The following is a 115,023-nucleotide window of genomic DNA, read 5'->3' on the forward strand; positions in this document are numbered from 1 at the left end:
TATACGTTGTTATGTGAATTACCGGAGCTTGGTAGCCTGAACAGTAGGGAGATCGCAGCCTTAGTCGGATTAGCCCCATTCAACAAAGAAAGTGGTCGAATGAAAGGCAAACGAAGTATCCGGGGAGGAAGACCCCGGATCCGAACAATCATGTTTATGGCGATGATGTCATCAATCCAATGTAACCCGGTATTCAAACAAAAATATGAGCATCTAAAAGCTGCTGGGAAGTTACCAAAAGTTGCGTTGATAGCCTGTATGAGAAAGCTGATTGTGATCTTAAATACGATGGTAAAAAACCAGCAGCAATGGCAGTTAAATTAGTCGAAAACAGTTGACGAAGAACCACAGTCACTTGTTATATGATTTTATTTAGTTTGAGACCAAAGTCGCCGCTTTTTAAAGATGCCTTAAATAGTGGAATGTTTCGATCAGCGACGATTTTACGGATGATGTCAATATCTGAATTACTTGCTCTGTTACCAAATATTATTGATTTTATACGACCAGGTATTCTTTCAACAGTACCTCCATTAATTATAAAGCTTCGCCATTCATATTCATAAGACCATTGTTCTGATTTTGTATACAGAACCCTCAGCTGAGCTTCAGACATAAGGCTCTTTGAATTAAAGATATTGGGTGTTAATGAAGGATATGCTTTCGTATAGTTTACTTTTTTGGTTTTTGTATCATCTCCGAGCACACATGATTCAGTACGTTCAAATTCAATACACAAACCCTTATGATCATCAGCATAGTGAGACCACATTAAAATGTCTTTACAATTTTCAGAAAGAGACAAAATACCATATGATTTCAGTTTTTCCTCAAATTCATTTATATCTTGAGTGTGGTCGTTTAATGAATAAGCCGTTATTCCGTCTCTTATACCATTAGGGAAGTGTTTTTTAGTCTGTGCTGTTGTGGCAGGAGTTGTGCTGGTCTGTCTTTTAAATGAGCATTTAGCATCAAAAGGATCATTAAATGATTCTGGAAGCGCATAAAAAATTCTTTCATTAGCAATGATATCCAGAGTAAATAAATTGATAGGTTTATATTTGTATAGGCTTTTTATTTCTGGATTTTTCATCTTGTGATGCCTAAGTATGGGATCATATAACAATTTATTATAAAGAATTATTCCATAATTCATGCGAATCCAGCGCTGTTATACGGAATTCTTCCATGTTTCATTTTTAGACCGGCAAAGCTACCGCAGGACCGCATAAGTGCGATCTGGGTTTGTTCCTGTCAGATAAGACAGATATGTTCTATCCTAGTCTCGTTCGGGGTTGGTTTCAATCAGAGCGCTTGATCAAGGTCAGTTTTTGGTAGGTTATAGTAACAGGCAGAAGGTGGAGGAATGCATGATGAAAACTGAACCCCTGAATACGGCTACTGCCACGCTGATGGCGCGTTTACTGGATAAGCAGCGGATCCGGGTGCACAAGCGGTGGGCGATTATCCAACTGAATGTCTGGCTGCAACACGGCTGGGTTACCGCACAGGGCGACGGGATTTATCAGCTTACAGCCGAAGGGGAGCAGTATTTCCGGCAGCATCTGCTGGCACACGGTGATGTTTCGCTGGAGTCACTGCTGCATCAGCTGGATATCCAGTTACCGGAGAAGTGCAATAGCCGTATTCTCTCTTTCCTGCTGAATCAGGAACGTAAAATCTCTGAAGCACAGATGCGTGAGCACGAGATAACGTTGCTCCGGGATAGTTATCTACTGTTACGCTGCAATTTGCCCTGCAGTATTTTTATGCAGTCCGGCGAGCTGATTGATGTCAGCACCCTATTCAGCGTATGGGGGGAGGTGGTCATACCGGAACGCGTTATTCCCGATATCAAAAAGGTGCTCTGGAAGACAGTGCCGCCGCAGTATGTGATCACGGTTGATAACCGGGATGCGTTTGTCAGTATGCCGTTACCGGCGAATACACTGCTGATTCATGCGCCTGCCAGTGATACCCGGATGGCGGAACAGCTACTGTGCGCGCTGACAACGGATATTCCCTGGAGCCATCTGGGCGATCTTTCTCCGGAAGGGATTAAAAAAACCGCCGGATTCGCCGAACGGCTCCAGCGTCCGCTTTCACTTTATCTCCCTGAAAACTGGCCTGATTATTTGAAGCTGCTAGGGACACCGTTGCCGCCTGATGAGCAGTGGCCACTCAATCTGATTCCCCGTCCGTTGCAGATTAAGCTGAGGTATTTGCTCGAAAACCGGCGAAAAATACCGCAGCAGGCCATGGTATACGCAAAAAAATGGGTTCATGAATTATAGTTTTTTAATTTGCTATAGTGGCTTTATCCGCGCAGTGCTATAAATAGCAGTACTCAGAGACTCCGGTCTCATCCCCCCAACTAGCCAAACAGAAAACAGGACGAATCATGTTTGAGAAGGTGACACAGGCTCCGGCCGACCCGATTCTGGGTTTAACTGAAGAATTCCGCAATGACCCACGTACCAACAAAATCAATCTGGGTGTCGGCATTTACAAAGATGAAGCGGGTGCTACGCCAATCCTGAACTGTGTGAAAAAGGCAGAAAAAATTCTGCTGGAAACCGAAACCACCAAAAACTACCTGAGCATTGAAGGTAATGCCGAGTATGGTCAGCTGGTGCAGGAACTGCTGTTTGGCGCAGATCATGAAATCGTCACCAGTAAACGGGCTAAAACAGCTCAGGCACCAGGTGGTACCGGCGCGCTGCGTATTGGTGCCGAATTCCTGTTTCGTCAGGGTATCTCGAAAAAGGTCTGGATCTCTAATCCGACCTGGGTAAACCATTTCCAGGTATTTGGTGTTGCCGGCATGGAAACCGCCGAATATCGTTACTACGATCCGGCGAACAAGAATCTGGATTTCGATGGCATGCTGGAATCACTGTCTGCTGCCGCACCAGGCGATGTGGTATTGCTGCATGGCTGCTGCCATAACCCGACCGGTGTTGATCCATCGCTGGAACAATGGGAAGTGCTGGCAAAATTCTGTGCTGAACGTCAATTACTGCCATTCTTCGATTTCGCGTATCAGGGCTTTGGCCGTGGCGTAGATGAAGACGCTGCTGGTCTGCGCACATTTGCCAAATACAACAAAGAGTTGCTGGTAGCCAGTTCCTTCTCTAAAAACTTTGGTCTGTACAATGAGCGTGTTGGTGCGATCACCGTGGTCACTCCGGACAGCGAAATTGCTCTGCGTTCTTTCAGCCAGGTTAAAACCACAATCCGTGCAAACTACTCCAACCCGCCATCACACGGCGCGTCAGTGGTCGCGACTGTACTGAAAGATCCTGCGCTGCGTGCCGAATGGATCGAAGAAGTGAAAACCATGCGCGACCGTATCTGGGAAATGCGCGAGCTGTTTGTGCAGAAACTGAAAGACAAAGGCATCGAGCAGGATTTCAGCTTCATTACAGAGCAAAACGGCATGTTCTCCTTCTCTGGTCTGAATAAAGATCAGGTGGCTCGTCTGAAGAATGAATTCGCGATCTATATCGTCGGTTCTGGCCGTATCAGCGTAGCAGGTATGACCAAGAACAATATCGACGCGCTGATCGATGGGATTGCTGCAGTAATCTGATTGTCGCTGCTTCCGGAAGAATGATAAAAGCCCTCTGAAAATTCAGGGGGTTTTTTTATGGGGAAGCCGAAAAAACAACGAAAAAAACAAAAGGGAGCCGAAGCTCCCTTTTCTGTTTGAATCACTGAGGCTGATTATTTGGCGACAGTGGCATCAATACCTTCAACAAACCAGTTGATCTGAGCCAGTTCTGCGTCGGTCAGAGAGTGACCAGCCGGAACGACTTCTTTACCGGTGTTGTCTTTGATTGGACCAGTAAATGGCTTGAACTCACCGGTTTTGATCTTGGTGTAGGTAGTGTTGATCGCATCTTTGACGTTCTGTGGCAGATTGTCATTGATAGAACCCAGTTTCACTACGTCTTCAGCAAAACCACCCCAGTAGTCCTGTGGCTTCCAACTGCCGTCTTTAACTGCCTGAACAGTTTTCAGGTAATGCGGTTCCCAGTTATCAACGATAGAGAAGATATGCGCTTTCGGACCGTAGTGAGATACGTCAGAAGCCTGACCAACTGCACGGATACCGCGTTTTTCAGCTACCATCATTGGCGCCGGGCTGTCAGTGTGCTGCATCAGAACGTCAACGCCCTGATCGATCAGCGTATTGGCGGCATCGGTTTCTTTACCCGGATCGTACCAGGAGTTCACCCAAACGATTTTGATTTTTACATTCGGATTAACGGATTTCGCGCCCAGGAATACAGCGTCGATATCACGATATACTTCCGGAATAGGGAAGGAAGCGATGTAACCGATGGTGTTAGATTTGCTCAGCAGACCTGCGGCAACACCGGCAACATAACGGCCTTCATAGGCGCGCTGAATGTAGGTGCCTACGTTTTTGGTGCGTTTATAACCGGTCGCGTGCTCAAAAACCACATTAGGGAATTTTTTCGCAACTTTCAGAGTCGGGTTCATGAAGCCGAAAGAAGTGGTAAAGATAATCTTGTTGCCACTTTTCGCCAGCTGAGTAATAACGCGCTCTGCATCGGCACCTTCAGCCACGTTTTCCACGAAAGTGGTTTTAACCTGACCTGGCAGTGCTTTTTCCAGTTCTTTACGTGCGCGGTCGTGCTCATAGCTCCAGCCATGATCGCCAACAGGGCCAACGTAAACAAAACCAACTTTCATAGGTTCTTCTGCGGCGGCTGCAAGAGAGCAACCTGCAGTTAACGCGGCGACAGCCAGTAAGCGGAAAATCCTTGTCTTCATGTGTTTTTCTCCGATCATTTTAAGAAACACAAGCTAAAGCTTGCGGCTCATCAATCACACAGCAAAAGTAATAGATGAAAAATTATACTCTGGAATCAAAGGTCTGGCCCAGTGACATCGGGGCAGACAGTTTTTCTTTCATCCGGTTCGAACCGATAAAAATCATCACAATCAGTGTTGCCAGATACGGCAACATCGCCAGCAGGTTAGGGGAGATCTTCATGCCCAGACCCTGCAGGACCAGATGCATGATGCTGGCAATACCGAACAGGTAAGCGCCCAGCACCAGATTCTTGGTTTTCCATGAGGCGAATACAACCAGTGCCAGTGCGATCCAGCCGCGGCCACCGGTCATGTTTTCCATCCACATCGGTGTATAGGCCAGTGACATGTATGAACCGGCCAGACCCGCCATCGCGCCGCCAAACAGAATGGCCAGGTAACGGACTTTCAGTACCGGCAAGCCAATCGCGTTCGCATTATGCGGATTTTCGCCAACGGCACGCAGAGTCAGGCCGCCACGGGTTTTAACACAGAACCAGCCGACAACGATAACCAGCAGCCAGCTCAGATAAATCAGCGGATCATGTTTAAACAGCAGGGCACCGATAAACGGAATATCAGACAACCCCGGGATCACAACAGCCTGAAAGCCTTTAACGGTTTGACCGACATATGCCGAACCCACAAAAGCACTCAGACCGGTACCAAAAATCGTCAGCGCCAGACCGGTTGCCACCTGGTTGGCCCGCAGGTGCATACTGATCACGCCAAACAGCAGTGACATCAGGGTGCCGGCCAGCATGGCCATCATGACGCCAAACATCAGGGAGCCGGAACTGGAAGCAGCGATAAAGCCACATACCGCGCCCATCAGCATCATGCCTTCCTGACCGAGGTTCAGTACGCCTGATTTTTCACAAATCATTTCACCCAAGGCAACCAGCAGCAACGGCGTTCCGGTTTTAATGGCTGCCGTCAGAATTTGCAGAAGCAGTTCATTATCCATTCTGAGTTTCCTTAGATTTCACTTTAACCAGGCGATAACGCAGCAGGAAATCGCTTGCCAGTAACAGGAACAGTAATGAGCCCTGGAACAAACCGGTAATGGCGGTTGGTACGCCCAGTTCGATCTGTGCCATATCGCCGCCCATGTAGATCAATCCCAGGAACAGACCTGAAACGCACATGCCCAGCGGATGTAGACGACCCAGCCACGCCACGATAATTGCGGCATAGCCGTAGCCTGGTGATACCGCCGGAATCAACTGACCAATCGGACCGGATACTTCACTGGCACCGGCCAGACCGGCCAATGCGCCGGAGAACAACATGATGCCCCAGCGTAAACGGCGGATTGAGAATCCGGCATAATGCGCGGAGGACTCATCGTGACCCAATACCCGGATCTGGAAACCCAGCCAGCTGAAACGCAGTAATACCCAGGAGAGGATCGCTGCCAGCAAGGCGAAGAGAACACCCAGATGGACGCGGGTATTTTCAATCAGAATAGGCAGTAACTGTGTATCGGCAAACAAGGCGGATTCCGGGAAGCCCATGCCTTCCGGATCCTTGAGCGGGCCATGTACCGCCCATTGCAGCGTATACAGCGCGATGTAGTTCAGCATGATGGTGGTCAGGATGATATTGCTGTTGAACCATTGCCGCAGGGCAATCGCAATACCTGACCAGGCCATGCCAGCCAGAATACCGGCAATCATGGCCAGCCAGACACTCATCGAGCTGTCGGCAAATTGCAGACTGACCGCACTACCGACGACCGCACCCAGTAACAGCTGGCCTTCAGCGCCGATGTTCCACAAGTTTGCCTGGTAGCAAAGCGCCAGACCGATGGCACAAAGCAGCATCGGTGCGGTTTTTACTAATAACTCGCCGATGTTGTAACCATCGGAAAGCGGGCTGATGAAGAACACATGCATGGCATGGAACGGATCTTTGCCCAGAAAACTAAATAATCCCATTCCCAGCAGGATAGTCAGACACACCGCAATTAACGGTGAGACCAGCTGCAGATACCATGGAATAAAGGTACGAGGTTGAAATTGCCACATGGTGGTTTATTCCTGCTCCAGAAATTGTCCGGCCATCCACTGACCGATCTGATTCGTGCTGGTTTCCTGTGTTTTGACGACAGGCGAGAGGTGACCATCAAATAAAGCCGCAATACGGTCACTGATCAGGAACAGTTCATCCAGATCTTCGGAGATCACAACGATAGCTGCGCCCCGATCGCGCAATTCCATCAGTTCACGATAGATCGCATTGGCTGCACCGATATCAACCCCCCAGGTCGGGTGAGCGCAGACAAACACATTCGGTTCCAGCGCCAGTTCACGACCAATGATGAATTTCTGCAGGTTGCCGCCAGACAGCGATTGCGCCGGTGCATGCTCGTTATGGCATTTCACCTGATGCTGCTCAATCACATCGCGGGTCCGGGCGGACACTTTGTTCCATTTCACCCAGCCCCAGCGTTTTAACCCCAGCGTTGCGTTGGTCAGCAGCAGGTTTTCACGCAGACTCATTTTCGGCGCGGCACCGTGTCCCAGACGTTCTGCCGGAACATAAGCCATACCGAGCTGACGACGACGGCCCACCTTCAGACGACCCACCGGTTTTCCGTTCATAATGATCTGATCACTATGCGGACTCTGCCATTCACCACTCAGTGCACTCAGCAATTCTTCCTGCCCGTTACCGGCCACACCGGCAATACCGAGGATCTCGCCGCCACGCAGAGAGAAGTTCAGTTTTTTCAACGCGCAGGCGAAAGGATTAGGTGCCGGCAGAGACAGGTCTTTTACCGCAAGATTGATGGTCTTGCTGGAGCGACGCTCATACGTTTCCGCGATGGCACTGTCACCCACCATCATGCGGGCAATGCTTTCCGGTGTTTCATTAGCCGGTATGCAGGAACCGGTAACCCGTCCGCCACGCAGGATGGTTGCGTTATGACAGAGTGCGGTCACTTCCTTCAGTTTATGGCTGATAAACAGGATTGTGCAGCCGTCAGCCGCCAGTTGGCGTAAAACCACAAACAGACTGTCCACTTCCTGCGGTGTCAGCACGGAGGTAGGTTCATCAAGAATAAGCAGTTTTACTTGCTGGATCAGACAGCGAAGAATTTCGACTCGTTGGCGTTCGCCCATGGACAAGCTAAACACATAACGATCTGGATCTATATTCAGTCCGTAATTTCCCGACAGCTCACGGATGCGTCCTGCCAGATCACCGATTTGTTCCCGCATTGAAGGGGTTAAGCATAAATCGATGTTTTCCGTGACGGTTAATGTTTCAAACAGCGAGAAGTGCTGAAACACCATACCGATGCCCAGTTCACGGGCATGAGAAGGAGAGCGGATTTGCAGCTCCTGCCCATCCCATATGATGGAACCACTGTCCGGGGTCACCAAACCATAAATGATTTTGACCAAGGTTGACTTTCCTGCACCATTTTCGCCCAATAGTGCATGGATTTCACCACGTTCGAGCTTCAAATTGATCTTGTTATTCGCAAGACAGCCAGGATATTGCTTAGTAATATCCCACAATTCAAGCTGGTAATGATGTGTTGTCATCCTCTTTACGACACTCCGTTTGCGGGTGTAAAAAATTGATGTGCGAGTTAAGCAAAAAATCGTCCAATTTGCCATTTTTTCTGCATGTAAATTCACTGATCAGCGAAAAAATCACCATGCAGGGGCACAATCACCCGAATAATGTACCGTATGCAATATCGGAGCCGGGTATCCGGGCTGAATTCAGACTGAAAGCGGTACTTAAGTATTTTAGTCAATCAGGCTGAATGTTCATCTTTTCATCGTGATATCTTTAAATGCAGAATTAATGCTGAACAATTAAATGAATACTTTCGAAATCAGAAATAACTGGCTGACCAACCTTCTTTTCGGCCATCCGCCATCGATTCTGACTTTACATAGCAAAGGGTTGCAGATCTCGGATGGCAAGAAAAAGGTGATATTGCCGTTTAGCCGGATGAGTTCACTGCCGCAAATCCGGCGCCGGTTATTCTGGTCGCATTTGTCTGTGTCTACGGCCAAAAAGTCCTATCTGTATAAAGGCTTTTCTGTTTCTCAGCTGCGTCAGTTTTCGCTGGCGCTGAATGACGCGTTAAAGAGTCACGTTCAGCCACTATTACAGGCTGAATACAAAGAAGCCAAACAGCTTAAAACCGAAATCAGAAATTTTCTTGATGCGTCTGCGTATCGGCGACATTCTCAGGGCCGGGCATTAATCACGCGCTGTCGTCAGCTGGTCGCGAAGACATCTGTCCCGCTGCGGGAGCATTTTGCAACTTCTGCGCATTTATCCGCTATAAAGTCCCTGGCGGATTTTGTGGCGACGGCAGAGGAAAAAAGGAAACGGGCGAACGCCAAATTCCTCCGGCAGGAATTGCAACGCTGCCAGTCGTTCTTTGATCAGCTTGAGCGGAACCCGCTGACTGCGGCGCAGCGCCGGGCCTGCGTTATCAGTGAAGATAATAATCTGGTACTGGCAGGTGCTGGTACCGGGAAAACCAGTACGATGACCGGAAGGGCCGGATATCTGCTAATGAGCGGACAAACACAGCCGGCGCAGATCCTGATGCTGGCGTATGCCAGAAAAGCGGCAGAAGAGATGCAGGAGCGGCAGGATAAATGTTTGCGGCCACTGCTACAGCAATCAACCCCGGTCATTAAAACCTTTCATGCGCTCGGGCTGGAAATTATCGGGAAGGTTGAAGGCAAATGGCCGGTGATTACGCCGTTTGCGGAAAACAATACGGCCTATCTGCAATTCATCGAGGATGTCATTCGTCATCTGATGTCCGATCCTGCATATAAGAAGAAGCTGAATCAGTTTTGCGCTGCGTCCGGTTATCAGAAACCAGTGGCGGACGTTGCCAGGTTAATGGCTGATTTTCTGATGTTATTCAAACAGTCCCGTCAGACATTCAAAGCGTTAACCTCGGCTGTGAAAAAACAGGCGGATACCGCACGATTCTCCTTGTTCCTGTCGATTTTTGAGCCGGTTCTGAATGCTTATGAACAGCATCTGGCAGAGAAAAATGAAATCGATTTTACGGACATGATTGTCAAGGCCACCGGTTATGTTGAATCCGGCCGCTATTTCTCGCCTTATCAGCATATTCTGGTAGATGAGTTTCAGGATATCAGTCAGGAGCGGGCGCTTTTAATCAAGGCACTGCTGGCTCAAAGGGAAGCTGCCGTACTCTTCGCGGTCGGTGATGACTGGCAGTCCATTTACCGGTTTACGGGAAGCGATATCCGCCTTACCCGGGAATTTGACGCGTTATTTGGTGCGACGACTACGACGGCACTGGACACCACGTTCCGGTTTAACAACAAGATCGGTGAAGTTGCCTCGGCGTTTGTCTTGAAAAACCCGGAACAGATGACAAAAACGATCAATGCGGTTTCTGTGGTGCCGGATCCGGCAATTCATCTTATCCGTACTTCCGCCACGGAATCTGGTTTGCATCAGGCACTGAACCGGATTCAACAGGAGGCTTCGGAACAACAAACAGAGAGGAAAACGACGGTAGCGGTACTGGCCCGGTTTAATTTTCTGTTTGGTCATGATAATCCGGTAATGCAGAGACAACAGATGGGGGAAAAATATCCGCAGCTGGAAATCGAGTTGATGTCTGTGCATGCCTCTAAAGGAAAAGAGGCGGATTACGTCATTATCCTGGGGATGAATAAGGGGAAATACGGTTTTCCTTCGCAGAAGGCGACTGACCCGATACTTGAATTTTTGTTACCCGGCAAAGAAACCTTTCCTGACGCCGAAGAACGCCGGCTGTTTTATGTGGCATTAACCCGTGCCCGGCACCGGGTTTATCTGATATCGGATCCGAGGGATGAATCCCCGTTTATTACGGAGCTTATTGAACAAAAATATCCGATATGTACATAACAAAATCCGGTGATGTGATCTGTTTCACGGTAGAATGTTTCATTCCGGCATTCCTGATCCAGCAATAATTTCTTATGGAAAATACACAGTCTCTTGCTCAGACGAAAAACAGCGATACCCGTTTTCGTGTTCTTGGTGCTATCAGTGCGTCTCATTTTCTGAATGACATGCTGCAGTCACTGATTTTTGCTATCTATCCATTGCTGAAAGGCAATTTCGCGCTGAATTTTACCCAGATTGGCCTGCTGACACTGACATACCAGCTGACCGCCTCTGTGTTACAGCCAATGGTTGGTTTGTATACCGACAAGCATCCGAAACCTTATTCGCTGGTGGTGGGAATGGGGTCAACCTGTTCCGGATTGTTATTATTGAGTCAGGCAAATACCTTTCCGCTTTTATTGCTGGCTGCGGCAATGGTGGGACTAGGCTCCTCGGTTTTTCATCCGGAATCGTCACGTGTTGCCCGCATGGCGTCCGGTGGCCGGCACGGGCTGGCACAATCCATTTTTCAGGTCGGCGGGAATGCGGGAACTGCAACCGGACCGCTATTGGCGGCGGCCATTATTTTCCCGCTGGGACAAGGGAGTCTGGCCTGGTTTTCGCTGGCAGCGCTACTGGCGATGTTCATTTTATGGCACGTGGGTAACTGGTATCGTCAGCAGCACCGCAGCAATAAAATGACGCCGGTACACCGGGAGACCGGCTTGTCACGTAACAGCATTATTCTGGCGCTGGGTGTGCTGCTTCTGCTCATTACCTCCAAGTACCTCTATATGGCGAGTCTGACAAACTACTACACCTTTTATCTGATGCATCGGTTCGGGCTGGATGCGCAGAATGCACAGTATCATCTGTTCATTTTCCTGTTTGCCGTTGCTGCCGGGACGGTATTGGGCGGACCGATTGGTGACAGAGTTGGCCGTAAGCGGGTGATCTGGTTTTCTATTCTGGGTGTGGCGCCATTTACGCTGGCGTTACCGTATGCCGATCTGTTCTGGACGTCGGTACTATCCTTCATCATCGGGTTTATTCTGGCATCTGCGTTTTCAGCAATACTGGTTTATGCGCAGGAACTGGTGCCGGGGCGGGTAGGGACAATCTCCGGACTGTTCTTTGGTTTCGCCTTTGGGATTGCTGGTATTGGTGCCGCGCTGATTGGTCAGCTGGCCGATCATTACGGCATTGAGTATGTCTATCAGCTCTGTGGCTGGTTGCCTTTGATGGGAGTTATTACCGCGTTGCTGCCAACATTAAAGAAACGCTAACGGATTGAAAGCCTGGTCAGAACAACCAGGCTTTTTCATTTCTAGTGCGTCGAATCTTTATCCCGTAAGAGTTTGTCCAGATAGCCCATGGCAAACGCAGACATAACAAACGTGATGTGAATCAGCAGATACCATTTGATCTTGTCATCCGCGATGTTCTCGGTGTTCATGAACACTTTCAGCAGATGGATCGATGAGATGGCGACGATCGAGGCGGCGACCTTGTTTTTCAGCGAACCGGCATCAAGCTTTCCCAACCAGCTCAGTTTGTCATCATGATCATCAAGGTCCAGACGGGAAACGAAGTTCTCATATCCGGAATACATGACCATGACAATCAGGCCACCCACCAGTGAAATGTCAATCAGCGACAGAATGATGAGGATCAGCTCTACTTCTTTCATGGAAAAAATCACCGTGAAAAGATGAAAAATTTCCTGAAAGAACTTAATACCCAATGCAAGCAAAGCAAGGCTCAGGCCCAGATAAATGGGAGCCATGATCCAACGGGCAGAATACATCAAGCGTTCAATAAAGCGTTCCATGATAACTTGTAATCAAAATGTTAATGATGATATTAGTTTCGTCGATGAAAGTAGGTGCGGTCAACCCTCATCCTGCAATCACCCATCAATTCATGGACTGTCACTGATAGATATGTTGTTCAGGTTGTTGATCTGAGCACCCGGCACGGATTCCCGACAGCAATGGAATAGGGCGGAATATCCTTGGTTACCACGCTACCCGCACCAATCACGCAACCTTCGCCGATGGTAACGCCCGGACAGACGATAACACCGGCGCCCAGCCATGCTTTTGAACCGATGGTGATGGGTTTTGCGTATTCAACCCCGCTGATACGTGTTGCCGAATCCAGCGGGTGGGTAGCGGTGACTATCTGAACGGATGGACCAAACATCACATCGTCACCAATAGTGACAGGTGCTACATCCAGGATTGTGCAGCCAAAATTGGCATAGAATCGTTCGCCAAGGTGAATATTAAAGCCGTAATCGCAATGAAACGGGGGAGTAATGTAGAACTGTTCGCCATAAGAACCGATCAGTTTCTGGAATAGTTCTTTGCGGGTTTCTTTATCAGACGGACGCAGATTGTTGATTTCGAATTGCAGGTCAGCAGAAGCGTGTCTGGCGGCTGAAAGCTCCGGATCCCCGGCATCGTAAAATTCGCCCGCCGTCATTAATTCACGTTGTGTTTTTGCCATTGCGTTACTCCTGATCTTATAGGCATTGGAAACATCGATGTGATACAGACTATCAAGGAAACCGGTTACATTTGTTGTTACAATCACGCTCTGTGACTTTACTCACAATCAGCAATTTGCCGGAGCAATCCCGATCTATACTTAATATGCACCTGTTTCCGATCAAAGGAGCAATATCATGGGCAAGATTTGGCAAAGCAATAAAGAACCGAAAAAGAAACCAGCCATGACTCATAAGGAAAAGAAAGCCATTAAACGCGAGAAAAAACATCCTCAATAACGTTTTTTGTTTCTGTAGCTGGTTCGTTTGATTTATTAACCCGGCGCTGGTGGATATCAGCGCCGGGTTTCTTTTTGCCTGCAAAAACCGATACGAGGGAATGGCAAACTACATAATATTCGCCGTCGCAAATATTATGTTCAATATTGTATCCCTGTTCAATCTAGGGTGGTTGATTCAATCCAGGAGGGGAAGGTCAGAGTCTGTAGCTTGTTGCTCATTTCTCTTGTGTGCTCAGCGACACAGAACCAGCAGAACGCCAATCGCCATGATTGATTGGTTTCTCGATATTTTTTATGATGTATCTCAAGTAAATATTAGTAAATGCTAATAGCAAACTGAACCGAAAGGTCAGGACGCAAAGCTTCCGGTCTAAAATCAACGTGAGTGGATCATGATAGCGGAGTTGCCATTTATCTCAGCAAAAAACCAGCTTTGTGCCTGGTTATTTAGTCGTGTTCCAATGGCAATATTTGTGTCGCCTGTCCTTGTACTACTATCTCTGGATCGGACTTGTTTTGAACCAATAATTCTCAAACGGATTATACTTTAGACATTGGTCTTGATTTCATTGAATATCTTCATATCGGTATCTGTTTGTCTGGAATTATAGACAGGGAGTGCATTATGTCTTTTGAAATTTTTCCATGGAACGACAATCTGGAAACTGGTATTGAGGCTATTGATGAACAGCATAAAAAACTGGTTCAGCTCCTTAACCGATTAGCTGCGCATCTGGCTGACTGTTCTCATTTGGTGACATTGAATGCCATTTTTGATGAACTGGCGGATTATGCCGACTACCACTTTAATGCCGAAGAACAACTCTGGAAAAATTATTTGGGAGAAACAAATAGTTGTCTGATCGCACACGAACAGGAGCATGCTGATTTTTTCCGTGAAGTTCAGCAATTGAAAAACAATCAGGATGAAAACTCTGATGATACCATCCGGAGTGTTGTTTCTTTTTTAGCCAAGTGGCTGGCATATCATATTCTGGATTCTGATAAAAAGATGGCTGCCATTTGTCTTGGGCTTCAATCGGGCATGTCTGCTGAAAATGCTAAATTGAATGCAGAACAGCAGATGTCTGGCGCAGCCAAAGTTCTGGTCGAAACTGTATTGCATATGTATGACAGTCTGTTTAACCGCACGTTAGACATGATGAGGGAATCTGCCTTACGCCGGCAGGCAGAAGAAGCACTTAAAGCCAGTGAAGAATTATATTCTGGTCAATCAGCCTTCATTTCAAATTTGTTAAGCAATAGCAATATCAGTGAACGTGAACTTGCTGATCTGGTTTATCATAACAGTAGCCAGGGGATGTTTGTAACGGACTCCGATAATCAGATTATTAGCATTAATCCTGCATTTACGCAGATCACGGGTTATGCTGAAGCGGATGTTATTGGAAAACTGCCGACCGTTCTGCTGCCTGATATGCATAGTCATTATTCATTTCTTATTTCGCTGCATGATAAGCTTAATTCCTTAGGTCATTGGGAAGGTGAATACTGGAATAAACGCAAAAATGGCGAAGTTTATCCGGAAATGATGAACTTGATGCTGATAAAAAATGACGGAAATACAGAAAAATACATGGTTGGCATGTTTTCTGATGTTTCAAAAATAAAAAATACAGAAAAGCAGCTATGGATAAATGAGAATTACGACTCTCTCACCAAGTTGCCAAACCGGCATATGTTTAACCGGAGTCTTAAAAGAGAAATAGAAAAGGCAACTTTTTCTGGTGTGCCATTATCTCTATTGTTAATTGACCTTGATTTATTTAAGCATGTCAATGATAGCTATGGTCACGCGGTGGGAGACAGCCTGCTGAAGATGGCCGCGCAGCGAATTTCAAACATAGTGAGCAACTATGGTGAAGTGGCGCGAATTGGCGGTGATGAATTTACGGTTATTCTTCCAGCAATAGGCGATGGCCGTTGGCTGGATGATATTGTTGAGCTGATTATTACTGATTTATCGAGACCATTTGTACTGGGTGAAGGCAGGAAAACATATATTTCTGCTTCAGTCGGGATCACGGTTTATCCTAAAGATGCAACTGAAGCAGATGTCTTGTTGAAAAATGCTGATCAAGCGATGTATTGCGCAAAAAGACAGGGACGGAACCGGTATTGTTATTTTACGTATTCAATGCAGGAAACGGCAAAAATGCGGCAACGCCTCATTGTCGACTTGCATCAGGCATTGAAAGAAAATCAGTTTGTTCTTTATTATCAGCCTATTGTTGATCTTGGTAAAAACACGATAAGTAAGGCGGAATCGCTCATTCGCTGGCACCATCCTGATCACGGCATGATCAGTCCGGCAGACTTTATTCCTGTGGCAGAAGAAACAGGGTTGATTGTTCCATTAGGTGATTGGGTTTTTAATGAGGCAATTGGTCAGGGAAACCGCTGGAATTTATTATTTGGTCCTGATTTTCAGATCAGTATTAATAAATCTCCTGCTCAATTCACACAGAAATCAGAACATCATGATTGGCTGGACGATCTAGATGTTAATGGTAGTAATTTTGTTATTGAAATCACCGAAGGTATGCTGATAGAAAATACCAGTACGGTAGAAAAACGGATACAGAAATATAAAAACAAAAAAATCGAAGTGGCGATTGATGATTTTGGTACTGGCTATTCATCGCTATCATATCTGAATAAGTTTGATATTGATTACATTAAAATTGATCGGTCTTTTATCAATAATTTATCTCAGGGAAAACAATATCAGACCTTATGTGAAGCGATGATTCTGATGGCGCATAAACTGAATATCAAAGTGATTGCGGAAGGCGTTGAAACTGAAGAGCAGAAAAACATGTTGATCGCCATGGGATGTGATTACGGGCAAGGATACCTGTTTTCACCACCGGTTCCGGCGGACGTTTTTGAACAATTTATGGTTCAATGGCAAAAATGAAATGATGGGTTAAACAGGTAAAAATCTGTTTAACCCATCATGTGTGCGTGTATTGATTCTTCCGGTATTAACCGAATTTCAGGAATAATCGGGAATAGGGCTGTTTCAGTTTACTTATCGCGGCCTGAATGGCTTGTTTGTCTTTCGTGGACAATGCGGCTTGCAGCGCATCGACAGCCATATTCTGGTTCTCAATGAGTTTGGCGAATTCGGCCTGATTGCGATATTGCTCTGGCGCTTCCGCCCGGAGTTTTTCGCTGAGATATGTCAGCACACCGGCTTTAGCAATCAGTTGTTCGATACCGTCTGGTTTTGTCAATATCGCCTTGTTTTCCTCCAGAAGTTGTTCCATCACCGCATGATACGCATTCATATGATCGCTGTAAGTGATGACCTGATTACGGTGGCGCAAATCAGCCAGCGTGTTCCGGATTTTTTCCAGCGTCTCGTGTGATTGAACGAGCTGTTTCTGCGTCACCTGACTTTCTGCCTGATCATAAATCTGCATTACCTGCTTTAAGGTTGCTGCAAAATTTTCATCACGATCATAGGGGGCAGGAGCCTGAGCTGAAAATTGATCTGTGATTTTCGTCCATGCGAGTTTTGCCTGCTGAACGCTCTTAAGCGCTTCGTCCGGTGTTCCGTTATTGGTTTTAAACAGTGCTACCCGATACGGTACATAAGCTTGTTGCATGGCATCGGTAAAAGCGTCTGCCGCAGAGGCAGTTGCAGATAAAAATAGTGTCAAAACACCAGCTATAATTACTCTTTGCATAAAGTACTCTCAGTACAGTCAATAATGACATATCAACTATAGCAGTGATTAATGAATATATATTATATAATTCTAATATAGTGTAGTGCATTTGCTGATCGCCCGAGTGCACAAAGACAGTAGCCGGAGGAAGTAATATGACTGCCGACATTATTACTGACGTTGCAATTATTGGTGCCGGGACCGCAGGGCTTTATGCATTACGCGAGGTTCGCCGGGCCCGTAAATCCTTTGTTCTGATCGATACTGGTCCGCTCGGTACAACCTGTGCGAGGGTAGGTTGTATGCCATCCAAAGTGGCACTGCATGCCGGAAAGCTCTGGGCGTCACGTAATGAACTGAAGGCAATCGGGGTAGCGGGAACCGATTCTTTAACCATCGATCTTGCCGCGACCTGGGATGCGTTGCGGCAGCAACGGGATAAATTCACTAAAGGGGCTGCCGCGAAAGCGCTGGCGGTGGGCGAACACCTCATCAGGGGAAAGGCCCGCTTTCTGGAACCTGCCGTTATTGAAGTAACGAATGGCGGAGATAAACAAACCATCCGCGCCACTTCCGTGGTGATCGCTACGGGTTCACGACCGGTTATTCCGGCCTGGCTGGATTCGGTAAAAGACAGACTGGTAACCACTGATGAATTCTTTGAACTGACCTCTTTACCGAAGCGGGTAGGTATTCTTGGTCTGGGCGCTATTGGTCTGGAGATGGGGATGGCGTTATCCCGGCTGGGTGTCACCGTGTTCGGAGCGGATCTGGCACCGGTGGTTGCGGGTATTTCAGATCCTGATGTGGCTCAGCGTGTAATTGAGCAATTTGGTTCTGAGATGACGATGTGGCTGAACAACCCCGTGAGTGTGGAACGGACAGAGCAAGGTGTTCTGTTGCGTAGTGGTGATAATCAGGCAGAAGTGGATCTGCTGCTCTGTGCATTAGGCCGTCGTCCCAACATCGACACGCTGGGTTTGGCTGAAGCGGGATTTCCGATCGGTGATCGGGGCATGCCGGTATTTGATCATGCGACCTTGCAGATCGGCAATTTACCGGTATTTATTACCGGGGACGCCAATGGTTTTCGTCCGCTGATGCATGAAGCTTCCGAGGAAGGTGCGGTTGCCGGCTATAACGCTGTCCGGGAATCCGTAACCCGGTTTCGCCGCAAAATTTCAGTGGGTATCGCATTCACTGATCCGGATATTTGCTCCGTAGGTGCTCGTTTTGATGAGTTGGATCTGAACAATACAGTTATTGCCGGTGCTTCCGGCGAAAGTAATGGTCGAGCCCGCATTCTGGGGGCGGAGGGTAGTCTGTTGCGTGTCTATGCCGATGCCCGGAACGGACAGTTATTGGGCGCTTCAATTTTTGCTGCCGATGGCGAACATCTGGCGCACCTGCTTGCCTGGGCAATACAGCGAAGGGAAACGGCTGAAAGTTTACTGGAACTGCCTTTTTATCATCCGACCATGGAAGAAATGTTACAGAGCGTTTTACAGGATATTACGCGAAAGCTGGTCATAAAAGAGGGTGTTCCTGCTGGATTATTGGTCGATTACAATTGATTTCAGCGAATTATCCTGGTTGATTTTTTGAGTCCGTTGACAGATTGCAAAGTGCAACTAGATTGTATTATATGTGTAGTTGTATTTTTTTCGATCAGAAATGGAGGCGCTTTGCAAATGAGAGACTCACATCTAACCGAAATCAATAATGCTCATCTTTTCATGGAATATCTGAGGTGTTCAGGTTTTAAGCTACCAGGTTCGCGATGCAATAACTGGGAACTGGTCATGCATGAAGAGGTCATTGCCCGGATCAAAAAAGACAGTAACGGCCAGAAAAAATTTTTTATCTGCGCCGCATTGATTGGGCGCAAATAACAGGCTCAAGAGTATCCGCTACCACTCAATCGTCACCCATCCTTATCTTCACGCCGGATGCATAAATCACGATTCCTGAGATCTTCATCAAAAAAAATGAAACCGGTTGCTGAAACCGGTTTCTGGTTGTTGTATAGTCTCTCTCAGACACACCATCACGGAACATATAAGAGGGCTTTACTATGAAGAAAATTTTTCTCTGCTGCGCTGCAGGCATGTCTACCAGTATGGTTGTAAACAAAATGAAGCAAGCAGCTGCTCAGAAAGGCGTGGAAGTCGAGATCATTGCGGTAGCCATGGAAGAGTTTGATACTACCTTGCCTAAATATGACTGCTGTCTGTTAGGGCCTCAAATCAAATACAAATTTGAAGAATTCAAGAAAAAAGCCGATGCCGCAGGTAAACCAATCGCGGTGATCAACAGCATGGATTACGGCATGATGCGTGGTGATAAAATCCTCGCAGATGCGCTGGCCATGATGGGCTAATACGCTGTTAGCTAACGAATTTAATAGTAAAAATTATCAGCAAATGTCATTTAGGAAGTAGAGATTATGACGAGTCAGTTGCCGAAGGATTTCTTGTGGGGTGGGGCAGTTGCGGCGCATCAGGTTGAAGGCGGCTGGAACGAAGGCGGAAAAGGCGCCAGCATCTGTGACGTATTATCAGGTGGCTCACACGGGGTTGACCGTGTTATTACCGGCGAAGTAAAAGACGGTGTTTATTACCCGAACCATGAAGCGAGCGATTTCTTCCATCACTTCAAGGGCGATATCGCACTGTTTGCTGAAATGGGTTTTAAATGTTTCCGCACCTCGATTGCCTGGACCCGCATTTTCCCGAACGGTGATGAACTGGAACCGAACGAAGCAGGTCTGAAGTTTTACGATGACATGTTTGACGAATTACTGAAACATGGCATTGAACCTGTTATCACCCTGTCTCACTTTGAAATGCCAAACCACCTGGTCAAAGAATACGGTGGCTGGGCAAACCGTAAGGTCATTGATTTCTTCGTGCGTTATTCCGAAGTTGTCATGAAACGTTACACCAAAAAAGTGAAATACTGGATGACGTTTAACGAAATCAATAACCAGAAGAACCATGAATATCCGTTATTCGGCTATTGCTGCTCTGGTGTTGTTTTTAATGATTATGAACGTCCTGAAGAGATGATGTATCAGGTTGTTCACCACGAGCTGGTTGCCAGCGCCAAAGTGGTGAAACTGGGCCACGAAATCAACCCAGATTTCAAAATCGGCTGCATGATTTCGTTTGTTCCGTTGTATCCATTCTCATGCCATCCGGATGACATGATGTACGCGCAGGAATCCATGCATGATCGCTTCCTGTTCGGTGACGTGCATATGCGTGGTGAATACCCGTCTTATGCGCTGAAAGAGTGGGAACGTAAAGGCTACAACATCAAGATGGAACCAGAAGATAAACAGATCCTGAAAGAAGGTACCTGTGATTACGTTGGTTTCAGCTACTACATGTCGAATGCTGTGAAAGCAGACGCGGTGGCTGCAGGAAACGGGATTTCTGGTTTCGCGGGCAGCGTGAAAAACCCACACGTAAAAGCGTCTGACTGGGGCTGGCAGATTGACCCGGTAGGTCTGCGTTACTCACTGAACGTGCTTTACGAGCGTTATCAGAAACCACTGTTTATCGTTGAAAACGGTTTTGGTGCGATTGATAAAGTGGAAGCGAACGGCGAAATCAATGACGACTACCGCATTGATTACCTGAAAGCACATGTTGAAGAGATGAAGAAAGCGGTCACTATCGATGGTGTTGATCTGATGGGTTACACCCCATGGGGCTGCCTTGACTGCGTCTCGTTCACAACCGGTGAATATCGCAAACGTTATGGTTTCATCCATGTTGATAAACATGATGATGGCACCGGTACTCAGGCGCGTAGCCGCAAGAAGAGCTTCTTCTGGTATCAGAACGTGATCAAGTCAAACGGCGAAGAATTATAAAATTTTGTTATCCCGTGCTCATGTTCATCCCCTTTCTCTGGAAGGGGATGTTTTTTATGGCAATTTCTGGAGTCAAATCATGGATGCATCTGTCACAGAACTGATCGGGCTGGTTGCTGGGTGTTTAACCACCGGATCGTTTATCCCGCAAGTTTTTAAAATTCTGAAAACCCGCGATGTATCGGGTATTTCACTGGTGATGTATGTTGCTTTTACTATCGGTGTCTTGCTGTGGTGTATTTACGGTTTCAGCCATGGTCAGATCTCGATTATCGCCTCCAACGGTATCACGCTGGCACTGGCGTCTGTGATCCTAGGGATGAAGCTTCGTTACCGTTAGGGCAGGTAACAGGCGTGTTGCACTGAATATCGGAAATTAAAAAAGGGGCATTGTTTTTCAATGCCCCTTTTTACTATCTTTTAAAAACCACCCCGGCAAGGGGTGGTAAACGCAGAATTACTTATGTTCTACCTGTGGAACACCGGTACCAGCAGAAGTGCTCAGCAGACCAGTTTCAACATAGTTGTGCAGTTTAGCGCGGGTATCAGTGATATCCAGGTTACGCATGGTCAGCTGACCGATACGATCGTCCGGAGAGAATGTTGACTCGCCTTTTTCCATGGTCAGACGTTCTGGCTGGTAAGTCAGGTTGTCAGATACGGTATTCAGGATGGAGTAGTCGTTACCACGACGCAGTTCCAGAGTCACTTCACCGGTGATCGCGCTGGCAACCCAACGCTGAGAAGCGTCACGCAGCATCAGTGCCTGAGAGTCGAACCAGCGGCCCTGATACAGGAAACGGCCCAGCTGACGGCCATGCGCGTGATACAGCTCGATGGTGTCTTCGTTGTGGATACCGGTCACCAGACGCTCGTAGCAGATGTGCAGCAGCGCCATACCTGGTGCTTCATAGATACCACGGCTTTTCGCTTCGATGATACGGTTTTCGATCTGATCGCTCATGCCCAGGCCGTGACGACCACCGATGCGGTTAGCTTCCAGCATCATTTCGACGTCATCCGCGAAAGTGATACCGTTGATCGCTACAGGATGACCACGTTCAAAACGAACGGTCACGGTTTCAGCCGGGATCTTCACGTTTTCATCCCAGAATTTCACGCCCATGATCGGGTTAACGATCTTGACGCTGGAGTTCAGGAATTCCAGATCTTTCGCTTCGTGAGTCGCGCCCAGAATGTTGGAATCGGTAGAGTAGGCTTTCTCTACAGACATTTTGTAGTCGAAACCAGATTTGATCATGAATTCTGACATTTCATGACGGCCACCCAGCTCATTGATGAAGTCAGTATCTAACCATGGTTTGTAGATCTGCAGAGATTCGTTAGTCAGCAGGCCGTAACGATAGAAACGTTCGATATCGTTACCTTTGTAAGTTGAACCGTCACCCCAGATGTTGACGCCATCGTCTTTCATCGCGGCAACCAGCATGGTACCGGTGACTGCACGGCCCAGCGGAGTGGTGTTGAAATAGGCTACGCCAGCGGTCGTGTTGTGGAATGCGCCGCACTGAATGGCAGCAATACCTTCAGCAACCAGCTGTTTACGGCAGTCGATCAGACGAGCTTCTTCTGCACCATATTCTTTGGCGCGGCGAGGGATCGCATCATAGTCCTCTTCATCCGGCTGACCCAGGTTTGCGGTATAAGCATAAGGTACCGCGCCTTTCTGGCGCATCCACAGCAGTGCAGCACTGGTATCCAGACCACCAGAGAAAGCGATACCAACACGTTCGCCAACCGGAAGATGCTTGAGAATAGTTGTCATATTTTTATATCCTGCCCGAAAGAACTATGGAACAACGCACTACCACGCCGGGTCTGTGCATTGCTCCCCGTAATCTGTTGCTGTCATTTTAATCATGCATATTTATGCATAATAAGTGAGTGGGAATTTAAACATCTTTTCCCGCTTTCGGGAAGAGATAAGCACCGATTTATTCGAAAATTTTATAATAGTTCATTTACCGGAACTGGAGCAGCGAGATAAAGAAATGGATGATTCCCTTGATCAACGGCGCCAGAGGCAGGATTTGAATATCCGTGTTGGCCTGGATCAGGATAATCAGCAGTAAACCTAAAGTGCCATATCGGTAGATAGTGTTTAGCAGCTGAGGATTGGTTTTCTGCAAAAACGTGGTGTAAAGATGTGAGCCATCAAGCGGCGGGATCGGGATCAGGTTAAAGACAAACAAGCCGACGTTGATGAGACTCCACACAATCAGCAGGTTGATGACCGCAAATCCGGAAGGCGCTTCAAAGTAAGGGAAAATGAATAAAATCCGGGCAATCACCAGAAACAGGATTGCTAGCAAGAGATTGGAAAAGGGGCCCGCCAGTGAAATCAGGATCTCATCCCGGTGTCTTTTTTTCAGGTTATCCGGATTAAAACTCACCGGTTTTGCCCAGCCGAAGCCGGCAATGATAATTAGCAGAAAACCCAGCGGGTCGATGTGTTTCAGCGGATTTAATGTCAGACGGCCATCATTCCGTGCGGTCATATCGCCCAGCTTGTACGCCGTGTATGCATGAGCCAGTTCGTGAACAGTCAGTCCGATGATGACCGCAGGCATCGCCTTGAGTAGCCAGAAGAGATCAAAATTCATAAATAATTCCCGATTCAATCAGTTATCCCATTTTACATGGGTACTTTATCATTTAGATATACGAATCTGGGCAGACAAATGATGATCTCTGGCCGGGAAAAGAATTTCTGGCCTATCGGGCAATCCATTCGCCACGGGTAACGATTTTATCATCAACCATGACATTTGCTGTAAACAGGTCATGCTGATGTATCACGCCAACACCTTTGGGTGATCCGGTCATGACGATATCGCCATCATTCAGCGTTATAAACGAGCGTATTTCTTGCAATATCTGTTCGGGTTTATGGATCATGAGGTCTATCTGACCGTATTGTGTCCGTTTGCCATTAATATCCAATGAAAATGACAGGTTTTTATCGTGATCTGATATTTCGGTAAAGTTGCTGAATACGGCGGAACCATCAAAAGATTTTGCTCGTTCCCAGGGCAGGCCTTTTTTTTTCAGTGTCGTCTGAAGTTGCCGTTTAGTGAGATCCAGGCCAAAACCAATCGCGGAAAATCTGTTTTTTTCATAAAGAAAACAGAGTTCGCCTTCATAACTGAGTGGTTCCTGATGATATGAAAGGAGTTCATTGCTGATGGCGGAATTATGTTTCATGAATATCAGGATTTCATCCGGAATTTCATTTTCCAGTTCCATGATATGTTCAACATAATTTCTGCCGACACAGACAATTTTAGAGGGGATTATTTTTCTGTCATTGATAGTGATGCTTTTCATTGCCATCGCTCTTTTTATAAGAAAGTGCTATTGGTTATATCGCTAAAAGCAATTCCGTAGAATATAAATTTAATGACCTTTATTTGCTTTACTGTTCGACTAACGGACACCGCCTGTAATCATATGTGAACAATGGCGATACGGATAAAGCTTGTTTAGCCCCATTTCATTGATTTCTCTGGAGATCCGTTCAATATCATGCCTATTTTCATTAAAAAACAGACCCACTACGGTGCCGCTGTGTGCGACATTCAATCCATAAAGATCATGGGTTTCGATCAATTTAAGCAATTTATCAAATGCGGGTTTGGGTAATATATTCTGGCTGGCTTCGGCGCTGAGCGTTGCGGCTTGTCCTAATTTATAAATATCATTATTTCGGGCTGCTTCCTGAAAATAAATCCAGGATTGTTCCAGTTTACCGGCATTTGCCAGTAATGCGTGCCGGCGATCAAGCCGGTGATAGTCGGCGGTAATCAGTTGTTGTTCACTTTCCAGGATCAGAATATTTAATTCTGGCGACCAGTTGTGGCCAATTTGAGTCTGACCGGTATTATGATCAAATAATGTGAGATCGCTGAAAATCGTACTGTCGGTGGGCTCTATCTGCAAGCAGATATCCGCGATTTCCTGTTCTGTCAGACGCTGATTCAGATGGCGGGCGGTTGCCACGGCGGTTGCCGCAATATCGGCGGTACTGCTGGCCATGCCTTTGGCCACCGGAATGGTGGAATCAAAACGGATCCGCAGCATCTGGTGCAGTTCTTCCGGTAGATCAAAATGCCGGAGAACCCGTTTCAGCATGTCGCGCATTCGCGGGCGTTCACGGGCATCCGGGGCACCGTCACATACTTCAACGGTGCTGAACCAGTTGATGGGGCAGGAAATCAGTTTCTCGCTGCCCAGCACCCAGCCCTGGATCAGTTCACCGCAGGAGGCCGGACAACGCGCTTCAGCCATGTCCGAATACCTGTTTCAGAGCGGCAACCAGCTGTTGGTTATTTTCGTGGCTTTTAATGGCAACCCGGTAATGTTGATCGCTGAGGCCGGGATAATTGGCGCAGTGACGGATCAGCAGATGATGTCTGAGCAGTTCATCCTGCAGGTTTAATTCAGTTTGTTGATTTCTGATGAAAATGTAATTGGCGGCAGGACGCCAGACTTTCAATTCGCTGAACTGACTTAATGCCTGATAAAGATATTCCTGTTCGGCCTGTAGCCAGTGGTGCGTTTGCTGAATATATCCCCGATCATCCAAAACCGTTTCACCGGCAAGGGCGGCGAAGGCGTTGATCGTCCATGGCTCACGCTGATCGCGCATGGTGTCGATAGCCTGCATATCTGAGCTGAGCAGATAGCCCAAACGTAAGCCCGGAATAGCGAAAAACTTGGTGAGTGAACGCAGGATGAACAGATTCGGATAGTCGTTCAGGCTGGCCGTCAGCCCGGTCTGGCCGGGCAGAAAATCAATAAACGATTCATCGACAATCAGAGTGATCTGCAATTCACGACACCGGTCAAGGATCTGCAGCAGCAGTGCCTGCGGTGGTTGTTGCCCGGTCGGGTTGTTGGGCGTGCATAAAAACAGACAATCGAGATCCGGCGTCAGTGCATCCAGCAACGCGGCGGTTGGCTGATAATCATCAGCCTCATGCAGCGTGTAATTCACGATGTCACAGGATTCCCGCTCCAGCGCCCGCCGGTATTCGGCAAACCCCGGAACGGGCAGCATGGCTTTTTTGGGGCGCAGATAATGCGTGAGCGCGAAAATCAGCTCGGTGGCACCATTACCGGCCAGAACGGCGCGGGGGCTGCATCCGATATGGCGGGCGAGCGCAGCATGCAGCCGCTGATAATCGATGTCCGGGTAGTGTTCCGCCAGCGTCAGATTATCCACGATGGCCTGTTTCAGCGATGCCGGCATGCCGAGCGGATTGATGTTGGCGCTGAAATCCAGAATCGAATCCGGCGCCAGCCCGTACCGCTCTGCCATTTGCAGCACATTCCCGCCATGCTGACCGCTTTTTGCCATGCTTATCTTCCTGAGTAATTAAAACGCTTCCGCCAGTGTGGAGAGATCAATCATTTCATCCAGTTGCATGACGGTCGGCGTAAATTGTAACAGCTTCTGCAGTTGGACCACATTGCCAATCACAATCAGCGCCGGTGATTTGATCCCTTCGCGGAGCACATCCTGCGGCAAGGTGGCGAGCGTACCCTGTGCAATTTTCTGAACCTGATGGCTGGCGCACATTACGGCAGCGGCTGGCGTAGAAGCGGCTTTGCCATGTTCAATCAGTTGCTGGCAGATGGTTTCAATCTGACTCATCCCCATCAGAATGACCAATGTGCCCTGCAACTTGGCCAGCGTCGGCCAGTCCTGCGGATCTTTACCCTGCTGCAAATGCCCGGTAATGACGTGGAAGGAAGAGGCATGGTCCCGGTGCGTGACTGGAATACCGGCGTAGGCCAGGCCGCCAATTGCCGAGGTGATACCGGGGATCACTTCAAACGGAATACCGGATTGCGCCAGGGTTTCGACCTCTTCACCACCGCGGCCAAACACATAAGGATCGCCGCCTTTCAGCCGTACGACATTGCGTCCCATCAGGGCTTGGGCAACCAGGATCTGATTGATTTCGTCCTGCGGGATCGGGTGGTTGTTCGGGGTTTTTCCGACATTGATCATCTCGCAGCCGGCCGGTACTTCCGCCAGCAGTTCTTTACAGACCAGACGATCATAAACCAGCACATCGGCATGTCGAATACAGTGCAGACCTTTTACCGTGATTAAGGAGGGGTCACCGGGACCCGCGCCAACCAGCCATACTTTTCCGTTCATAGTTCACACTCTCATGACATCACGGGCAATCATCAGTTCTTCATTGGTGTTAATCACCGCGATGCTGACAGGTGCCGCAGATTGTTGAATAAAGGTTTCATTTGAATTATTTTTACCGGCATCCAGTGAAATGCCAAGATAATCCAGCGCATGGCAAATTGCTGCCCGTGCGGTGCGCGAGTTTTCACCGATGCCGCCGGTAAAGATCAGGGCGTCCAGTCCGCCCATATGGGCTATATAGCTGCCGATAAAATCCCGGATACGGTTGGCGAACATCCTCAGCGCCAGTTGTGCTTGTGGGTTGCCATTTTTCGCGGCCTGTTCCACATCGCGGTAATCATTGGAGACACCGGAAACTCCCAGCAGGCCGGACTCATTATTGATCAGAAGGTTCATTTCATCGGGCGTTTTCGCTTCGCGCTGCGCGATAAAAGGCATGATGGATGGGTCAATATCACCGCAACGGGTTCCCATCATAACACCGGCCAGTGGCGTGAATCCCATGGAGGTATTCACCGAACGGCCATGCTGAATGGCGCAGATACTGGAACCATTGCCCAGATGGCAGCTGATTATCCGCAGCTCACTTAAAGGTGTATCCATTTTTTCAGCACAGACCTGGCTGACATATTTATGGCTGGTGCCATGAAAACCGTAACGGCGGATGCCGAGCTCCGTGTAATAACGATAGGGCAGCGGGTAGAGATAGGTATCCGGCGCCATGGTTTGATGGAAGGAGGTATCAAATACCGCGACGGCTTTCGCATGGGGTAAGGCTTTCAGGAAAGCACGAATCCCGATCGCATTAACCGGATTATGCAGCGGCGCGAGGATGCTCAGCTGTTCGATTTCGTACAGTGCGGCATCGTCGATCAGGGCAGAATCGCGGAAAGCTTCACCACCGTGAGCAACACGATGACCGACTCCGCTGATTTCATCCAGCGAGCGGATGATCTGGTGATCCAGTAATACCTTTAGTAAATGATCAACCGCCTGTTGGTGATCACTGACCGGCAAGGTTTCCTTTTGTTTCTGTCCGGCAAACTCAATAGTGAAGATAGCATCCTGTTTTCCGATCCGCTCGATCAGACCTTTGGTAATGACCTGTTCATCCGGCATGGAAAAGAGCTGAAATTTCAGGGAAGAGCTGCCGGCATTGATCGCCATTATTTTCTGCGACATAGGGTGTTTCTCCGGTTACGGCTTAGTTGAGATATTCCAGAAGTGGTGAGAGACCCTCTCCGGTAACGGAAGAGGTAATAAACAGAGACTGCGCTCCTGCCTGCATCAGTTGCTGACGGGCAAAATCGAGGTCATGGCCGTCAGTCGTGGTGTCGGCTTTGGTGATGATGCCGATCACGGGTTTGTTGAACGCGGTGGCAAACATCGGTGCAAAAAAGCATTGCGGACTGTCAGCACTCTGCACCAGCGCCACCACATCGGCATCGCAGGACGTGGTAATCAATGCGCTGTAAAGACAGCGGTTTTCCAGATATTCGCCCGGTGTATCGATAGCGTAGTCGCAATAATCGAGCGCCTGGGTTTTATGGTAAGCCATAGGGTCGCCCTGCAGGCGCTGGACTAACGAGGTTTTGCCGCACTGGCTTTGTCCGATCAGCATGATTCGTTTCATGATGGTTACGTCCGGGTCAGTTCGCAGGCGCTGAATTTCATCATGTCGCCCAGCGTATGGATGACCTGACGTAGCGCATATTCGATGGCTGAAACATCGCCGGTGATGATGACGGCGCCGGTGAAACGATCAATAAAACCGATGGTGACTGCGCCGGATTTGGTGGCGATATCGCTGGCGATGATGGCGCCTTCACTCGGGGTAATCGTCAGAATGCCGATGGCACTGGCTGCTTCATTCAGGCCAAGTTTTTTGTAGAGTTCTTTATTCGGGTTGGCGATCAGATGCGCCAGTGTGATCTGCTTACCCGGTACGTATTCCTGTATGACACGTTCTTTGGCTTGAAATTGTTCCAGCATAAAATCACCTTGATTAGACTAATTGTTGCCAGAGGGCATCGTGAGGTTTGGCAATGACCGCACTGTGTACCAGCAATCCTTTTTCACCGGCACTCTGACTGGCAGCTTTGACGGCGGTCGCGGCATCAGCGATATCACCATTCACCACCAGATAGCATTTGCCACCGATACCGAAGGCCATATGAATGCGCACCAGCGTGACATTGGCCGCTTTTACGGCACTGTCGGCGGCGGCAATACAGGCGGCGACGCTGTAGGTTTCGACCACGCCCAGTGCCTGACGTTTTTCGACCGGGGTGACACCGCTGATGGCGGGTAACACAGACGCATGCACATTCGGCAGCACAAAACTGTCGACTTTCATATGTCCGCCTTCGCGTTCACCGTTTTGCACCGCTTGCTGTACCGCCGTTATTTCACCGCCAACCATGACGATGTATTTGCCGGGGCAGATGGTTTTGGCACTGAGCAGATCCACGTTCGCGCTTTTCAGCATCACGTCGGTGACCTGAATGCCTTTGGCGATACTGTTCAATTCAACCAATCCGATTGCGTGATACATGGTTATCCTCTTCTTATAGTGATGCAGCCTGGTGAGACCTGCGTGATCTGACCGGAAATGCTGGCGTGGATGCCGACACTCAGCGCATCGGCTTTGGGCTGCGCAATACACTGGCCAGCCATGACCTGATCGCCAACCTGTACGCAGGCTTCTGCCGGAGCGCCGATATGTTGTTGCAGCGGAATAGTGACGCTTTCCGGTTGCCATGACAGAACTGTGAACGGTGCTTCGTGGTAATACGGCTCGAGACCCAGACGTGAAACCAGTCGTTTGATCGGCACCATACGGTATTCCGCCATTGCATCCTGTGGACGTAATTCCCCCTGATAGCGGGCGCCCTGAGCACGCAGCTGTTTCTTCAGTAACTGGTTAATGCGCATCGGCGAAATTTCGACCGGACAGGCATAGCTTTCACAGACGCTGCATTCGGAGCAGGTGAGTGCCGATAACAAAATGGAAGGTGTCGCGACCTGCTGGTAGTTCATCGCCCGTACCAGCAGATGCGGTGGCAGCTCGTGACCAATGATGTGTCGCGGACAGAGTTCGGTGCACAAACCGCACTGTTCGCACACCGTTTTCGCCATATTCAGAATGGCGTCATCACTGCGCTTGCGGCGCTGAATGATCAGATGGTTCTCTGGTAGCACCAGCAGACCGCCGGTGGTTTTGGTGACCGGCGCATCAAGGTCAGTCACCAGTTTGCCCATCATCGGGCCGCCATTGATAAAGGCCGGATTGGGAATCGTGGCGCCACCTGCCAGTGCCAGTACATCGCGCAGGCTGACACCCAGCGGCACGGTGATGGTCATTGGATTTCTGACCGCGCCGTTGATGGTCAGTGTGCGCTGAGTAACGGTCTGATTGTCTTCCAGTGCAGCAGCCAGATTCAGCAAGGTCTGCACATTATTGACGACCACACCGATACTGATCGGCAGTGCGGCGGGTGGCACACGGCGACCGGTGGCCTGCCAGATGGTGATCACTTCATCACCGGCCGGGTAAACATCCGGCAGAATATGAATGCGGATATTGGCGGGCAGTTGCGGGTCTAACGCGGCAATCGCAGTCTTATATTTGGCTTTCAGCGCGATGATGCCTTCTTTGGCGCCGGTGGCGGCCATGCCGTAACGCAAACCGCGGACGAGTTGTGCAGCATGCTGCGCCATCAGCTGTTGATCGACCTTCAGCATCGGCTCGCATTCGGCGGCATTCACCAGATAAATTTCAGCCTGCGCCTGCAATTTCACGTAGGTCGGAAATCCGGCGCCACCGGCACCGACGATGCCTGCCTGACGAACCCGTTCCGGGATTTGTGCTGCCGGGATCGCGGCCAGCGTTTGCTGAACCCGTTGTTCCTGCGCGTTTAAAAGGTTTTCACTCATAAAATGGCCTCAACAATCCGGGCAATATCCTGATCGGCAATCGGACTCGGATTGGTTTTTAAGGTGCTGTCCGCCTGTGCGGCACGAATGATTTCGGGTAAACAATCGCGGACCTGTTTCCCGGTGATTTTCAGCGTGTGCAGCGCGGTGGGAATGGCGATGGTTTTCTGTAACTGGCGGATGTGATTGAGTAGCTGGTTAAGCGCGGCTTTATCTCCGGCATCCTGTGCACAGAACAGGCAATGTTTGGCCATGCGCGCGTAGCGTTTCAGCGCTCGGGCATCACTGGCAGCATTAAAACTGATTACCTGTGTCAGCAATAATGAGTTCGCCAGACCATGAGCGATGTGAAACTGGCCGCCCAGTTGATGCGCGATGGCGTGGTTTAAGCCCAGCCCAGCCTGACTAAATGCCATGCCCGCCATGGCGGAAGCGTTGTGCATTTTGCTGCGGGTTTGCAGACAATCGCCTTTAACACAGGCCGTTGGCAGATATTGAAACACCAACTGTACGGCTTTTTCAGCCAGCGCATCGGTAAAATCGCTCGCGCCTTTCGATACATAGGCTTCCAGCGCGTGTGTCAGCACGTCCATGCCGGTATTGGCAGTAATGGCCGGTGGTACGGTGACCACCAGGGACGGATCCAGAATGGCGATGTCCGGATAGATGCTGTCTTCAAATATCGGATATTTAATGCTTTTTTCCGGATCGCTGATCACGGTAGCGCTGGTGACCTCCGAGCCGGTACCGCTGGTCGTCGGAATGGCAATACAAGTTTCGATATCACGCCCTTGCTGGCGAGCGAAATAAACAATGGCCTTGGCGGCATCAATGGCGGAACCGCCGCCAAAGCCGATGACGATATCGGGTGTGACGACATTGAATTGGGTGATCCCAGCCACCACGATGGCAATGCTGGGATCGGGGGTGATATCACTGAATAAATGAACCTCGTTTTGTGGTGCCAACAGGGCTTCGAGCCGGGTATATGCCGGACTTTTCGCTAAGAAGCTGTCGCAGACGACCCAGATCTTTTTCCCGTTAAACCGTTTCAGTACATCCAGACTGTTAATACCGCTGTAGATTTTTGTACTGACTAAAAACTTGTTCATTTATTCCAGCCTCATCAGAACTTAGCGAATTGAAAAACCATTGGTCAGTACACAGCGACGCAGACGGCCGAACGTACGCGCCGAGGTTGTACCTTCACCGGTTGGGGTCGCGATAGTGAAGGTGGTAAAGCCTTCGGCGCCGACCCCGATACCGGCGTAAGACGGACCATTTTTGACAAAAATCGAGGTTTGCATCAGATGTGCGGCCTTGTTCAGACGTGAGACGTTCTGAGAGTGCATCATGGCGGTATGGTGCAGAGCATCTTCGACTTTCAGCGCCAGCTGCAGGCCCTGCTCAAAGTTATCGACACGCACAATCGGCAGCACCGGCATCAGCTGTTCGACGACCACAAACGGATCATCTGCCGGTACTTCCACAATGATCAGACGTGGTGCTTTAGCCGGGCAGGGTAGACCAGCTGCTTCCAAAATGGTTGCCGGGCTTTTGCCGACCAGAGCCTTGTTGGCCGCGCCTTTCTGGATGCAGACTTCACGTAACTGGGCGATCTGTTGCGGATCGGTAATCTGATAGGCACCGAATTCACGCATCTGCTGAATGAGCTGATCGGCGATGCAATCCACGGCAATCACGCTTTTTTCCGCAATGCAGGGCAGGTTGTAGTCGAAAGAAGCGCCTGCCACGATGTCTTCTGCCGCTTTGACAATTTCAGCGGTTTCATCGACCAGACAAGGCGGATTTCCGGCACCGGCACCAATCACTTTCTTCCCGCTTTTCAGCCCCATATTGACGATACCGGGGCCGCCGGTGATGGCTAACACCGCGATTTTGTTGTGTGCCATCATCTGCTGGGTGGCTTCAAAAGTTGGTTCTTTGACTGTGACCACCAGATTGCGGATGCCACAGGTTTTGAAGGCGATCTCTTCGATTTTGCTGATCAGCCATAGCGAGACATTTTTCGCACCGGGATGCGGGCTGAAATAGATGGCATTACCGGCGGCCAGCATACTGATGCTGTTATTGATGATGGTTTCAGTCGGATTAGTGCTGGGCGCGACAGAGCCGATCACACCAAATGGTGAATATTCAAACAAGACCATGCCTTCGTCGCCGGTCAGTGCGGTGGTTTTCAGATCTTCGATACCGGGGGTGTTTTCTAATGCAGCCTTGTTTTTCAATATCTTATCGGCAGTATTTCCCATCCCGGTTTCTGTTGCTGCGCGCTCTGCCAGTTCGGGAATGCAAGGGGCTATTTCGGCCCGGATAGCGGCAATGATGGCGCTACGGGTTTTTAATGGTGCATCCTGATAACGCAGAAAGGCGGCATGAGCCGCACAGATGGCGCTGTCTACGTCATTAAACAGTGCCACCGGTGTACTGGTACAGGCCGATGTTTCTGTTGCCGCCGGTGTCAGTTGTTCAGTCAGAATAGTACGGATTAAGCTTTCTAACTCTGTGTTATTCATTCTTCTTTCCCCAGATGTAATCCATGAATTGCGGCTTGTGCAATCTTCATATCTTGTTCAACGGAGCCACCGCTGATCCCTAATCCACCTACCAGATAACCGTCGCGATAAAGCGGATAACCGCCACCGAACGTCACCACTTTGCCGCCAGTGCTGGCTTCAAGCTGGAACAGATTGGCACCGGGCTGGATCGCGGCGCTTAATTCGTGCGTTGCGGCTTTCAGCGCCACGGCGGTGTAGGCCTTTTTCGGTGCCAGCTCAAGACTGACCAGCAAGGCATCCGGCATCCGGTAAGTCAGGATGGTATTGCCATGCCGGTCTGCCAGCGAAATCACCACTGGCACCTTTAATTCATTTGCTGCGCCGATGGCCTGTTGCAGCAGACGATGTGCAAGCGAGAAGTCCAGCGCTAACGGTCTGCTGGTAACGGGTTGAGTGTCAGTCACCGCCGGCAGTGCTTGCTGTTGCTGCGTGGTTGCAGACAGATAACGCTGGATAACGGTATCGACGATCTGATGGGTTTGTGCCAGCTGGTCTTCAAACCGGGCGAGGGCATACAGACAATCAGATAGTCGGTTTAAATATTTCAGGAGTTCCGGCCGGATTGTGGCGGTATCAGCCAACTCGACCAACCGGCGTTCTGCGCGACGGGCGAGAGTACGCGCGACATGCAATCGGCTACCGGCTTCTGAGGTGCCGGGCAGCACAAAACTGTGTACTGGCGGCAGCGCTGCCATACAGCGGTCAATCGCCTGTTCCATCGCAGTAATGTCTTCCGCGGTGACCACACGCTGATTGGGCTTGGTGGCAGTTGCATCTGCTGTTGCTAATTCTGCACCCAGATAAAACAGCTGATATTGCAGCGCTTCCAGCAGTGACTGGTTTGCATCGTCTTTCACTTCTTTGCTGGCCAGACTCAGCATGGCATTCAGTTCATCGACGGTGCCATAGGTCTCGACACGGATATCGGTTTTCTTCACGCGGGCGCCGCCGACCAACGAGGTTGTGCCTTTATCACCGGTTTTGGTGTAAATACTCATGGCTTGCTCCTCAGGCTGACAGGTTTTGTGAGACGGAATCGACGATCCCGACCACTGCCATGTCAATGGCGTCATTGGGTTCAGGAAAGACCCGGCGAGCTGATGAGCCGCAGGTAACCAGCACAATTTCGCCCTCACCGGCACCGACAGAATCGACGGCGATCTCTGTTCGTATTTGATCTTGGGCGGGCAATGAACCGTCGGCATTCACCCACTGGATCAGCAGCAATTTTTTGCCGGTCAGCGACGGTGATTTTTGTGTTGATACGACGGAACCAATGACTTTCGCTAATAGCATGATTTACTCCGGTCGGATCCATTGAATATGTCGCTGCGTCAGAAGGTCTGAGGCCAGCGGAGTTAACAGCGAACGCGGTGCGATGAGCAGGATCCCGGATTTAAACCCGATGACATCGCTGTAGCCGATCACCGGTTTGGCACATAACCGGATGTCCTGCCCCAGATGATTACTGAATGTCAGTGGCAAACGGTTCAGGCCGGTGACAGGTAACGCTTTCAGTAACTGGCTATGCAGACTGATGTGGATCTGCACGCCATAGGACATGGCATCCAGCGTTGTTGCGACTGCCGGGTGCTGAACATCGTTCAGAGCCAACTGCGCGAGAAAGCCCGGATCTGGTTGTTGAATGTGCAGATGGGCATGGCGAACATACACAGAAGGTGACAGCCCTTTCACTAAATCTGACTGGCGAGTAGCAAATACGGCCCGTTCACGTTGCTGTAGCAGGGCAACGATCGCGTTGACGATTTGCTCAGTTTGATCCGGAGAAAGGACTGTCATGGTCTATTCCTTCACCAGCACGGCATAGGCTGCCGGGTTATCGATATCTGCCGCGTTCGCTTCATCGGTGTCGATGTGCATTTCCAGCGTCATCTCCGGAGATACCCGGATCGCGACATCGTCGAAAATGGTTTTTCGGCTGCTGCCATGAATCGCGACTTTGACCGAGTCACCGTGTTGTACGCCGTAGATCAGCGCATCCAGCGGCGACATATGGATGTGACGCAGCGCGACAATGACGCCCTGGTTCAGCGTGATTTCGCCGAACGGACTGATCAGTTTGATGCCCGGTGTATCACCTAATTTGCCGGATAAACGCAGCGGGGCAGTGACGCCTAATGTGCGGGCATCAGTGCGTGAAACTTCGATTTGGCTCTGACTGCGTAGCGGTCCGAGGATGCGCACGTTTTTCAGATGGCCTTTCGGACCGGCAATGGTAACTGTTTGCTCGGCGGCGTATTGTCCCGGCTGCTTCAGTTCTTTTTTGACTGCTAACGGTTGATCAGGAAACAAGACCTGATAGTCCGCCTGAGATAAATGCACATGACGATTGGAGACGCCCAGCGGGATCGGGCGCTGACGCAGTTCATCCAGGACATGGCAGACGGCAGTTCTGACGAGTTCTTTTTCCATCATGCGTGACCTCTTGCATGAATACATTTATTCCGTGGTTCGCCTTTCTGGCGCGGGCAAAGCGGGTCCTGACAAAGATTGCAGGTCGCCTGGCCTTCATAAGGAGCGGCTTCCGGTTCGGTCTCCTGCACCCCGGACTCACTGACTTCAGAAGCGGATTCAACCACTTCGGTGACAGTAAATGATGTCGCAGGCTGCACTTCAGCTTCTGGTTCAGATGCTGTAACGGGTTCAGCTACGGCTGCTGGTTCAGCCTGTGGTTGTTTGACAGGCGTAGTCGGTACCACCTGTTGCAGTAACTGTTCATTCGGACGGGCTAACAGTGCTTTGGCGACCAGTCCGCTATGTTTTTCAGCCAAAGCCGCGCCAGTACTCAGCGCAGCATTGACGGCAGCGACATCACCGGTGATTTTGATTGTCATCCAACCACCGCCTTTGGCTGTATCAATGCCAACCAACGTGACGGCCGCGGACTTCACCATGGCATCGGCGGTGTTGATCGCTAATGCCAGGCCGCTGACTTCTAATAATCCGAGTGATATTTTCACGTTGCACACCTCTTACTGGCTTGGCTCTTGGAGTTACAGGGATTTCGGTAAAATCGTTTCCACGTCGCTGTGCGGGCGAGGGATCACATGGCAGGACTGAACCTGACCCACGTTCTTCGCTGCGGCTGAACCGGCTTCTACCGCCGCTTTGACCGCACCGACATCACCCCGCACCATCACGGTGACCAGACCCGAACCGATTTTTTCGTATCCAACCAACTGTACGTTGGCCGATTTGACCATGGCATCAGCGGCTTCAATAGCAGCCACCAACCCCTTGGTTTCGACTAGTCCTAACGCGTTGTTCATTGCTTGCTCTCCTGTTTTGCTTGTTTCGCTTTGTGTTAACACATTGAATTACAATGATTTAAATGGTAATCCTTTCACCAGCCGGGCAGCGTTGTTGCCCAGACTCCGCAAGACATCCGTTTTTTGCTGCAGCGGCTGTGATAAACGGAATAACGGTGCTTCCGGCCGTAGATTTTTAAAGTGCACCACGATGTCATTGCGGGTGCAGGCCATACCGACCAGTAACGGGGAACGTTGCGCAGCGTCATAGGCCGCAGTGACTACGTCGCCGGACTCAGTCGGTTGCAGCAGAAACGGAATGCCTTCTTCTTCGATACCGTAAAACACCTGCTGCCAGAGTCCGGCATCACAGCCGGCCAGCAGGTGTACTAAAACGACGGGCAGCTCTTCATGCAGTGATTTCATGCTGGCAGCTCCCGCAGATAAGAGAGGATCAACCCGGTCGCTACGGCGTTACGCGGGCCTTCACAACCGCGGATATTGCCGCGGCCTGCTACCAGGTTGTAATGCGACAGGGCATCGGTCACCAGTTGCGGCACTTCAAAATCAAGGGCGGAACCACCGACCAGCACCACGAACGGGATATCGCGGATATTGCCGGTCGGGCTGACAAACTGCAGCGCGCGCAACGAGTTGGTGACAAATACGCGTTCTTTGGCGGAACGGCGAATATTGCGTACTTTTTCCAGCGCAAATTCGCCGGGCAGCGGGATAAATTTGCCTTCTTTCACCACCACCACGCGCGCGAATACGGCGGCGGGCAGGGGGCTATCAAAAAATTGCACTGTGCCGTCTTCATGGCGGATGTGGAACAGGCTTTCTACTTTCGCCAGTGGATATTTCTTGATGTCTTCCGCCAGATAGCGATCTTCCAGCCCCAGTTCGGAGGCGATGATCATGGTCACCATATCGCCGGCACCCGCGAGATGCGTGGCAACAATTTCCCCCTGCGGATTGATGATCGACGCATCGGTGGAACCGGCGCCCAGATCGAGAATCGCCATCGGTTTGGTGGTGCCGGGGGTGGTGAGGGCACCCAAAATCGCGGCTTCGGCTTCGGCGCCGCCGATCTGCACATTGATATGCAGTGTGTTATGGATCTCTTCGGCAATACGCGCCATCTGCAGATGATCGGATTTCACCATCGACGCGATGCCAACTGCCTGTTCCAGTGAGAATTCGCCGGCCAGACCGCCCTGAACATTGACCGGGACAAAGGTATCGACGGCCAGCAGATCCTGAATAAAGATCTCGCCGGAAGGCTTGTTGGTCAGCTCCGCCATAGTCTGACGCACGTTTTCCAACATACCGCCGATATTGGAGCCGGATTCGCCGGTGACGTTATCCAGCTGACGGCAGGTTTTTACCGCGAGCATGATTTTTTCGCTGCCTGATGCAACATCGACAGTCGTGGTGCGGCCATTGGCAAACAGCATCAGATGACCGGCCGGAATGGTACGGGCTTTGACATCGCCTTTCGGTGTTTTCACCACCACGGCAGAGCGGGTGCCGATCAGTGCGCGGGCCACCGGGACGATGTTGCGGGTTTCATCGGCAGATAAATTGAAGACAGTGGCAATGCCGTAGGGGTTGGACAGGGTACTGATCACCTGTCCGGGCATGGCGACTTCAACGGCGGCCAGCATACCCATTGGAATTCGGTCGATGTAACTGACTTCATCGACAATCGGAATTGGTTTTTCGAGACGGTTATTGACCAGAACACCGTCATCGCGTTGCAGGATCGCGGCTTCAATCTGATAACCGGCTTTCACTGCTGCGTTGATCATGCCGGCAATATCAGCAAAATCGAGCTGAGCCGGTGCAATAATAATGTAAGGTTCACTATTACTGCGGGAAAGCAGTTCATCGAAGGTAATGGTGATGCCGACACCTAACCCTAAACCGCCAGGGGTTTTCGGGTTGTGCCCAATCATGGTGGATTCGGTGATGATGGTTTCTGTAATAGTTTCCATCGCCACATCACCGATCACCGGGGTGGCCTCGTTAATGCGGATCAGACTCAGATCGCTTAACGAGAGCCCCGCGTTTTCCACCAGCAGGTTCAGTGCCTTGTAGATACCGAACAAATTGCGTTTGGTGCCCTTGATACCTGTGGTCTCCGTCAATGCACTGGCGATAAAGCGAAAATCACCGTTGGATTCCCGCCGTCCCAATGCCACTTCGGTTGAAGAGTTACCGATATCAACGCCTACAATGTATTCCATCACCTTACCCCGATTCGTTATCCCCGTCCCACTTGAAGTTGCAGCGGCGTTGGCTGCGTTCTTCGCCCCAATCACATAGTTTATCTATGCTCATGGGGTCTCATTCACTTGCCGCCTACCTGCAATTTCAATTGGTTAGGGTATAAGCATGCTAAAGATATTTAGTCATCGCCTTTGAGTTTCTTCCGCGACAGGTAGAGCTCGGCAGCTTCGCGCACGAATCCGGCACAGATTTTTGCGTTATATTTCTGTTCCAGTTCACTGGCGATCGTCATCAACTCGTCTTTGGAAGAACGGTAAGGGCGCAGTGCGTTATAGATCTCCAGCACACGCTCATCCGGTACCGCGGTCAGTTCTGCTGCACGTTCAAAATTGAGCGCCAGCAGTTCACGACCCGCGCTGCGGGCAATGTCGGCCTGAATGCGTAAAATCTCAGGAGTGATACGCATATCCTGCGGTGCAACCTTGCCGTTCAGCACGTTGTCCAGCGTGATGTCTTCCAGTGTTTTGTTGGTTGCCGTTTTTACCCAGTCAGGATGTTTATTCGCTAATGGATAATCGTGCACCGTAGCACCGCTTTTCGAGGCCGCAGCTGGCGCTGAAACCACAGGTGACGCACCTTGCAGGCTGTTCATCTTGCTCAACACATCACGAACCATGGATTCAATAGCTTCTGAATTCATTGTGTTTTCCTTTATTAAAGTGCGATCTGTAATTCCTGCGCGTTCTTACCGATCACCACGTGTTTGGTTTCCTTGATATGCAGTACCGCTGATTTGGCCTGATATTTCGGACGCGCCATCTGATCGTTCAGTGTTGGCACGGGTTGTGGTGATTCACCCTTGGCATATTTCGCCGCGTTCTTGCCGATCTGGCGGTAGGTTTCCAGCGTGATCAGCGGTGCCTGCGGGAACAGCTCCAGGTTGGACAATGGCGGTAAACCACGTTGATGGATCACGGTGGTACCTTTGGACTGAATGCCAATCGAGATACCGGAACCGCTCAGACGGTTACCTTCCACCGCAACAAACGCGACGTCGGAAGATTTGAAACTGCGGATCACCCGCGCTTTCAGACCTTCTTCTTCGATGCCGGCGATCACTTCGCGCAGAATGTTTTTATGCGGCACACCCACAATGTTGGTGGTCTGAGACAGACCGAAAGCAGGGCCGACAGCAATCACCACTTCATCGCGGCTGGTACCGGGTTTGGCTTCACCCACTTCTTTCAGAAAGCATTCACCGGAAACAGGCGCCGCAGCGGTTTGCTTAAAGGAGACGCTTTTGTCCTGTGTCTGCATGCCTTGCAGCACTTCTTCGATGATCTGACGTAATAGCTTTTCGTTAATATCAACCATGACACGTCTTCCTTATCCCAATTCGTTAGGGTCAAGCGCATTCGGGATGTTTTTGATTTCTTCCCAGCGTTCGCCTTCCAGACGGTAACCTGTGCCCGGACCGGCATAGTCATTGACATCGTTCACCGCAGACAGCACCTGGTTGTCACCGACGATAATGGCGGAGGTATGCAGGTAGTCGCCGGAGATCTTGGCTTTCTGGATGTTGAGCATGTCCTGCGCGACATCGGCAAAGCCGCCTTGCGCCAGCGCTTTCACTACTTCCAGACCGGTGCGGTTACGCTCAATGATTTCCTGCGCCGCTTTCAGATCTTCAACGATGTTGCGCTCCGGCATGTCTTTCGAGCCGTGTGCATAGGTTGCCGCTGTGACTTCTTCATCGGTGATCGCAGGTAAGCCCATACCGGCAAACACTGCCTGCAGGGCGCGTGCTGCCTTGTTACGCACTGCAACCACGTCTTCTTCACGCACCGGACGCAGACCACCGTCTACTTTCAGGTCGCGCTGAATGACGTTGTAATCGTCAAAGTCTTCGGCATCTTCGTTGGAACCCGCGAACATGTTGTCGTAGTTCGGCACGGCGGAATAACCGGACGAAATGAAGTCAGTACCCGGCAGGAACTGCATCAGCAGACGTGCGGTACGACGCATATCGGAGTGGGTGAAGGTCTGGTCGTTACTGGACGCACATTCCAAATCGATGGAAGAGCAGATCAGGTTTTCAGCCAGCACGGCACGGATACCAGACGGCACGGCAGAAGGAACGCCGATGCAGCTGACAGAACCGTTTTGCAGACCCTGTACACCCGCCGCTTTGGTGATGTAGATGCAACGTGCTTCCAGATACAGCATGGATTTGCCTTCGGCATAGCCCATCTGCACTTCAGAACCGGAGCCGGAGGTGAAACGCATTTTCAGACCGCGGGAAGCGTAAGAGGAAGCGAGGAAGCCTTTCGACCAAGGCGTATCGTCACCGTCGGTGAAGACAGGTTCAGTGCCGTACACAGAAATGGTTTCTGCGTAGCAGGTATGACCCAGCATCCCCAGTTTCAGTTCGGTGGCTTCTTCCAGCGAGCATTGGGTCAGTACGCCAGGGCGGCCAACCTGTGAACCTACCAGCAGCGCGATGGCGTTGAATGGCGCGTAACGGGCTACCGCAACGGTAGTTTCCTGTTCGTCAAAACCACGGAAAGCACCTTCGGCTGCATCAGCAGCGATCTGCACCGGGTTATCACGCACGTTGGTGACGTGAGCCTGCTGGGATGGGGTGCGGCGGGCGCGCATTTTCTGCATCGCCATCATCATTTCCACTACGTTCATGTGGGTCATGACTTCCACGATTTTGGCCGGCGTCATCGCGGTAGTGAGCGGGATGATGTCTTTGCGTGATACGTTCGGATCACACAGCATGTTCGCCAGTTTTTTGGAGTCCATGGCCATGACTTCTTCCGCACGTTTCAGATTGATACCGTAGCGGGCGATGAAATGGTCAATCAGATCAAACTGGGCTTTGGGTTTGCTATCCAGCTCAACGACTTCACCATTCACGATCTTGATGGATGGTTTCGGGTCGTTCGGGCTTTCCATGGCGATGAAGCCTTCTTCGATCCACTCTTTGACAAAGCCGTCCTGGTTAACCGGACGTTTTGCCAGTGCCTCAAATCTTTTCGATCTCATGAAAGAACCTCACTCACGTGCTCAGATGTAGGAAGGGCGGGTATTGGTCGGTTCATCACCCAGCGCGCCGAGTAAGGTCTTACCGATTTCACGGGCAGAAATCACTGCCTGACGTACCGCACCTGAATCACCGGAGACGATCAGAATGACTTCGTTACTGAAGCTGGTGCCATGAGCCGGAGAGCTGTAAGCCACGACATCGACATTGGCGGATTTCACCGCGGTATCGGCCATCAGCACACCGACAGAAGCGGGGGCTCCGACGATCACGCCGCAGGCTTTGCCGAGTGGGGCTCCGAAGGCTTTTTCCAGCGCATAACTGGCACGGGCACTGTATTGCAGTTCGATATGGCCCGCGTCGTTGGCATAGACATCACCAAAGGTGCGATCCAGTTCTTTCAGGGCGACTTCCACCGCGCGTTTCACGTCAGACACGTCTTCGCCACCGAAAACGATCAGAGAACCGTGACCGGCGCCGCCTTTGGTGTCGCGTGGCAGTTCGATGCTGACCACTTCGGTATTGGTACCTTTGACTGCTTCATCGGCCGCCATGATATGAGGGCCAGCACCGGTGCGGGCACCGAGAATACCGATGGAGCGATAACGTTTTTCCAGTTTCATTGCGTCGAGCAGTTGTTGATCAACGTTTGCGATAACCAGTCCGATGGTGTCGCCGATTGCGGTGCCCACGAATTCAGTTAAGCTGCAGGATTTTTCAGCCATTGTTGTGCCTCGTTGTGTTGTTTGCGGAGTCTTGGCCGCAGTTTGATCGCTGACTTTCGCCATCACCTGGGCCATGATTTGTTCGACCAGGTTGTCCTGACTCATTGGCTAATTCCTTTTGGCAGAATTTTTTCAACATCAGTGTGAGGGCGTGGAATAACGTGCGTCGCAACCACTTCACCGACATTCGCGGCGGCTGAGGCACCTGCGTCTGTCGCTGCTTTTACGGCACCGACATCGCCCCGAACGATCACGGTCACCAGACCGGAACCAATTTTTTCGTAACCCACCAACATGACATTGGCGGACTTGACCATGGTGTCTGCGGCTTCAATCGCCGCGGTTAATCCACGGGTTTCGACCATACCTAACGCTTCTTGTTGCATGTGATACCTCGACTTAATTTCTGGGAGAGCTGCAAAACGACTATACGAAGAAGCGATAAAAAAGAATGGCTGTCTTGAATTCTTAAATAAGGAAAAAATTAAGCTGTCATATAAAAAAATTGCTGTGCATATAACGAAAAGCACAGTAATGGCCTGGGTTTGGCGGGATATGACAATATGAATTTTTTAGAAAATGCATTTGCAACTTCAAAAAAAACAAGATGACAAATTATATTGAGATGTGTTATTCGCGAGAGTTTTGAAGCCCGGAAATAATGACCAAAAATAAGGAAAAACTGGCAATATTTTCAAGGAAAAGAACAGGAGAACATATAAGGTAATAAAAATGCGATGCCCATAGCAATATTTGCAGATGAAAAAGACAAAAAAGTCATATCGCCCAATTCGTCATAACCAGATGTCTTTATTAGAAAAAGGAAAATATTACTTCTGAAAAAGAACAATATTTTAATATCCCTCAACGATTTTTTACCTTCCGCCTGAACCAACACAACAATTATTTCCTCCGGTGCCTCTATATATTTATCTGGCATAAATCATGGCTTGTCGCGCGCTGTACCACGACCCCCATGACGACCATCTTAGGCTACGGAAAGGGACTGTTATGAATGATTCATTGAGAGCGCAATGTGTGGCCGAGTTTCTCGGAACCGGTTTGTTTATCTTTTTTGGTGCCAGTTGTTTATGTGCAGTGAAACTGGCTGGTGCAAGTTTTGGGTTATGGGAGATCTGTATTGTATGGGGGCTGGGGATCGCGCTGGCTGTTTATTTGACCGCTGCGGTATCTGGCGCGCATCTTAACCCGGCGGTGACGATCGCGCTTTGGCTGTTTGCCTGCTTTGATCGCAGCAAAGTTGTTCCCTATATCATTTCTCAGGTTGCCGGCGCCTTCTGCGGAGCGGCATTAACCTACGGCTTGTATCATAATCTGTTCGCTGATTACGAACAGGCGCATCAATTGGTGCGGGGGAGCGTGGATAGCCTGTATCTGGCCAGTATTTTCAGTACCTATCCATATCCGTCCATATCCGTACTCCAGGCATCACTGGTCGAAATCGTGATCACGTCGGTGCTGATGTGTCTGATCATGGCGCTGACCGATGATGGCAACGGTGTTCCGAAAGGTCCGCTGGCACCGTTGCTGATTGGGGTGCTTGTGGCGGTAATCGGTGCGGCGACAGCGCCGTTAACCGGATTCGCCATGAACCCTGCCCGTGATTTTGGTCCTAAATTGTTCACCTTTTTCGCAGGCTGGGGCAATGTCGCGCTGACAGGTGCCCGGGATATCCCTTATTTCCTGGTTCCTGTCCTGGCTCCGGTAGTTGGAGCCTGTCTGGGGGCGGCCGGTTATCGCTTCCTGATCGGGAAAAACCTGCCGTGTAATGTCTGTAGTGTAAACACAGATACTGCCACAGAAACAGACACGCCGACGATCTGATATCACTTCGTTTGAATCTGTATTTTTAAGGCTTTCAGGCAACTCTATCAACGAGTTGCCTGATTTTTATAATTATTGCCAATCAGATCACCGTTATAAAATTCGAACCATGATAGAAACTACCTCTGAAATTTTGAGATTAGAGTGAATCTCAGGTAATCCTGCCGGTGTTTTTGTATACACACGGATGAGATGCTACTCATCTTTCCCTTTAGAAAAACAAGCTGAGAGCTTTTTCATGACTTCTGCAAGTTCATTAGATTCCGAGCTGATCAACAAAATTGCCCTGGATTTTGCTAATGCCACCAGTCTTGCTGTCGTTATCGTAAATATCCATGGCGAAGAGATCTCGGAGCGTTTTAATTTCACCTCGTTCTGTCAGAAAATGCGGCAGGATCCGGAGCATTACTCCCGCTGCCGGATGAGTGATCGATGTGGCGGATTAGAAGCTTCCAAAGGCAATAAACCCTGCATCTACCGTTGTCATGCCGGACTGACCGATTTTTCCATTCCGCTCGTGATCACCGGCCATCTGGTGGGCTTTGTGCTGTGCGGACAGGTGAGGGTCATTAATGATCTGTCGCTGGAAAACATCCAGCAGGTTGATCAGCAATGGCAGGCAGATCAGGAACTGATGCAGGAATATCAGAATATTCCTCTGGTGGATTATTCAAAGGTGATGGCCTCTGCCGACCTGTTAAAACTCATTGTCGATAACTGTATTAAAAAGAATCTGAATTTTATTGTTATTAATGATGCCAAAGAGACACCGGTTGCGTCGAAAAACCGGATTCAGCAGCCCCACGACAACAAGATCAAAAAAGCGTTGCGTTACATTGATACGCATTTCTCTGAAGATCTGAGACTGGAAGATGTTGCCGCGCATGTATATCTCAGCCCGTATTACTTCAGTAAATTATTCAAAAAATATCAGGGAATTGGTTTTAACGCCTATCTGAATCAGCAGCGGATGATTAATGCCAAACAAATGCTGCAGCACAGCGACTGGTCAATTGCCAGTATTGCGAAAAATCTGGGTTATTCGCAGACCAGTTATTTCTGCAAGGTTTTCCGGCAGACCTATCAGGTAACACCACAGATGTACCGCGATACATTAATGAGTGATGATCTGGTGGGTTAAGTGGTTCATGCTCCGCTCATCATGACTGAACGGAGCATGAATTGGAGAGTTACAGATTATCCTTCACGCCCAGCATAAAAGTGCCATGCGGACGGATCGGCAGGTATTGTTCGTAAAACTTCAGATAGGTTGCTTGCGGATCCAGATCCTGGAATAAATCCGGATAGAGTGTCTTGGCGACATACTGAATCAGCGCGGCATCCATGATGCTACGGGTTGCGCCATGATAAACCGCATAGACCCGCTGATTCTTCACTGCAGGCAAGTCAGACCAGCCGGCACGCTGAATAAAGCCCTGCAAGCGTTGTTGCACATTAGCTACGGTGATGTCCTGACCAACCTGCATCGCCGTTGGGCTGACCACACTTTCATACCCGGCAATCAGAATCACTTCAGGTTTGCTGGCCAGTAATTGCTCCGGATGAATGGTTCCCCAGCTTTCGACGAAGGGGGCGGCTACGTTATTGCCACCGGCCAGCTCCGCCATCGCGCCCCACATATTTTTGCCGTAGGTGTAGCTGTATTCTGCCGGGCCTTTATCACCGAGTTCGATATAAATGCGCGGTTTGGGAAGATTGGCGGCTGTGATCCGTTCGGTGATGGTATGAATAACGTGCTCATAGGCATGAGCAATTTTATTTGCCCGTTCATTTTCTCCGGTAACCTGACCGAGAATGCGAGTGCTGGCCAAGTGACGTTCCAGCGTCTGCGCGTTGTAATCAATGACCACCATCGGGATTTTGGCCTGTTCCAGACGAGCTAATTCTGAGCCAAGCGCTTTGTATTGCCAGTCAGCCAGAACGACGACATCCGGTTTGCTGGCTAAGACTTTTTCCATCGAGAAAGTTTGATCCTGGACGTTACCAACATTCGGGATCTGCGCCAGTTGCGGTTTGCTGGCCACATACATATCCCAAATGGCCGGACGGGATTTCATAAACCATCCGCTGGAAATACCGGCGAGCCGATCAAAGGATTTTTCACCGCCGATCGCAAAATAATCTTCAATATAAAAGCCGAGCAATACCCGTTTTGCCGGAGCATCAATAGTTACTTTTCGCCCCAGAACATCTTCTATTTCTACCTGTTTTGCCATGGCGATCTTGGTAGTCAAAGCCAGTAGTACGATAGCCGTGAATTTTGTGTAACGACCTAACCAGTTCATAACATTCCTTTTTCGTTCAACTTTAATAATGGTAACCATTATCAATATCATCATCAAGGTATATACTGCGTCATCTCATCCGTTACAGAAATTCAGATCTACGGGGTTTTTTCATGTTAAATGCAGCTGCACATGAGGCAGTAGTAGTTCGGCAGCGTCAGCGAGAGGCGCGCCGGTGGCAGTTTTTGATGATTTTTATTGTCCTGATCGCGTGCAGTATTTTGTTCGATATTGCCACCGGTCCTTCCTTGTTGCCGGTTTCGGATGTTGTACATGCGCTTTTTCAGCCGGGCACCGCCGAGCCAATGACCAAAACCATTGTGTATGAAATGCGTCTGCCGATAGCTTTGATGGCGCTGGTTGTCGGCGCTGCGTTGGGGTTAGGCGGTGTGCAAATGCAAACCTTGCTGGATAACCCGCTGGCGAGCCCTTTTACACTGGGGCTGGCTGCGGCTGCCGGATTTGGCGCGGCATTGGCTTTAGTGACCAGCAGTTCGTTCGGTATTGTCTCGCTGCTGGCAATTCCTGCCGGTGCCTTTATTTTCAGTATGCTGGCGGCCAGTTTGTTGTTTGGTCTTGCGCTGATGCGTCGCATCAACAGCCAGACCATCATCTTGGCTGGTATTGCATTACTGTTCCTGTTTCAGTCGCTGTTGTCACTGCTGCAGTTCATTTCGTCACCGGAGTTAAACCAACAGATTGTCTTCTGGCTGTTTGGTAGCTTGATGCGCACCACATGGGATTCGTTGCTCATTACGGCCGTCGTGACACTGGTGTGTGCGGTGCTTTTATATCGTGATGCCTGGAAGCTGACGTGTTTACGTTTAGGGGAGGCAAGAGCCCTCAGTCTGGGGGTGAATATCAATCGGTTGCGGATAAAAACATTGGTGCTGGTTGCACTGATGACCTCCACGGCGATCAGTTTTGTCGGTGTTATCGGTTTTGTCGGTTTGGTTGCTCCGCATATCGGTCGGATGCTGATTGGTGAAGATCAGCGCTATCTGATCCCGTTATCGGCACTGTGTGGCGCGTTGCTGCTGTCGGTTTCGTCGGTCATTTCAAAATCCATTATTCCCGGCGCGTTATTTCCGATAGGGATTGTCACGGCGATTATCGGTGTCCCGTTTTTCATCTGGTTGATTCTGGGGCGAGGGCGCAGACATGCTTGAATTGCATCAACTATCGGTGACGATTGGCTCGCAGCCATTAGTGAGGGATCTCAGTTTGCAACTGAAGCCCGGACAGTTGCATGTCATCATCGGCCCGAACGGCACTGGCAAAACCAGTCTGCTGCGCACCTTGTTTGGCGAATTGCCGTTACAGAGTGGCGATCTTCGATTTAACCAAAAAAGTCGCGCGGAAATGCCAATAACACAGTGGCGCCAGCTATTTGGTTATATGCCGCAGAACACACAATCTGATCTGGAACTCAGCGTTCTGGAAGTGGTGGTGCTTGGCCGGCTGGAGCGGCTGAAACTACGTTTATCCGATGAAGATCTACGGGCTGCACTTGCAGCATTGGCTGATTTGGGCATTACGCATCTGGCCGATCGTCCGATGAATTCCCTGAGTGGCGGACAACGCCAGATGGTGTTGTTTGCGCAGGTGTTACTGCGTGAGCCGAAAATGATGATGCTGGATGAGCCGGTCAGTGCGCTCGATCTGCAACATCAAATGCAATTAATGGAACATCTGCATGCCAAAACCCGCGCGAATGATTGGGTCACTCTCGTGGTATTACACGATTTGAATCTGGCGGCGCAGTTTGCAGATCAGTTGATCGTGTTGGCCGACGGGCAGCTACAGGCTTTTGGTCATCCCAGGGAAGTACTGGATGCCGCGCTGATTTCCCGACTCTATCAGGTACCTGTCGAACTTTATCATGACCGTGACGGGTTACCTTATATCCGCACAGTCAGACGAGCCGGCCAGATAGCCTGACCGATGCTCTCATTCAAATTAGCGATACCACTCAAATCAGTGATTAATAGCTGGTGTAGTTTAAGCCCTGCGGCGCGGCTGTTAGTGACCAATGGCCTTGCGTTCAATCTGGGCTTCTACATGATGTTGCCTTATCTGGCGCATCATCTGGGTAGCACGCTGGGCCTAACCGGTTGGATCACGGGCCTGATCCTGGGAATACGGGTATTCAGCCAGCAAGGGTTGTTTTTGCTGGGCGGAACGCTGGGTGATCGGCTTGGCTACCGTCCGGCGATCCTTGGCGGCTGCCTGATCCGTGCATTTGGTTTTGCCTTGCTCGGCTGGGCCGATTCGGTGCCGGTGCTGATTGTGGCGGCATTCCTGACCGGCTTTGCCGGGGCGTTGTTTACGCCCTGTGCACAGGCTTATCTGGCCGCGGAGTGTCGAGACGCCGAACAAAGGCATCAGGCGTTTGCGTTACATAATCTGGCGAGTGAAGCCGGCATGTTGCTGGGGCCGCTGGCGGGTTTATGGCTGACGAACCTGAGCTATGCGGCGACAGGGTGCATCTCCGGCAGCATTTTTTTACTGCTGACCGTATTGCAGTGGCGTTATCTGCCCAAAGCGGTGTTAGCCAGCAAATCAGCGCCCATCAGCGTGCTGACGCAATGGCATTCGATCTGGCTGAACCGTCCGTTTTTGCGTTTTACCCTGTGTGCGGCAGCATACCCCATCCTGTTCCATCAACTCTATCTGGCGATCCCGGCCTATATCCAGAGTGCACATCAACCCGCCAGCCTGCTCAGTTCGGTATTTGTCATCACCGCACTGATTGGCGTGGTGTTGCAGTTGTCTGTAACGCATTGGGTAAAAACGAAGCTAGGCACTCCGCGCGCGATCGGAATCGGTCTTGTCTGCATGGGTGGCAGCTATGTGACGATGCTCTATTTAGCGGAAATGCCAGTGATGGCGGTAACGTTACAGGCGGTGCTGTTTTCTTTCGGTTCGATTCTCTGTTATCCGCTGTTTTCTGTTCGGCTACCGCATTATGCCGGCGACGGACAACTCGGCTGCTATTACGGCTTTTACGCCAGTTTTGGCGGTTGCGTGGCTTTGCTGAGCAATATTGTGGTCGGCCGGATGCTGGGCAATGTCGGCACTAAGCCGCCGGAAATACTCTGGTATGTGTTGATTGGCGTCGGCGTTTTGTCCGGCTGGTTGTTATACCGTCAATTATTGTCTGAAGATAAGCAATATGAATCGAGGGCTGGTTGAATTCATTTGTGGGAGAGGAATAAAGTCTCACATGGGGCTTTTATTTTGCTGTCACATTTGACACCATAAGTTCAAGCAAATCTCTACTGTAGATTAAGGGGCAAGGTAGTAGTTTTGACAATACAATTTCCTTTATTGTGCCTGAAACAGACGGGTTATACGGAATATATCCGTTTAATGAATTGTTAGACTAAAGAAATTCACCACTTGTGAACATAACAAATTACTGCTAAAGTTTACATATAGTGAACTTATGAGATCTGCTTGTGCATGTAATTTCCAGAAAGCCGTTTAATGATGCGGTTAAACTTTATCCTAACGATGCAACCGCCATTGAAGCTGCTTATAAAGTGCTGCGAAATGGTAACTTTGACGACCCACTTGAGTTAAAAGCTGTTTTCCCAAGCCTTGATAACTTCAAATACAAGAAAAAATGGTGGGTAATTGACATCGGTGGCAATAACCTGCGCATGATCGCTTTCATTGAGTTCCGAGATAACCGCATGTACGTCAAACACATCGTGACGCATGCTGAATACGATAAACTTTGCAAAAAATACGCTAAGGAGTCTGAACAATGAGCTTCTTACAAGTGAAAGAACAGGCCCGGTCATTATTCTCCAATGCCAGTTTCCTTGTTCACATCAGCAACAATGAAGAATACGAACAAGCCCTCTCCTTTATGGAGGAGCTAATTGAAGAATACGATCTCTATGAGCCGCTCATTGAGTTACTTTCTGCGTCAATTGAACGCTGGGAAAATAATGCACCTGAATTTGCCGAGTTCAATCGCAAGGTGGCAGCGCTGGACAGCAGCGCAGCGGTATTGCGAATACTAATGGATCAATACGATTTAAAAACCGATGATTTTAAAAATGAAATTGGTGGTAAAAGCATGGTCTCGATGATCCTCGGTGGCACACGAAAACTTTCTAAAGACCATATTCAGGCGTTATGCGATCGTTTCAAAATCAGTCCTGCGCTATTTTTCAATCGGCCAAACTGACAAGTCAAAAGCAAAAGCGTCTAACAAATTTTAATGTCGGATGGCACTACGTGCCACCGCATAAAACGAAGTTATGCTCCTTTCAAACTAGATTTTGTTTGTTCATTGTACTAACATTAAGTTGTTCATTTTTTGTTAATTGAGATAATCATGGCCAGCTCTGCATCTTCTGTTTCACGAACTTCACGTTCTGCTCGTCTCGGGCTTCGGGCTACGCCTGAGCAAGAAGCAGTGCTACGTCGTGCAGCGGATATTTCGCACAAATCATTAACTGATTTCATTCTTGATAGTGCATGTCATGCTGCTGAACAGACGCTACTTGATCAACGTTTGTTCGTAGTTTCTGGTGAACAATATCAAGACTTGCTGGATATGCTTGATCAACCGGCTCAAGAAAATCAGGGGTTACAAGACCTTTTCTCCCGCACAGCTCCTTGGGATAAATAATGTCTATTTCGAAACCAGAGGTGTTACATGAAAAACACCTTCTTGAACAATTTGATTGTGGCACTCCTGCACTGAATGAATGGCTTTTACGTCATGCCAGACAAGCCCAATCCAGCGGTTCGGCTAAAACTTTTGTCGTTTGCGAAGGCAATGTGGTTGTGGGTTATTTTAGTCTCACTGTAGGACAAGTAGAAACCTATGATGCGCCTGAGCGAATTCGCCGTGGCATGGGACAATATCCTATTCCTGTCGTTATTCTGGCTCGGTTGGCGGTATCAAAAATGCACCAAGGCTCAGGGATTGGCATCGGTATGCTGCAAGATGCCATCCGACGCACCATGATGATTTCGGAGCAAGTCGGCATCAGAGCTTTATTGACTCATCCTATTGATGAACTGGCATCTAAATTTTACGAGCGATTTGGCTTTATTTCATCGCCAGTGAGAGAAAGACAACTGGTGTTATTGCTTAAAGACGCACGAAAGCTAATTCGTTAATCATTCAAGATCTGCGTTTGGCATAACAAAAACTTAAATTTGGACGGCGCAGGCCAAGAGCCATACTGTTATCCAAATTCCGACATTCTCATCAGTTCTCTGAATAATCATCAGCCATGCAGTGCACCACTGATGATTATCCGCATAAAAGACAAACCGCTTCGTATTAATAAAGCGATGTACCGTGGTCGACATATAGAATTTGCCCGGTGATCGCTTTTGACGCATCGCTGGCAAAAAACAGAATGGCTTCCGCTTGGTCTTCTGCCGATGCCGTAGGTAACGTCACGTCGATATGTTTAGCACATAAACTCGCAAATTCACCGTGGAAGGTTTTTATTTGTTCCGGTGTATTCAGGGGGGTGGGGGTTGGCCCCGGAGCGACGGCGTTACAGCGGATTGCGGTCGAGGCGTATTGTAAGGCGATGTTTTTGGTCATGGCATTGACGGCTGATTTTGCGGCACTATAGGCGATGCCTGCAACACCCTGACTGCCGATGGACGATATATTCACGATTGAGCCGGCACCACGGTGTTCCATATATTTCAGTGCGTATTTGGTCATGTAATAGACAGAATACTGGTCTATTTTACACACGGTGTCATACCAGGTTTCGCTGCATTCCGTAATGGGCATGTGTTTGTCTGCAATGCCCGCATTGTTTACCAACACATCGATCCGGTCATATTTCTTGATCGTTTCGGCAATGACTTTTTCACACTCCTGCGCAACCGACACGTCGGCCTGAATGGCAATAATTTCGCCTCCTTTGGCGGTAATTTCATCGACAACTTTCTGGTTTTCCTCGGCTCTTCGGCCGGAAATAATAACTTTAGCGCCTTCGCGGCAGAATAATTCAGCGGTTGCCTTTCCGATGCCTGAGTTACCCCCAGTGATAATGATTACTTTATTTTCTAATCTTTTCATTTTGATTCTCCAGACAATAAAAATTACGAGACTTAGAAAAAGTAACATCGGTATTTTTACGCCGGAAATTCCTTTTTTATTTTTGGTTATACAATTTGGGCATGACCAAATCTGTCGCTTCTCTTTGAAGGCATTCACAAATTGATTTTTCTTGCTTTGATATAGTGCATATCGTTTCTCACCGCATCGGGTTTTGATATGAAGCTACAGTTGTTATATGAGTTCGTGACGCTCTGTGAAATGCTGAATTTCACGAAGGCAGCCCAGAGGATGAACATTACACAGCCTGTATTAAGTCGTCATATGAAAACCCTGGAAGAGCATTTTGGTGCCGAGTTATTTAAACGGGATACGCATGTCGTTGACTTGACCAGCAGTGGTCATCTCCTGCTGGATGAAGCCAGAAAGATCATTCTGCAATATGAAAACTCGCTCGATGTGATGAGCAAATTTACGGGTAAGAGTAAGAAAAAGCTGAAGATTGCCTTTTTGGGCGAGGCGGTTCAGCAGGTGCTGGTCGACTTTTTAGCTGAATTTAATGTGGATTTTCCGGAGGTCGTCATTGATTGCCGCGATAGTGAGCTGGATGAGGCGTTAAGTTATCTGGAAGATCTGAGCTATGATTTTGGCTTTTTAATCCGGCCTAATTTTGTCGAAAACGAGTTATTTGAAGATTTATATATCCAATCGGACACCATCGGTGTCGCGGTAAATAAACGTCATCCGCTGGCGCAACAAAAAGTCGTTTCATTAAATGAAGTTGAAAACTGGCCTATCATTCGTGTCGATCCAGGCAGCTTTGTTTTATCGCACCAATTCAGTACCGAGTTTCTCGACCGCTACCAAATTCCTTATCGTGTAGAAAAAGAATATCCGAACCTGAAAACCTGTTGTTTTAATCTTGAATTTAATCATCGTGCCGTGCTGTTAATGCCAAGACACCGGAGTTATCTGTTGAGTGAAAATTGTGTTCTCTTAGATATTAAAGAAGATAAATATTGGTTTGATCTGGAACTGGTCTGGGACGCTAAAAACAGAAATCCTTGTGTGCCATTATTTCTGCGGCAATTTAGAAAATTTTTACAACACAGAAATGCTAATTATGCTGTCTCATTCAAATCAAAAGACAGTATAACCAGCACTCTGGATTATGCTTAAATTCTTTCTACGATCATCGCGACGCCCTGACCGCCACCGACACACAATGTGGCCAGACCCAGCGTTTTGTTTTTCGCACTCAGGGCATGTAACAGCGTCACGAGAATGCGAGTGCCGGAAGCGCCGATTGGATGGCCCAGTGCAATGGCGCCGCCGTTGATGTTTGTTTTTTCCAAATCGAACTTGAGCTCACGCCCAACCGCGATAAATTGCGAGGCAAACGCTTCATTGGCTTCGATCAGATCAATATCCGCCATGGATAAACCGGCTCGTTTCAAGGCAATTTGTGTTGCTGGAACCGGGCCGATGCCCATCAAGGCCGGATCGACACCGCTGGTTGCAAAGCTGCGAATTCTGGCAAGTATTGGAACCGCCAAGGCTTTTGCCCGTTCTTCCGTCATGATCACAAGTGCCGCAGCACCATCGTTGATGCCGGATGCATTCCCGGCGGTGACGGTACCATCTTCAGAAAAAGCAGGATTCAGCTTGGCCAATTGCGCCATTGATGCATCCTGACGCACAAACTCATCCGTCGAAAAGACCGAATCGCCTTTTTTGCTGCGCAGGGTAACGGGCAAAATTTCTTTTTCAAACGCATGTGATTGAATCGCAGCCTGGGCCCGTTGCTGAGAGAGCAGGGCTATTTCATCTTGCTCACTTCTGCTGATACCGTATTTCTGCGCCACATTTTCTGCCGTAATGCCCATGTGATAATGGTTTACGGCACAAAACAAACCGTCATGAATCAGACAGTCCTTCACGTTTTGCTCGCCCATACGGTAGCCCCAACGCGCTTTATCCAATACATAAGGCGCAGCAGACATATTTTCCATGCCACCCGCCAGCACAATATTGGCATTACCGGCGGCAATACTTTGCGCGGAGTAAATAATACTTTGCAGTCCGGAGCCACACACCATATTGACGGTGGTGGCCGGTGTGGAATCAGGAATGCTGGCTTTCAGTAATGCCTGCCGTGCCGGATTCTGGCCCAGACCGGCTTGTAAAACGTTGCCGAAATTGACTTCGTTAATATCGTCTGCGGATATTTGCGCACGACGGATGGCTTCTTGCATCACCAAAGCACCTAGTTCAGTGGCTGGAATACTGCCAAGACTGCCACCGAATTTCCCGATTGCAGTACGAACAGCACTCGTAATCACAAGTGATGACATATAAAACTCCTTTTTATAAGTTGAGTGATCCCAAAGCCGACGGAATCCGACGGCTTCAGGTTTTGCTAGTAATGGAATATCCGGAGCAGGTCGTCAGCGAAGCGGCATGCTGATACCCAGGTGGATGAATGACACATCCGCGTCGTTTCTGGCCCGCAGAGAAACCAGCAGGCGACTGGTTAACGAAAATGAACCGAAGTCATAGCCGAGGAGAGGGCCGGCAAGAATGTGTTCGCTCTTGTTGCCAGAACCAGATAACCCATCCACAGCGGCGACCGAGACACCGTTCACCTCATCATCCGTAATTTGCTTGGTGTAATTGCCGATCAAACCCACGGTGAAGTGATCGATGCGCCGGGTCGCGCTGGCATCGAGGTAATAAGTCATACCGGATTGATAATCCGTGGTGTGATTGGTCGTGTTGTAGTCGAGCATATTATTGAGCGTTAATGTCCATTGCTCACCCATGCGCGTCACGGCGAAAGCCGGCTCGAATGTCCAGTAATCATTGCCGATGGCTTTTGCGTTTTTCACATTACGACCGGCTGCCGCGTTGTAGTCGTAACTGAAATCACCGTTATCCGCGTAGATGGTCAGCCCGGTCGAGATGAAATAACCATTCTTGAGATCCCAGGAAAGGATCACCGGTGTGATCGCGGTATTGACTATGCCCTGACTATCGACTGTGGTTGAGCCGTCCGTCGTCGTGAATTCGGTGCTGGCCCATTTATAGGGTTGGGCAATGGCCGCCGCATAACGCGCACCGAACAGTTCTTTATCGGTTACCCAGGTGAGTGCGATGACACTACTGACATTGGATGCTTCGATCTGTTTGCCATCCGGTGTAGTTGCTGTGTCTCCTTCATTATTTTTAAGTTTGCCGCCTTCATAATCGGCATCCATCATGAGATAGAAACCAGGGGGTGGCAGCGCCCCGGCCGGCGCCCCGGTAGTTGCGCCGGGCTGGAGGGGACTGATCCCCTCCGCAGCATAAACCTGTGGTGCCAGACAACAGCAAGCCAATGCCACAAGGCTGTACGACGGTGTTTTACATACTGTTTTGATAAATGAAGCCATGTTTTATTCCTCCTGGTTTATTTAAAGGTTGTGTTCATCGACAGGCGTGACATCTGTGATGAGAAACAGGAGGAGGGTGACGACACCGACCGCTGCCAATAAGAGATAGGCGCCGGTATATCCGCCCAGATAGGCCAATCCGAAAGCGAGGATTGAGAATGAGAAGCAGCGGATAATGGATTGGATCGGATGGACAATACCAATCGCACGGATATAGAGACGACGGGGGAATTTGGTAGCAATCAGTGCGGTACTTAAGTTCGTCGCGCCTGGCAGGCTGAAGCCAATCATCAGCAGCGAGATCCAGAGCATATAGACGTTATCTGCAAACAGATTGACCACGATGGCGACGATCCACCAGACGGTGTAAGTCATGATGGCTTTTTTGACGCCGATCCGCTGATTGAGCCAACCCCAGCCGAAGGCGCCAAAGGTTCCGAACAGCGCAGAAGCAGACATGTAGAAGATCGCGGTTTCCAGAGAGTAACCGGATGACATCAGGCGGGGTACAATCTGACTTACCACACCAACCAGCATGACGTAGATGGCGCCGGTCGCGATCCCCATCAGCCACACATCTTTCATGCGTAATATTTGTGCTACGGTCAGCGGGCATTGATAGGCGTCATGTTGTTTCTGTCGTTCAGCTAACTGCGCCGGCGTGATCCGTTCGTTGTCGGGCGCTAATCCGATATCTTCCGGTTTGTTATGAATAAACAGCGTGGTGACGATTGCCAGGACAAACATCATGCTGGCGATCCCCCAGAACCCGTGCTGAACGCCCATAATGGCAAATGAAGCGGCCAGAGCAGGGACGAAAAACGCACTGGAGAAGGTTTGACCCACGGTGCACCAGCCCAGCGCCAGACCGGCTTTTCTGACGAACCAGCTAGTGACGATGGAGGTACCGCCGACATACGCAAAGCCGGTACCGAAAAAGCAGACACCGGCGAACAGAAGGGAGAAGCTGAGGAGCGAGCTGGCATAGCCGAGCAGGCCGAAACATAATCCACACGCAAGCAGACAGAGGATGATGTTGAACTTCGCGCCTTTTTTCTCGCACAACCAGGCGGTAACTGGCCCGGCAGGAATGGAAGCCCATGACGCCGGGGTTGCCAGCGCCAGGAGCGTGTTGTAGTCAAGGTTATACGTTTTGGACAATGCGGGAAGCGTAACATTCAGGCCGTGTGTGATGGCACCTGCTGCCACCCAGAACATGACGGCCTGGAATGCAATGATTGACCAGCCTCTGACGCCGAATCCGGTCTTCTGGGTTTCGAAGTCAGCATATTCCGCTGTTTTATCGAGCGTAGCGTTGTTTGTCATAAGGTTTACCCCTTAGAGAGCGCGCTTTCATCAAGGACTCATTGCTGGAGTCGTAACCCGTACAACAGCACTACACTGCAGTTACGCCTTTCACATCTGCCGTGACTATCTCGCCATAATGATTAATTCCGTGTTGTCGTTCGTGTTAAACCGGGATTGTGGCCAGATGATCAGCAACAATTAACCGTGGTTCGATCTGCTTCTGAATGTCTTCGGGCGTGAGTCCTTCTAACAGGGCAACCAGCACCAGACCGTCACGTGTCACGTCGATCACGCACTGTTCGGTGACGATATGGTCAACGCAGGCTTTTCCGGTCAAAGGGAAATCGCAGGACTTCACAATCTTGGGTTTGCCCTGTTTGCTCGTTAACTCCATCGCGATAATGACTTTGCGGGCACCGTTGACGAGATCCATGGCGCCGCCCATGCCGAAGACGCGTCCGGGCTGAGCCCAGTTGGCAAGATCGCCATTTTCTGCGACCTGCAGTGCGCCCAGCACCGTGGCGGCCAGCTTGCCGGAGCGAACCAAACCAAAGGATTCGGCGCTATCAAAGGCGCTGGCACCGGGAACCGGGATGAAGCGCATCGCGGTAGCATTCGAAAATCCTTCCACCGCCAACATGCCATCACACAGGGAACCGACACCGACCAGCCCGTTTTCGGTATGAAACATCACACCGGGGGCCGCGTAATCGCCGCAAAGACTGGGAATACCAATGCCGAGATTGACCACATCGCCGGGTGAAAAATAAGCGGCGGCTTGTTTTGCAATACGATCACGCGCGTTCATGATCTGACTCCTCTGCTGCCAGTACGAAATCGACATATGCACCGGGGGTGACGATGCTATCAATCGAGAGCTCGCCAATGTCGACATGCATATCTGCATCAACAAGGGTGATGGCACTGGCTTTAGCGACCAGCGGATTGAAATTTTGCATGGTGCCGTGATAGGTCAGGTTACCCAGCGGATCGCTGGTTCTGGCCCGTACCAGGCCGATGTCAGCACGTAACGCGGTTTCCAGCAGGTATTCTTCGTTATCAACCGAAATGACCTGTTTGCCTTTCTCAACCACGGTTCCCAGACCGGTTTTGGTCAAAACGCCGCCCAGACCTGAACCGCCACAGCGGATCCGCTCGGCGAGGCTGCCTTGCGGCACCAGTTCGAGATCGATTTTCCCTTCTTCAACCAGTTGGATCGTGTCGGTATTCCGGCCGATGTGTGATGCAATCAGCTTATCGACAACGCCGTTGCGGATAAGGCGTCCGATGGTAAGATCGGCATCACCTGAGTCATTTGAAATGAGCGTCAGATGACGTGCGCCGCTTTCAAGGATGCAATCAATGAGCTTGTTCGGAACGCCGTGATTGGCAAATCCGCCGCACATGATGGTTTGTCCATCTTTAAACAGACGGACGATCTGTTCTTTGCTGGTGTATTTATCTGCCATGATTAATCCCTCGACAGTAAGACGGCGACACCCTGACCACCACCGACACAGAACGTGATCACGGCATTGTTCAGTTTGCTGCGCTGCATTTCATAAACTGCCTTGGTCGCCAGAATGGCGCCGCTGCCTGCCAGTGGATGTCCCAGTGCAATCGCGCCGCCATTCGGATTGACGCGCGCCGGATCCATACCGATATCCCGCATACAGGCAATCGACTGTGCTGCGAACGCTTCGTTGAGCTCCCACAGGTCGATGTCATCGACTGTCAAACCAGTCTGCTTCAGAAGTTTTTGCGTAGCCGGTATCGGCCCAAGCCCCATGTAGTTCGGATCAACGCCAGCAACCGAGTAACCGCGGAATACCGCCAGAATCGGTAAACGCATGGTTTCGGCCTGAGAGCGTTCCATCAGAACCAGAGCGCCTGCGCCATCACTCATTGGCGAGCTGTTCCCGGCGGTCACGATGCCATCTTTAAGAAAGCAGGGACGTAAAGCCGCGAGGCTTTCTATCGTGCAATCCGGGCGAACCGATTCATCCCGCTCAATCACGATGTCCTGCTGTTTTCTGTCTTTGTAAGAAACAGGAATTAGCTGTTCATCAAAGCGTCTGGCATCCCATGCTTTGGTCGCGAAGTGATGGCTTCTGACCGAAAAGGAGTCGAGTTCATCCCGGGTTAAGGAATAACGTTTGGCAATATTCTCAGCCGTGATCCCCATGGATGGATTACCCAAGCGGTCAGGGGAGGTGTGAATATCCACGAATTTGGGTGGCTGTACGGAATAGGCCGAATCGGTTTTTTCCAGGCACCATGTCCGGCGGGAGTCACTTTCAACGCCTCCGACAACAATGGTTTGAGCAAACCCGGCCATGATTTGAATGGCACCATACGCCAGTGCATTTAGCGAGGCGGCGCACTGGCGATCAAGCGTGATGCCTGGAACAGAAACAGGAAGCCCTGCCTCTAATGACACCATTCTGCCCATGTTATTGATTTCGCTGTTCATTAAATTAGCGAAAATAACGTCGTCGATCATTTCCGGATCAATTTGTGCGCGTTTTACGGCTTCTTTGACTGCGGTAGCGCCCAAAATATGGGCCGGCACCGGGGCAAGCAAACCCCGGCACTTACCAATCGGCGTACGGGCAGCCGATACGATAACTGCTTCTTTCATAGTCTTTTCCTGAATGGGTTTCGGTTTGAGCGATCAGCCGGTTAATGCGACATGGCCAGAGCAGGGGATGGCACTGGTATTTTCAGCGGCGGTAAGTTCAGCAAACGGCGAGCCTCAGCCGGTGTTGCAACCTTTTTACCTTGTAAGGTGATAGCTTCCGCTGCACGGGCAACCAGTTGCGGATTCGTGGCCGGTACGCCTTTACTGAAGTAAACGTTGTCTTCCAGCCCGACACGGATGTGTCCACCCAACGCCAGCGCCGCATACATGATAGGCAGGTGGTGTTTCCCGATCCCGAATGCAGACCATGTCGCATCGGCAGGAATGTGATTCACCAGATATAAAAGATTTTCAACCGTTGCCGCCATACCGCCAGGTACGCCCAGACAGAATTGGAAATGCATCGGTGTTTTGATGACGCCTTTTTCGGCAAAATAATTCGCCACACCTAACATGCCGCTATCGAAGATTTCAATTTCCGGCTTAATGTCGCGGTTCAGGAATGTTTCGGCCAGTTTGCCGAGAAATTGCGGTGAGTTCATGAAAACACCGCCCGGCATCCAGTTAAACGAACCGGCATCCCAGGAGGCTATTTCGATGCCATTGAGTGTGGATACGTGTTCCATCCGTTGTTGGTCGGAGGCACGATGATCGCCGGAAGTAGTGCAGTTGATAATGACATCGCAGTCTTCATGGCTGCGGATCAAGCGGATGGTTTCTTCAAATTTACGCTTATCCATGGTGCCCATACCCTCATCATCGCGCATATGCAGATGAACAACCGCTGCGCCTTTTTTCCAGCAGGCATAGGCATCCGCCGCAATTTCTTCAGGTGTCAGGGGAATGTGTTCATTAATATCTTTCGGTGTTACAGCGCCGGTAAGTGCTGCGGAGATGATAACGTTGTCGCCTGTATTCATGGTGATGACCCTCGCTCAGACTTTTGGTCTCTAAGTTCGGGTCAGGCGATAGCCGTCAACATCGCCTGACCCGGAAGAAAAATCAAACAAACGTGGCAGTCGTTTATTTAATTTCGTCTTCAAACTGGCCGCCGCCAATGCGTGGGCGAACTACTTTTCCTTGTTTTTCAGCTGCTTTAACCAATTCAGCTTCTGCGTGTGCATCTTGCCAGAAACTAATTTCGTGCGGAGAGTGCTCGGTTGCGGTGACATACATTTCTGTCGAGAACGCATTGCGCAATTCATTGGCGATGTCTTCTTTCCATGGTTTACGCAGTTGTTGAACGGTTAAACGACGGGTAACTCGGGTACCGGTGCGGATAATCAGTTCTGCGATTTCCTGGGCACGCGCATAGGCTGCTTCGGTGTCTTCACAGATTTCATTGACCATCCCTAAGTCCAGTGCCTTACGCGCAGTGATGATTTCACCGGTTAATTCAGCATAGGCATAACGTTTACGGCCCATCAGTTCACGCCATGCGATTTGGATACCGTCACCGGGAACCATATTGGTTCTGAAGTGCATTTCAGTGGTCCATGCATCTTCGGTACATAGAGTAATATCGCTGAACAGCACTAAATCTGTATGGAATGCAGCACCGTTCCAAACACCGATGGTAGGAACCTGAATATCAAATACCTGGCCTTCAATATCTTTGGTGCCGTCTAAGTATTGATACTCGTACATACGCCAGGCGATATCAGGCGCTGAACCAAATTCAGTGGCTGGTTGCCATTCACCTTTTTTATCAACACGGCCGATGCCTTTGAATAAATCCTTGCCGGTGCCACCTAAAATGATGACTTCGTTTTCCGGATCGCGACCTGCCCAGTCAAAGAAGTAGTGAAGGCCCTGGTGAGCTTGTGCACACCATTGCAGGCTGTCGCCGTTCGTGTGCAGACGGGCTTCCAAAATGCCGTTTTTACGAGTCATGGTGAGAAAATCTTTACATTTCTCTTTGTATTCTTCAAAAGGCATATGAGGGATAGTGCCCAGTTCTTCGTGAGACATTGATTTTCTTGTGCCGGCATCGTTTTCATAATTAGCTTTAAGAACCATGTTATTTACCTTCTGCTTATGTGTGTTGTGGAGATGTATGTTTTCGTTGTTAAAAAATTAGCAGTGGTATCTAACTGATTGAAATTCTATTTATTTTTTTTGTTATGTTATAAATGCATAAATAATTGAAGCTTGATTTATTTCAATAAATTCAATTGGTTAATTGTGTTTTGAAAATAAATTTAATTTTGAACGGAAGTGTCAGTGTGATATGGATCACGCATGTTTGAGGGTTATTTGAAAAAGAATTACATGGGTGAAATGTTATTCTGAAAGATAAAGCCTGATGCATAACCAGCACCATTTTTCCCAGATAAATATTCATGATTCATGAATAACATTCAATTGTTCTATGAAATATCTCTGCATAATTATTTCATGCTGCATCTGTAAGTCTTCGCATTAGGTCTTGGATGCATGCGAATGAGCTTTGGTGATAAGCCTGCTGATAAAAATGAAATGATCTCTTTTATGCATCAGGCCGTTGACCGTGGCGTGGGCCACATCCGGGCGCTGGTTCAACAGCCTCTGGCATTTGATTAGCCAAATACTAGGGGCTGCATAAAACCGGCTTTAGATTTTCTCAATGTAGAGAACGACTTCACCGACTTTAAAGCCAAATTTGGTAATTTCAGCGTGGTTGATCAAACGCCGTTCATCAAGCAAATACATCCAGTCGTTAAATTTCACCTTCACGGTTGAGCCATCTTTGAGTTTGAGGTTCATACGATAGTGCCAATTCAAGGTAAAACCTTGTTGATTGCCAATTGCTTCACCATCGATATCAGCAGCGGTACCAATATAATAATTGCCGGCTTTCTGCAGATACCAGGTTCTTTGTTCTTTACGACCATCCGCATAGACGAAGTGTTCAATCAAAGTGCCTGTCGCATCCTTTGTCCATGTACCGCTCATGTCGACGTGAAAGCGTTCGGTAACTTTCCCACTGTAGTCTTTCACTAATCCGTAAGCTTTGAGTGGACCACTGAAGAACTGTTGAACGTCGATTTGCGGTTGGGTATTCGCATAATCTTCCGTTGTTTGTGAACATCCGGCCAGTAATGAACCACAGGCAATCAGAATCGTGCCGGAGACACGACAAACATTGTGAATCAGTTTCATCTTCATGCTCCTTCAGGTGAGAACGATAGCGGTTGTAACGCATCAAGCTGAATTACACTGATCGTGCGTTGTTTAAAACCAGCTTCGCAGTAGCAAAAATAAAATAGCCACAGGCGATAAAAAACATCATCAAAACCGAGTGATTGGATCTGCGACCATCGCTGTTCAAAGCGACTCCGCCAGTCGGAAAGTGTTCTGGCATAGCTTTGCGCGAAGTCATAAACACCTGTGACTTGTAGGTGTGTTTGATCTTTGAGATGCCGGACAATTTCCGTCAATGAGGGCAGGCAACCGCCGGGGAAAATGCGTTCCTGAATAAAGTCCTGGCCCTTCCGGTAGCTGTCGTAACGGCGATCATCAATCGTGATTGCTTGCAGTAACAACCGACCACCGGGGCGGATCAAACGACCTAAACGTCGAAAGTAATCAGGTAAAAAGTCATGACCAACGGCTTCGATCATTTCGACCGATACTAATTTGTCATATTGCCCAGTGAGTGTTCGGTAGTCTTGTTTTAACAGTGTGACTTTATCTGACAAGCCAGCATCGAGAATGCGTTGTTGTGCAATCACATACTGGGCATCGGAGATCGTCGTTGTTGTGACACGACAACCATATTCTGAGGCTGCAAAAATCGCAAGGCCGCCCCAGCCGGTGCCGATTTCCAGCAAATGATCAGCGGGAGAGAGTTCTAATTGCTGGCAAATTCGATGTAGCTTTTGTGTCTGAGCTTCCGCCAAAGAACAATCATCGGTTGTATAGATACCACTCGAATATTGCATCCGCTCGTCGAGAATCAGTTGATAAAATTCGTTACTGATATCGTAATGCGCCAAAATATTTCGTTTCGAGCCCGAGAGGTTGTTTCGGTTACGGAACTGCCGCCAAAACCGGAATGGCGTAAGTAATAACAAACTGGAGCGTTCAATCGCATCAAGCATCGGCATATTGGCCGCAAATAATTCAAGTAGCGCTGTTAAATCGGGGGTACTCCAATCGCCATCAATAAATGAATCGGCTGCACCATTTGAACCGGAGGTAAACAGCCGCATGTAAAATTGGCTGTGGTGAACTTCCAGAATGGCAGAAGGATGGCTGTCTGGCTGACCAAAAAGTAGTGTTTCGTCTTGATCACGAATCAGTAAATGCCCCTGTTTTAGCTGGGCTAATGATTTCACAATCAACGATTTGAACCAGCGATGAGTAACAGGAAGTACAAGATCTGCTGATGCTGTTTTTTCAACTTCCATCTGTTTTGCCCTTCTGAGTCAGATGTCCGAAAAAAGGGACACCTTTGAGGAATAAACGTAGTGCCTGCCAATAGATGCCGCCAATGATTTTTAACGTCATCGCAGGCCAGTAGCGCAACAGAAAATATCCGAATTTTTGCTCAAATGGCTGATGTTGAAGCTGCAGCGTGGCATCGAATATTTTTTTGTCAGTGTGGTTTTCTATGTTGATCAAAATCTGTTTCTGGCTGTATTTGATACGCCATTGATACTGCATATCCAGATGCATAAATGGCGATACAGGAAACACTTTTTCATTCGGTTCAGGCTGACGTAAATCAACCAGATAAAAGTGTTGTTCCAGCCATGGGGTGTTTGTGACTTCAGCTAGTAAATAACAGAGTTGATCGGTGCGATCAAACGCGAAATAAAAATTTACTGGACTGAAATGAATGCCGAAATTGCGAAGATTTGCGAGCTGCAATACACGGCCTTGCTCTGAAGGTTGGAGTGTACCGCCACATGCATTGAGCTGTAACCACACCGCTTCACGCAGCGGCAATGTTGCAGGTTGTGAACGGATGAAATCGCGCCGATACCAGCTCACAGGCGCAAACCGGTTCACTCCAAACCAGCGCGCGGTATTTGCCAGATCATGCAATTCATCTGGGTCAATCGCTGTCATATAACAGCTATAGGCAAAGCGATGTTGCTTTGGGTGAAAGCGGCGATGTCGTATAACGCCTGTGTAAAAAGCACTGTTGGCAATCGTCATAGCGTTGCTCCAAAGCGCTTGCATACATCATTCGCACTTCTGACACCATCTTCATGAAAGCCGTTGTACCAATAGGCACCGCAGAAATGGGTTCTGTTGTGACCACAGATAGCGGAACGTTTTTGTTGTGCGGCAATAGCTTGTTGTGTGTAAAACGGATGACTGTAAGTGAACTGTTGAATCACGCTTTCAGGTGACATGGTGTTCGTATTGAGTGTGACGCAGAATCGCTCTGGTGCTGTGAGTGATTGCAACCGATTCATGTCATAAGTCACGATGGCCGGCATTTCCTGATCATCACCGAGCAGATAGTTCCACGAAGCATGCGCCAAATCAGCTTTCGGTAACAAATTAAGATCGTTGTGCAGTGTTACCTGATTCGTCCGATAGCCAATTGCCCCGAGGATCTCACGTTCGTCATTACTTGGATCAGCCAACAAAGATAAAGCCTGATCACTGTGACAAGCAAAAATTACCACATCGAATTGATACTCAGCATGTTGCGTCTGAATTGCGACATGATTTGAAAAGCGCTGAACTTTCTGTACCGGTTCAGAAAGATGAATGTGGCTGTGCCAGCTTTGGGTGAGTGGTGCGATGTATTCACGAGAACCGCCGGGAATCACATACCATTGTGGCCGGTTTGCAATCGACAACAGCCCATGATTGTTGAAAAATCGCAGAAAAAAGAACACTGGGAACTGGCGCATATCAGCCAATGATGCTGACCAAATGGCAGCGCCCATCGGCAAGATATAATGATCACAAAAATCATCTGAGAAATGGTGTTGAGACAGATATTCGCTCAGGGTTTGTTCTTTCGATATCGTGTTATTTGCCAGATCGGTTTTAGTTAAGCGGTTAAATCTCAGAATTTCGGAGATTAATCGATAGAACGAAGGTCTGAACAAATTACGGCGTTGTGCAAATAGCGTGTTGAGGTCATGGCCATTGTATTCAAGACCCGTAATCAGATCGCGAACAGAGAAGCTCATCTCTGTTGGCTGTGGGGTAATGTTCAGTTTTTTCAGTAAAGTCAGGAACAGTGGGTAAGTTCGATCATTAAAAACGATGAATCCTGTATCAACCGGCCACACTTGATCATGACGTTGAACATCGACGGTATGCGTATGGCCGCCAATGTAATCATTGGCTTCAAACAAGGTAATCTGATGTTGCTGATGCAGTAGATAACCGCATGTTAGTCCTGAAATGCCACTTCCAATAATTGCGATATTCATGAAGTTATCCTAAGTCCGGTTAATGAATTGACGCGCCAGTGAAGCCCATAACGAATGCGGTAGCATGTGTAACAGGGAAAAACAAAGATGCAATGACCATGGGAATCGAATCAATCGCTGCCGACGAGCGATGCCTCGTCTGATTTTTTGAGAAGCCTCAGCAACAGACATCAGCCATGGCATCGGAAAATCATTTTTTTGTGTCAGCGGCGTATCAATGAAACCCGGTTGTACGAGTGAACATGCAATTCCTTTTGGGACCAGACTGATTTCTAGTGTTTGAGCGAGATAATCAATCGCTGCTTTTGACGCGCCATATGCCTCAGCACGGGGAAGCGGTAAGCGTGAGGCAGCAGAACTGATAAAAACGAGCTGGCTACCAGGTTTCATTTTGGGCAGACAAGCGGCTAAAACATTCAATGATCCGGTGACATTGGTTGAAAAAACATCAGTAAACAACGTAGCATCCAACTGCATTGGATTGTCGACATACCGGCATGTTCCAGCATTTAGAATCAGCAAATCGAGCGTTTCTACGCAGGCCAATGTTGCATCAGTTTGCTCTTTGTTGGTGGAATCAAACACGAGCGTTGATGCATCACTGTGCTGAAAATGGTTGGCGAGTTTTTCAGCGTTGCGTCCGCAAGCGAACACCTGATGTTTCTCAAGCAGATAATCTTGTGCAAGCTGCAAACCTAATCCCGAACTTGCGCCAGTAATTAGAATTTTCATGATTGCATCATCCGATTTTTTAGCCAGAAAATGACTCGCCGCAGAAAAGGAATATTTTCATAAACCATTGCGCCAAGATCGTAATAATCCCGCTGATAGGTGATTCGATGATCAAATTTGAGGTGCGTCACGCCTTCTAGCTGAAATGCACGCCCGCGATTCAGGCGAGCGTGCACACAATCCATTTTCCACACAATCCAAGCGGAAGAATCTGCTACATCACATTGTTGGACGGTGAAAACACACGATTTCGTGTTTTCATAGAGGGATGCAAGATAGCGCTGATAAGGCGCTAATCCGGATATTTGTTGTACCGGATCAACAAAAATGAAATTTTCTGAAAACAGATCATCCATGTGCTGGAGCTTGTCTTGAGAAAATTGTTCAAAATATTGAATAAAACTATCTACAAGTGTATGTGCCATCAATAGATACCACGCAACCCGTTGTAGACTTCAACTAAAGCAATCATTTGCTCTCCTTAAGCCGGCGGAAATGGTGCCGGCGATGTATGAAGTTCAAAGCAAATTACGATCAAAACTTTAGTTTAGATCATTCAATCAATATGGCTTCAAATGGATTGATTTTTTTTGAGTCGGTAGAATGACAGAGATCCCTTTTAAAATTAAATATTTTTCCCATAGAAAGACGTTAATTTTCCGATGGCCTGATTGACGTATTCTGGTTTCCAATACGTTTCAATATGTGTCGCGTCTTTAATTAAGAATAGCTCTTTCTCTTTGGCGTTCGTTGCCAGAGGGAAGGCGCTTTCAGTCCTATAAAGGGTATCAGCCTTATCACCGGCGATCATGAGTAATGGCTGGTTAATCAACGTAACGTGGAGTGCCACCACTGCCGCCCTGATAGGCTGCATCAGCGGTAATGGTGATATAGCCATTTTCAGCTAATCGTTGTGCATATAAGCTTGCGACTTGTTCTTTTACGCAACCATTGGGATGTGCCACAACCAAGGCTAAATGGGTGATTTCTTCAGATATTTCTGAACGTGTAACCCCGTTCTCGAGGGCAAGATTCAGATGTGATCGAAGTTGATCCGGGCGCTCTCAAATATCGTTATAAAGAACGTTATCGGTCAGCTCCGCGAGTTTGGGAGCGGTTTCTCCCATCAATTGCTGGGCGCGGGACGGTTGCGTTGGTGCCGGCGCTGGTTTCAGTACGCCATATTGTTCGTCGGTAACTTTTTCCATCCAGTCTGCGGTTTTATTTTCTGCAGAATTTGTTTGCGGTGCAGCCGAAACAGAAAAACAAGCGGTACTCGCGGTCAGCAGTAGCAATGATTTTAGTGAAGACGTCATATTTATCCTTTCAGAATGTTATGCAGACAATCAAAGAAATAACAAACGGTTGCAGCACTAACTAATAGGTAATATGAATCGTATGGCCTGATGACATATTCAACAATAATCTGATTTAGCAATAGGCTTATGAATGAAATTCAGCAATCACATGGCTGTTTTCCCTGCATGATTTCTGAAAATAAACAACCATAATAAACAGCGGGTCAAATAAGCCATGAAGATCGTCATTGCCAAAAAATCGGCATAAAAAAGGGTCTTATATTCTTCAAAATCAAAGAATGAAAAATCCGTTTGCAGGAACAGATAAGACGCTATCTCCCGATGAATGAAAACGGATAACCCGTAGAATCCAATCATTGAAAAGATGATCGGCATTACCCGATTTGCAAATAACGATGCGGGAGAAAGGCGGAGTATCTTACAGAAAAAATCAGCCAGCATTTTCCAGTGCAGCCCTAAATGCAGGGAAATAAGCAGGTGCCCCCAGTGAACACTGGCCATATGCGTTTTTCTGACAAGATCTGAGGCGTTATGTATGGCCAGGTTGGGGAACAGGTGCTGTGAGAGCATTATCCCGCTTAATATTGCCGATAAAACAACCAGCAGAAGCAATAGATTTATCGTCACTTGCAGTATGCGGAATGCCGTATATTCCGTCTGAAATAACTTTTCAAACCAATGAAGATTCAATCCGTTATGCAACAGCAGGAACATGGCGAAAATAACACCAAGCAATTCATGGATTCTTTCATCCCACAGATGATATCCCATCAGGGATAACAAAATCCCAGTCATTACAACATCCTGAATTACCTGGAATATGTATTTTTTCCGCATAAATAACCTGTTCTTATAAAACAAAGGCTCGTGATTATTTCACTGCAGGGAGATCATTCAGCCAGTCTTTTACTTCAGATTCGATATCGTCATCGGTGACATCATTCCGTGAAATGGCAAGACCGTCCGTGATCACGCTGGCACCCGGTTGGAGACGCTGGATTTCCTGAATAGAACCTGAAAAATGACTGCCGCCGTGAGTGGTGAACGGAATAATCGTTTTTCCTTGCAGATTATGCTGTTCCAGAAAGCTGTATAACGCCATTGGCATTTGATACCACCAGATGGGGTAACCAATAAAAACAGTATCATAGTCAGCCAGGTTATTTATTTTTGATTTCAGCGCCGGTCTGACATTATCTTGTTTCTCTTTTTCTGCATACCGGATGAGCGGTTCATGCTGAGAAGGGTAGGTGTTTACTGTTTCAATGCGGAATAATTCTCCGTCAGTCTGTTGCTGAATGAGTTGCGCGATATATTGTGTACTGCCTAACAGCTGATTGTTTTTAGATAACAGGCTGGCTCCTGAGTTTCCGTCAACACCATCCAGTTTGACATCTTCCGGCTGAGAAAAATAAACAACCAATGTTCTTTTTTTATTGTTCTGGTCAGCGATTGCATGGAAGCTAAAAATTGTCATCAGCAAAAAGACAAATATTCGTTTCGTGAATAACTCATACGAAGATATTTTCATGATTTTCTCCCTTCAGACATCCAGTTTGCGATAAGCCAGCCATTCAACCATCGCCGGATCGCGGTGTGAGAAAAAGGCGCTCGTTGCCGAATCCATTGCCGTGATCTGAATTATTTCCTGCTGTGTCAGTTCGAAATCAAAAATAGTGAAGTTCTCGGCCATCCGTTCTTTGCGCACCGTCTTTGCCAGAGAGACAATCCCGCGCTGGAACAGCCAGCGTAAAACCACCTGACCGACACTCTTATCGTATTTTTCGCCGATTTGGGTTAGTACCGGATTCTGGAACAGGCCATTACGACCTTCAGCAAATGGAGCCCATGCTTCCGGCTGAATGCCTTTGCTCATCATCCACGGTGCCGCATGCAATTGCTGGTTAAACGGGTTAACTTCAACCTGATTCACGGCCGGTACCACTTTGTTGAACGCGATCAGATCAGCCAGACGATCCGGGTGGAAGTTACTGACGCCGATGGCTCTGATGCGTCCCACGCCCAGCAATTCTTCCATGGCCCGCCATGCGCCATGAACATCACCATACGGCTGATGGATCAAATACAGATCCACATAATCCATATTCAGGCGATTAAGAGAGCGTTCAAACTGCGCCTTAGCGCCTTCATAATTGGTATCCTGCAGCCAGAGCTTGGTGGTGACGAACAACTCTTTGCGATCGATCCCGCTTTGTTTGATCGCATTGCCGACCTGCGTTTCATTCTGATAGGAAGCGGCGGTGTCAATAAGCCGGTAGCCCGTTTCAATTGCATCGATAACGGCCCGTTCGCATTCAGCCGCATCTGTCATCTGGAAAACACCGAAGCCTGCCAAAGGCATTTCAACGCCGTTGTTTAATATAATGGTTTGCATCTGATGGACTCGTAAAAGGAATGTCAGATGAAATGATACCGATGCAACTTTCCGGCATTAAGTACTGAAAACTGCATAGGCTTATGAGCCAGAGTCACAAATCACAGCACTACGAGTACGGATGATGCGCTGTTTCGGTGATTATCTCACTGTGGCGAATACTGAATTCACCATTATGTGATTATTCTCTTTGTCTTTTTTGATTATTCTTTCATGAAAGTACAATGCATGAACATTTTTGTTCAAGGTAAAGATGATTTTTATCCATCAAGAGTATTTTTTAATTTAATTATTTGGTTATATTAATATGAATCAGTGGATTATTTTATTAATTGCAATTTGCTCAGAGGTAATAGCAACTACCTCGCTGAAATTAAGCGATGGGTTCTCTAAACTGGGCCCGTCTGTGCTGGTTGTGCTGGGCTATGGCATCTCATTTTACTGTTTGTCACTGACATTAAGATCAATACCAGTTGGTGTTGTTTATGCGATCTGGTCCGGGATGGGTATTTCGCTGATAACCCTGGTTGGTTGGCACTTTTTTGGTGAAAAACTAAACATTCCCACATTGGTCGGTATCAGTCTTATTTTTGCCGGGATTATGGTTATTAATTTTTATTCATCAGTTGAAGCCTGATTATTTCTGTTTCTGCATAAGCTGAAAAGGTGGTGATTGCTTAAACAGGTGTTGCGCAATACGGCAGCATTTGCTGTGGCTGAATATTTAACTCTTCTTTATCCTTGAGCGCCAGATGAATAAAGTCTGCACAGGCTTTAACTCTGGGCGCGATCAGTGAGCGATGAGGGTATTGCACCATCATCTGGAAATCGCCAGGGTCATGTTGATCGAACAAGACTAATTTCAAGTCACCGCTTTTCAGATATTTCCACGAGAGATACACGGCTGATTCCGCAATGCCGAGTCCATCCAATGCAGCGTTAACCAGCGTACCGGGATCAGACAGCGTCAAAACGGAGGAAACGGGTTCATGCATATATACACCATCATCCGGCAGCGTGAATTTCCACGGCTGGATCCGGCTACCCAGAAATCTGCGGGAGATAAGGTGATGTCTTGTTAATTCAGACGGATGATGTGGAATGCCATATTTTTCCAGATAAGTTGGTGATGCCACCAGACAGCGTTTGAGAACACCTAACCCTCTGGAAATCATGGAGGAATCGTGGATATTTCCGGCCCTAATCACAAGGTCATAGCCTTCCTTAACGAAATCAATGATGTGATCATCAAAATCAATTTCAACCCTGAGATCCGGATAGGTTGCCAGTAATTCCGGTATGACCGGCATCAGCAGTTTACGTCCGATCACATTAGATACCGATATACGGACAAGTCCGGCCGGGCTGGCATCATTGGTTGTGACGCTTTCAATGGCTTCATCAAGAGATAAGAGAGCAGGGGCAACATTCGCTAAAAAATGCTCGCCTTCTGCGGTCAGACTCAGGCTACGAGTCGTGCGGTTAAATAGGCGGATACCCAGATTTTGCTCCAGCGTCGCTACGTTTTTACTGACAGCTGCAGGGGTGATGTCCAGTATCTTTGCCGCTGCAGTAAAACTGCCGAGATTAGCCGATTTTACGAACGCAACAATGCCATTGATGTGATTGATGGTATCCATAAGGCTCAGTCTATTTTCAACTTTTAGTTATATAACTTTATCCTATTCATCATCTAATTCTCAATAATCCAATCGGATAAACTTAACGAAAACAGGGGAGTTAAAGCGATGACCAAACCAGCTTATTTTATCATTGATGTCAAAATCCATAATCCCGAAGGCATGAAACCTTATGCGGAAAAAGTGGCTGAGACTTATAAGGCATTTGGTGGAAAACGGATTGTATATGGTGCAAAAGCAGAAGCCTTGGAAGGCACAGTGCCAGAAGGCCAAATAGTCATACTGCAATTTGACAGTATCGAAAAAGCAAAAGCCTGGCATGACTCGCCAGAATATCAGGCGATTATTGATTATCGGTTGGCTGCATCTGAAGGGAATGCCTATTTAGTCGAAGGTATTGCTGGTTAATTTAATTTTTTATTTATTCAAAGGTTTTAACAATGAAAACTCTGATTGTTGTATCACATCCATATCCTGAACAATCCCATACGATTAAATCGCTGGAACAGACGGCAAGATCTTTTTCTGACGTTGAGGTTCGCAATTTAGAATCCTTGTACGGAAATGATTTGAATAACTTTGATGTACGTGCAGAACAAATTGCGCATGAGGCGGCAGACCGGGTTATTTATATGTTTCCGGTTCATTGGTTCAATTTAACACCGATGCTGAAAGCATATATGAATACGGTATGGGCTTATGGCTGGGCGTTTGGTCCGGAAGGTACTGCGTTGAAAGGAAAACAATTCCAGGTTGTCGCCACCGCAGGGGCTGCAGAGTTCACTTATTCGCATGAAGGCATCATTGAATGCACGATGGATGAAGTCCTGAGCCCATTAAAAGCCAGTGCAAAATATGTTGGTATGAATTATCAGCAACCAATTGCATTTTATGAGGCAATGGGGGCTGATGCTGCAAAAATGAAATCGTTTAAAGAAGTTTTAGTCTCTGCATTATCCGTATAATTGAGAATGGCTGACTTACCAATATAAGTCAGCTCTCTTGTTGGAACAGGAGTGATATGAATATGTTACGGTTCCGATTCAGTGCATTTTTAAATCAAAGAAATAGAAAACATGGCTGTTTGACAGGTGTGTTTTTTGCCGTTATTGCCAATTTTGTACAGGCTGCACCAGGAGACACTGCGATGACCCAAATTTTCTTTCAGCTTGATGGCCATGAGGTTGGAATTGTATTAGATGATAATGACGCAACCCGCGATCTGCTGACGCTTCTCCCGCAACAACTTGATTGGGATGACTATGGCAATGTTGAAAAGATCAGTTATTTATCCAGAAAAATCAGCACCCAAGGCACCCCTGATGGATATACCCCAGCGAAGGGCGATTTTGCCTATTACGCACCTTGGGGAAATATCGTCATCTTCTGCAAAGCATTCTCTTATTCTCCGGGGCTGATAAAACTCGGACATGTTGATACCGGATTCGATGAAGCCTGCCGCAAGGGCAAATATACTGTTGAGATGAAGATTCGCTGATATAGCTATACCGTTTATCAGAAAAACACGCAGCAGCCCGCACCAAAAGTGGAGCGTTATACTTTAGAACCAGGTGTTTGAGAGAGGTTAAACAGATGAGTTTCGTATTCATTACCGGTAGCACACAAGGGCTTGGTCGGGCGACTGCACAAAACCTGATTGAACAAGGCCATCAGGTCGTGCTTCATGCCCGATCACCAGAACGACTTGCAGCAGTTAAAGATTTAATACCTCAAGCCGCAGGCGTTGTGATTGGTGATCTAAGCAGATTATCTGATATTCGGCTTGTAGCGGAACAAGTGAATCAAATCGGACGAATGAACGCTGTCATTCATAATGCGGGCGTTTATCCTTCGAGTGGGAAAAAAGAAATTGTTGATGGCTATCCAAGCACGTTCATGGTGAATACGGTAGCACCTTATCTTTTAACTGCTCTGATACAACGTCCTGAACGTTTGATTTACCTCAGTAGCAGTATGCATTTTAGTGGTGTTGGTGATATCCATGATATCGATTGGCATTCGAGACCTTGGAATGCCAGCGAAGCCTATTCAGAAAGCAAGCTCTTCGCCACTGCTTTAGCTTTCGCAATTGCAAGGTATTGGCCGAATGTATTGAGTCATGCCGTCGATCCTGGATGGGTACCCACCAGAATGGGCGGAAAGGATGCACCTGATGATCTGATTGAAGGTTATCTAACTCAATGCTGGCTTGCTGTCAGTAATGATGATGCAGTGCGAATAAGCGGGAGATACTGGCATCATCATGAATGTCGAAAAGCATCTTCCTTGGCTTATTCTTCATTACTTCAAGACAATCTTATAGATAAATTGTCGGTGATAACAAATATTTCATTATTTTAATAATAGCTGTAATTCAGGATTAATATTCAGCCTGTAGGTGTATGATTTTTCAAGGGCATTATTTTTGTGTCATGGCCGGGTACATTTATTATGAATATAAGGAGATAACAATGCGTCGATATCATTTATTGGCTGTATCATTACTTGGGGTGAGTACAATGTTAAGCGCGCAGACTGTGTTATATCATTCAAAGGTGATTGAACCAAAACCAATGTCACTGGCTGAATTCCCTGTCAGTAAATCTTATACCGATGGCATGAAGGTCATTCAGGCTGATTTTTCAGATCCGGATGTTACAGCATTTACCCATGTGGAATATGCGAAAAAATCGGGGATGGCGTTACATCTGAATATCCTCACACCAGCACAAGAGATTGGTGCTGTTTCTGCTCCGAAATATCCATTAATTGTGTATGTGCAAGGTTCAGCTTGGATGAAACAGGAAATGCATAGCATGCCACAATTGATCAAAATGGCGAAAAAAGGTTACGTCATCGCGATTGTCGAATACAGACACTCAGCTGTTGCAGGTTTCCCTGCGCAAACTGAAGACACCAAGACCGCCATTCGTTTTATGAAAAAAAATGGTGAAAAATATAATGCGGATACGTCAAAAATCGTATTGTGGGGCGATTCTTCCGGTGGTCATACCGTATTAATGACGGCTGTTACCGTGAATCAGAATAAATTTGATGATGAAGGTCAGGATAAAGACCCGATTTCATTAAAAGCGGTCATTGATTTTTATGGTCCGACTGATATCAGCAAGATGAACAAGGAACCTTCGACCTGGGATCACATCACAGATAAAAGCCCGGAAGGGATGTTTCTGGGTGGCGTGAATGTTTTAGAAAATCCTGACAAAGTAAAACCAACCATACCGATGAATTATGTAGCGCAAGATCAAACAATTCCGCCAATTCTGATCGCTCATGGAAACAAAGACCGGTTAGTGCCGTTTGGGCAGAGCGTGATGATGTTCGATGCGCTCAAGAAAAATAATAAAGATGCGGTGATGTATCAGATCAATGGTGCTGACCACGGAGGTGCACCGTTCTGGAGTAAAGAGATGTTAGAGATAGTTGATCAGTTTATTCAGCAGCATCTGAAGTAGTATGATTTAAGTAATGAGGGTGACCAATTTAATTGTTCACCCTCATTTTTGTGGAAAATTAATTATTTCGTTCGAACAAAGAATTAATTAATCAGTAACAGAGCTTATCGCAAGCTTGTCTTATAAAACTGCTCAAATTTGTCAAACGGAATTTTTCCTGCCTGGTTGTCGTACAAATCCACATGATTCGCATTCGGCACAATGACCAGTTCTTTGTTTTTGCCGCCAATAGCTTTATAAGCATCTTCAGCAAAATAGCGGGAATGCGCTTTTTCACCTGTCACTATCAGTGCTGGAATAGTTATTTCATTTGCATAGCTCATCATCGGAATATTCATAAATGAGTGGGCAGTGGTTGCTGTCCATGCGCCATTCGAGTTAACAGAGCGGGTATGGAAACCACGTGGGACTTTGTAATAGTCATAAAATTCTTTGATGATCGGGTTAGCGTCAGCAGGCAGCGTATTTGGTAAACCGCCGGCCATCGAAGCTGGCTTGCCGTTTTCGGCATCTGACCAGCGTTGTTGACTGATCTGGTCAAGCGCCGCATGTCGTTGTTCTGCGGTCATGCTGTCAAATAAGCCTTTGGCCATCACACGACTCATGTCATACATCACACTGGTGGCAACAGCTTTTACCCGGGTATCTGCCGCTACAGCATTTAATGCCATTCCGCCCCAGCCACAGATGCCGAGGATACCAATCCGGTTACGATCGATTTCCTGCTGAAGACCGAGAAAGTCGACAGCTGCGCTGAAGTCTTCGGTATTGATGTCCGGTGAAGCAACATTGCGTGGTTCACCGCCACTCTCACCAGTATAAGATGGGTCAAACGCCAGCGTAATAAAACCACGTTCTGCCAGTGTTTGCGCGTATAAACCACTCGACTGCTCCTTCACCGCACCAAACGGCCCGCTGACAGCAATGGCTGCCAGTTTATTGTTGCCGCGATTTTTGGGGAGATACAAATCACCGACCAGGGTAATGCCGTAACGGTTTTTAAAGGTCACTTTGCGATGTTCGACTTTATTGCTTTGAGGAAAGGTTTTATCCCATTCAGCCACGATAGAAACTGGCTCGTTAGGATTGATGTTTTGAGCATACGTCATAGCGGAAGTTCCGGTTAAGGCTGCGCCCAACAATAAGGCAGAAGCGATAGTGGTCAGTTTTTTGGGTAAAATGTTCATAGTTCAACTCCTGTTAAAACCAGTTATTGGTTCTGTGGTGAGTGTTTTTTAATCGATGTATGCATTGTAGTTAGAACTACACGTGATTATTAGATGGTGAAAATAGATAACATTAATGCTTTTTAGTTATAAATAATTGCGATAAATCGGGCAGCGGAATTACAATGGCTGTCTGCATTTGTTTGAATGAATGAATATGACAGACCGCGAAAACTACAACGATTTATATGCATTCATGCTGGTTGCACGAGAAGGCAGTTTCACCAAAGCTGCAAGCAAGCTGGGCGTTGCACAGTCAGGTATTAGTCGCACAGTTCGTGATCTGGAAGCGCGTTTGGGGGTTCAGCTCTTAACAAGAACAACTCGTAAATTGTCGCTCACGCAGGCAGGCGAACAACTTTACCGGACGGCGCAATCCAGTTTCCAAACGCTGGATAACGGGTTATCCATGCTTGCCCATTTCCGGGATACACCATCTGGTACAGTCAGGATCAACGCTAGTCAGCACGCAATCGACAAAGTATTGTTGCCAAAGTTGGCGGTTTTCAGCCAACGTTATCCAGAAATTCGGCTGGAGTTGATTAGCGAAAGTCGTTTTGTGGATATCATTGCAGAACAGTTTGATGCTGGCGTGCGGTTGGGTGGTGATGTGGGAGAGGGAATGATTGCTGTACGAATTACGCCCGACATCGAGATGGTCGCTGTGGCTACTCCTGAACATTTTAGCCGCTATGGGTTTCCGCAAACGCTAAAGGATTTAGCCGGGCATCCTTGCATTGCCTATCAGTTTGCCGATGGCAGCCTTTATCAGTGGGAGTTCTGGCTGGATGGTAAACTCATAAAGCATAAACCACAGGGTCAATGGGTATTCTCAGATAGTTATATGGAAGCGTCAGCAGCAAGAAAGGGGCTGGGATTAGCATATGTGCCGGAGGACTTAGTGGCTGAGGATTTAGAACACGGCACACTTATTCGAGTGTTAAAACGCTACAGTCACCGTTTTGCCGGATTGCACCTGTATTATCCTCATCGCAATGTTTCGCCAGCACTAAGAATGGTGGTGGAAACACTAAAGATGAGTTAAAAAAGACAGCCAACAATTTGTTTGGCTGTCTTTGTTTAACGTAACAAAACAGATCCGTCGGGCAAGAATTATAAATTCTTGCTGAAGAAATCTGTCAGTTTAGCAAACGGAATCAAATCAACACGATCATATAAATCAACGTGACCTGCATTTGGAACAATATATAACTCTTTAGGCTGACCAGCGAGTTTATAGGCTGTATTGCTGAACTCACGGGAGTGAGCATTTTCGCCTGCGATAAATAGCATAGGGCGAGGTGAAATGGTTTCAATATCGTTGAAAGGGTAGAAGTTAACAAATTTGACTGCACTCGTTAATGTTGGATGCGTTGTTAATTCAGGAGATGAACCATTCGGTGTAAATTCTCCTCGAGGAGTACGATAGAAATCATAGAACTCGCGTTGAATAGCTGGGGTATCTTTGGTTATTTCGTGGGTTGTACCACTGGTATATTTGGTTTTACCACCAGTGAATTCAACGTAACGTTGTTCGGCTGCTTCGGCCAGAATAACCTTGCGGTCTTCAACAGTCATTGGTTTAAATTCTTTGTAATGAGTCAGACCGGAACGGTTTGCTTCGCCCATATCGTACATGCTGACGGTCGCGATAGCTTTCATGCGAGGATCAATTTTTGCTGCACTAATGGCAAAACTGCCGCTCCCGCAAATACCTAATACACCGATTTTATTGCGGTCGACAAATGGTCTTGTACCTAAATAATCGACAGCAGCACTAAAATCTTCAGCATAGAGATCAGGTAAAACAGCGTTACGAGGTTCCCCGGCACTTTCGCCCCAGAACGACAGATCGATAGCCAAGGTTACAAAACCTTGTTCAGCAAGTTTTTGTGCATAAAGATTAGAACTTTGCTCTTTAACTGCCCCCATTGGATGACCAACAATGATTGCCTTTTTTTTGGCGTCGTTGGTGGTATCTTTAGGCATAAATAAATTACCAGTCACATCCATTTTGTACTGATTTTTAAACGTAACTTTCTGCAAAATCACTTTGTCACTTTTATAAAAGTTATCTGCACCATTTGACATGTCTGCTGCGAAACTTGTAAATGAGGCTATAGATAACATAAAGGAAGCTATAAGTTTTTTCATGAGAATTCCCAATGTCATATAGACTAAAATTTAATGTGGATTAGGAGGATGTCTAAATAGGTCTGATTATCTGATAAATAAATATTCCGTGATAGGTGTCACGTTAGAATGATTATTTAGTTAAGCTGTAATGTTAATTCCAAATTATGGAAAAGATAATTCCTGTCGAGTATCGGATATCCCCAGCTAATACTGCGTGAAGAAAAAATCTGGCGATGAGAAATGCTCAACAAATGCATCATAGACAAGCCGAGTCCGGTGAGGAACCGGGCCGCTTTGTGGCCTGTACAGGAATAAATCCAGTTCGCCGCTTTTTTCCTCAAACGATTGCAGAACAGGAATTAGCTCGCCATTTTTGATATAAGGCGCGGCCATAAAGATAGCGAGCTGACCGAAGCCTAACCCAGCCCGGACTGCGGCAAATTCAGATTCACCAGAATCCGTAGTGAAAGCTGGGTTGGCAGGTATCAGGCTGGGATGGTCAGTAAAAAACCAGGGCCATGGCTGATTTTTGTTTTTGTCCATTAGAAGGGTGGTTGGTAGTCGATGTAAATCATCGGGCGTTTCCGGAATGCCATGTTTTGCGATTAGAGCCGGTGTTGCCACAATCACATGTCTGATTTTGGCGAGGGAACGACCGATAAAACGGTTACTGGTTAACTGGCTGCCCACCCGGATACCAATATCGATCTGACTTTCGACGACATCTGAAATGGCGTCAGAGGGGCGGACATCAAAATGGATCTCCGGATTGGCCAATGAAATTTTCTCAATCAGCGGCATCACAAACAGTCGGCATATGACGGCTGGTGCTGTGATCCTGACCGGTAAATTATCATTGACATGGGGAGCAAACATCTCATCGATCAGATTGAGTGTAGCTTTGGCTTTTTCATAGAACTGCAATCCGAAAGTTGAAACTTTGATGCTGCGCGTGCTGCGTACAAACAAAATTTCACCTAACTCGGCTTCTAATTCCTTGATACAGCGGGTGATGACCTGAGGTGACACATTTAATTCAATAGCGGCATCTTTAAATGTCTTGTGTCGTATTGTGGTACAAAATATTTTCAAGTAATCAAGACGATTAAACATTACGACACCCTCATGGATTCAAACTGTCATAACATCAGCAATGATGATGTTATATGCATTAGTGCTTTCTGGTTGGATATGGCATACCTGGCTATGGTAGCACACCGCTACTGGTAATAAGTGAAGCATAGTTAACGTTTATGGAATTAATAATTCCATAAATTGGAATTTTTGTTGTAGAGTTCCGCGGTTGATCACCATAATTCTCAATTTAAATATCTCTTTTATTCCTGTATTCGGAATTAAGTCTTCCGTTGTGTTGTACTGATCTAAAAACAGAATCATTTTATGATAATCACAATAAATCATGCATCCTCAGGAAAATAAATGAACGTTATTAAAAACACCTTCTATGAAGGAGAGCGTGCGTTATACGCAAGCAAGGATCTGCTTATTGAAAATGTTAAATTTTATCCGGGTGAATCGCCGATTAAAGAATCAGAGCATATCCAGGCAGTGGCCTGTGAATTTATGGCGAAATACCCGTTTTGGCATTGTCAGCATGTGAAGATTGAAAATAGCCATTTCAGCATCTATAGCCGTGCGGCAATCTGGTACACACAGCATATTGAAATGAGAAACAGCATTATTGATGCGCCAAAAATGTTCCGTTCTGTATCGCACCTTCATTTGGAAGATACAAAACTGAATAACGCCGCGGAATGTCTGTGGAATTGTGACAATATCAATCTGAAAAATGTACAGATGACAGGTGCTGATTATGTATTCATGAACTGTCATTCTATCCGGGCTGAAAAATATTATCTGCAAGGTAATTACTCCTTTCAGGATGCGCAGAATGTGGAAGTTTATGATTCACATTTTGATTCAAAAGATGCCTTTTGGAATACCAAAAATGTCACTGTATATAACTCCGTTCTGGATGGGGAATATTTAGGCTGGTACTCCGAAAACTTACGGCTGGTGAATTGTACCATTTCAGGAACACAGCCGCTTTGTTATGCCAAAAACCTGGTATTAGAAAACTGCACCATGCTCAATACCGATCTGGCATTTGAATACAGTACTGTAAAAGCGGATATCAAAGGACACATCGACAGCATCAAAAATCCGATGGCTGGATATATTCGGGCTGACAGTGTCGGTGAAGTAATTTTTGATGAAAACGCCCGTAACCACGGCGGATGCGAAATTATTGTTGCTGGGAAGAATAGCTATGCGTGATCCCGAAATATTCGATTTACCGGTTAGCCGCCGGGCGACTGCCAGTTATAAATGGGATTCATCACCGGCTGACGATGTTATCCCAATGTGGGTTGCGGATATGGATTTTCGCACCGCACCGGCGATCATTCGGGCACTGATACAGCGGGTGCAGCAGGGTGTTTTCGGTTATACCAAAGTACCGGATGCTTATTTTGATGCAATCATTCACTGGTTTGAACAACAGCACCAGTTTGTCGTTGTGCGGGAACATATTCTGTTTACGACCGGTGTGGTTCCGGCTCTGTCTGCGGTGGTCAAAGCACTGACCGTCCCCGGTGACAGCGTCATTGTTCAGACGCCCGTCTATAACTGTTTTTTCTCGTCTGTGCGTAACAATCAGTGTGAGCTCGTTGATAATCCGCTCTTGTATCGTGATGGCACTTATCAGTTTGATTTTGATGATCTGGAACAGAAAGCCGCCAATCCAAACACTAAGCTCCTGATTTTGTGTAACCCGCATAATCCGGTTGGCCGGAGCTGGTCTGCGGAAGAACTGCGGAGATTAGGCGAGATCTGCTTCCGTCATCAGATAACGGTTATCTCAGACGAAATCCATTGTGACCTAGTCTATGCATCGAAGAGACATGTTGTCTTTGCCGGCCTAGGAAATGAATTTCTGGCAAATTCAGTGACATTATCGTCACCAAGTAAAGCGTTTAATCTGGCCGGGCTCCATGTCGCCAATATTTTCTGCAGTAATCCGGAATTCAGAAAACGCATAGATAAAGCACTCAACGTGAACGAAGTGTGCGAAATCACACCGTTTGCAGTTGATGGGCTGATTGCGGCCTATACAGAAAGTGCCGGGTGGCTGGAAGCGTTAAAAAACTATCTTCGTTCCAACTATGATTATTTCTGTGAATATATTCATCACTGTTTTCCGGAGATCAAAATACTGCCATTAGAAGCCACTTATCTGGTCTGGACGGATTGTTCGGCATTGAATATTTCAGCACAACAGTTAGCCGATGAATTAAAAGAGAAACAGCACCTGTGGATCACCGCCGGAAGTGTTTATGGCGTCACCGGACAGAATTTCCTGCGCTGGAATATCGCTTGTCCTCGGCATCAGTTACAGGAAGCCCTAGACCGATTTCTGGTTTATTTAAAAGACGTGAACTAATTTAAAATACTTTTATAAAAGACAGGATTTTCTATGCAGTTAGAAACCACATCGGATTTGAAATTCGAAGAAGCAACCACAAGCTGGTCTGCTTTTTATGCAATGTCATTATGTGTTTTTGTGCTTATTGCCTCTGAGTTCTTGCCAGTGAGTTTATTATCTCCCTTGGCCAGGGATTTAATGATCACAGAAGGGCAAGCAGGCCAGTCTATCGCGGTATCCGGTATTTTTGCGGTAATTACCAGTTTATATATTGCCGTGATAACACAGAGGATTAACCGACGCACAGTAATGCTGGGATTGACACTTCTTATGATTCTATCTGGTGTTGTTGTCTCGTTTGCATCGAACTATATCGTGCTGATGGTCGGACGGGCATTGCTTGGTATCGTGATCGGTGGGTTCTGGTCACTTTCTACCGCCACGCTGATGAATTTATTACCGGCGCATGATTTACCCAAAGGCCTGGCCATCCTCAATGGCGGTAATGCTTTGGCGGCTACAATTGCGGCGCCGCTGGGCAGTTTTATGACAACTTACATTGGCTGGCGTGGCGCGTTCTTCAGTGTGGTCATTTTAGGCGTTATTTCATTCATCTGGCAGTTGAAAAGCTTTCCATCCATGACCTCAAATAACAATAAAAACATTTCAGTGAATGTGTTCAGATTATTTGGAAATGGCACTTTTACTGTTGGCATGGGCGCTGTGTTCTGCCTCTTTATGGGACAGTTTGCTTTATTCACCTATCTAAGACCATTTTTGGAGTCTGTTACCGTATTAGATGACACATGGTTGTCTTTAACCCTGTTTATTCTTGGCATAACAGGGTTTGTTGGCACCGTTGTTGTTGGAAAATTATTAAAACGAACATTGTATCCGGTATTAATTCTCTGGCCTTGCCTTATGGCGTTACTCGCACTCGGGATGATTGTCAGTGGACATGAAAAAGCAGAGACAATCGCATTAATTGGGCTATGGGGTTTTATTGGTACTTCAGCCTGTATCGGCTGGTCTGTCTGGTTGGCAAAAGTAATGCCGGACGATACTGAACAAGGCGGCGGATTGATGGTTGCAGTTATTCAGTTCGCCATCACCCTCGGCGCCAGTCTTGGTGGCAGACTCTATGATCATGGTGGCTATCAGTCTTGTTTCACGTTGAGCGCATTGGTTCTGATAGGCGGTGGTGCGCTGAGTTTTATCGTATCCCGGATGCGGAACCTATAATATTTGGCTTTTTGCGCACTGATTAACACTTTCAGACTGTCACAAATCGCCAGAAATTCATATTGAGTGAAGGCTGATAAACGGCTGTCAAAGCAGGAGATACGGGCTGTTCCGCATCTGGCAGAGCAATAATTTGTTATTGTTCGCCAGAATTTTGCTGTTCTGAGTGTAAAGAGAGCCATTTTTTTGATCTCGCAGAGGGTATAGTGCTTTTAACAGGATAAACTGCATGTTTATCAAGGATATTCAAAGGACGCCGTTACAAATCATGTAATAGCCAGATTTTATGTAGACGTGTATGACGATTCATCGTCCGGGAAGTGAGGTGCAAACCCTCCGCAGCCCCCGCTGCTGTGATGCTGACGACTCTGTATAAACCACTGATCTGAAAGATTGGGAAGGGCAGAGAAGGATGACGCTAAGCCAGAAGACCGACACGGATACAACAGTTTCAACTCCTTCGGTGGGAAGCGGGTTGTCTGCATCATTCACTGCCGTTTGGACAGTGCGTGTACGTGCTCATGACAACCCCGCTTCCCGGCCACCAGGTCGGGATTTTTTTAGCAGGTTGGTATGAAAGCGTTTTTAGTCGGCGGAACAAGTAGTGGTAGCGGTAAAACAACGATCACGTTGGGTTTACTGCGTGCTTATGCCCGCAGAGGGTTGCGCGTTCAGCCATATAAAGTCGGGCCGGACTACATCGATACCGGCTGGCACACACAGGTAACCGGTGTTGCCTCCCGCAATCTGGATGCGTTCATGTTGCCGGAAGCCGCCATTCAGCGTCTTTTTCACTATCACACCGCCAAAGCGGATATTGCCATTATCGAAGGTGTGATGGGGTTATTCGACGGCTACGGCGTTGATCCGCTCTATTGCAGCAGTGCCGGTATGGCCAGACAGCTGGGTTGTCCGGTGATTCTGGTGGTAGACGGTAAAGCGGTGTCCACCTCCGCTGCGGCGACAGTGCTAGGGTTTAAACATTTTGAGCCGAGCGTGCAGATCGCCGGTGTTATCCTCAATAACGTCAATTCCGATTCCCATTTTGAGTTACTGAAAGCCGCGATTGAGCGGTATTGCCAGATCCCGGTGTTAGGGCGGGTGCCGGTGATTAAAGAAATCAATCTGCCATCCCGTCATCTGGGGCTGGTGACTGCACATGAGCAGGCTGCGTTAGATATGCAGTGGGACAAACTGGCCGATGCCATTGAGCAGTATATTGATCTCGATAAATTAGCGGAGATTGCAGAATTACCGGCATTGGCAGAACCGCCTGCGTCGTTAGCACCGGATGAACTGGCAGGCGCGGGTGCCGGGCTGACGCTGGCCTTGGCCGAGGATGAAGCATTCAATTTTTACTACCCGGATAATCTGGATCTGCTGGAAGCGGCAGGGGTGAACATTGTTCGCTTCAGTCCGCTACGCGATGCCGCAATTCCTGCCTGTGATCTAATCTATCTCGGTGGCGGCTACCCTGAAATTCACGCACAAACCTTGTCATCCAATACGTCCATGCTGACATCGATCCGCGATGCGCATCAGCGTGGTGTGGCGATTTACGCCGAGTGTGGCGGCTTAATGTATCTGGGAGGGTCATTAACAACTGCATCCGGCGATTCATTTCCTATGGCCGGGATCTTCCCCGGTGAAAGTCGCATGACGTCTTCGCTGAAACGCTTCGGTTATTGCCAGGCGCAGGCACAGCAAACGACCTTGTTAGCGGCAGAAGGCGACGTGATCCGCGGGCACGAGTTCCATTACTCCGACTTTTTCAGTGATGAGCCCACGGTATTCCGGTTCAGTAAGGAACGGGATGGCATGGAAGTGACACACTGGCTGGGCGGCTATCAGATCGGTAATACGCTGGCGAGCTATCTGCATGTTCATTTTGGTCAGAATCCGGCGATGTTGCTGAACTGGTTTGAACGGGCGAGGGCAGCACAATGACGCTGGCGATTTATAGTGCTGCATTCTTATTAGATTTGATTCTGGGTGATCCGCAGAACTGGCCACATCCCATTCGCTGGATTGGCAACTGGATTTCTCTGGTGCAGAAAGGGATCCGCAAGGTCTGCCGTAGTGAACGGGCGCTGTATGTCGGCGGTGGTATGTTGTGGCTGTTGGTGGTGGGGCTCACCTGGCTGGTCACCTGGGCGGTGATTACCGGGTTAAGTTCTATCAATATCTGGCTGGGCCGGGCAGCGGAGCTTTGGCTGGCTTACACCATTCTGGCTGGACGCTGCCTGAGCGATGCCGCAATGGATGTCTATCGTGCGCTGGCTTCCGGTTCGCTGGAAGAGAGTCGCCGCCAGCTCTCCTATATTGTCGGGCGTGATACCTCGCAGCTCAATAAAACACAGATCACCCGGGCCGTTGTTGAAACTGTCGCCGAGAATACCGTCGATGGCGTGATTGCGCCGCTGTTCTATCTGTTTCTCGGCGGTGTGCCGCTGGCGATGGCCTACAAGGCTATTAATACCCTCGATTCCATGGTCGGCTACAAAAACGAAAAGTACCGGGCGATTGGTTGCGTCTCGGCGCGCATCGACGATCTGGCGAATCTGATCCCGGCCCGGCTGAGCTGGTTGCTGTTGACCGGTGCGGCAGCGCTGATGCGGCTGAATGTCCGCAATGCGTTTCGTATCGGCTGGCGCGATCGTTATCAGCATAAAAGCCCGAATTGTGCCTGGCCGGAAGCAACAGTTGCAGGGGCGCTCGGTGTACGCCTTGGCGGGCCGAATTCCTATTTCGGTGAACTGGTCGAAAAGCCGTGGATCGGTGATGAGCAGCGCGAAATCAATCAGGGGGATATCAAGCTGACAATCCGCCTGATGATGTTGTCTTCGCTGATCGCGCTTGTTTCGTTTTCCCTAATTTATCTTGTTGTTAGTTAAAGGATCGGTACGCATGAACTACATCACGCAGCCTCAGCAAATTGAACAGCACAGCTTTGAAATCATTGCTGACATCATTGCTGCGGAGTATCCCGGCTATGAGTTTGCGAATGCGTTGCAGGAAAAAATCATCAAGCGTGCCATCCATACCACGGCGGATTTTGACTGGCTGGAGATCCTGACATTTTCCGGTGATGCCCTCGACGCGATCATCGCGGCGCTGCAACAGGGCTGCACGATTTTCACCGATACCACCATGGCGTTGTCGGGCATCAACAAAACCCAGCTGAAAGCGATGGGCTGCGATATTCAGTGTTATGTGGCACATCCGTCGGTGGCTGAGGTTGCCAAAGCACAGGGCATCACCCGTTCTATGGCGGCTGTTGATCTGGCGATGCAGACGGACGGACCGAAATTATTCGTGTTCGGTAATGCGCCAACGGCGTTATTCCGCTTGCTGGAGCTGAGTCAGCAACATCCGGCACAACGTTATCCAGTAGTGGGTGTGCCGGTGGGTTTTGTGGGGGCCGCGGAATCCAAACAGGCATTGATTGAAAGCGATCTGCCGTATATTGCAGCGAAAGGCCGCAAAGGTGGCAGTAATGTGGCGGCGGCGATCATCAATGCGATTCTCTATCATCTTCGGGAGACGCTATGACCATCGCGCTCGAAGACGACAAGATCTGGCACAAGGGCAAAGCCTACCGCAAGGGCTATACCACCGGTTCCTGTGCCACTGCTGCCGCCAAAGTGGCGGCACTGATGATCCTGCGCCAGCAAATCATTAACCAAATCTCTATCGTGACACCTTCCGGTGTGACCTTGCAACTGAATGTCGAAGAACCATTAATCCACGGAGACCAGGCCTCGGCAGCAATCCGCAAAGATGGCGGCGATGATGTGGATGCGACGCATGGCATGCTGATTTATGCGCAGGTGAAATTGCGGCAGGACACGCAGATCACCATCACTGGCGGACCGGGTGTTGGCAAAGTGACCCAGAAGGGCATCGGTTTGCCGGTTGGCAGCTCGGCGATTAATAAAACGCCGCTGCAAACCATCGAAGCGGCAGTGCGCGAAGTGCTGGGGCCGGAACGGGGCGCGGATGTCGTGATTTTTGCACCGGAAGGTGAAAGCCGGGCAGAACGCACCTTTAACGGAAGGCTTGGCATCGAAGGTGGCATCTCGATCATCGGCACCACCGGCATCGTCACGCCGATGTCGGAAGAGAGCTGGAAACGTTCGCTGGCGATTGAACTGGAGCAGAAACGGGCGAACGGGCTGGACAAGGTGATTCTGGTGCCGGGCAATCACGGTGAACGTTTTGTGCGTGAACAACTGCAGGCAGACACCAATCTGGTGGTGACGATGAGCAATTTTGTTGGCTACATGCTGCAGGAGACGGAGCGTCTGGCATTCCGGCATGTGGTACTGATTGGTCATCTGGGCAAACTGATCAAAGTTGCGGCAGGCATCTTCCATACGCACAGCCATATTGCCGATGGCCGGATGGAAACGCTGGTCACGCAACTGGCCTTACTGAATGCGCCGAACTCACTGTTACAGCAAATCTATCGCTGTCCGACGACAGAAGCGGCGATGGAGCTGATCTCGGCCGCCGGTTATGAGCATGTTTACGATGCGATCGCGCAGCGCATTGTCGAACGGGTGCAGCAAATGCTGCGCTATTCCCCGCAGCCATTCCTCTGTGATGTGATTTTGTTTTCGCTGGACAACATCCCGCTCGGCAGTAACCGGCCGGTCGCTGGGATTGCGGAGGCACTGCGATGATTTATGTCCTGGGAATGGGGCCGGGCGATCCGATGTATCGGACACAGGTGGCGACCGATCTGATAGCGAAGGCCGATGTGCTGGTTGGCTGGCCGCGCATGTTGTCCGGATTCCCGGATTTTCACGGGGAAACGCATGTGCTGGATACCGATCTGGACAAATTGCTGAGCTGGCTGAAAGCCAATGCACAGCGGAATGTGGTGGTGCTGGCTTCCGGCGATCCGTTGGTTTTTGGCATCGGAAAACGGCTGGCAGAGCAGTTGCCAATCGAACAGCGGCAAATCATCTCCGGCATCAGTGCGGTGCAATATCTGTTCGCTCGGATCGGGCTGGATATGAACGAGCTTTATCTCACCAGCAGTCACGGCAAACAGCCGGATTTCGATTTCATTTTTCAGCACGACAAAGTGGCTATGGTCACGGATCGGGAGATCGGTCCGTTTCAGATCGCACAGGAAATTCTGCAACGGGGATTAAAGCGAAGTCTGGTGATTGGTGAAAACCTCTCTTATGCCAATGAACAGATCCATCTGCTGAAACCAGACCAGGTCAAACAACAATATGACATGAATGTGGTGGTGATTCTGAATGAAAGATGCTGAATTTCTGCGTGGTGAAAAGGTGCCGATGACCAAAGAAGAGGTGCGTCTGGTCGTGCTGGAACGGCTCAATCTGCGGCAGGCCACCACATTGATTGATGTCGGTGCCGGCACTGGCAGTGTGGCGCTGGAGGCGGCGCTTCGTCATCCGGAATTGCATGTTATCGCCATCGAAAAAAATCCGGCAGCGTTAAGCCTGATTGAAGAAAACCGGCAGCGCTTTGATTGTCAGAAAGTAAAAATCATCGCGGCAGAAGCGCCTTGTCCGCTGGATATTCAGGCCGACGCGATTTTCATTGGCGGCAGCGGCGGCAACCTGACCGATATCATCGACTGGGCGTTAATGCGGCTGACTAAAACCGGACGTCTGGTGCTCAGCTTTATTCTGCTGGACAACCTGAATACCGCGTTAACTCATCTGAAAAAATGTGCGGTCGCCGAGCTGGAATGTACCCAGCTGCAGATTTCTCAAATGACCACATTAGGCAATGGTTTCTATTTTAAACCCAATAATCCGACTTTCATTATTTCCTGTAAAAAGGAGGCAATAGATGCCTGCGACTTTTGATCCGTCACTTGTTTATTTTGTTGGTGCAGGCCCGGGCGATCCGGAATTGATTACGTTAAAGGGATATAACCTGCTCAGTCAGGCGGATGTGGTGATCTATGCCGGTTCGCTGATCAATAAAGATCTGCTGCATTACTGTAAAACCGGTGCGGCCTGTCATGACAGCGCCAGTCTGAATCTGGGCGAGATCATCGATCTGATGGCGACCGACGTGCACACCGGGAAACTGGTGGTGCGTCTGCAAACCGGGGATTTGTCACTCTATGGTTCAATCCGGGAACAGGGTGAAGAACTGGCAAAACTGGGGATTGGCTTTTGTTCAGTACCTGGCGTCAGCTCCTTCCTGGGCGCGGCATCGGAACTGGGCGTTGAATATACCGTACCGGAAGTGTCGCAAAGTCTGGTGATCACCCGCATGTCCGGACGTACACCGACACCGGAGCGGGAATCGCTGGAATCGTTTGCCGCGCATCAGACCTCCATGGCCATCTTTCTGTCAGTACAGGAAATCGGTGAAGTCGTGGAGCGGCTCGTCAACGGTGGTTACCCGGTCTCAACCCCAGTCGCGGTGGTTTACAAAGCTACCTGGCCGGATTGTCAGGTTGTGAAGGGCACACTGGCCGATATCGCCGGGCAGGTCCGGACTGCAGGTATCCGTAAAACAGCCCTGATTCTGGTCGGCGCATTTCTGGGCGACGAATACCACTATTCCAAACTCTATGATGCCGGATTTACCCATGAATATCGTCAGGCCTGAATCCATCGCTGTGTTTTGTCTTACACCGGGCGGTCTGCGTCTGGCGAAAAGACTGAAACAGCATTTGCCGCTGACCTGCTATTGCAGTGAAAAGCTGCTGGAAGACGGCTTCACCGCCTTTAGCGGTACGTTTGCTGCGACGGTTGCGCAGGCCTTTGCCACGCATACCGCGCTGGTGGTGATCGGCGCCACCGGGCTGACCGTCAGAGTGATCGCGCCATTACTGAAAGACAAACTGACCGACCCCGCGATCGTCGTGATCGACGAACAGGGGCAACACGTGATCAGCCTGCTATCCGGCCATGTCGGTGGTGCCAATGAGCTGACACGCTATCTGGCGGGGATATTAGGCGCCGATCCAGTGATCACGACCGCTACGGATGTCAATCAACTAGCGGCGCTCGATACACTGGCCGTGCAGTTGGATGCGGACATGCACAATTTTCGGCAAGCGGTGAAGGTTGTGAACCAGATGCTGGTGAGTGATCAGAGGGTGGGGCTATTTTGGGATCACGACTCATTGCCGGAATCGGACGATCGCTGGCAAACCGAGCGTTACGATACTCGCGGCTTTGTCGCGGTAAATTCGCTGGCTGATCTGCCGTCTGATCTTTCTGCGCTGATCTGTGTCAGCGTACGGGAAAAACTGCCGGATCTGGCGATTCCGGTTTTTAAACTGGTACCGCGTCGCATCGTCGCCGGTATCGGCTGCCGGCGTGAGACGTCATTCCGTTTGCTGATCAGCTTGCTGCAGCAGCAATTAGCGAAATACGAATTTGATCCGCTGGCATTACGGGCCATCGGCAGTGTCGTTCTGAAGGAAGATGAACCGGCGTTGAAGCATCTTTCCGACTGCTGTCGTGTACCGTTCGAGATCTACAGCGTGAATGAATTACGTCAGCACGAACATTTATTTCCTTCTTCAGATTTTGTCCGTCAGACCATCGGCGTCGGCTCGGTATCGCAGCCGGTTGCCTGGCTGATGAGCGATGGCCATCTGGTCGGCGATACCCTGAAGCAACAGGGTGTAACCATTACCTTAGGAGTTTCTCACTGATGTTATATGTGATTGGAATCGGACCCGGCAGTCAGGCCACCATGACGATGGAAGCGCTGGATGCCATCAACGATGCGGAAGTTATCGTGGGTTATAAGACCTATACCCATCTGGTGAAGGCACTGACGGTCGGTAAAGAGGTCATCAAGACCGGGATGTGCAAAGAGATTGAACGCTGTCTGGCAGCGATTGAACTGGCGCAGACCGGCAAGAAAGTGGCGCTGATCAGCAGTGGCGATGCCGGTATCTACGGTATGGCCGGGCTGATTCTGGAACTGGTCACCAAACAGAATCTGGATGTCGAAGTGCGTCTGATCCCCGGTATGACCGCTAGTATCTCGGCGGCGTCGTTACTCGGGGCGCCGCTGATGCACGATTTTTGTCATATCAGTCTGAGTGATTTGCTGACGCCGTGGGAAGTCATCGAGAAACGCATTATCGCAGCCGCGCAGGCCGATTTCGTTATCTGTTTCTACAATCCGCGCAGCCGGGGCCGGGCCGATCATCTTGAACGCGCTTTTGAGCTGATGAAACCGTTCAAAGCCGCAGCGACACCGGTTGGTGTGGTGAAATCCGCCAGCCGTAAGAAGCAGGAAAAATGGATCACCACGCTCGGTGACATGGACTTTGAACCGGTGGATATGACCAGTCTGGTGATTGTGGGTAATCAGTCTACCTATGAGCAGAATGGCCTCATGATCACCCCGCGGGGTTATGAAGTCTGATGCAGCCGACGGTTCATGTCTTTGGTGGCACTTCCGATGCCCGTTTACTTTGCCGGACGCTCGATCAGGCCGCTATCGCGTATAGCCTGTCCGTTGCCAGTGAAGTGGGCAAGTCGCTGGCACAGGACGTTGCCGGTCAGATCCACGTTGGCCGGATGAATGCGGGCGAAATGCAGGCCTGGTTTCAGCGACAACAGATCGGATGGGTGATCGATGCCGCGCATCCGTATGCCACGGCGCTTCGCGCCAATATTCAGGCAGCCTGCCGGGCGCTGGGAATACCGTTACTGCGGTATCAGCGTCCCAGTGAAATTGATGTCGTGCGTCATCCGCTGATTACGCGGGTGACCAACGTTGCCGAGGCCTGTCAATGCGCCAGTAGGTTGGGGCAGCGCATCCTGCTAACCACAGGCAGTAAAGAGCTGGCGGATTATGTCCGGTTATTACCGGGGAAAATGCTGTTAGCACGGGTTCTGCCAACGTCCGAGGTCATCGGACAGTGTGAGGCACTGGGGCTGGGTGTGGAAAATATCATCGCCATGAAAGGGCCGTTTACCGCGGCTTTGAATCAGGCGGTGTATCAATTTTGTCAGGCCGATGTGGTGATCACCAAAGAGTCCGGCGCAGAAGGCGGCTATCAGCAAAAAATCGAACCCTGCATCGCGTTAGGCATTCCGTGCATTGTTGTGGAACGGCCAGCATCGGCAAAAACAGCTGACTACGGTGATGTCATCACGTCACTGGATGAACTGGAAAACTACGTAACCCGCTGGATAAACCGGGAGCACTCGTTATGAAAAAAGCGTTATTGATTGTCAGTTTCGGGACCAGCTATGCCGAAACATGTGAAAAAAACATCGTGGCCTGCGAACAGCGTATTGCGCAGGCTTATCCGGATCGCGATCTGTTCCGGGCATTTACCTCCCAGATGATCATCCGCAAACTGGCTAACCGGGATGGTGTTCATATTGATAACCCACAGCAGGCACTGGCCCGTCTGGCGGACGCGGGGTATCAGGATGTGATTATCCAGTCACTGCATGTCATCAACGGTGATGAATACGAAAAAGTCGCTTTTCAGGCGCGCAGTTATGAGGATCGCTTCCTGCGATTGCGTGTGGGTGTTCCGCTGCTCAGTAGTCATGACGATTTTCAGTTGCTTATTACAGCCATGCAGGCGCAGATGCCTGAACTCGCGGCGGATGAGCGGGTAGTGTTTATGGGACACGGCGCGACGCACCATGCTTTCTCGGCTTACGCCTGTCTGGATCACATGCTGATGACGCAAAACATTCCGGCACTGGTCGGCGCGGTAGAGAGTTATCCCGAAATTGATTCGGTGATTGACCGTCTGCGTCGCGATTCTGTCCGTAAAGTGCACCTGATGCCGCTGATGCTGGTTGCCGGTGATCACGCCATCAATGATATGGCGTCCGACGACGAAGACTCCTGGAAAATTCTGCTGCAACAAGCCGGGATTGAAGCGCAGCCCTGGTTGCAGGGATTGGGCGAGAATCCGCTGGTACAGCAGATGTTTGTTGATCATCTGCAGGCTGTGGTGGAACAGACAGAGGAGGCTGCCTGATGACTGGTAAATTATTCGCGATTGGTACCGGCCCCGGCAGCAGTGATCTGATCACCGTCAGAGCCGCCCGTTTGCTGGCAAATCTGGATGTGCTGTATGCGCCGGCAGGGCGTCGTGGCGGAGACAGTCTGGCGCTGTCGATTGTGCGCGAATACCTGACGGATCATGTGGTGATCAAAGAACGCCACTTTCCGATGAGCACGCACGAAGATGAAAAAGAAAGCATCTGGGACACCGTGGCGGAAGAGATCCGACAGGATGTCGATGCCGGCAAACAGGTGGGGTTCATTACACTGGGCGATGCCATGCTGTTCAGCACCTGGGTCTTTTTGCTGGAACGCCTGCAAGGCCGTATTCCGCTGGAGGTGATCCCCGGTGTCACGTCGTTTGCCTGTATTGCTTCCCGGGCAGTGTTCCCGCTGGCAATGGAACAACAGACCATGGCGGTGGTGTCATGCACCGCGCCTGAACCGGAACTTGAACAAGCCCTGCAGCAACATGATTGTATCGTGATGATGAAAGTGTACGGCCGGTTCAGTCAGGTTAAAGCCTTATTAGCCCGTCACCACTTGCTACCTAATGCGCTGCTGATGTCAGAAGCCTCATTGCCTAATGAACAATGCTTCCGTCAGTTGCATGAGATCGGTGATGACGTGGCACTGCCGTATTTTTCCACCATTCTGGTGAATAAACAGTGGCTGGCTGCAGAACCACAGACAGTGTGAGCTGAATAAAACGGGAAGGAGTCACGATGAAAACGAATCAGATCGCGGGTCTCAGTACCATCCTGATGCTGGCAGTGGTACCACAGACGGCCTTTGCTATGCATATCATGGAAGGTTTTTTGCCACCGCTATGGGCGTTAACCTGGTGGCTGTTATTTATTCCGTTTCTGATTCTTGCAGTGAAGCAGCTCAGGCAGATCGTGAGCCAGAACAGTCATCAGAAGGTGTTACTGGCTCTCTGTGGCGCGTTCATCTTTGTGCTTTCTGCCCTGAAGCTGCCGTCGGTGACCGGAAGCTGTTCTCATCCGACCGGTGTGGGCTTGGCCATTATTTTGTTTGGTTTTCTGATCGTGCCGGTTCTGGGCGGGATCGCGCTGTTATTTCAGGCTTTACTGCTGGCGCACGGCGGAATCACTACGCTGGGCGCCAATGGTATGTCGATGGCGGTGATCGGTCCGCTGGTCGGTTATCTGGTCTGGATTTCGGCCTGCAAACTCCATTTGCGGAAAGATATCGCCGTTTTTCTCTGTGCTTTTGTCGCAGATATGGCGACCTATGCCGTGACATCGGCACAACTGGGCATCGCGTTTCCTGATCCGCAATCCGGCATCGTGGCGGCGATTGCCAAATTTCTCGGAATTTTCTGTGTGACCCAAATTCCGATCGCGATTGCCGAGGGCCTGCTGACCGTGCTGGTTTATGACCAGCTCACTAAACGCCAGTTACTGACCATAGGGGAGCGTTAAAATGAAAAAAACCGTGTTATTGCTTTCGCTGGTGATCGCTCTCGTTGTTTTCCCTTTTTTTATCAACCACGGCGGTGACTATGCCGGGGCAGACGGCATTGCTGAAGCTGCAATCCAGCAACTGGCGCCGGATTATAAACCGTGGTTTTCGTCATTTTTCGAACCGGCAAGCAGCGAAATCGAGAGCCTGTTATTCACGCTTCAGGGATCGATTGGTTCTGCTGTGATTTTTTACATTCTGGGTTATTACCGGGGAAAACGGGCGGCACATGCTAATCATCGATAAATTGTCATATCAAAGCCGCTGGTGTCAGTCTGATCCCCGGCGTAAATTCGGGCTCTATCTGATCCTGCTGGTGATTGCGTTAACCAGCTCGCCACTGGTGCAGATCGTCGAACTGACCGGAACGGCAGCGCTGACCTGCTATCTGCTGCAAATCAGTGTGCGGCGTTATCTGCGCTGGCTGGCCGTTCCGCTGTTTTTCCTGCTGGTCGGATTGCTGGGCATTCTGGTTTCATTTTCCTATCAACCGGAAAATTTGTTGTGTTCGTTGCAGATAGGCAGCCTTGCTATCGGCATCGATCCGGCCGGATTACAGGTGGCGCATCATACGTTATGGCGCAGTCTGGCCGCGCTGTCTGCCACGTACCTTTTTGTATTAACCACGCCGTTCAATCAGCTGATCCGTTTGCTGCAGATGAGCCGGTTGCCGCATGTCCTGATCGAACACATGCTGCTGACCTACCGGTTTATTTTCATTCTGATTGAAGAAGCCAGCGCCATTCGTCAGGCGCAGTCATTGCGGTTTGGGTATTGTTCTCTGCGTTGCAGCTACCGCTCCATGGCGATGTTGGTGGGGTTATTGCTGCAGCGAGTGATTTACCGTTATCAGCAAATGGAAACCGCCCTGGATGTAAAACTCTTCGAGGGGGAATTTCATCTATGAGCCTGTCGACACAGCAACTTTGTTTTCAGTACCAGAGCGGGGAGCCGGTGCTGCAGGATTTGTCGCTCGATTTCACCCGCGGTAACGTCATCGGTATTCTCGGCGCAAATGGCTGTGGCAAATCAACGCTGTTCATGAATTTGCTGGGGGTACTGAAACCGCAGCAAGGGCAGGTGCTGTGGAATGGCGACCCACTGAATTATGACAAAAAAAGTCTGCGGCAATTACGGCAGCAGATCGCCATGGTCTTTCAGGATCCGGATCAGCAGATTTTCTATACCGATGTCATGAGTGATATTGCCTTCAGTCTGCGCAATCTGGGGGTGGATGAGTCGATCATTCAGCAACGTGTGACTCAGGCGCTGGCGCTGGTGGATGCCGGATCATTCCGGCATAAACCGGTTCAGTATCTGAGTCATGGCCAGAAAAAACGGGTCGCTATCGCCGGCGCTCTGGTGATGGACGCGGATTATCTGCTGCTCGACGAACCGACCGCCGGGCTGGATCCGGCTGGACGCCAGCAGATGATTCATATCATTGAGCGCATTGTGGCGCAGGGAAAACGGGTTGTGATTTCCAGCCACGATATCGATCTGATTTATCAGGTTTGCGACTACCTCTATGTGCTGTCACAAGGCCGCTTACTGTGTGAAGGCAGTGAACGGAAGGTGTTTCTGCAGGCGTCACAGTTACAGGAAGCCGGGCTGGTACAACCCTGGCTGGTCAAACTGCATACCGAATTAGGTATGCCGCTTTATAAAACGGAACAACAACTGTTTGCTGCTCATAACGGGCAGCCACGCATGCGGGAGGCATTATGAGTCAATCCATTATGATTCAGGGGACGGCTTCAGATGTCGGTAAAAGTGTATTGGTGGCGGGTTTATGTCGGATCTTTGTCCAGGACGGACATCGGTGCGCGCCGTTCAAATCGCAGAATATGGCGCTGAACTCCGGGATCACCGCCAATGGCGATGAAATGGGACGGGCGCAGATCTTTCAGGCGGAAGCCGCCGGCATTGCGCCGGATGTCCGCATGAACCCGGTCCTGCTCAAACCGACCAGTGATCGCAAATCGCAGGTGATCCTGATGGGGAAAGTGCTCTGTGATATGGACGCAGTCAGCTATCACCAGTTCAAGCCGCAACTGCAAAATCAGATCCACGAGGTGTATCAGAGCCTCGCCCGTGAACACGACATCATGGTGCTGGAAGGGGCCGGCAGCCCGGCGGAAATTAATCTGCGTGACCGCGATATTGTAAACATGGGCATGGCAACGATGATTGATGCGCCGGTGATCCTGGTGGCAGATATCGATCGGGGTGGGGTGTTTGCCTCCATCTACGGTACGCTGGCATTACTGGAAGAATCAGAACGGGCGCGGGTGAAAGGCGTCATCATCAATAAATTCCGGGGCGATGTGGCCTTGCTGATGCCGGGAATCCGTCAGATCGAGGAGCTGACCGGTGTGCCGGTGCTGGGCGTGATGCCGTATCTGCAAGTCGATCTGGAAGATGAAGACGGCGTGGTTCTGCAACCGGGGAAAAACAAACAGGCTAAAGCGCGCGATCAGGTAGAGAAAGATCTCGATATTGCGGTGATCCAGTTACCGCATATCTCTAATTTTACCGATTTCAATGCATTGGCGGCGCAGCCCGATGTCCGGCTGCGTTATGTCGCCAGACCGGAGTTGCTGGGTTCACCGGATCTCATTATTGTGCCGGGCAGCAAAAATACGCTGGGGGATCTCGCTTATCTCAACGACAGCGGACTGAGTGCCTGTATCATTGCACAGCATCATAATGGGGTCCCGGTGATAGGGATCTGCGGTGGTTTTCAGATCCTGGGAAAACGGCTGATTGATGGCGTTGAATCCGGGATTGATGAAATGGACGGACTGGGTCTGCTGGATTGTGAAACCGTCTTTGCCCGCAACAAGATCACGACACTGGTCACCGGAAACGTTCACCATCAGGTGACCGGGCTTTTTGCTTCCGGACAGTCATTACCGCTGGCAGGCTATGAAATTCACATGGGTGAGACAACCCGTGGTCCGCATGTTCGTCCTTTTACGGTCATTACCAGCCGCAATAAACAGACCATCCAGTTTGAAGACGGCGCAATCAACGAGCAGGGGACAGTCGCCGGCACCTACATTCATGGCCTGTTTGATAGCGCCGGTTTTACCCGGGAGTTACTCAATCAGTTGCGTGCCGGAAAGGGGCTGGAACCATTAGCAGGCGCAGCGTTCAGTTATCAGCAATACAAAGAGCAGCAATTTGACATTCTGGCGGATGCCATGCGCCAACATATTGATATAGAAAAGATTTATCACATCATGCAACAGCAGCAACAAAACAGGAGTGCAGTATGATCCTGATCACCGGCGGAGCCCGGAGCGGAAAAAGCAGACTGGCGGAACAATTTGCCGCCGAACAGGGTGACAACGTGCTCTACATCGCCACCTCCATTGTGACCGATGAGGAAATGGCACAGCGTATCGCCATCCATCAGCAGACCCGTCCTGCAACCTGGCAGACGCATGAGGGCTTCAGCCAGCTCGGAAACGTGATTCGTGACCGGGGCGCAGAGCACGATGCCATTATGCTCGAATGCATCACCACGATGATCACGAATCTGATGTTCGAGAATACGGGTGATATTCCGGCAGAAACGATGGATTTCACCGCGCTGGAAAACAAAATCAACCATCAGGTCGATGCCCTGATCGACAGCTGCCGGTTGTGTCCTTGCCCGGTTTATATCGTCACCAATGAAGTCGGATTTGGCATCGTGCCGGAAAACCTGCTGGCACGCCGGTTCCGCGATATTGCCGGCCGGGTCAATCAGCGTCTGGCAGCCTTTGCGGACGAAGTGTATCTCGTCGTCTCCGGCATTGAACTGAAAATGAAAGGGTAGGACGCACGATGAAACTCTTTCTGGCGAATTTGCAGTTTATGACCCGGATTCCGGTGCCGGAATCGTGGACCAAAGATCTGGATTTTAACCGTTACGTTGACGGGATTGTCTGGTTTCCGCTGGTCGGGCTTGTTGTCGGTGCGATCGCCACCGGTGTGTTTTCCGCTGCCTTGCTCTGGTCCGATGTCTATCTGGCTTCCGCCTGTTATGTACTGGCGCTGGCCCTGCTGACCGGCGCTTTCCATCTGGATGGTCTGGCGGATACCTGCGACGGTATTTTTTCCGCCCGTAAACGCGAACGCATGCTGGAAATCATGCACGACAGCCGTCTGGGGACGAACGGTGGTCTGGCGCTCATTTTTATCATTCTGTTCCGCGTGCTGGCGGTCAGTCATTTGGCCAAAACGGCGCCGGCGTTATGTCCGTTCCTGTTATGGGCTGCGCCGGTGGCCAGCCGGGCATTGATGGTGGTGCTGATGTACCGGCAGCCGTATGCGCGTGAAAGCGGATTGGGGAATGTCTTTATCGGTAAGGTTTCCGGTGCACGAACCCTCCTGACGCTATTGCTGGGGCTGGGGTTGGTCACATTACTCGGACAGGGGCAAGCAAGTATCGCCTTCCTGTTAACGCTTTTATTTTCATATGGTTATCAGCGTTTCATCCATCATCGCCTGGGTGGACAGACCGGTGATACGCTGGGTGGCGGCAATGAACTGTTTGAGTTGGTTTTTATCCTGACGCTGCTCTAGGCAGCAAAAAACAAAAAGCGAGGTACCACTATGCATTCACTGGATCAGCTGATTGATCAGATTAAACCTCTCGATCAGGAATCAATGAAACAGGCTAAACACCGGACCGACGGATTATTAAAACCGCTTGGCAGCCTGGGTCGTCTGGAAGACATCGTCACTCAGCTGGCCGGTATTTACCGGACGCCGGAACTGAAACCCGGCCGGAAACAGATCATTGTGATGGCGGCCGATCATGGCGTGTTTGATGAGGGCATTGCGGTGACACCGAAGAACGTCACTGCGATTCAGGCGTTCAATATGACCCGGGGATTAACCGGCGTTTGCGCTCTGGCTCATGCCGCCGGGGTTGAAGTGAATATTGTGGATGTCGGCATCGACTGCGATCCGCTGCCGGGTGTCCTGAATATGAAAGTCGCGCGGGGATGCGGCAATATCGCCAGAGAACCGGCGATGACTCGTGAGCAGGCGGAACAGCTGCTGCTGGCCAGTGCGAATCTGGCCATAGCTCAGGTGGCTAACGGTGTCTCCGTGCTGGGCGTTGGAGAACTGGGTATCGGAAATACCACGCCAGCGGCCGCAATGGTCAGCATACTGACCGGCACCAAACCGGAACAGGTTGTCGGGCTCGGCGCCAATTTCCCCAGTGATCGTTTACACCACAAAATCGCGGTAGTTGAACAGGCGATTGCCTGTAACCGGCCCGATCCAAATGATGGGCTGGATGTGCTGGCGAAAGTCGGTGGCTTTGATCTGGTTGGAATGACCGGTGTGATGCTGGGTGGCGCGGCCGCGGGTGTGCCGATCGTACTGGATGGCTTTCTCTCCTATGCCTGCGCATTAGTCGCTTGTCGTATTGCGCCACAAGTCTGGCACTATCTGCTGCCTTCGCATTTATCCGCCGAAAAAGGCTCCTGTGTCGCCCTGGCACATATGGATTTGAAACCGTTCCTGCAACTGGAAATGCGTCTGGGTGAGGGGAGTGGCGCTGCTATCGCCATGCAGATCATTGATTCAGCCTGCTCGATGTACCAGCGAATGGGCAAACTGGCTGACGATAATCTGGTGTTACCAACCCCTGCCTGAATCCGCTGCCCGCATCGTGAATCCGGTAAAAAAATAAGAGAGAATTATTCAGACGGATAATTCTCTCTTAGTGACATACAGTGACGAAATGTGAAAGCTCAGCAAACCCATTTGACATCAACACAAGATACGATGTCGCCATATCTGATGTTTTTCCCTTGTCTCGGTTCCTTTCACCTGTCACTCAAAAAAGCCCCGGATTATTCATCCGGGGAAGACGCACACTAATCAATCGAGGGTATTTGTCTGTTACGCTTCCTGAACTTCCATGGCTGGTTTCAGCAGCGCATACATCAGGCCCGTCAGCGCAGTACCTGCCGCGATAGCAACCAGATACATCAGCACGTTACCTACCGCGTTCGGGATGGCCAGTACAAACAGACCACCATGCGGCGCCATCAGGGTGCAACCGAACAGCATTGATAGCGCGCCAGCCAGGGCACCACCCGCCATGGTTGACGGAATAACACGCATCGGGTCACGGGCTGCGAAAGGAATGGCACCTTCAGAGATAAAGCACAGACCCAGTACGAAAGAGGCTTTACCGGCTTCACGTTCTGCTTCGGTGAATTTATCGCGGGCAACAAAGGTGGCAACACCCATACCTAACGCCGGTACCATGCCTGCCGCCATAATCGCTGCCATCGGCAGGTAAGACTGGGAGGCCAGCAAACCTACGCCGAAAGTGTAAGCCGCTTTGTTGACCGGACCACCCAGGTCGAAACACTGCATAGCGCCGAGAATGATACCCAGTAACACCGCATTCGCTGAGGTCATGCCGGAAAGGAACTGCGTCAGGCCAGACATCGCCGCCGCAACCGGACCGCCCACCACGTAGATCATGGTCAGGCCGGTGATTAATGAGGAAATCAGCGGAATGATCAGGATCGGTTTTAACGCTTCCATCGTTTGTGGCAGTTTTACATTATCGGCAACCAGACGGGCACTGTACCCTGCCAGGAACCCGGCTACGATCCCGCCCAGAAAGCCGGCTCCGGCGGACGATGCCAGCATGCCACCGATCAGGCCGGGAGCCAGACCCGGACGGTCAGCAATAGAAAACGCGATGAAACCAGCCAGCACAGGCACCATCAGACCGAATGCGCCGGCACCACCGCCGATCTGCATCAGGGCGGCAGCCAGTGTTCCCGGCTCTTTAAAGGCCGTGATCCCGAAAACGAAGGAGAGGGCAATACATAACCCACCAGCGACGACCAGCGGCAGCATGTGCGACACACCGGTCATCAGGTGTTTGTAGACACCGGGTAATTCGGCTTTTCCGGCATGAGACGACGATGCCGAATTACCTTTGAAAGTATTCTGTGTTGTGAGTGCGTTATCGAGTTCCTGGGCTGTCTTCTTGAGCGCCGCGCCGGTACTGGTTTTATATAGTTTTTTACCTGCGAAGCGGGATAAATCCAGCTCAATATCAGCGGCAATAATGACCACATCCGCCTGGGCGATTTCCTCACTGGTTAAGGCATTTTTTGCGCCGACTGAACCCCGGGTTTCAACCTTGATCCAGTGACCACGTTTTTTTGCCTCTTCTTCCAGCGCTTCCGCAGCCATAAAGGTATGGGCAACACCTGTCGGGCAGGCGGTGATAGCAACGATACGTTTGCTCATGGGGGACACCTTATGTTTATCTTTTGTTGTGGTGGATAACAATCACCTCAGTGAACGTCACTGTTGCCGAAGTGATTGCTGTTTTTGGAAATCGTTGGATATCTGAAATTATTCCCGCGAATATTTAGCCGCCTGCCGGAATAATTCTTCGCTTGGTCGGATACCGGTATAAAGCGCAAATTGTTCTACGGCCTGTATCGCAAAAACTTCAGAGCCGGTTATCACGGTTTTATTCTGTGATTTGGCGTAACGAATTAACGGTGTTTCGGCTGGCAAGGCGACGACATCGAAAATAACTTTCGCGTTATTCACTTCGGCTTCCTCATAGGCCAGCTTATCGCTGTCCGGTCCGCCGGCCATGCCGAGCGGGGTCGCATTAATCAACAGGTCTGCCTGAATGCCTTCCATATCCGGCCGCCATTCATATCCGCATAATTCGGCAAGTTGTTTCCCGGTTTTTTCATCAATGGCGACGATAAAACCTTTTTTGAAGCCTGCGTCTTTCAGGGCACAAGCCACGGCTTTGGCCATACCGCCACTGCCACGCAGGGTAAACACCAGATCTGTCGGCACCTGATACTGCGCCAGCAATTTCGCAATCGCGATATAATCGGTGTTGTAAGCTTTTAAATAACCATTGGTATTCACGATGGTATTGACGGAATTAATGGATTTGGCTGAAGGATCCAACTCATCCACCATCGGAATACAGGCTTCCTTAAATGGCATTGAAATAGCACAACCACGGATACCGAGCGCGCGGACACCACCGATTGCCGCATTTAAATCAGTCGTGGTGAACGCCTTATAGAGATAATCCAGATCCAGCGCATCATATAAATAGTTATGGAATCTGGTTCCGAAATTACTGGGTCTTGCTGCTAATGACATACAGATAGTCGTATCTTTATTCAGATTTCTGGTCATCTCTTTAATTCCATACTTGAATTGATATTTTTATTTCCGGTTTGATAAATAAGCCGGAAATAAACCGCCGGTTGTTTTTATGCTTGCCGTTGAGAAAATAATGGATTAAAAAGGTGTTATTAAAAATTGCTGATTTTTACTTAATTTGGTTCCTCTTTTATGTCAGGACGTCGGCTTGAACAGCAGTATCTGAAACTACGCCATCACTTTGGTTCCCAGGCAGTAATGACCACGCTGCAGGAGCTGGCGGACCGGCTTTTCTGCACGCGGCGGCATATGCGTAACCTACTGACGCAGATGCAGGCGCTGGGCTGGATAACCTGGCAGGCAGAACCGGGGCGGGGACATCGCTCGATGCTGCAATTACTGCGCAGCGAGCATCAGTTGCTGAGTGATAAGGCCGATAAGCTGCTGGATTCCGGCCAGTTCAGTGAAGCGATCAATCTGCTCGGCGAGGAAAAACAACTCATTGCGCCGTTATTGCGGGCCAAGCTGGGTTATAGCATCCGGGCCGATCACCAGGTGCTGCGTGTGCCTTATTACCGCACCATGCCGAATCTCTATCCCGGCACGCCGCTGCGACGCTCAGAACTGCATCTGGTCCGACAGATTTTTAGCGGATTGACCCGCATAAATGAGGAAAAAGGGGAAGTGGAAGCGGATTTGGCGCATCACTGGCGCATGCTGGATCCGCTGCACTGGCGTTTCTATCTGCGACCGGCAATTCAATTTCATGACGGCCGGACACTTTCTGCTGCCGATGTGATTGCTTCCTTAAACCGCTGCGCCCGGTTACCGCTGTTCTCCCATATTGAACAAATCAGTGAAGCGGGTGCATTAAGTATCAATATCCGCTTATCTGAACCGGATAACCGGCTTCCGCTGTTGCTGACCAATATTGAAGCCATGATCTTGCCGGCTGATCATGATGCCCGATCCGATTTTGCTTCCATGCCGGTGGGGACTGGGCCATATCTGGTTGCAGAAAATGATGACTGGCATTTACGGCTCAAAGCGTTTGATCATTACTTTGGCTACCGCGCCTTGCTTGATGAGGTTGAGATCCTGATGTGGCCGGATCTGACGTCATCGTCATTACCGGCGGCGCAGAAATCAGCCGCGCCGTCTCCTGATCCAAACCGCAAGGAGAAAGCGATCTCCGCCGAGACCGCAACCTGGCTCAGCTCCAGCCTCAGTGATGTGGATTATGCCGCCGGTTTGGCAGCCGGATTTACCGGAAAACCCTCTGACGAATTCCGGGAAATGTTTCTGGAGCGGGGCGGATATTTCCTGCTTTGTGATAGCCGATCACCCTATTGGCAAAACATAGAACAGCGTCGATGGTTGCGGGAAACGCTGAGCCCGCACAGTTTGCTGCAACAGCTGGTGGAGTCTATCCGTCATTTCTGGGTACCTACGGGCAGTCTGCTGCCCAGCTGGTTTCACTGCATGATCCCCGGCGAGTCGGAAAATCCGTTTACCTCTGAACACGTTACCACCGGGCAGTCCGCAGTTGCTCATAAACCGGATATGCCGGTGCTGAAACTGGCCTATCACGAACAGCATCCGGAATATGACATGCTGACCCGGCTGATGGCGCAGAATCTGGCGGAAAAAGGTGTTCGTCTGGAAATAACGGAACTTGATTACACGGACTGGGCCAATGGCAATGCGGAGGTTGATCTTTGGCTGGGCACCGTCAATTTTGCGGTGCCCGAGATATGGAATGTCGGCGTCTGGTTGCTTGGAACGCCGTTACTCCGGCACTCCGTCTCCGGTGGGGATCCGCTATTGCTGGATGACTGGTTGCGAAGCTGGCGTAACGAATCGCTCAGTTCCGAACAATTAATGAGAAGAATTACCGGTTCCGGCTGGTTGCAACCGCTGTTTCACCACTGGATGCGTCTGAAAGGGCCGGAACAGGCCAAGGGCATCCATCTGAATAATCTGGGCTGGTTTGACTTTAAATCCACCTGGATGGAGCCCGAATAGTCTTAGCCGGAGGATCCATCCCGTGGCGTATAGTGGGTGTGCAGCAGCGCGTGCGCCTTATGACTGCAAGGGCCTTCCGGCAGAAATTCCCGGTAGATCTGAAGTACCTGCGGGTTTTCGTGCGATTTACGCACCACATAATGAGCGTCTTCGCTGTAGATCGCTTTGGCCCGTTTGGCCCGGATCTCCGGACTGGTCGGGATCGGCTGACCGCCACCACCCAGACACCCGCCCGGACAGGCCATCATTTCGATGAAATGACAGGTACTGAAAATACCCCCGTTTTTGATGTCTTCCATCACCTTGTGAATGTTGGCTGTCCCGTGTGCGATACCGACCCGGAGGGTCACTCCTTTCAGCCATTCAAAATCGGTGAACAGATGACTGAGCAGTTCGGGCACCGGTCCGACTTCGGTCACCGGCAGTTCTGCCAGGCGAATGCCTTCGAACCCACGCACCGGAATAATGTCGGCATTTTCGAAGAAACTCTCGACCTTTTTGCCTGTGACTAGTTCCAGCACGGTGCGCAGGGCGGCTTCCATCACGCCGCCCGTAGCACCAAAAATAACCCCCGAACCCGTAGGATCGCCAAAAGGCTCGTCGAATCCGCTTTTCGGCATCTTTGGTAAATCAATACCGGATTCGCGCATCATTTTCACCAGTTCCCGGGTGGTAATCGCAAAATCGACGTCCTGGAAACCTGACGCGGTCATCTCCGGCCGGCTACATTCAAACTTTTTGGCTGTGCAGGGCATCAGGGCCACGGAAACGATATTTTTCGGATCGATCCCTCTCTTCTCTGCGTAGTAGGTCTTGATCATGGCGCCGAACATCTGTTGCGGACTCTTGGCAGTAGACAGCAGCGGGAGCATTTCGGGATAAAAGTATTCGATGTATTTGATCCAGCCCGGACAGCAGCTACTGAGCTGGGGCAACTGGGTAGCGGGGGATTCTCCGGTTAACGACTGATGCAGACGCTGGAGCAATTCGGTGCCTTCTTCGATAATCGTCAGATCAGCGGAAAAGTTCGTATCGAACACTGCATCGAAGCCTATGCGCCTGATTGCCGTATTCATCTCGAAGGTGAGCGGCGTGCCCGGTTCCAGCCCGAAATATTCCCCGATAGACGCCCGCGGTGCCGGGGCGGTTTGTATCACCACGTGTTTGGTCGGATCGTCGAGCATGGTCCAGACCTCGTCGGTCTGATCGACTTCGCTGAGCGCACCGGTCGGACAGTGGTTAATGCACTGGCCGCATTCTATGCAAACGGCGGTGGCCAGCATGTTCTCGCCGAACGTGGAGATTCTGGCGTTTTCACCGCGCCCGGTGAGCGTCAGGCAACCGACGTCCTGAAGTTCGTTACAGGCCCGCACACAGCGCCGACAAAGGATGCACTTGTTCATATCGCGCACGATGGAAGCACCGGAACCATCAATGGCATAACGGGGTGCCTCCGGTCGGCCAAAACGGAAACAGTCAATACCGTACTCGGCCGCCAGCGATTGCAGTTCACAGTTGTGATTGCGCTTGCAGGTATTACAGTCGCCATAATGGGTGGCAAGCAACATTTCGAGAATATGCCGCCGGGCAGTGCGTATTGCACTACTGGTAGTGGTTATTCTGATCGGCCGGGTGATCGGATAGGTACAGGCTGTCTGCAAACAATCCACGCCTTCGATCTCAACCATGCAGATCCGGCAGATACCAACCGGTCTGAGATCCGGATGATCACACAGCGTCGGTATCCGTACGCCGATGCTTCTGGCCGCAGCCAGAATCGTCGTTCCGGAAGGAACAGTGACCTCGGTACCATCAATCGTAACCGTGATGGCGTCGGCGGTAGTATCAACAGGCATGACCATTTATCGGTTCCTTTCTACATCGGCTTTACCGTCAACAGACGGTGCGGCTAGACGGGCTGTTAGCTCGTCGCGGAAATACTCATTGATCGCGAGCAGGATCTTCGGACTGGTCTGGCCCAGCCCGCATTTTGACGTCATCCGGATGGTTTTGCAGAGGCTAAGCAGTTCATCCAGCTGACGACGAGTACAGGTGCCGGCAAGCAACATCCGGATACCACTGAGCAGGATGCCATTGCCATCACGACAAGGCGTACATTGACCGCAGGATTCATCGACAAAGAACTCAAGGTAATTTTCCGCGACCTCAAGAAGATCCCGCTCAGGCCCATAGATGATGACGGTACTGCCTGCGCCAATATCCTCATAAGCCAGCTGCCGGTTGAACGCAGCCGCTGGCAGCAGAGTTCCTGAATAACCGCCGATCTGAACGGCTTTGGCGCCTTCGCCGCCCACAAGCGTCAGCAACCCGGCGACCGTTATGCCCCAGGGTAATTCATAAAGTCCGGGCCGGGCACAGTCCCCGGAGACACTGAAGAGTTTGAAGCCTTTCGATTTGGCCGTGCCGATGCCGGAGAACCATTCCGCCCCGCGCGCCAAAATGACGCTGACTGTAGCCAGTGTTTCGACATTGTTGACCACGGTCGGCTGGCCATGCAGACCGATTTCCGTCGGGTAGGGTGGCCGGCTGCGCGGTTCACCGCGTTTTCCTTCCAGCGATTCGAGCAGTGCGGTTTCCTCTCCACAGATATAGGCTCCAGCACCCAGACGAAGATGAATCTCAAAGTTGAATCCCTTGCTACCGAGAATGTCATTACCCAGCAAACCGGCTTCACGCCGGGCTTTCAGTATCTGTTCCAGCTGAGGCAGGAGTTTGGCATATTCAGCCCTAAGATAGAGGAACCCCTTGCTGGCACCAATGGCCCTGGCGGCGATGGTCATGCCCTCAAACACCAGATCCGCGAACCGGGTCAGGATGAACCGGTCCTTGAATGTACCCGGTTCACCTTCATCGGCATTACAGACCACATAGTGGGTGTCACCACTGGCGTTGGCAGCCATTTTCCATTTTGTACCGGTAGGAAAACCGGCCCCACCACGTCCGCAAAGGCCCGATGCCGACACTTCAGCCATGATCTCATCCGCGCTCATGGCGATGGCCTGACGGAGACCGCTGTCGGCGGTATGGTTGGCATAAATCCGGGCTGTGGTGAATGTCTCGCCGACCTTGCCAGTCAACGGACGATGGGCAAGAAATGCCTCGGTACATTCGCGGATGATTCGGGGAATGTCTTCGGTCGAGAGATGAGAAAAGACCTCGTTATTGATCATCATCGCCGGCGCCTGATCATCCATGCCGATAGAACCGGTCCACTCGAGGGAAAACATGCCATCCGGCGTGGTTTCGCCAACGCGGATGCCCAGCTCTTTTTCAAGCTGCAACGCGATCTCTTTCGCGCCTTTCATGATGGAGGCAATGTCCCGGCTCAGGCGAATAATGAACTTGCCCTTTGGACGGGTATGAATGAAACGGTAGAAAGTGGCGACACTCCAGACGCCGGAGGCATGCATGCCCAGCAAATCGCCAACCTGTTGCATGGCCGATTCAGAAACATAACCATATTTTTCCTGAATCGCCCAGAGGATAGGGAGCAGCGCCGACCGCTGGCGATCGTATTTCTCCACGATCTCCGTGATAAAAGTCCTGCTTTCTTCCTGCTCTGACAACATTACGGCCTTCCTCCGGATTCAGCAATATCACTTTATGATCATAGCAAGGCTGGATATGCGCGGCGGTCGGAGGGGGAAATTAATTTGGTGGCGTCATCAATCCTTCCACCCTGATAACTGGCTTGATTGTAACTGATGGCGGTATATACTCTAGGTATACACCATTTCGTAAACAGGAGATCGCTATGTTGAATGGCTCAGTCTTTGTCTCAAATAAAACACAGGCAGTGCGTCTGCCGGTCGAAGCTCGTTTCCCTGATGACGTGAAGAAAGTGGTGATCCGCATTGTGGGAAATGAGCGGATTCTTACACCAGTTGAAAACACCTGGGATAGCTTTTTTCTGGGTGATGCGCAGGTGTCAGATGATTTCATGGCTGAACGTGCAACCCAGCATCAGCCAGAACGGGAATCATTCTGATGCTGAAATACATGCTCGATACCAACATTTGTATCTATGTCATCAAGCGCAGACCTTTAGAGGCACTGGCAAAATTTAATGAGAATGCGGGGGCGCTTTGTATCTCATCAATCACGATGGCTGAGCTTTATCACGGCGCGGAGAAAAGTGAGCAGCGTGCACGCAATCTGACTATCGTTGAAGACTTCATCTCTCGCCTTGAGGTGCTGAGTTATGGTGAAAAAGCTGCCTCGCATTATGGCGAGATCCGTGCTGATTTAGAGAAAAAAGGCACCATCATCGGGGTGAACGATCTGCATATTGCCGCGCATGCCCGTAGTGAAGCGCTAATTCTGGTGAGTAATAATCTGAAAGAATTCGAGCGTGTTGAAGGCTTACGAAGCTGTAATTGGGTATAGATTTCAGCATATGGGATGAATTTCTGTGTTCATAGACATCCAGTCTAGTTGAAAGGATGTCTATGAATCACACAAATCATTTCTGGTTTGACCCAGAGCGACTTTTCTTTTCTTGATGCACTTGGTCGTCTTCGTTCGCCACCCAGTGTTCATTTGGATCAAATTTGGTATCGCACAGATCAATCGTAAATCCCATTTCTTCCACTTCTTCCAAAGTCAGGTCATCAGCTAACTTAGTAACATCGCCAGCTTTGTTGTGTAGTTCCATAACTTGCCTCCACCATGGTGACTTGTCTCGTAACAAGTATAGTTCGATGGTATTTATTCCGCTTTGTTGATCCCCAAAAAGATATTCAAGAAATGAATGACTGGATATGGAATCTCTTGTCAGGCTATAACCACTTGGTTTTTGCCTTTTTCTCTTGCTTGATATAGCGCTTTGTCTGCCTCTGATAACAGTGATTCTTCCTTTTTTATTGATGTGACGTTATCTGCAGTGGATATACCCATACTCACTGTTACAGAAAACGACTCATCCACGGAACCAAGTTTAAGTTTTGAGATGGCACGACGAATACGCTCCGCTACAATCATCGCGCCGGTAGCATCGGTATCATCTAAAACAATCAGAAACTCTTTTCTATCGTACCGACCGACGTTGTCATATTTCCGGAGATGATGGACTATTGTTTTAGCAACCTGCTGCAGAACAGCGTCGCTCACAATATGACCATATATATCATTAATGGCCTTGAAGTTATCTACATCGACCATGATCACGGATACAGGCGTTTTCTTACGCACACCTGCATGCAGATTTTTCCCCAGGAATTCCATGATAGTTCCGCGGTGATAAACACCGGTCAACACGTCACGACAGGCCTGTTCTCTGAGTAAGGCCATTGCGTCGGCAAGACTATGGTTGAGCTCGTATACCTGCTGATAAAGTCGGCTTCTCTCAATAAGAAGCGACACTTGCTGAGCGATATAAACAAATATTTTCTGATGTATATCACGATAAGTATTCTTTTCCAGACTGGAGAAGAAAATAAATCCAATGGTTTTTCCGTTAGCAACCAGAGGACAGGTCAAGCTTGATTGCGTCCCCTCGGCGATCATCAATCTGGTTGAGTTTGACTTGGGGTGATCCCCCAGATATTCCTCCAAATCGTTCAGGATCCTGGGCTGTTTTGTTTGGGCGATGAGGTCCAGACTACTGCCTGTCAGCGGGGCTGAAAATCCACGGGCAAGCTGGATGTTTTCTTGATAATTGGTTTTTACCCAATGAGTGATGACCTCATTACCATCATCGGATATCAGCGCACAGCCGATTCGATCATAAGGTATCAGGTCCTGGAAGGCATGATAGATCCGGTCAATAACGTCAGAGAGGAGACTACCATTGCTGATTTCAGTGGATATTTCATGAAGCTTATTAATCTCCCGAAACCGTTGATCAATCCATGCGCTAAGCTCTATCAGGTCATTTTCAAAATCACGTAAATGGCTATCAGTGGTGGAGGCAGGGAAGGAGATAAAAAAATCACCGTCTTTCATCTTCCGGATTGCGTTTTTGTATAAGGCTAGGCGATCTTCTGGTTGCATCATCTGAAATCCTTTTTATAACGTTTAGAATATAACGTGTTGGATTTTATGAAATAAAAGCTACCGTATGACGCATTCTATGATGATCGGTGAGAGTTAAGACTTGAGTGCGTCTTGAAGATATAAGGTAGGTGAGCATATGGATAGAAGCAACGAATTTCTCAATTGAGGATGATCAAGGTCAACAATTTTTTGTATAGCTCTCCTCAAGGTATAAAACACAAAACGGGCCCCTCAGGGCCCGTCTCACTCCATTACTCAGATACAGTCGTGAATGATGCCGCATCAACGCCATCCGGCAGGGCCAGGGCGCCTGCGGTGGTACCGCTGACACGGATCTCTTTTGCTACCGTGAAGGTTACCGGTGCTACATCGGATACATCAGACGATGGACTGACGTAGGCTTTATAGGTACCGGGTTCAACAATCCACGCATTGGATGATGGATCAAAGCTTGCCAGGATTTTGGCAGGGATAGTGAACGTCAGTTTTTCAGCGGAACCGGCGCTCAGCTCACTGGTTTTGGCAAAGGCTTTCAGCTCGATAGTTGGTTTTTTCAGCTTCACTTCCGGCGCTGAAATATAAACCTGTGCGGCTTCCTTACCGGCAACGCTGCCGCTGTTGGTAATTGTGGCTGTCAGCGTTATGCTGCCTGCGGCACCTTTGGCATCCAGTGTATTGTCAGTAACTGCCGCATTGGCATAACTGAAATCGGTGTAGGACAAACCATATCCGAACGGATAGGAAACAGCTTTATCAAAGCTGCTGAAGTAACGATAACCAACGTAGATACCTTCGTTGTAGTAGATATCGTTTGGCTTGCCATCACCGTCCGTATCAACACCTGGGAAGGTTGCGGATGACGGTACGTCGTTGTAGCTGGCCGGGAAGGTTTGCGCCAGTTTACCACTCGGGTTCACGTCGCCGGACAGAACATCTGCAATCGCGTTCCCTGTGTCCTGACCACCCATATAGGCTAACAGGATGCCATCCACTTCGTTTTTCCATGAATTGGTATCAATGACGCCGTTGACGTTCAGCACAACCACCACTTTTTTATCTTGTGCATGGAACGCGGCAGCCACTTTCTCAATTAATGCGGCTTCGTTCGCACTCAGCAGATAATCGCCTTCGGTAGAGGCTCTGTCGGCACCTTCACCCGCCTGGCGGCCGATATTGATAACCGCCACATCTTCACTGAGCGCAGACGCAGTGATCAGATCAGTTAGCGCCTGATTATCAGTCACGGATGCTTCAGCACAGGTGTAGTAGCCCGCCGCACCGAACTGACCGGCATGGTAGACCTTGTTTGCCTCATAGAACTCGCTGTAATAGGTCTCCAGATCCGTGTTGACCGTAAATTTATTCGCCAGACCCTGCGCAATGGAAACAGTGTAGGCTGCGTTGACGTCACCACTGCCGGTACCGCCTTTGTAGGTCGCAATCTGGTTCACACCAAAAGAGGCCACTTTTTGAGAAGCGGCGGCAATCGGCAGGGCAGATTCATTTCGCAATAACACCATACCTTCTGTGGCAGCGGTTCTTGCCAGCACCGCATGGGCATTCAGATCCGGGTTATTTGAAAAGACATAATGATTGTAAGAAGGGGATTTCTGCACTTGCGTCAGAATATGAACCACGTTTTCGTTCAGTTGCGCTTCGGTTAAATCACCGCTGTCCATGGATGCCTGCAGGTTATCTTTCTGTCCGCCCGGTTCGATCAGATCATTACCGGCATTCAGTTGCGCGGCGGCAGAGCTGGCATCATTGCGCACATTACCGGCAAACCAGTCGGACATCACCAGACCGGAGAAGCCCCATTCATCACGCAGGATACTGGTGACGGTATCACGGCGCTGGTTAACATAAGTTCCGTTCGCCTTGTTGTAAGAGGTCATCACCGCCCATGGTTGCGCTTCATCCACGGCGATCTGGAAACCACGCAGATAGATTTCACGGAAGGTGCGGGGCTCGCCGATAGAATTGATCGAGTTGCGGTTAGTTTCGGAGTTATTACCAAAATAGTGTTTGATAGTGGTGCCAACCCCGTTTGATTCAACGCCGTTCACCATGGCCGCGCCGATTCTGCCGGTCACTAACGGGTCTTCGGAATAATATTCAAAGTTACGACCGTTCAGCGGGTTGCGCTGAATATTCATGCCCGGTGCCAGCAGAATATCAACACCGTATTCTTTGATTTCTTCACCGACCGCTTTACCCACCTGTTCAATCAATGTGGTGTCCCAGGTAGACGCCAGCAGGGAACCGATTGGCCAGGCAGTCGCATAATACGTACCGCTATCACCATCGCGGGTGCCTGAAATACGCAATCCGGCCGGGCCATCCGCCAGTTTAATCGCAGGAATATCCAGCTTGTCGTTTTTAACCCCGTTAATATAACCAGCAACGCCGGATACATTATTCTCAAGATTGATTGGTGTACCGCCCATGCCCGGCCCGGACGCAATGTCCAGTTTCTCACTGGTGGTCATCTGGGCGACCATGCTCTCGGCCAATGATTTGTAATAGTTATCGTCTTTTACGGTTGTCGCTGTTTTGTCAGAAGAGTCGTCATTACAGGCGGTAATTCCCGCCATCGCAACCAGCACCGCCATGGAGACAATTTTCAATCTTGGTTTGA

119 protein-coding genes, 1 pseudogene and 2 riboswitches (1 of these 122 only partly in view) are annotated in these 115,023 nt (G+C 49.3%); of the genes and pseudogenes, 53 read left to right on the plus strand and 67 right to left on the minus strand.

Translation table 11 applies throughout. The features are described from left to right. Window positions 1-324 (plus strand): transposase (locus HNR75_RS02360; protein WP_188025428.1); only part of this gene is annotated, 324 nt, incomplete at its 5' end. A 34-nt stretch (window positions 325-358) separates the two neighbouring features. Here the strand turns inward: HNR75_RS02360 and HNR75_RS02365 are convergent. Next, window positions 359-1,093 (minus strand): DUF2971 domain-containing protein, encoded by a 735-nt coding sequence (locus HNR75_RS02365; RefSeq protein ID WP_188025429.1) that lies wholly within the window; start codon window positions 1,091-1,093, stop codon window positions 359-361. 277 nt (window positions 1,094-1,370) lie between these two features. On the opposite strand from HNR75_RS02365, the gene HNR75_RS02370 reads away from it, so the two are divergent. Both HNR75_RS02370 and HNR75_RS02375 read left to right on the plus strand, forming a co-directional pair. Continuing rightward, on the plus strand, window positions 1,371-2,294 hold the full coding sequence (locus HNR75_RS02370; protein WP_188025430.1) for a hypothetical protein: 924 nt from the start codon (window positions 1,371-1,373) through the stop codon (window positions 2,292-2,294). 107 nt (window positions 2,295-2,401) lie between these two features. Further along, window positions 2,402-3,592 (plus strand): amino acid aminotransferase, encoded by a 1,191-nt coding sequence (locus HNR75_RS02375; protein ID WP_188025431.1) that lies wholly within the window; start codon window positions 2,402-2,404, stop codon window positions 3,590-3,592. A 134-nt stretch (window positions 3,593-3,726) separates the two neighbouring features. Here the strand turns inward: HNR75_RS02375 and HNR75_RS02380 are convergent, their stop codons facing one another. The 4 genes from HNR75_RS02380 to HNR75_RS02395 form a co-directional block, all read right to left on the minus strand. Further along, window positions 3,727-4,803, minus strand: coding sequence for a BMP family ABC transporter substrate-binding protein (locus HNR75_RS02380; protein WP_188025432.1), 1,077 nt, complete (start codon window positions 4,801-4,803; stop codon window positions 3,727-3,729). Window positions 4,804-4,885: 82 nt separating this feature from the next. After that, on the minus strand, window positions 4,886-5,812 hold the full coding sequence (locus HNR75_RS02385; protein WP_188025433.1) for an ABC transporter permease: 927 nt from the start codon (window positions 5,810-5,812) through the stop codon (window positions 4,886-4,888). Continuing rightward, window positions 5,805-6,875: an ABC transporter permease gene (locus tag HNR75_RS02390; protein ID WP_188025434.1), complete on the minus strand. Its 1,071-nt coding sequence runs from the start codon at window positions 6,873-6,875 to the stop codon at window positions 5,805-5,807. The genes HNR75_RS02385 and HNR75_RS02390 overlap by 8 nt, the downstream gene beginning before the upstream one ends. Window positions 6,876-6,881: 6 nt before the next feature. Further along, entirely contained in the window at window positions 6,882-8,402 is a 1,521-nt protein-coding gene (locus tag HNR75_RS02395) for an ABC transporter ATP-binding protein (RefSeq protein ID WP_188025435.1), read from the minus strand. A gap of 283 nt (window positions 8,403-8,685) precedes the next feature. Between HNR75_RS02395 and helD the strand changes: the two genes are divergently transcribed. Both helD and HNR75_RS02405 read left to right on the plus strand, forming a co-directional pair. After that, the gene (helD, locus tag HNR75_RS02400) at window positions 8,686-10,764 is read left to right on the plus strand and encodes a DNA helicase IV (protein WP_188025436.1); all 2,079 of its coding nucleotides are present in this window, start codon (window positions 8,686-8,688) and stop codon (window positions 10,762-10,764) included. Between the two features lie 74 nt (window positions 10,765-10,838). Further along, the gene (locus HNR75_RS02405) at window positions 10,839-12,032 is read left to right on the plus strand and encodes an MFS transporter (protein WP_188025437.1); all 1,194 of its coding nucleotides are present in this window, start codon (window positions 10,839-10,841) and stop codon (window positions 12,030-12,032) included. Between the two features lie 41 nt (window positions 12,033-12,073). Here HNR75_RS02405 and HNR75_RS02410 read toward each other — a convergent pair whose 3' ends face one another. Beyond that, entirely contained in the window at window positions 12,074-12,577 is a 504-nt protein-coding gene (locus tag HNR75_RS02410; RefSeq protein WP_188025438.1) for a TIGR00645 family protein, read from the minus strand. A 119-nt stretch (window positions 12,578-12,696) separates the two neighbouring features. Continuing rightward, on the minus strand, window positions 12,697-13,257 hold the full coding sequence (locus tag HNR75_RS02415; RefSeq protein ID WP_188025439.1) for a sugar O-acetyltransferase: 561 nt from the start codon (window positions 13,255-13,257) through the stop codon (window positions 12,697-12,699). Between the two features lie 602 nt (window positions 13,258-13,859). After that, window positions 13,860-13,951, plus strand: a riboswitch (cyclic di-GMP riboswitch). A gap of 213 nt (window positions 13,952-14,164) precedes the next feature. Here HNR75_RS02415 and HNR75_RS02420 point away from each other — a divergent pair. Beyond that, window positions 14,165-16,480 (plus strand): bacteriohemerythrin, encoded by a 2,316-nt coding sequence (locus HNR75_RS02420; RefSeq protein ID WP_188025440.1) that lies wholly within the window; start codon window positions 14,165-14,167, stop codon window positions 16,478-16,480. Window positions 16,481-16,547: 67 nt separating this feature from the next. On the opposite strand, the gene HNR75_RS02425 is transcribed toward HNR75_RS02420, so the two are convergent. Then, window positions 16,548-17,255 (minus strand): hypothetical protein, encoded by a 708-nt coding sequence (locus HNR75_RS02425; RefSeq protein WP_188025441.1) that lies wholly within the window; start codon window positions 17,253-17,255, stop codon window positions 16,548-16,550. A gap of 137 nt (window positions 17,256-17,392) precedes the next feature. Here HNR75_RS02425 and HNR75_RS02430 point away from each other — a divergent pair, with 137 nt between their 5' ends. The 4 genes from HNR75_RS02430 (at window position 17,393) to HNR75_RS02445 (ending at window position 21,457) form a co-directional block, all read left to right on the plus strand. After that, window positions 17,393-18,811 carry a dihydrolipoyl dehydrogenase gene (locus HNR75_RS02430; RefSeq protein ID WP_188025442.1) on the plus strand — a complete coding sequence of 473 codons (1,419 nt, stop codon included), beginning with the start codon at window positions 17,393-17,395 and terminating at the stop codon, window positions 18,809-18,811. 500 nt (window positions 18,812-19,311) lie between these two features. Beyond that, on the plus strand, window positions 19,312-19,617 hold the full coding sequence (locus HNR75_RS02435) for a PTS sugar transporter subunit IIB (protein ID WP_188025443.1): 306 nt from the start codon (window positions 19,312-19,314) through the stop codon (window positions 19,615-19,617). 66 nt (window positions 19,618-19,683) lie between these two features. After that, the gene (locus HNR75_RS02440) at window positions 19,684-21,117 is read left to right on the plus strand and encodes a 6-phospho-beta-glucosidase (RefSeq protein WP_188025444.1); all 1,434 of its coding nucleotides are present in this window, start codon (window positions 19,684-19,686) and stop codon (window positions 21,115-21,117) included. Window positions 21,118-21,196: 79 nt separating this feature from the next. Further along, complete coding sequence (locus tag HNR75_RS02445) at window positions 21,197-21,457, plus strand: SemiSWEET family sugar transporter (protein WP_188025445.1); 261 nt, start codon at window positions 21,197-21,199, stop codon at window positions 21,455-21,457. Window positions 21,458-21,574: 117 nt separating this feature from the next. Here HNR75_RS02445 and argG read toward each other — a convergent pair whose 3' ends face one another. From argG to HNR75_RS02580, 27 genes are all read right to left on the minus strand, one after another. Beyond that, window positions 21,575-22,903, minus strand: coding sequence for an argininosuccinate synthase (gene argG, locus HNR75_RS02450; protein ID WP_188025446.1), 1,329 nt, complete (start codon window positions 22,901-22,903; stop codon window positions 21,575-21,577). 196 nt (window positions 22,904-23,099) lie between these two features. Continuing rightward, a complete protein-coding gene (locus HNR75_RS02455) occupies window positions 23,100-23,741 on the minus strand; it encodes a site-2 protease family protein (protein WP_188025447.1) in 642 nt (213 codons plus the stop codon). A gap of 112 nt (window positions 23,742-23,853) precedes the next feature. Continuing rightward, window positions 23,854-24,465 carry a fumarylacetoacetate hydrolase family protein gene (locus tag HNR75_RS02460; RefSeq protein WP_188025448.1) on the minus strand — a complete coding sequence of 204 codons (612 nt, stop codon included), beginning with the start codon at window positions 24,463-24,465 and terminating at the stop codon, window positions 23,854-23,856. Window positions 24,466-24,564: 99 nt separating this feature from the next. Next, window positions 24,565-25,425, minus strand: coding sequence for a GHMP family kinase ATP-binding protein (locus tag HNR75_RS02465; protein ID WP_188025449.1), 861 nt, complete (start codon window positions 25,423-25,425; stop codon window positions 24,565-24,567). Next, window positions 25,418-26,497, minus strand: a complete 1,080-nt coding sequence (cobD, locus tag HNR75_RS02470; protein WP_188025450.1) for a threonine-phosphate decarboxylase CobD — start codon at window positions 26,495-26,497, stop codon at window positions 25,418-25,420. Before cobD ends, HNR75_RS02465 begins: the two co-directional genes overlap by 8 nt. 18 nt (window positions 26,498-26,515) lie before the next feature. Then, window positions 26,516-27,307 (minus strand): uroporphyrinogen-III C-methyltransferase, encoded by a 792-nt coding sequence (gene cobA, locus HNR75_RS02475; RefSeq protein ID WP_188025451.1) that lies wholly within the window; start codon window positions 27,305-27,307, stop codon window positions 26,516-26,518. Between the two features lie 3 nt (window positions 27,308-27,310). Beyond that, window positions 27,311-28,489 (minus strand): acetate/propionate family kinase, encoded by a 1,179-nt coding sequence (locus HNR75_RS02480; protein ID WP_188025452.1) that lies wholly within the window; start codon window positions 28,487-28,489, stop codon window positions 27,311-27,313. 22 nt (window positions 28,490-28,511) lie between these two features. Then, window positions 28,512-28,940 carry a EutP/PduV family microcompartment system protein gene (locus HNR75_RS02485; RefSeq protein WP_188025453.1) on the minus strand — a complete coding sequence of 143 codons (429 nt, stop codon included), beginning with the start codon at window positions 28,938-28,940 and terminating at the stop codon, window positions 28,512-28,514. Window positions 28,941-28,945: 5 nt separating this feature from the next. After that, on the minus strand, window positions 28,946-29,296 hold the full coding sequence (gene eutS, locus HNR75_RS02490) for an ethanolamine utilization microcompartment protein EutS (protein ID WP_425506758.1): 351 nt from the start codon (window positions 29,294-29,296) through the stop codon (window positions 28,946-28,948). A 16-nt stretch (window positions 29,297-29,312) separates the two neighbouring features. Further along, window positions 29,313-29,861 carry a BMC domain-containing protein gene (locus tag HNR75_RS02495; RefSeq protein ID WP_188025455.1) on the minus strand — a complete coding sequence of 183 codons (549 nt, stop codon included), beginning with the start codon at window positions 29,859-29,861 and terminating at the stop codon, window positions 29,313-29,315. Between the two features lie 2 nt (window positions 29,862-29,863). After that, window positions 29,864-31,243, minus strand: coding sequence for a 4Fe-4S dicluster domain-containing protein (locus tag HNR75_RS02500; RefSeq protein WP_188025456.1), 1,380 nt, complete (start codon window positions 31,241-31,243; stop codon window positions 29,864-29,866). Continuing rightward, window positions 31,240-32,355 carry a 1-propanol dehydrogenase PduQ gene (locus tag HNR75_RS02505; RefSeq protein WP_188025457.1) on the minus strand — a complete coding sequence of 372 codons (1,116 nt, stop codon included), beginning with the start codon at window positions 32,353-32,355 and terminating at the stop codon, window positions 31,240-31,242. Before HNR75_RS02505 ends, HNR75_RS02500 begins: the two co-directional genes overlap by 4 nt. 21 nt (window positions 32,356-32,376) lie before the next feature. Continuing rightward, the gene (locus HNR75_RS02510) at window positions 32,377-33,780 is read right to left on the minus strand and encodes an aldehyde dehydrogenase family protein (protein WP_188025458.1); all 1,404 of its coding nucleotides are present in this window, start codon (window positions 33,778-33,780) and stop codon (window positions 32,377-32,379) included. Beyond that, window positions 33,777-34,820: a cob(I)yrinic acid a,c-diamide adenosyltransferase gene (locus HNR75_RS02515; RefSeq protein WP_188025459.1), complete on the minus strand. Its 1,044-nt coding sequence runs from the start codon at window positions 34,818-34,820 to the stop codon at window positions 33,777-33,779. The genes HNR75_RS02510 and HNR75_RS02515 overlap by 4 nt, the downstream gene beginning before the upstream one ends. A gap of 10 nt (window positions 34,821-34,830) precedes the next feature. After that, window positions 34,831-35,118 (minus strand): EutN/CcmL family microcompartment protein, encoded by a 288-nt coding sequence (locus HNR75_RS02520; protein ID WP_188025460.1) that lies wholly within the window; start codon window positions 35,116-35,118, stop codon window positions 34,831-34,833. 3 nt (window positions 35,119-35,121) lie between these two features. After that, window positions 35,122-35,622 carry a microcompartment protein PduM gene (pduM, locus tag HNR75_RS02525; protein ID WP_188025461.1) on the minus strand — a complete coding sequence of 167 codons (501 nt, stop codon included), beginning with the start codon at window positions 35,620-35,622 and terminating at the stop codon, window positions 35,122-35,124. 3 nt (window positions 35,623-35,625) lie between these two features. Further along, window positions 35,626-36,258 carry a phosphate propanoyltransferase gene (locus HNR75_RS02530; protein WP_246358710.1) on the minus strand — a complete coding sequence of 211 codons (633 nt, stop codon included), beginning with the start codon at window positions 36,256-36,258 and terminating at the stop codon, window positions 35,626-35,628. Further along, window positions 36,255-36,803: a BMC domain-containing protein gene (locus HNR75_RS02535; protein ID WP_188025462.1), complete on the minus strand. Its 549-nt coding sequence runs from the start codon at window positions 36,801-36,803 to the stop codon at window positions 36,255-36,257. The genes HNR75_RS02530 and HNR75_RS02535 overlap by 4 nt, the downstream gene beginning before the upstream one ends. 33 nt (window positions 36,804-36,836) lie before the next feature. Next, window positions 36,837-37,112 (minus strand): propanediol utilization microcompartment protein PduJ, encoded by a 276-nt coding sequence (gene pduJ, locus HNR75_RS02540; protein ID WP_188025463.1) that lies wholly within the window; start codon window positions 37,110-37,112, stop codon window positions 36,837-36,839. A 48-nt stretch (window positions 37,113-37,160) separates the two neighbouring features. Beyond that, window positions 37,161-37,517: a glycerol dehydratase reactivase beta/small subunit family protein gene (locus tag HNR75_RS02545; RefSeq protein WP_188025464.1), complete on the minus strand. Its 357-nt coding sequence runs from the start codon at window positions 37,515-37,517 to the stop codon at window positions 37,161-37,163. Then, window positions 37,514-39,340 carry a diol dehydratase reactivase subunit alpha gene (locus HNR75_RS02550; protein ID WP_188025465.1) on the minus strand — a complete coding sequence of 609 codons (1,827 nt, stop codon included), beginning with the start codon at window positions 39,338-39,340 and terminating at the stop codon, window positions 37,514-37,516. The genes HNR75_RS02545 and HNR75_RS02550 overlap by 4 nt, the downstream gene beginning before the upstream one ends. Window positions 39,341-39,501: 161 nt before the next feature. Continuing rightward, complete coding sequence (pduE, locus tag HNR75_RS02555; protein ID WP_188025466.1) at window positions 39,502-40,023, minus strand: propanediol dehydratase small subunit PduE; 522 nt, start codon at window positions 40,021-40,023, stop codon at window positions 39,502-39,504. 14 nt (window positions 40,024-40,037) lie between these two features. Then, on the minus strand, window positions 40,038-40,697 hold the full coding sequence (locus tag HNR75_RS02560) for a propanediol/glycerol family dehydratase medium subunit (protein WP_188025467.1): 660 nt from the start codon (window positions 40,695-40,697) through the stop codon (window positions 40,038-40,040). A 12-nt stretch (window positions 40,698-40,709) separates the two neighbouring features. Beyond that, window positions 40,710-42,374, minus strand: a complete 1,665-nt coding sequence (gene pduC, locus HNR75_RS02565) for a propanediol dehydratase large subunit PduC (protein WP_188025468.1) — start codon at window positions 42,372-42,374, stop codon at window positions 40,710-40,712. A 21-nt stretch (window positions 42,375-42,395) separates the two neighbouring features. Beyond that, on the minus strand, window positions 42,396-43,202 hold the full coding sequence (gene pduB / locus HNR75_RS02570) for a propanediol utilization microcompartment protein PduB (protein ID WP_188025469.1): 807 nt from the start codon (window positions 43,200-43,202) through the stop codon (window positions 42,396-42,398). Beyond that, on the minus strand, window positions 43,199-43,483 hold the full coding sequence (pduA, locus tag HNR75_RS02575) for a propanediol utilization microcompartment protein PduA (RefSeq protein ID WP_188025470.1): 285 nt from the start codon (window positions 43,481-43,483) through the stop codon (window positions 43,199-43,201). The genes pduB and pduA overlap by 4 nt, the downstream gene beginning before the upstream one ends. A 308-nt stretch (window positions 43,484-43,791) precedes the next feature. Further along, the gene (locus HNR75_RS02580) at window positions 43,792-44,037 is read right to left on the minus strand and encodes a hypothetical protein (protein ID WP_188025471.1); all 246 of its coding nucleotides are present in this window, start codon (window positions 44,035-44,037) and stop codon (window positions 43,792-43,794) included. A 71-nt stretch (window positions 44,038-44,108) separates the two neighbouring features. Between HNR75_RS02580 and HNR75_RS02585 the strand changes: the two genes are divergently transcribed. Together HNR75_RS02585 and pocR are read left to right on the plus strand one after the other, a co-directional pair. Further along, a complete protein-coding gene (locus HNR75_RS02585) occupies window positions 44,109-44,942 on the plus strand; it encodes an MIP/aquaporin family protein (protein WP_188025472.1) in 834 nt (277 codons plus the stop codon). A gap of 238 nt (window positions 44,943-45,180) precedes the next feature. Further along, complete coding sequence (gene pocR, locus HNR75_RS02590; RefSeq protein WP_188025473.1) at window positions 45,181-46,083, plus strand: transcriptional regulator PocR; 903 nt, start codon at window positions 45,181-45,183, stop codon at window positions 46,081-46,083. 49 nt (window positions 46,084-46,132) lie between these two features. Here pocR and HNR75_RS02595 read toward each other — a convergent pair whose 3' ends face one another. Continuing rightward, on the minus strand, window positions 46,133-47,248 hold the full coding sequence (locus tag HNR75_RS02595) for an ABC transporter substrate-binding protein (RefSeq protein WP_188025474.1): 1,116 nt from the start codon (window positions 47,246-47,248) through the stop codon (window positions 46,133-46,135). 113 nt (window positions 47,249-47,361) lie between these two features. On the opposite strand from HNR75_RS02595, the gene HNR75_RS02600 reads away from it, so the two are divergent. From HNR75_RS02600 to HNR75_RS02630, 7 genes are all read left to right on the plus strand, one after another. Beyond that, a complete protein-coding gene (locus HNR75_RS02600) occupies window positions 47,362-48,417 on the plus strand; it encodes a FecCD family ABC transporter permease (protein ID WP_188025475.1) in 1,056 nt (351 codons plus the stop codon). Then, complete coding sequence (locus HNR75_RS02605) at window positions 48,410-49,189, plus strand: ABC transporter ATP-binding protein (protein WP_188025476.1); 780 nt, start codon at window positions 48,410-48,412, stop codon at window positions 49,187-49,189. The genes HNR75_RS02600 and HNR75_RS02605 overlap by 8 nt, the downstream gene beginning before the upstream one ends. An 84-nt stretch (window positions 49,190-49,273) precedes the next feature. Continuing rightward, window positions 49,274-50,443 (plus strand): MFS transporter, encoded by a 1,170-nt coding sequence (locus HNR75_RS02610; RefSeq protein WP_343043236.1) that lies wholly within the window; start codon window positions 49,274-49,276, stop codon window positions 50,441-50,443. Window positions 50,444-50,709: 266 nt separating this feature from the next. Then, window positions 50,710-51,024, plus strand: coding sequence for a type II toxin-antitoxin system HigB family toxin (locus HNR75_RS02615; RefSeq protein WP_188025478.1), 315 nt, complete (start codon window positions 50,710-50,712; stop codon window positions 51,022-51,024). Continuing rightward, window positions 51,021-51,449 carry a helix-turn-helix domain-containing protein gene (locus HNR75_RS02620; protein ID WP_188025479.1) on the plus strand — a complete coding sequence of 143 codons (429 nt, stop codon included), beginning with the start codon at window positions 51,021-51,023 and terminating at the stop codon, window positions 51,447-51,449. Before HNR75_RS02615 ends, HNR75_RS02620 begins: the two co-directional genes overlap by 4 nt. Window positions 51,450-51,599: 150 nt before the next feature. Then, entirely contained in the window at window positions 51,600-51,896 is a 297-nt protein-coding gene (locus tag HNR75_RS02625) for a type II toxin-antitoxin system TacA family antitoxin (protein WP_188025480.1), read from the plus strand. Beyond that, window positions 51,896-52,393: a GNAT family N-acetyltransferase gene (locus tag HNR75_RS02630; RefSeq protein ID WP_188025481.1), complete on the plus strand. Its 498-nt coding sequence runs from the start codon at window positions 51,896-51,898 to the stop codon at window positions 52,391-52,393. The genes HNR75_RS02625 and HNR75_RS02630 overlap by 1 nt, the downstream gene beginning before the upstream one ends. A gap of 166 nt (window positions 52,394-52,559) precedes the next feature. Here the strand turns inward: HNR75_RS02630 and HNR75_RS02635 are convergent, their stop codons facing one another. Beyond that, window positions 52,560-53,321 (minus strand): SDR family NAD(P)-dependent oxidoreductase, encoded by a 762-nt coding sequence (locus HNR75_RS02635; protein WP_188025482.1) that lies wholly within the window; start codon window positions 53,319-53,321, stop codon window positions 52,560-52,562. A gap of 198 nt (window positions 53,322-53,519) precedes the next feature. Between HNR75_RS02635 and HNR75_RS02640 the strand changes: the two genes are divergently transcribed. Continuing rightward, complete coding sequence (locus HNR75_RS02640) at window positions 53,520-54,479, plus strand: LysR family transcriptional regulator (RefSeq protein WP_188025483.1); 960 nt, start codon at window positions 53,520-53,522, stop codon at window positions 54,477-54,479. Here HNR75_RS02640 and HNR75_RS02645 read toward each other — a convergent pair. The 19 genes from HNR75_RS02645 to HNR75_RS02735 form a co-directional block, all read right to left on the minus strand. Beyond that, window positions 54,476-55,654 carry an acetyl-CoA C-acetyltransferase gene (locus HNR75_RS02645; RefSeq protein ID WP_188025484.1) on the minus strand — a complete coding sequence of 393 codons (1,179 nt, stop codon included), beginning with the start codon at window positions 55,652-55,654 and terminating at the stop codon, window positions 54,476-54,478. The genes HNR75_RS02640 and HNR75_RS02645 overlap by 4 nt on opposite strands. A 93-nt stretch (window positions 55,655-55,747) precedes the next feature. After that, complete coding sequence (locus HNR75_RS02650; RefSeq protein WP_188025485.1) at window positions 55,748-56,731, minus strand: SphA family protein; 984 nt, start codon at window positions 56,729-56,731, stop codon at window positions 55,748-55,750. Window positions 56,732-56,752: 21 nt separating this feature from the next. Beyond that, a complete protein-coding gene (locus tag HNR75_RS02655; protein ID WP_188025486.1) occupies window positions 56,753-58,057 on the minus strand; it encodes an MFS transporter in 1,305 nt (434 codons plus the stop codon). 145 nt (window positions 58,058-58,202) lie between these two features. After that, window positions 58,203-58,883 carry a CoA-transferase gene (locus HNR75_RS02660; RefSeq protein WP_223157735.1) on the minus strand — a complete coding sequence of 227 codons (681 nt, stop codon included), beginning with the start codon at window positions 58,881-58,883 and terminating at the stop codon, window positions 58,203-58,205. Further along, on the minus strand, window positions 58,834-59,508 hold the full coding sequence (locus HNR75_RS02665) for a 3-oxoacid CoA-transferase subunit A (protein ID WP_188025487.1): 675 nt from the start codon (window positions 59,506-59,508) through the stop codon (window positions 58,834-58,836). The genes HNR75_RS02660 and HNR75_RS02665 overlap by 50 nt, the downstream gene beginning before the upstream one ends. Before the next feature lie 2 nt (window positions 59,509-59,510). Beyond that, window positions 59,511-60,680 (minus strand): thiolase family protein, encoded by a 1,170-nt coding sequence (locus tag HNR75_RS02670; RefSeq protein ID WP_188025488.1) that lies wholly within the window; start codon window positions 60,678-60,680, stop codon window positions 59,511-59,513. A gap of 41 nt (window positions 60,681-60,721) precedes the next feature. Next, window positions 60,722-61,600, minus strand: coding sequence for a beta-keto acid cleavage family enzyme (locus HNR75_RS02675; RefSeq protein WP_188025489.1), 879 nt, complete (start codon window positions 61,598-61,600; stop codon window positions 60,722-60,724). A gap of 103 nt (window positions 61,601-61,703) precedes the next feature. Continuing rightward, complete coding sequence (locus HNR75_RS02680; RefSeq protein WP_188025490.1) at window positions 61,704-62,699, minus strand: enoyl-CoA hydratase/isomerase family protein; 996 nt, start codon at window positions 62,697-62,699, stop codon at window positions 61,704-61,706. Between the two features lie 573 nt (window positions 62,700-63,272). Next, window positions 63,273-63,821 (minus strand): DUF3833 domain-containing protein, encoded by a 549-nt coding sequence (locus tag HNR75_RS02685; RefSeq protein WP_188025491.1) that lies wholly within the window; start codon window positions 63,819-63,821, stop codon window positions 63,273-63,275. Window positions 63,822-63,823: 2 nt separating this feature from the next. After that, entirely contained in the window at window positions 63,824-65,071 is a 1,248-nt protein-coding gene (locus HNR75_RS02690; protein WP_188025492.1) for an SAM-dependent methyltransferase, read from the minus strand. Beyond that, a complete protein-coding gene (locus tag HNR75_RS02695; protein ID WP_188025493.1) occupies window positions 65,061-65,825 on the minus strand; it encodes a DUF1365 domain-containing protein in 765 nt (254 codons plus the stop codon). The genes HNR75_RS02690 and HNR75_RS02695 overlap by 11 nt, the downstream gene beginning before the upstream one ends. Further along, window positions 65,822-67,066 carry an NAD(P)/FAD-dependent oxidoreductase gene (locus tag HNR75_RS02700; protein ID WP_188025494.1) on the minus strand — a complete coding sequence of 415 codons (1,245 nt, stop codon included), beginning with the start codon at window positions 67,064-67,066 and terminating at the stop codon, window positions 65,822-65,824. The genes HNR75_RS02695 and HNR75_RS02700 overlap by 4 nt, the downstream gene beginning before the upstream one ends. Before the next feature lie 9 nt (window positions 67,067-67,075). Beyond that, the gene (locus tag HNR75_RS02705; RefSeq protein WP_223157736.1) at window positions 67,076-67,798 is read right to left on the minus strand and encodes an SDR family NAD(P)-dependent oxidoreductase; all 723 of its coding nucleotides are present in this window, start codon (window positions 67,796-67,798) and stop codon (window positions 67,076-67,078) included. Continuing rightward, window positions 67,795-68,223: a nuclear transport factor 2 family protein gene (locus tag HNR75_RS02710; protein ID WP_188025495.1), complete on the minus strand. Its 429-nt coding sequence runs from the start codon at window positions 68,221-68,223 to the stop codon at window positions 67,795-67,797. Before HNR75_RS02710 ends, HNR75_RS02705 begins: the two co-directional genes overlap by 4 nt. Before the next feature lie 200 nt (window positions 68,224-68,423). Next, window positions 68,424-68,696: an alpha/beta hydrolase family protein gene (locus tag HNR75_RS02715; RefSeq protein ID WP_223157737.1), complete on the minus strand. Its 273-nt coding sequence runs from the start codon at window positions 68,694-68,696 to the stop codon at window positions 68,424-68,426. A gap of 166 nt (window positions 68,697-68,862) precedes the next feature. Then, on the minus strand, window positions 68,863-69,114 hold the full coding sequence (locus tag HNR75_RS15445) for a hypothetical protein (protein WP_223157738.1): 252 nt from the start codon (window positions 69,112-69,114) through the stop codon (window positions 68,863-68,865). 147 nt (window positions 69,115-69,261) lie between these two features. Continuing rightward, the gene (locus tag HNR75_RS02725) at window positions 69,262-69,912 is read right to left on the minus strand and encodes a DUF4405 domain-containing protein (protein WP_223157739.1); all 651 of its coding nucleotides are present in this window, start codon (window positions 69,910-69,912) and stop codon (window positions 69,262-69,264) included. Window positions 69,913-69,988: 76 nt separating this feature from the next. Continuing rightward, window positions 69,989-70,648, minus strand: a complete 660-nt coding sequence (locus HNR75_RS02730; RefSeq protein ID WP_188025497.1) for a flavodoxin — start codon at window positions 70,646-70,648, stop codon at window positions 69,989-69,991. A 12-nt stretch (window positions 70,649-70,660) separates the two neighbouring features. Next, a complete protein-coding gene (locus HNR75_RS02735; protein WP_188025498.1) occupies window positions 70,661-71,512 on the minus strand; it encodes an aldo/keto reductase in 852 nt (283 codons plus the stop codon). 307 nt (window positions 71,513-71,819) lie between these two features. Between HNR75_RS02735 and HNR75_RS02740 the strand changes: the two genes are divergently transcribed. Continuing rightward, complete coding sequence (locus HNR75_RS02740) at window positions 71,820-72,149, plus strand: DMT family transporter (protein WP_188025499.1); 330 nt, start codon at window positions 71,820-71,822, stop codon at window positions 72,147-72,149. A 40-nt stretch (window positions 72,150-72,189) separates the two neighbouring features. Here HNR75_RS02740 and HNR75_RS02745 read toward each other — a convergent pair whose 3' ends face one another. After that, window positions 72,190-73,152: a LysR family transcriptional regulator gene (locus HNR75_RS02745; protein WP_188025500.1), complete on the minus strand. Its 963-nt coding sequence runs from the start codon at window positions 73,150-73,152 to the stop codon at window positions 72,190-72,192. A gap of 108 nt (window positions 73,153-73,260) precedes the next feature. Between HNR75_RS02745 and HNR75_RS02750 the strand changes: the two genes are divergently transcribed. The 5 genes from HNR75_RS02750 (at window position 73,261) to HNR75_RS02770 (ending at window position 76,628) form a co-directional block, all read left to right on the plus strand. Further along, window positions 73,261-73,560 (plus strand): DUF1330 domain-containing protein, encoded by a 300-nt coding sequence (locus tag HNR75_RS02750; protein ID WP_188025501.1) that lies wholly within the window; start codon window positions 73,261-73,263, stop codon window positions 73,558-73,560. Window positions 73,561-73,592: 32 nt separating this feature from the next. Then, the gene (locus tag HNR75_RS02755) at window positions 73,593-74,117 is read left to right on the plus strand and encodes an NAD(P)H-dependent oxidoreductase (RefSeq protein ID WP_188025502.1); all 525 of its coding nucleotides are present in this window, start codon (window positions 73,593-73,595) and stop codon (window positions 74,115-74,117) included. Between the two features lie 56 nt (window positions 74,118-74,173). After that, window positions 74,174-74,650, plus strand: a complete 477-nt coding sequence (locus HNR75_RS02760; protein WP_246358712.1) for a cyclophilin-like fold protein — start codon at window positions 74,174-74,176, stop codon at window positions 74,648-74,650. Window positions 74,651-74,745: 95 nt separating this feature from the next. After that, a complete protein-coding gene (locus HNR75_RS02765) occupies window positions 74,746-75,513 on the plus strand; it encodes an SDR family NAD(P)-dependent oxidoreductase (RefSeq protein ID WP_188025503.1) in 768 nt (255 codons plus the stop codon). Window positions 75,514-75,623: 110 nt separating this feature from the next. After that, the gene (locus HNR75_RS02770) at window positions 75,624-76,628 is read left to right on the plus strand and encodes an alpha/beta hydrolase (protein ID WP_223157740.1); all 1,005 of its coding nucleotides are present in this window, start codon (window positions 75,624-75,626) and stop codon (window positions 76,626-76,628) included. Window positions 76,629-76,732: 104 nt separating this feature from the next. Here the strand turns inward: HNR75_RS02770 and HNR75_RS02775 are convergent, their stop codons facing one another. After that, window positions 76,733-77,815: an alpha/beta hydrolase gene (locus HNR75_RS02775; RefSeq protein ID WP_188025504.1), complete on the minus strand. Its 1,083-nt coding sequence runs from the start codon at window positions 77,813-77,815 to the stop codon at window positions 76,733-76,735. 196 nt (window positions 77,816-78,011) lie between these two features. Here HNR75_RS02775 and HNR75_RS02780 point away from each other — a divergent pair, with 196 nt between their 5' ends. After that, complete coding sequence (locus HNR75_RS02780) at window positions 78,012-78,899, plus strand: LysR family transcriptional regulator (RefSeq protein ID WP_188025505.1); 888 nt, start codon at window positions 78,012-78,014, stop codon at window positions 78,897-78,899. A gap of 68 nt (window positions 78,900-78,967) precedes the next feature. On the opposite strand, the gene HNR75_RS02785 is transcribed toward HNR75_RS02780, so the two are convergent. Continuing rightward, window positions 78,968-80,008, minus strand: a complete 1,041-nt coding sequence (locus tag HNR75_RS02785) for an alpha/beta hydrolase (protein WP_188025506.1) — start codon at window positions 80,006-80,008, stop codon at window positions 78,968-78,970. 186 nt (window positions 80,009-80,194) lie between these two features. Further along, on the minus strand, window positions 80,195-81,103 hold the full coding sequence (locus HNR75_RS02790; protein WP_188025507.1) for a LysR family transcriptional regulator: 909 nt from the start codon (window positions 81,101-81,103) through the stop codon (window positions 80,195-80,197). A gap of 327 nt (window positions 81,104-81,430) precedes the next feature. Here HNR75_RS02790 and HNR75_RS02795 point away from each other — a divergent pair, with 327 nt between their 5' ends. From HNR75_RS02795 to cobT, 23 genes are all read left to right on the plus strand, one after another. Further along, window positions 81,431-82,288: a DUF3737 family protein gene (locus tag HNR75_RS02795; protein WP_188025508.1), complete on the plus strand. Its 858-nt coding sequence runs from the start codon at window positions 81,431-81,433 to the stop codon at window positions 82,286-82,288. Next, window positions 82,281-83,453 carry a MalY/PatB family protein gene (locus HNR75_RS02800; protein WP_188025509.1) on the plus strand — a complete coding sequence of 391 codons (1,173 nt, stop codon included), beginning with the start codon at window positions 82,281-82,283 and terminating at the stop codon, window positions 83,451-83,453. Before HNR75_RS02795 ends, HNR75_RS02800 begins: the two co-directional genes overlap by 8 nt. Window positions 83,454-83,486: 33 nt before the next feature. Continuing rightward, window positions 83,487-84,677, plus strand: coding sequence for an MFS transporter (locus HNR75_RS02805; RefSeq protein WP_188025510.1), 1,191 nt, complete (start codon window positions 83,487-83,489; stop codon window positions 84,675-84,677). 277 nt (window positions 84,678-84,954) lie between these two features. Further along, window positions 84,955-85,131: riboswitch (cobalamin riboswitch) on the plus strand. A 119-nt stretch (window positions 85,132-85,250) separates the two neighbouring features. Further along, window positions 85,251-86,624, plus strand: a complete 1,374-nt coding sequence (locus HNR75_RS02810) for a cobyrinic acid a,c-diamide synthase CobB (RefSeq protein ID WP_188025511.1) — start codon at window positions 85,251-85,253, stop codon at window positions 86,622-86,624. Further along, window positions 86,621-87,571: an adenosylcobinamide-phosphate synthase CbiB gene (gene cbiB / locus HNR75_RS02815; protein ID WP_188025512.1), complete on the plus strand. Its 951-nt coding sequence runs from the start codon at window positions 86,621-86,623 to the stop codon at window positions 87,569-87,571. The genes HNR75_RS02810 and cbiB overlap by 4 nt, the downstream gene beginning before the upstream one ends. 13 nt (window positions 87,572-87,584) lie before the next feature. Further along, window positions 87,585-88,229 (plus strand): cobalt-precorrin-8 methylmutase, encoded by a 645-nt coding sequence (locus HNR75_RS02820; RefSeq protein WP_188025513.1) that lies wholly within the window; start codon window positions 87,585-87,587, stop codon window positions 88,227-88,229. Next, window positions 88,226-89,362, plus strand: a complete 1,137-nt coding sequence (gene cbiD, locus HNR75_RS02825) for a cobalt-precorrin-5B (C(1))-methyltransferase CbiD (protein ID WP_188025514.1) — start codon at window positions 88,226-88,228, stop codon at window positions 89,360-89,362. Before HNR75_RS02820 ends, cbiD begins: the two co-directional genes overlap by 4 nt. Further along, window positions 89,359-89,964, plus strand: a complete 606-nt coding sequence (locus HNR75_RS02830; protein WP_188025515.1) for a cobalt-precorrin-7 (C(5))-methyltransferase — start codon at window positions 89,359-89,361, stop codon at window positions 89,962-89,964. Before cbiD ends, HNR75_RS02830 begins: the two co-directional genes overlap by 4 nt. Continuing rightward, window positions 89,951-90,529, plus strand: a complete 579-nt coding sequence (locus tag HNR75_RS02835; protein WP_188025516.1) for a decarboxylating cobalt-precorrin-6B (C(15))-methyltransferase — start codon at window positions 89,951-89,953, stop codon at window positions 90,527-90,529. Before HNR75_RS02830 ends, HNR75_RS02835 begins: the two co-directional genes overlap by 14 nt. Next, window positions 90,513-91,286: a cobalt-precorrin-4 methyltransferase gene (locus tag HNR75_RS02840; protein WP_188025517.1), complete on the plus strand. Its 774-nt coding sequence runs from the start codon at window positions 90,513-90,515 to the stop codon at window positions 91,284-91,286. Before HNR75_RS02835 ends, HNR75_RS02840 begins: the two co-directional genes overlap by 17 nt. After that, window positions 91,267-92,343: a cobalt-precorrin 5A hydrolase gene (gene cbiG / locus HNR75_RS02845; protein ID WP_188025518.1), complete on the plus strand. Its 1,077-nt coding sequence runs from the start codon at window positions 91,267-91,269 to the stop codon at window positions 92,341-92,343. Before HNR75_RS02840 ends, cbiG begins: the two co-directional genes overlap by 20 nt. Beyond that, window positions 92,343-93,068, plus strand: a complete 726-nt coding sequence (locus HNR75_RS02850) for a precorrin-3B C(17)-methyltransferase (RefSeq protein ID WP_188025519.1) — start codon at window positions 92,343-92,345, stop codon at window positions 93,066-93,068. The genes cbiG and HNR75_RS02850 overlap by 1 nt, the downstream gene beginning before the upstream one ends. Next, window positions 93,068-93,865: a cobalt-precorrin-6A reductase gene (locus HNR75_RS02855; protein ID WP_188025520.1), complete on the plus strand. Its 798-nt coding sequence runs from the start codon at window positions 93,068-93,070 to the stop codon at window positions 93,863-93,865. The genes HNR75_RS02850 and HNR75_RS02855 overlap by 1 nt, the downstream gene beginning before the upstream one ends. After that, window positions 93,862-94,653 carry a sirohydrochlorin cobaltochelatase gene (gene cbiK, locus HNR75_RS02860; RefSeq protein ID WP_188025521.1) on the plus strand — a complete coding sequence of 264 codons (792 nt, stop codon included), beginning with the start codon at window positions 93,862-93,864 and terminating at the stop codon, window positions 94,651-94,653. The genes HNR75_RS02855 and cbiK overlap by 4 nt, the downstream gene beginning before the upstream one ends. Then, a complete protein-coding gene (locus HNR75_RS02865) occupies window positions 94,653-95,378 on the plus strand; it encodes a cobalt-factor II C(20)-methyltransferase (RefSeq protein ID WP_188025522.1) in 726 nt (241 codons plus the stop codon). Before cbiK ends, HNR75_RS02865 begins: the two co-directional genes overlap by 1 nt. Before the next feature lie 26 nt (window positions 95,379-95,404). Beyond that, entirely contained in the window at window positions 95,405-96,124 is a 720-nt protein-coding gene (locus HNR75_RS02870) for an energy-coupling factor ABC transporter permease (protein WP_188025523.1), read from the plus strand. A 1-nt stretch (window position 96,125) separates the two neighbouring features. Then, on the plus strand, window positions 96,126-96,410 hold the full coding sequence (locus HNR75_RS02875; RefSeq protein ID WP_188025524.1) for an energy-coupling factor ABC transporter substrate-binding protein: 285 nt from the start codon (window positions 96,126-96,128) through the stop codon (window positions 96,408-96,410). Beyond that, entirely contained in the window at window positions 96,394-97,071 is a 678-nt protein-coding gene (locus HNR75_RS02880) for an energy-coupling factor ABC transporter transmembrane protein (RefSeq protein ID WP_188025525.1), read from the plus strand. Before HNR75_RS02875 ends, HNR75_RS02880 begins: the two co-directional genes overlap by 17 nt. Further along, window positions 97,068-97,892, plus strand: coding sequence for an ATP-binding cassette domain-containing protein (locus tag HNR75_RS02885; protein ID WP_188025526.1), 825 nt, complete (start codon window positions 97,068-97,070; stop codon window positions 97,890-97,892). Before HNR75_RS02880 ends, HNR75_RS02885 begins: the two co-directional genes overlap by 4 nt. Then, window positions 97,889-99,445, plus strand: coding sequence for a cobyric acid synthase (locus HNR75_RS02890; RefSeq protein WP_188025527.1), 1,557 nt, complete (start codon window positions 97,889-97,891; stop codon window positions 99,443-99,445). Before HNR75_RS02885 ends, HNR75_RS02890 begins: the two co-directional genes overlap by 4 nt. After that, a complete protein-coding gene (cobU, locus tag HNR75_RS02895) occupies window positions 99,442-99,990 on the plus strand; it encodes a bifunctional adenosylcobinamide kinase/adenosylcobinamide-phosphate guanylyltransferase (RefSeq protein WP_188025528.1) in 549 nt (182 codons plus the stop codon). Before HNR75_RS02890 ends, cobU begins: the two co-directional genes overlap by 4 nt. A gap of 8 nt (window positions 99,991-99,998) precedes the next feature. Beyond that, window positions 99,999-100,739, plus strand: coding sequence for an adenosylcobinamide-GDP ribazoletransferase (gene cobS, locus HNR75_RS02900; protein WP_188025529.1), 741 nt, complete (start codon window positions 99,999-100,001; stop codon window positions 100,737-100,739). Between the two features lie 30 nt (window positions 100,740-100,769). Further along, window positions 100,770-101,825, plus strand: coding sequence for a nicotinate-nucleotide--dimethylbenzimidazole phosphoribosyltransferase (cobT, locus tag HNR75_RS02905; RefSeq protein WP_188025530.1), 1,056 nt, complete (start codon window positions 100,770-100,772; stop codon window positions 101,823-101,825). A gap of 249 nt (window positions 101,826-102,074) precedes the next feature. Here the strand turns inward: cobT and HNR75_RS02910 are convergent. Next, a pseudogene (locus HNR75_RS02910) lies at window positions 102,075-103,448 on the minus strand (fructose-specific PTS transporter subunit EIIC); the annotation flags it as partial. 111 nt (window positions 103,449-103,559) lie between these two features. Continuing rightward, window positions 103,560-104,378 (minus strand): shikimate 5-dehydrogenase, encoded by an 819-nt coding sequence (locus HNR75_RS02915; protein ID WP_188025532.1) that lies wholly within the window; start codon window positions 104,376-104,378, stop codon window positions 103,560-103,562. Between the two features lie 159 nt (window positions 104,379-104,537). Between HNR75_RS02915 and HNR75_RS02920 the strand changes: the two genes are divergently transcribed. Next, a complete protein-coding gene (locus HNR75_RS02920; RefSeq protein ID WP_188025533.1) occupies window positions 104,538-106,370 on the plus strand; it encodes an SgrR family transcriptional regulator in 1,833 nt (610 codons plus the stop codon). A 2-nt stretch (window positions 106,371-106,372) separates the two neighbouring features. On the opposite strand, the gene HNR75_RS02925 is transcribed toward HNR75_RS02920, so the two are convergent. Beyond that, entirely contained in the window at window positions 106,373-108,232 is a 1,860-nt protein-coding gene (locus tag HNR75_RS02925) for an NADH-dependent [FeFe] hydrogenase, group A6 (protein WP_188025534.1), read from the minus strand. Then, a complete protein-coding gene (locus HNR75_RS02930; protein ID WP_188025535.1) occupies window positions 108,233-109,960 on the minus strand; it encodes an NAD(P)H-dependent oxidoreductase subunit E in 1,728 nt (575 codons plus the stop codon). A 185-nt stretch (window positions 109,961-110,145) separates the two neighbouring features. Between HNR75_RS02930 and vapB the strand changes: the two genes are divergently transcribed. Together vapB and vapC are read left to right on the plus strand one after the other, a co-directional pair. Then, window positions 110,146-110,379 (plus strand): type II toxin-antitoxin system VapB family antitoxin, encoded by a 234-nt coding sequence (gene vapB / locus HNR75_RS02935; RefSeq protein WP_188025536.1) that lies wholly within the window; start codon window positions 110,146-110,148, stop codon window positions 110,377-110,379. Beyond that, the gene (gene vapC / locus HNR75_RS02940) at window positions 110,379-110,777 is read left to right on the plus strand and encodes a type II toxin-antitoxin system tRNA(fMet)-specific endonuclease VapC (protein ID WP_188025537.1); all 399 of its coding nucleotides are present in this window, start codon (window positions 110,379-110,381) and stop codon (window positions 110,775-110,777) included. The genes vapB and vapC overlap by 1 nt, the downstream gene beginning before the upstream one ends. 76 nt (window positions 110,778-110,853) lie before the next feature. On the opposite strand, the gene HNR75_RS02945 is transcribed toward vapC, so the two are convergent. The 3 genes from HNR75_RS02945 to HNR75_RS02955 all read right to left on the minus strand — a co-directional run. Next, a complete protein-coding gene (locus tag HNR75_RS02945) occupies window positions 110,854-111,045 on the minus strand; it encodes a hypothetical protein (RefSeq protein WP_188025538.1) in 192 nt (63 codons plus the stop codon). Window positions 111,046-111,164: 119 nt separating this feature from the next. After that, a complete protein-coding gene (locus tag HNR75_RS02950) occupies window positions 111,165-112,385 on the minus strand; it encodes a sensor domain-containing diguanylate cyclase (RefSeq protein ID WP_188025539.1) in 1,221 nt (406 codons plus the stop codon). Between the two features lie 251 nt (window positions 112,386-112,636). Next, window positions 112,637-115,023, minus strand: partial view of a glycoside hydrolase family 3 C-terminal domain-containing protein gene (locus HNR75_RS02955; RefSeq protein ID WP_188025540.1) — the 3' portion only. The gene runs 10 nt beyond the window's last position; 2,387 of the gene's 2,397 nt are visible here — the last part of the coding sequence; the start codon falls outside the window, past its right edge; its stop codon occupies window positions 112,637-112,639.

The organism is Tolumonas osonensis, assembly GCF_014202415.1.
In the GTDB taxonomy this organism is placed as follows: domain Bacteria; phylum Pseudomonadota; class Gammaproteobacteria; order Enterobacterales; family Aeromonadaceae; genus Tolumonas; species Tolumonas osonensis.

Coding starts and splice junctions, on each gene's coding strand:
- HNR75_RS02365 (WP_188025429.1), bottom strand. CDS start 1,093: ATGAAAAATCCAGAAATAAAAAGCCTATACAAATATAAACCTATCAAT.
- HNR75_RS02370 (WP_188025430.1), top strand. CDS start 1,371: ATGATGAAAACTGAACCCCTGAATACGGCTACTGCCACGCTGATGGCG.
- HNR75_RS02375 (WP_188025431.1), top strand. CDS start 2,402: ATGTTTGAGAAGGTGACACAGGCTCCGGCCGACCCGATTCTGGGTTTA.
- HNR75_RS02380 (WP_188025432.1), bottom strand. CDS start 4,803: ATGAAGACAAGGATTTTCCGCTTACTGGCTGTCGCCGCGTTAACTGCA.
- HNR75_RS02385 (WP_188025433.1), bottom strand. CDS start 5,812: ATGGATAATGAACTGCTTCTGCAAATTCTGACGGCAGCCATTAAAACC.
- HNR75_RS02390 (WP_188025434.1), bottom strand. CDS start 6,875: ATGTGGCAATTTCAACCTCGTACCTTTATTCCATGGTATCTGCAGCTG.
- HNR75_RS02395 (WP_188025435.1), bottom strand. CDS start 8,402: ATGACAACACATCATTACCAGCTTGAATTGTGGGATATTACTAAGCAA.
- helD (WP_188025436.1), top strand. CDS start 8,686: ATGAATACTTTCGAAATCAGAAATAACTGGCTGACCAACCTTCTTTTC.
- HNR75_RS02405 (WP_188025437.1), top strand. CDS start 10,839: ATGGAAAATACACAGTCTCTTGCTCAGACGAAAAACAGCGATACCCGT.
- HNR75_RS02410 (WP_188025438.1), bottom strand. CDS start 12,577: ATGGAACGCTTTATTGAACGCTTGATGTATTCTGCCCGTTGGATCATG.
- HNR75_RS02415 (WP_188025439.1), bottom strand. CDS start 13,257: ATGGCAAAAACACAACGTGAATTAATGACGGCGGGCGAATTTTACGAT.
- HNR75_RS02420 (WP_188025440.1), top strand. CDS start 14,165: ATGTCTTTTGAAATTTTTCCATGGAACGACAATCTGGAAACTGGTATT.
- HNR75_RS02425 (WP_188025441.1), bottom strand. CDS start 17,255: ATGCAAAGAGTAATTATAGCTGGTGTTTTGACACTATTTTTATCTGCA.
- HNR75_RS02430 (WP_188025442.1), top strand. CDS start 17,393: ATGACTGCCGACATTATTACTGACGTTGCAATTATTGGTGCCGGGACC.
- HNR75_RS02435 (WP_188025443.1), top strand. CDS start 19,312: ATGAAGAAAATTTTTCTCTGCTGCGCTGCAGGCATGTCTACCAGTATG.
- HNR75_RS02440 (WP_188025444.1), top strand. CDS start 19,684: ATGACGAGTCAGTTGCCGAAGGATTTCTTGTGGGGTGGGGCAGTTGCG.
- HNR75_RS02445 (WP_188025445.1), top strand. CDS start 21,197: ATGGATGCATCTGTCACAGAACTGATCGGGCTGGTTGCTGGGTGTTTA.
- argG (WP_188025446.1), bottom strand. CDS start 22,903: ATGACAACTATTCTCAAGCATCTTCCGGTTGGCGAACGTGTTGGTATC.
- HNR75_RS02455 (WP_188025447.1), bottom strand. CDS start 23,741: ATGAATTTTGATCTCTTCTGGCTACTCAAGGCGATGCCTGCGGTCATC.
- HNR75_RS02460 (WP_188025448.1), bottom strand. CDS start 24,465: ATGAAAAGCATCACTATCAATGACAGAAAAATAATCCCCTCTAAAATT.
- HNR75_RS02465 (WP_188025449.1), bottom strand. CDS start 25,425: ATGGCTGAAGCGCGTTGTCCGGCCTCCTGCGGTGAACTGATCCAGGGC.
- cobD (WP_188025450.1), bottom strand. CDS start 26,497: ATGGCAAAAAGCGGTCAGCATGGCGGGAATGTGCTGCAAATGGCAGAG.
- cobA (WP_188025451.1), bottom strand. CDS start 27,307: ATGAACGGAAAAGTATGGCTGGTTGGCGCGGGTCCCGGTGACCCCTCC.
- HNR75_RS02480 (WP_188025452.1), bottom strand. CDS start 28,489: ATGTCGCAGAAAATAATGGCGATCAATGCCGGCAGCTCTTCCCTGAAA.
- HNR75_RS02485 (WP_188025453.1), bottom strand. CDS start 28,940: ATGAAACGAATCATGCTGATCGGACAAAGCCAGTGCGGCAAAACCTCG.
- HNR75_RS02495 (WP_188025455.1), bottom strand. CDS start 29,861: ATGTATCACGCAATCGGATTGGTTGAATTGAACAGTATCGCCAAAGGC.
- HNR75_RS02500 (WP_188025456.1), bottom strand. CDS start 31,243: ATGAGTGAAAACCTTTTAAACGCGCAGGAACAACGGGTTCAGCAAACG.
- HNR75_RS02505 (WP_188025457.1), bottom strand. CDS start 32,355: ATGAACAAGTTTTTAGTCAGTACAAAAATCTACAGCGGTATTAACAGT.
- HNR75_RS02510 (WP_188025458.1), bottom strand. CDS start 33,780: ATGAATAACACAGAGTTAGAAAGCTTAATCCGTACTATTCTGACTGAA.
- HNR75_RS02515 (WP_188025459.1), bottom strand. CDS start 34,820: ATGAGTATTTACACCAAAACCGGTGATAAAGGCACAACCTCGTTGGTC.
- HNR75_RS02520 (WP_188025460.1), bottom strand. CDS start 35,118: ATGCTATTAGCGAAAGTCATTGGTTCCGTCGTATCAACACAAAAATCA.
- pduM (WP_188025461.1), bottom strand. CDS start 35,622: ATGACAGTCCTTTCTCCGGATCAAACTGAGCAAATCGTCAACGCGATC.
- HNR75_RS02530 (WP_246358710.1), bottom strand. CDS start 36,258: ATGATGGAAAAAGAACTCGTCAGAACTGCCGTCTGCCATGTCCTGGAT.
- pduJ (WP_188025463.1), bottom strand. CDS start 37,112: ATGAACAACGCGTTAGGACTAGTCGAAACCAAGGGGTTGGTGGCTGCT.
- HNR75_RS02545 (WP_188025464.1), bottom strand. CDS start 37,517: ATGAAATCACTGCATGAAGAGCTGCCCGTCGTTTTAGTACACCTGCTG.
- HNR75_RS02550 (WP_188025465.1), bottom strand. CDS start 39,340: ATGGAATACATTGTAGGCGTTGATATCGGTAACTCTTCAACCGAAGTG.
- pduE (WP_188025466.1), bottom strand. CDS start 40,023: ATGAATTCAGAAGCTATTGAATCCATGGTTCGTGATGTGTTGAGCAAG.
- HNR75_RS02560 (WP_188025467.1), bottom strand. CDS start 40,697: ATGGTTGATATTAACGAAAAGCTATTACGTCAGATCATCGAAGAAGTG.
- pduC (WP_188025468.1), bottom strand. CDS start 42,374: ATGAGATCGAAAAGATTTGAGGCACTGGCAAAACGTCCGGTTAACCAG.
- pduB (WP_188025469.1), bottom strand. CDS start 43,202: ATGAGTCAGGACAACCTGGTCGAACAAATCATGGCCCAGGTGATGGCG.
- pduA (WP_188025470.1), bottom strand. CDS start 43,483: ATGCAACAAGAAGCGTTAGGTATGGTCGAAACCCGTGGATTAACCGCG.
- HNR75_RS02580 (WP_188025471.1), bottom strand. CDS start 44,037: ATGCCAGATAAATATATAGAGGCACCGGAGGAAATAATTGTTGTGTTG.
- HNR75_RS02585 (WP_188025472.1), top strand. CDS start 44,109: ATGAATGATTCATTGAGAGCGCAATGTGTGGCCGAGTTTCTCGGAACC.
- pocR (WP_188025473.1), top strand. CDS start 45,181: ATGACTTCTGCAAGTTCATTAGATTCCGAGCTGATCAACAAAATTGCC.
- HNR75_RS02595 (WP_188025474.1), bottom strand. CDS start 47,248: ATGAACTGGTTAGGTCGTTACACAAAATTCACGGCTATCGTACTACTG.
- HNR75_RS02600 (WP_188025475.1), top strand. CDS start 47,362: ATGTTAAATGCAGCTGCACATGAGGCAGTAGTAGTTCGGCAGCGTCAG.
- HNR75_RS02605 (WP_188025476.1), top strand. CDS start 48,410: ATGCTTGAATTGCATCAACTATCGGTGACGATTGGCTCGCAGCCATTA.
- HNR75_RS02620 (WP_188025479.1), top strand. CDS start 51,021: ATGAGCTTCTTACAAGTGAAAGAACAGGCCCGGTCATTATTCTCCAAT.
- HNR75_RS02625 (WP_188025480.1), top strand. CDS start 51,600: ATGGCCAGCTCTGCATCTTCTGTTTCACGAACTTCACGTTCTGCTCGT.
- HNR75_RS02630 (WP_188025481.1), top strand. CDS start 51,896: ATGTCTATTTCGAAACCAGAGGTGTTACATGAAAAACACCTTCTTGAA.
- HNR75_RS02635 (WP_188025482.1), bottom strand. CDS start 53,321: ATGAAAAGATTAGAAAATAAAGTAATCATTATCACTGGGGGTAACTCA.
- HNR75_RS02640 (WP_188025483.1), top strand. CDS start 53,520: ATGAAGCTACAGTTGTTATATGAGTTCGTGACGCTCTGTGAAATGCTG.
- HNR75_RS02645 (WP_188025484.1), bottom strand. CDS start 55,654: ATGTCATCACTTGTGATTACGAGTGCTGTTCGTACTGCAATCGGGAAA.
- HNR75_RS02650 (WP_188025485.1), bottom strand. CDS start 56,731: ATGGCTTCATTTATCAAAACAGTATGTAAAACACCGTCGTACAGCCTT.
- HNR75_RS02655 (WP_188025486.1), bottom strand. CDS start 58,057: ATGACAAACAACGCTACGCTCGATAAAACAGCGGAATATGCTGACTTC.
- HNR75_RS02660 (WP_223157735.1), bottom strand. CDS start 58,883: ATGTCGATTTCGTACTGGCAGCAGAGGAGTCAGATCATGAACGCGCGT.
- HNR75_RS02665 (WP_188025487.1), bottom strand. CDS start 59,508: ATGGCAGATAAATACACCAGCAAAGAACAGATCGTCCGTCTGTTTAAA.
- HNR75_RS02670 (WP_188025488.1), bottom strand. CDS start 60,680: ATGAAAGAAGCAGTTATCGTATCGGCTGCCCGTACGCCGATTGGTAAG.
- HNR75_RS02675 (WP_188025489.1), bottom strand. CDS start 61,600: ATGAATACAGGCGACAACGTTATCATCTCCGCAGCACTTACCGGCGCT.
- HNR75_RS02680 (WP_188025490.1), bottom strand. CDS start 62,699: ATGGTTCTTAAAGCTAATTATGAAAACGATGCCGGCACAAGAAAATCA.
- HNR75_RS02685 (WP_188025491.1), bottom strand. CDS start 63,821: ATGAAACTGATTCACAATGTTTGTCGTGTCTCCGGCACGATTCTGATT.
- HNR75_RS02690 (WP_188025492.1), bottom strand. CDS start 65,071: ATGGAAGTTGAAAAAACAGCATCAGCAGATCTTGTACTTCCTGTTACT.
- HNR75_RS02695 (WP_188025493.1), bottom strand. CDS start 65,825: ATGACGATTGCCAACAGTGCTTTTTACACAGGCGTTATACGACATCGC.
- HNR75_RS02700 (WP_188025494.1), bottom strand. CDS start 67,066: ATGAATATCGCAATTATTGGAAGTGGCATTTCAGGACTAACATGCGGT.
- HNR75_RS02705 (WP_223157736.1), bottom strand. CDS start 67,798: ATGAAAATTCTAATTACTGGCGCAAGTTCGGGATTAGGTTTGCAGCTT.
- HNR75_RS02710 (WP_188025495.1), bottom strand. CDS start 68,223: ATGGCACATACACTTGTAGATAGTTTTATTCAATATTTTGAACAATTT.
- HNR75_RS02715 (WP_223157737.1), bottom strand. CDS start 68,696: ATGGCTATATCACCATTACCGCTGATGCAGCCTATCAGGGCGGCAGTG.
- HNR75_RS15445 (WP_223157738.1), bottom strand. CDS start 69,114: ATGACGTCTTCACTAAAATCATTGCTACTGCTGACCGCGAGTACCGCT.
- HNR75_RS02725 (WP_223157739.1), bottom strand. CDS start 69,912: ATGACTGGGATTTTGTTATCCCTGATGGGATATCATCTGTGGGATGAA.
- HNR75_RS02730 (WP_188025497.1), bottom strand. CDS start 70,648: ATGAAAATATCTTCGTATGAGTTATTCACGAAACGAATATTTGTCTTT.
- HNR75_RS02735 (WP_188025498.1), bottom strand. CDS start 71,512: ATGCAAACCATTATATTAAACAACGGCGTTGAAATGCCTTTGGCAGGC.
- HNR75_RS02740 (WP_188025499.1), top strand. CDS start 71,820: ATGAATCAGTGGATTATTTTATTAATTGCAATTTGCTCAGAGGTAATA.
- HNR75_RS02745 (WP_188025500.1), bottom strand. CDS start 73,152: ATGGATACCATCAATCACATCAATGGCATTGTTGCGTTCGTAAAATCG.
- HNR75_RS02750 (WP_188025501.1), top strand. CDS start 73,261: ATGACCAAACCAGCTTATTTTATCATTGATGTCAAAATCCATAATCCC.
- HNR75_RS02755 (WP_188025502.1), top strand. CDS start 73,593: ATGAAAACTCTGATTGTTGTATCACATCCATATCCTGAACAATCCCAT.
- HNR75_RS02760 (WP_246358712.1), top strand. CDS start 74,174: ATGAATATGTTACGGTTCCGATTCAGTGCATTTTTAAATCAAAGAAAT.
- HNR75_RS02765 (WP_188025503.1), top strand. CDS start 74,746: ATGAGTTTCGTATTCATTACCGGTAGCACACAAGGGCTTGGTCGGGCG.
- HNR75_RS02770 (WP_223157740.1), top strand. CDS start 75,624: ATGCGTCGATATCATTTATTGGCTGTATCATTACTTGGGGTGAGTACA.
- HNR75_RS02775 (WP_188025504.1), bottom strand. CDS start 77,815: ATGAACATTTTACCCAAAAAACTGACCACTATCGCTTCTGCCTTATTG.
- HNR75_RS02780 (WP_188025505.1), top strand. CDS start 78,012: ATGACAGACCGCGAAAACTACAACGATTTATATGCATTCATGCTGGTT.
- HNR75_RS02785 (WP_188025506.1), bottom strand. CDS start 80,008: ATGAAAAAACTTATAGCTTCCTTTATGTTATCTATAGCCTCATTTACA.
- HNR75_RS02790 (WP_188025507.1), bottom strand. CDS start 81,103: ATGTTTAATCGTCTTGATTACTTGAAAATATTTTGTACCACAATACGA.
- HNR75_RS02795 (WP_188025508.1), top strand. CDS start 81,431: ATGAACGTTATTAAAAACACCTTCTATGAAGGAGAGCGTGCGTTATAC.
- HNR75_RS02800 (WP_188025509.1), top strand. CDS start 82,281: ATGCGTGATCCCGAAATATTCGATTTACCGGTTAGCCGCCGGGCGACT.
- HNR75_RS02805 (WP_188025510.1), top strand. CDS start 83,487: ATGCAGTTAGAAACCACATCGGATTTGAAATTCGAAGAAGCAACCACA.
- HNR75_RS02810 (WP_188025511.1), top strand. CDS start 85,251: ATGAAAGCGTTTTTAGTCGGCGGAACAAGTAGTGGTAGCGGTAAAACA.
- cbiB (WP_188025512.1), top strand. CDS start 86,621: ATGACGCTGGCGATTTATAGTGCTGCATTCTTATTAGATTTGATTCTG.
- HNR75_RS02820 (WP_188025513.1), top strand. CDS start 87,585: ATGAACTACATCACGCAGCCTCAGCAAATTGAACAGCACAGCTTTGAA.
- cbiD (WP_188025514.1), top strand. CDS start 88,226: ATGACCATCGCGCTCGAAGACGACAAGATCTGGCACAAGGGCAAAGCC.
- HNR75_RS02830 (WP_188025515.1), top strand. CDS start 89,359: ATGATTTATGTCCTGGGAATGGGGCCGGGCGATCCGATGTATCGGACA.
- HNR75_RS02835 (WP_188025516.1), top strand. CDS start 89,951: ATGAAAGATGCTGAATTTCTGCGTGGTGAAAAGGTGCCGATGACCAAA.
- HNR75_RS02840 (WP_188025517.1), top strand. CDS start 90,513: ATGCCTGCGACTTTTGATCCGTCACTTGTTTATTTTGTTGGTGCAGGC.
- cbiG (WP_188025518.1), top strand. CDS start 91,267: ATGAATATCGTCAGGCCTGAATCCATCGCTGTGTTTTGTCTTACACCG.
- HNR75_RS02850 (WP_188025519.1), top strand. CDS start 92,343: ATGTTATATGTGATTGGAATCGGACCCGGCAGTCAGGCCACCATGACG.
- HNR75_RS02855 (WP_188025520.1), top strand. CDS start 93,068: ATGCAGCCGACGGTTCATGTCTTTGGTGGCACTTCCGATGCCCGTTTA.
- cbiK (WP_188025521.1), top strand. CDS start 93,862: ATGAAAAAAGCGTTATTGATTGTCAGTTTCGGGACCAGCTATGCCGAA.
- HNR75_RS02865 (WP_188025522.1), top strand. CDS start 94,653: ATGACTGGTAAATTATTCGCGATTGGTACCGGCCCCGGCAGCAGTGAT.
- HNR75_RS02870 (WP_188025523.1), top strand. CDS start 95,405: ATGAAAACGAATCAGATCGCGGGTCTCAGTACCATCCTGATGCTGGCA.
- HNR75_RS02875 (WP_188025524.1), top strand. CDS start 96,126: ATGAAAAAAACCGTGTTATTGCTTTCGCTGGTGATCGCTCTCGTTGTT.
- HNR75_RS02880 (WP_188025525.1), top strand. CDS start 96,394: ATGCTAATCATCGATAAATTGTCATATCAAAGCCGCTGGTGTCAGTCT.
- HNR75_RS02885 (WP_188025526.1), top strand. CDS start 97,068: ATGAGCCTGTCGACACAGCAACTTTGTTTTCAGTACCAGAGCGGGGAG.
- HNR75_RS02890 (WP_188025527.1), top strand. CDS start 97,889: ATGAGTCAATCCATTATGATTCAGGGGACGGCTTCAGATGTCGGTAAA.
- cobU (WP_188025528.1), top strand. CDS start 99,442: ATGATCCTGATCACCGGCGGAGCCCGGAGCGGAAAAAGCAGACTGGCG.
- cobS (WP_188025529.1), top strand. CDS start 99,999: ATGAAACTCTTTCTGGCGAATTTGCAGTTTATGACCCGGATTCCGGTG.
- cobT (WP_188025530.1), top strand. CDS start 100,770: ATGCATTCACTGGATCAGCTGATTGATCAGATTAAACCTCTCGATCAG.
- HNR75_RS02915 (WP_188025532.1), bottom strand. CDS start 104,378: ATGACCAGAAATCTGAATAAAGATACGACTATCTGTATGTCATTAGCA.
- HNR75_RS02920 (WP_188025533.1), top strand. CDS start 104,538: ATGTCAGGACGTCGGCTTGAACAGCAGTATCTGAAACTACGCCATCAC.
- HNR75_RS02925 (WP_188025534.1), bottom strand. CDS start 108,232: ATGGTCATGCCTGTTGATACTACCGCCGACGCCATCACGGTTACGATT.
- HNR75_RS02930 (WP_188025535.1), bottom strand. CDS start 109,960: ATGTTGTCAGAGCAGGAAGAAAGCAGGACTTTTATCACGGAGATCGTG.
- vapB (WP_188025536.1), top strand. CDS start 110,146: ATGTTGAATGGCTCAGTCTTTGTCTCAAATAAAACACAGGCAGTGCGT.
- vapC (WP_188025537.1), top strand. CDS start 110,379: ATGCTGAAATACATGCTCGATACCAACATTTGTATCTATGTCATCAAG.
- HNR75_RS02945 (WP_188025538.1), bottom strand. CDS start 111,045: ATGGAACTACACAACAAAGCTGGCGATGTTACTAAGTTAGCTGATGAC.
- HNR75_RS02950 (WP_188025539.1), bottom strand. CDS start 112,385: ATGATGCAACCAGAAGATCGCCTAGCCTTATACAAAAACGCAATCCGG.